This is a genomic window from Bacillus sp. RC51, assembly GCF_044908115.1.
Classification (GTDB): domain Bacteria; phylum Bacillota; class Bacilli; order Bacillales; family Bacillaceae_G; genus Bacillus_A; species Bacillus_A mycoides.
In genome coordinates this window covers 1-115,343 of record NZ_JBIYCW010000010.1, presented here as the reverse complement: position 1 = coordinate 115,343, position 115,343 = coordinate 1, and the positions used below count along the sequence as shown (strand labels likewise).

99 protein-coding genes, 4 tRNA genes, 2 pseudogenes and 1 riboswitch (1 of these 106 running past the window's edge) are annotated in these 115,343 nt (G+C 34.8%); of the genes and pseudogenes, 36 read left to right on the top strand and 69 right to left on the bottom strand.

The genetic code is table 11. The annotated features are described in order from the left end of the window. Nucleotides 1-159 carry the start of an SGNH/GDSL hydrolase family protein gene (locus ABH959_RS19575; protein WP_113936155.1) on the bottom strand. The gene continues 723 nt to the left of window position 1, outside the view, so 159 of the gene's 882 nt are visible here — the first part of the coding sequence; its start codon is at nt 157-159; the stop codon falls past the left edge of the window. A gap of 10 nt (nt 160-169) precedes the next feature. Continuing rightward, nucleotides 170-1,147: a LacI family DNA-binding transcriptional regulator gene (locus ABH959_RS19570; protein ID WP_002068605.1), complete on the bottom strand. Its 978-nt coding sequence runs from the start codon at nt 1,145-1,147 to the stop codon at nt 170-172. A 98-nt stretch (nt 1,148-1,245) separates the two neighbouring features. Here ABH959_RS19570 and ABH959_RS19565 point away from each other — a divergent pair, with 98 nt between their 5' ends. Further along, entirely contained in the window at nt 1,246-1,872 is a 627-nt protein-coding gene (locus tag ABH959_RS19565; RefSeq protein WP_002089845.1) for a YczE/YyaS/YitT family protein, read from the top strand. Nucleotides 1,873-1,901: 29 nt separating this feature from the next. Here ABH959_RS19565 and ABH959_RS19560 read toward each other — a convergent pair whose 3' ends face one another. The 3 genes from ABH959_RS19560 to ABH959_RS19550 form a co-directional block, all read right to left on the bottom strand. Then, nucleotides 1,902-3,197 carry a homoserine dehydrogenase gene (locus ABH959_RS19560; RefSeq protein ID WP_219300780.1) on the bottom strand — a complete coding sequence of 432 codons (1,296 nt, stop codon included), beginning with the start codon at nt 3,195-3,197 and terminating at the stop codon, nt 1,902-1,904. Between the two features lie 137 nt (nt 3,198-3,334). Further along, nucleotides 3,335-4,240 (bottom strand): homoserine O-acetyltransferase MetA, encoded by a 906-nt coding sequence (gene metA, locus ABH959_RS19555; protein WP_113936153.1) that lies wholly within the window; start codon nt 4,238-4,240, stop codon nt 3,335-3,337. Then, complete coding sequence (locus ABH959_RS19550) at nt 4,224-5,522, bottom strand: bifunctional O-acetylhomoserine aminocarboxypropyltransferase/cysteine synthase (RefSeq protein ID WP_113936152.1); 1,299 nt, start codon at nt 5,520-5,522, stop codon at nt 4,224-4,226. Before ABH959_RS19550 ends, metA begins: the two co-directional genes overlap by 17 nt. A 234-nt stretch (nt 5,523-5,756) precedes the next feature. Further along, a riboswitch (SAM riboswitch) is annotated at nt 5,757-5,861 on the bottom strand. Nucleotides 5,862-6,177: 316 nt separating this feature from the next. Between ABH959_RS19550 and ABH959_RS19545 the strand changes: the two genes are divergently transcribed. After that, entirely contained in the window at nt 6,178-7,407 is a 1,230-nt protein-coding gene (locus tag ABH959_RS19545) for a chloride channel protein (protein ID WP_404493067.1), read from the top strand. Nucleotides 7,408-7,450: 43 nt separating this feature from the next. Here the strand turns inward: ABH959_RS19545 and ABH959_RS19540 are convergent. Further along, a pseudogene (locus tag ABH959_RS19540) lies at nt 7,451-8,147 on the bottom strand (YjjG family noncanonical pyrimidine nucleotidase). Between the two features lie 106 nt (nt 8,148-8,253). Between ABH959_RS19540 and ABH959_RS19535 the strand changes: the two are divergent. Further along, a complete protein-coding gene (locus ABH959_RS19535; RefSeq protein ID WP_113936149.1) occupies nt 8,254-8,925 on the top strand; it encodes a transcriptional regulator YeiL in 672 nt (223 codons plus the stop codon). A 57-nt stretch (nt 8,926-8,982) separates the two neighbouring features. Here the strand turns inward: ABH959_RS19535 and ABH959_RS19530 are convergent, their stop codons facing one another. The 3 genes from ABH959_RS19530 to ABH959_RS19520 all read right to left on the bottom strand — a co-directional run bounded on the left by ABH959_RS19530 (nt 8,983) and on the right by ABH959_RS19520 (nt 12,039). Beyond that, nucleotides 8,983-9,609 (bottom strand): FMN-dependent NADH-azoreductase, encoded by a 627-nt coding sequence (locus ABH959_RS19530; protein WP_113936148.1) that lies wholly within the window; start codon nt 9,607-9,609, stop codon nt 8,983-8,985. Between the two features lie 190 nt (nt 9,610-9,799). After that, on the bottom strand, nt 9,800-10,447 hold the full coding sequence (locus ABH959_RS19525) for a response regulator (RefSeq protein WP_002016393.1): 648 nt from the start codon (nt 10,445-10,447) through the stop codon (nt 9,800-9,802). A gap of 20 nt (nt 10,448-10,467) precedes the next feature. After that, the gene (locus tag ABH959_RS19520; protein WP_113936147.1) at nt 10,468-12,039 is read right to left on the bottom strand and encodes a GAF domain-containing sensor histidine kinase; all 1,572 of its coding nucleotides are present in this window, start codon (nt 12,037-12,039) and stop codon (nt 10,468-10,470) included. Between the two features lie 134 nt (nt 12,040-12,173). Here ABH959_RS19520 and pdxK point away from each other — a divergent pair, with 134 nt between their 5' ends. Beyond that, nucleotides 12,174-12,998 (top strand): pyridoxine/pyridoxal/pyridoxamine kinase, encoded by an 825-nt coding sequence (gene pdxK, locus ABH959_RS19515; RefSeq protein ID WP_002016397.1) that lies wholly within the window; start codon nt 12,174-12,176, stop codon nt 12,996-12,998. Between the two features lie 111 nt (nt 12,999-13,109). Here pdxK and ABH959_RS19510 read toward each other — a convergent pair whose 3' ends face one another. The 8 genes from ABH959_RS19510 to ABH959_RS19475 form a co-directional block, all read right to left on the bottom strand. Then, nucleotides 13,110-14,165 carry a diguanylate cyclase gene (locus tag ABH959_RS19510; protein WP_404493066.1) on the bottom strand — a complete coding sequence of 352 codons (1,056 nt, stop codon included), beginning with the start codon at nt 14,163-14,165 and terminating at the stop codon, nt 13,110-13,112. A 145-nt stretch (nt 14,166-14,310) separates the two neighbouring features. Next, complete coding sequence (locus ABH959_RS19505) at nt 14,311-14,514, bottom strand: YbdD/YjiX family protein (RefSeq protein WP_002130134.1); 204 nt, start codon at nt 14,512-14,514, stop codon at nt 14,311-14,313. After that, on the bottom strand, nt 14,507-16,582 hold the full coding sequence (cstA, locus tag ABH959_RS19500; protein WP_113936145.1) for a carbon starvation protein CstA: 2,076 nt from the start codon (nt 16,580-16,582) through the stop codon (nt 14,507-14,509). The genes ABH959_RS19505 and cstA overlap by 8 nt, the downstream gene beginning before the upstream one ends. A 122-nt stretch (nt 16,583-16,704) precedes the next feature. Further along, nucleotides 16,705-17,421: a LytR/AlgR family response regulator transcription factor gene (locus ABH959_RS19495; RefSeq protein WP_002089871.1), complete on the bottom strand. Its 717-nt coding sequence runs from the start codon at nt 17,419-17,421 to the stop codon at nt 16,705-16,707. Between the two features lie 208 nt (nt 17,422-17,629). Further along, nucleotides 17,630-18,829 (bottom strand): MFS transporter, encoded by a 1,200-nt coding sequence (locus ABH959_RS19490; protein WP_404493065.1) that lies wholly within the window; start codon nt 18,827-18,829, stop codon nt 17,630-17,632. Between the two features lie 154 nt (nt 18,830-18,983). Further along, on the bottom strand, nt 18,984-19,724 hold the full coding sequence (locus tag ABH959_RS19485; protein ID WP_088033866.1) for a WecB/TagA/CpsF family glycosyltransferase: 741 nt from the start codon (nt 19,722-19,724) through the stop codon (nt 18,984-18,986). A gap of 21 nt (nt 19,725-19,745) precedes the next feature. After that, nucleotides 19,746-20,855 (bottom strand): glycosyltransferase family 4 protein, encoded by a 1,110-nt coding sequence (locus ABH959_RS19480; RefSeq protein WP_088033868.1) that lies wholly within the window; start codon nt 20,853-20,855, stop codon nt 19,746-19,748. A gap of 95 nt (nt 20,856-20,950) precedes the next feature. Continuing rightward, on the bottom strand, nt 20,951-22,423 hold the full coding sequence (locus tag ABH959_RS19475) for an O-antigen ligase family protein (RefSeq protein ID WP_113936144.1): 1,473 nt from the start codon (nt 22,421-22,423) through the stop codon (nt 20,951-20,953). A 496-nt stretch (nt 22,424-22,919) separates the two neighbouring features. Here ABH959_RS19475 and ABH959_RS19470 point away from each other — a divergent pair, with 496 nt between their 5' ends. The 3 genes and pseudogenes from ABH959_RS19470 to ABH959_RS19460 all read left to right on the top strand — a co-directional run bounded on the left by ABH959_RS19470 (nt 22,920) and on the right by ABH959_RS19460 (nt 24,975). After that, entirely contained in the window at nt 22,920-23,552 is a 633-nt protein-coding gene (locus tag ABH959_RS19470) for a trimeric intracellular cation channel family protein (protein WP_000924380.1), read from the top strand. 124 nt (nt 23,553-23,676) lie between these two features. Next, a pseudogene (locus ABH959_RS19465) lies at nt 23,677-24,174 on the top strand (protoglobin family protein); the annotation flags it as partial. A gap of 99 nt (nt 24,175-24,273) precedes the next feature. Further along, the gene (locus ABH959_RS19460) at nt 24,274-24,975 is read left to right on the top strand and encodes a methyl-accepting chemotaxis protein (RefSeq protein ID WP_002184479.1); all 702 of its coding nucleotides are present in this window, start codon (nt 24,274-24,276) and stop codon (nt 24,973-24,975) included. 67 nt (nt 24,976-25,042) lie between these two features. Here ABH959_RS19460 and ABH959_RS19455 read toward each other — a convergent pair whose 3' ends face one another. After that, nucleotides 25,043-26,356: an ArnT family glycosyltransferase gene (locus tag ABH959_RS19455; protein ID WP_219300759.1), complete on the bottom strand. Its 1,314-nt coding sequence runs from the start codon at nt 26,354-26,356 to the stop codon at nt 25,043-25,045. A gap of 298 nt (nt 26,357-26,654) precedes the next feature. Here ABH959_RS19455 and ABH959_RS19450 point away from each other — a divergent pair, with 298 nt between their 5' ends. From ABH959_RS19450 to ABH959_RS19440, 3 genes are all read left to right on the top strand, one after another. Continuing rightward, nucleotides 26,655-27,167, top strand: coding sequence for an acyl-CoA thioesterase (locus ABH959_RS19450; RefSeq protein ID WP_002144630.1), 513 nt, complete (start codon nt 26,655-26,657; stop codon nt 27,165-27,167). Between the two features lie 209 nt (nt 27,168-27,376). After that, nucleotides 27,377-28,105 carry a glycosyltransferase family 2 protein gene (locus ABH959_RS19445; RefSeq protein ID WP_113936141.1) on the top strand — a complete coding sequence of 243 codons (729 nt, stop codon included), beginning with the start codon at nt 27,377-27,379 and terminating at the stop codon, nt 28,103-28,105. A 6-nt stretch (nt 28,106-28,111) separates the two neighbouring features. Then, entirely contained in the window at nt 28,112-28,468 is a 357-nt protein-coding gene (locus tag ABH959_RS19440; RefSeq protein ID WP_070145695.1) for a DUF2304 domain-containing protein, read from the top strand. Between the two features lie 76 nt (nt 28,469-28,544). Here ABH959_RS19440 and ABH959_RS19435 read toward each other — a convergent pair whose 3' ends face one another. Continuing rightward, on the bottom strand, nt 28,545-29,822 hold the full coding sequence (locus ABH959_RS19435) for a glycosyltransferase family 39 protein (RefSeq protein ID WP_404454860.1): 1,278 nt from the start codon (nt 29,820-29,822) through the stop codon (nt 28,545-28,547). 225 nt (nt 29,823-30,047) lie between these two features. Between ABH959_RS19435 and ABH959_RS19430 the strand changes: the two genes are divergently transcribed. The 7 genes from ABH959_RS19430 to ABH959_RS19400 all read left to right on the top strand — a co-directional run bounded on the left by ABH959_RS19430 (nt 30,048) and on the right by ABH959_RS19400 (nt 41,149). Then, a complete protein-coding gene (locus ABH959_RS19430) occupies nt 30,048-31,028 on the top strand; it encodes a glycosyltransferase family 2 protein (RefSeq protein ID WP_404493064.1) in 981 nt (326 codons plus the stop codon). 97 nt (nt 31,029-31,125) lie between these two features. Beyond that, nucleotides 31,126-32,541 carry an oligosaccharide flippase family protein gene (locus ABH959_RS19425; protein WP_404454866.1) on the top strand — a complete coding sequence of 472 codons (1,416 nt, stop codon included), beginning with the start codon at nt 31,126-31,128 and terminating at the stop codon, nt 32,539-32,541. Between the two features lie 346 nt (nt 32,542-32,887). Further along, nucleotides 32,888-35,566: a YfhO family protein gene (locus tag ABH959_RS19420; RefSeq protein ID WP_404454869.1), complete on the top strand. Its 2,679-nt coding sequence runs from the start codon at nt 32,888-32,890 to the stop codon at nt 35,564-35,566. 84 nt (nt 35,567-35,650) lie between these two features. Next, on the top strand, nt 35,651-36,589 hold the full coding sequence (locus ABH959_RS19415) for a glycosyltransferase family 2 protein (protein ID WP_000175832.1): 939 nt from the start codon (nt 35,651-35,653) through the stop codon (nt 36,587-36,589). 168 nt (nt 36,590-36,757) lie between these two features. Then, nucleotides 36,758-38,311 (top strand): ABC-F family ATP-binding cassette domain-containing protein, encoded by a 1,554-nt coding sequence (locus ABH959_RS19410; RefSeq protein ID WP_113936136.1) that lies wholly within the window; start codon nt 36,758-36,760, stop codon nt 38,309-38,311. Between the two features lie 213 nt (nt 38,312-38,524). Further along, the gene (locus ABH959_RS19405; RefSeq protein ID WP_113936135.1) at nt 38,525-39,919 is read left to right on the top strand and encodes an MBOAT family O-acyltransferase; all 1,395 of its coding nucleotides are present in this window, start codon (nt 38,525-38,527) and stop codon (nt 39,917-39,919) included. 12 nt (nt 39,920-39,931) lie between these two features. Continuing rightward, entirely contained in the window at nt 39,932-41,149 is a 1,218-nt protein-coding gene (locus tag ABH959_RS19400) for an alginate O-acetyltransferase AlgX-related protein (RefSeq protein WP_404493063.1), read from the top strand. Nucleotides 41,150-41,201: 52 nt separating this feature from the next. Here the strand turns inward: ABH959_RS19400 and ABH959_RS19395 are convergent, their stop codons facing one another. Next, nucleotides 41,202-42,071, bottom strand: a complete 870-nt coding sequence (locus tag ABH959_RS19395) for a TetR/AcrR family transcriptional regulator (protein ID WP_242310745.1) — start codon at nt 42,069-42,071, stop codon at nt 41,202-41,204. Between the two features lie 298 nt (nt 42,072-42,369). Here ABH959_RS19395 and ABH959_RS19390 point away from each other — a divergent pair, with 298 nt between their 5' ends. Further along, complete coding sequence (locus tag ABH959_RS19390; RefSeq protein WP_404493062.1) at nt 42,370-45,486, top strand: efflux RND transporter permease subunit; 3,117 nt, start codon at nt 42,370-42,372, stop codon at nt 45,484-45,486. A gap of 29 nt (nt 45,487-45,515) precedes the next feature. Here ABH959_RS19390 and msrB read toward each other — a convergent pair whose 3' ends face one another. From msrB to lytS, 6 genes are all read right to left on the bottom strand, one after another. Next, the gene (gene msrB, locus ABH959_RS19385; RefSeq protein ID WP_404493061.1) at nt 45,516-46,481 is read right to left on the bottom strand and encodes a peptide-methionine (R)-S-oxide reductase MsrB; all 966 of its coding nucleotides are present in this window, start codon (nt 46,479-46,481) and stop codon (nt 45,516-45,518) included. A gap of 91 nt (nt 46,482-46,572) precedes the next feature. Next, entirely contained in the window at nt 46,573-47,616 is a 1,044-nt protein-coding gene (locus tag ABH959_RS19380; RefSeq protein WP_113936131.1) for an AI-2E family transporter, read from the bottom strand. Nucleotides 47,617-47,950: 334 nt separating this feature from the next. Further along, complete coding sequence (gene lrgB, locus ABH959_RS19375) at nt 47,951-48,643, bottom strand: antiholin-like protein LrgB (protein ID WP_000168872.1); 693 nt, start codon at nt 48,641-48,643, stop codon at nt 47,951-47,953. A 34-nt stretch (nt 48,644-48,677) separates the two neighbouring features. Beyond that, on the bottom strand, nt 48,678-49,109 hold the full coding sequence (gene lrgA, locus ABH959_RS19370; protein WP_002068680.1) for an antiholin-like murein hydrolase modulator LrgA: 432 nt from the start codon (nt 49,107-49,109) through the stop codon (nt 48,678-48,680). A 133-nt stretch (nt 49,110-49,242) separates the two neighbouring features. Beyond that, on the bottom strand, nt 49,243-49,983 hold the full coding sequence (locus ABH959_RS19365) for a LytR/AlgR family response regulator transcription factor (RefSeq protein ID WP_113936130.1): 741 nt from the start codon (nt 49,981-49,983) through the stop codon (nt 49,243-49,245). Continuing rightward, nucleotides 49,961-51,730 carry a two-component system sensor histidine kinase LytS gene (gene lytS, locus ABH959_RS19360; protein ID WP_002089899.1) on the bottom strand — a complete coding sequence of 590 codons (1,770 nt, stop codon included), beginning with the start codon at nt 51,728-51,730 and terminating at the stop codon, nt 49,961-49,963. Before lytS ends, ABH959_RS19365 begins: the two co-directional genes overlap by 23 nt. 328 nt (nt 51,731-52,058) lie before the next feature. Here lytS and ABH959_RS19355 point away from each other — a divergent pair, with 328 nt between their 5' ends. Then, entirely contained in the window at nt 52,059-53,357 is a 1,299-nt protein-coding gene (locus tag ABH959_RS19355; protein ID WP_113936128.1) for an MFS transporter, read from the top strand. Between the two features lie 119 nt (nt 53,358-53,476). On the opposite strand, the gene ABH959_RS19350 is transcribed toward ABH959_RS19355, so the two are convergent. Together ABH959_RS19350 and ABH959_RS19345 are read right to left on the bottom strand one after the other, a co-directional pair. Beyond that, nucleotides 53,477-55,045 carry a BCCT family transporter gene (locus ABH959_RS19350; protein ID WP_113936127.1) on the bottom strand — a complete coding sequence of 523 codons (1,569 nt, stop codon included), beginning with the start codon at nt 55,043-55,045 and terminating at the stop codon, nt 53,477-53,479. A gap of 362 nt (nt 55,046-55,407) precedes the next feature. After that, a complete protein-coding gene (locus tag ABH959_RS19345) occupies nt 55,408-56,478 on the bottom strand; it encodes a nitric oxide synthase oxygenase (RefSeq protein WP_113936126.1) in 1,071 nt (356 codons plus the stop codon). A gap of 217 nt (nt 56,479-56,695) precedes the next feature. On the opposite strand from ABH959_RS19345, the gene sodA reads away from it, so the two are divergent. After that, on the top strand, nt 56,696-57,322 hold the full coding sequence (gene sodA, locus ABH959_RS19340; protein WP_113936125.1) for a superoxide dismutase [Mn]: 627 nt from the start codon (nt 56,696-56,698) through the stop codon (nt 57,320-57,322). A gap of 88 nt (nt 57,323-57,410) precedes the next feature. Here the strand turns inward: sodA and ABH959_RS19335 are convergent, their stop codons facing one another. Both ABH959_RS19335 and ABH959_RS19330 read right to left on the bottom strand, forming a co-directional pair. Continuing rightward, the gene (locus ABH959_RS19335; RefSeq protein WP_181777897.1) at nt 57,411-58,355 is read right to left on the bottom strand and encodes an NAD-dependent epimerase/dehydratase family protein; all 945 of its coding nucleotides are present in this window, start codon (nt 58,353-58,355) and stop codon (nt 57,411-57,413) included. Nucleotides 58,356-58,398: 43 nt separating this feature from the next. After that, nucleotides 58,399-58,989: an AmiS/UreI family transporter gene (locus ABH959_RS19330; protein WP_002068662.1), complete on the bottom strand. Its 591-nt coding sequence runs from the start codon at nt 58,987-58,989 to the stop codon at nt 58,399-58,401. A 523-nt stretch (nt 58,990-59,512) separates the two neighbouring features. Between ABH959_RS19330 and ABH959_RS19325 the strand changes: the two genes are divergently transcribed. Beyond that, nucleotides 59,513-59,914 carry a hypothetical protein gene (locus tag ABH959_RS19325; protein WP_002143948.1) on the top strand — a complete coding sequence of 134 codons (402 nt, stop codon included), beginning with the start codon at nt 59,513-59,515 and terminating at the stop codon, nt 59,912-59,914. 117 nt (nt 59,915-60,031) lie between these two features. Here ABH959_RS19325 and ABH959_RS19320 read toward each other — a convergent pair whose 3' ends face one another. Next, nucleotides 60,032-60,850, bottom strand: a complete 819-nt coding sequence (locus ABH959_RS19320) for a glycoside hydrolase family 191 protein (RefSeq protein ID WP_016096433.1) — start codon at nt 60,848-60,850, stop codon at nt 60,032-60,034. A 297-nt stretch (nt 60,851-61,147) separates the two neighbouring features. Between ABH959_RS19320 and ABH959_RS19315 the strand changes: the two genes are divergently transcribed. From ABH959_RS19315 to pelG, 5 genes are read left to right on the top strand one after another with little or no spacing between them, the layout of a single operon-like run. Next, on the top strand, nt 61,148-62,371 hold the full coding sequence (locus tag ABH959_RS19315; RefSeq protein WP_404493060.1) for a GAF domain-containing protein: 1,224 nt from the start codon (nt 61,148-61,150) through the stop codon (nt 62,369-62,371). Next, the gene (locus ABH959_RS19310) at nt 62,371-63,291 is read left to right on the top strand and encodes a tetratricopeptide repeat protein (RefSeq protein ID WP_113936121.1); all 921 of its coding nucleotides are present in this window, start codon (nt 62,371-62,373) and stop codon (nt 63,289-63,291) included. The genes ABH959_RS19315 and ABH959_RS19310 overlap by 1 nt, the downstream gene beginning before the upstream one ends. Continuing rightward, nucleotides 63,275-65,107, top strand: a complete 1,833-nt coding sequence (locus ABH959_RS19305; protein ID WP_113936120.1) for a DUF2194 domain-containing protein — start codon at nt 63,275-63,277, stop codon at nt 65,105-65,107. Before ABH959_RS19310 ends, ABH959_RS19305 begins: the two co-directional genes overlap by 17 nt. Nucleotides 65,108-65,110: 3 nt before the next feature. Beyond that, nucleotides 65,111-66,532 (top strand): GT4 family glycosyltransferase PelF, encoded by a 1,422-nt coding sequence (pelF, locus tag ABH959_RS19300; protein ID WP_113936119.1) that lies wholly within the window; start codon nt 65,111-65,113, stop codon nt 66,530-66,532. Further along, nucleotides 66,520-67,977 carry an exopolysaccharide Pel transporter PelG gene (gene pelG / locus ABH959_RS19295; RefSeq protein WP_113936118.1) on the top strand — a complete coding sequence of 486 codons (1,458 nt, stop codon included), beginning with the start codon at nt 66,520-66,522 and terminating at the stop codon, nt 67,975-67,977. The genes pelF and pelG overlap by 13 nt, the downstream gene beginning before the upstream one ends. Nucleotides 67,978-68,026: 49 nt before the next feature. Here pelG and galE read toward each other — a convergent pair whose 3' ends face one another. Further along, on the bottom strand, nt 68,027-69,043 hold the full coding sequence (galE, locus tag ABH959_RS19290; RefSeq protein ID WP_113936117.1) for a UDP-glucose 4-epimerase GalE: 1,017 nt from the start codon (nt 69,041-69,043) through the stop codon (nt 68,027-68,029). 184 nt (nt 69,044-69,227) lie between these two features. Beyond that, complete coding sequence (trhA, locus tag ABH959_RS19285; RefSeq protein WP_105586729.1) at nt 69,228-69,875, bottom strand: PAQR family membrane homeostasis protein TrhA; 648 nt, start codon at nt 69,873-69,875, stop codon at nt 69,228-69,230. A 164-nt stretch (nt 69,876-70,039) separates the two neighbouring features. Between trhA and ABH959_RS19280 the strand changes: the two genes are divergently transcribed. Beyond that, the gene (locus ABH959_RS19280) at nt 70,040-70,600 is read left to right on the top strand and encodes a DUF1836 domain-containing protein (RefSeq protein WP_002089923.1); all 561 of its coding nucleotides are present in this window, start codon (nt 70,040-70,042) and stop codon (nt 70,598-70,600) included. A gap of 43 nt (nt 70,601-70,643) precedes the next feature. On the opposite strand, the gene ABH959_RS19275 is transcribed toward ABH959_RS19280, so the two are convergent. Next, nucleotides 70,644-72,089, bottom strand: coding sequence for a DEAD/DEAH box helicase (locus tag ABH959_RS19275; protein ID WP_113936116.1), 1,446 nt, complete (start codon nt 72,087-72,089; stop codon nt 70,644-70,646). Between the two features lie 179 nt (nt 72,090-72,268). Then, nucleotides 72,269-73,234, bottom strand: a complete 966-nt coding sequence (locus ABH959_RS19270; protein WP_113936115.1) for a lysozyme inhibitor LprI family protein — start codon at nt 73,232-73,234, stop codon at nt 72,269-72,271. Between the two features lie 271 nt (nt 73,235-73,505). Here ABH959_RS19270 and guaC point away from each other — a divergent pair, with 271 nt between their 5' ends. Next, nucleotides 73,506-74,489 (top strand): GMP reductase, encoded by a 984-nt coding sequence (gene guaC / locus ABH959_RS19265; protein WP_002068771.1) that lies wholly within the window; start codon nt 73,506-73,508, stop codon nt 74,487-74,489. Between the two features lie 138 nt (nt 74,490-74,627). Then, nucleotides 74,628-76,445 (top strand): oligoendopeptidase F, encoded by a 1,818-nt coding sequence (gene pepF / locus ABH959_RS19260; RefSeq protein WP_113936114.1) that lies wholly within the window; start codon nt 74,628-74,630, stop codon nt 76,443-76,445. A gap of 36 nt (nt 76,446-76,481) precedes the next feature. Here the strand turns inward: pepF and ABH959_RS19255 are convergent, their stop codons facing one another. From ABH959_RS19255 to ABH959_RS19140, 24 genes are all read right to left on the bottom strand, one after another. Then, nucleotides 76,482-77,360 carry a radical SAM/SPASM domain-containing protein gene (locus ABH959_RS19255; RefSeq protein WP_002016446.1) on the bottom strand — a complete coding sequence of 293 codons (879 nt, stop codon included), beginning with the start codon at nt 77,358-77,360 and terminating at the stop codon, nt 76,482-76,484. A gap of 180 nt (nt 77,361-77,540) precedes the next feature. Continuing rightward, nucleotides 77,541-78,020: a 23S rRNA (pseudouridine(1915)-N(3))-methyltransferase RlmH gene (gene rlmH / locus ABH959_RS19250; protein WP_002130178.1), complete on the bottom strand. Its 480-nt coding sequence runs from the start codon at nt 78,018-78,020 to the stop codon at nt 77,541-77,543. A gap of 59 nt (nt 78,021-78,079) precedes the next feature. Next, nucleotides 78,080-78,265, bottom strand: a complete 186-nt coding sequence (locus ABH959_RS19245) for a CxxH/CxxC protein (protein ID WP_002035001.1) — start codon at nt 78,263-78,265, stop codon at nt 78,080-78,082. Nucleotides 78,266-78,318: 53 nt separating this feature from the next. Next, on the bottom strand, nt 78,319-79,506 hold the full coding sequence (locus tag ABH959_RS19240; protein WP_113936113.1) for a S1C family serine protease: 1,188 nt from the start codon (nt 79,504-79,506) through the stop codon (nt 78,319-78,321). 63 nt (nt 79,507-79,569) lie between these two features. After that, nucleotides 79,570-80,364 carry an MBL fold metallo-hydrolase gene (locus ABH959_RS19235; RefSeq protein ID WP_113936112.1) on the bottom strand — a complete coding sequence of 265 codons (795 nt, stop codon included), beginning with the start codon at nt 80,362-80,364 and terminating at the stop codon, nt 79,570-79,572. Then, on the bottom strand, nt 80,348-81,184 hold the full coding sequence (locus ABH959_RS19230; protein WP_002166372.1) for a two-component system regulatory protein YycI: 837 nt from the start codon (nt 81,182-81,184) through the stop codon (nt 80,348-80,350). Before ABH959_RS19230 ends, ABH959_RS19235 begins: the two co-directional genes overlap by 17 nt. Further along, nucleotides 81,165-82,502: a YycH family regulatory protein gene (locus ABH959_RS19225; RefSeq protein WP_113936111.1), complete on the bottom strand. Its 1,338-nt coding sequence runs from the start codon at nt 82,500-82,502 to the stop codon at nt 81,165-81,167. The genes ABH959_RS19230 and ABH959_RS19225 overlap by 20 nt, the downstream gene beginning before the upstream one ends. Continuing rightward, nucleotides 82,499-84,334 (bottom strand): cell wall metabolism sensor histidine kinase WalK, encoded by a 1,836-nt coding sequence (walK, locus tag ABH959_RS19220; protein WP_002166370.1) that lies wholly within the window; start codon nt 84,332-84,334, stop codon nt 82,499-82,501. Before walK ends, ABH959_RS19225 begins: the two co-directional genes overlap by 4 nt. A gap of 3 nt (nt 84,335-84,337) precedes the next feature. Beyond that, a complete protein-coding gene (gene walR / locus ABH959_RS19215) occupies nt 84,338-85,045 on the bottom strand; it encodes a cell wall metabolism DNA-binding response regulator WalR (RefSeq protein ID WP_000971867.1) in 708 nt (235 codons plus the stop codon). Nucleotides 85,046-85,327: 282 nt separating this feature from the next. Then, nucleotides 85,328-85,400 (bottom strand) — tRNA-Phe (locus tag ABH959_RS19210). Nucleotides 85,401-85,441: 41 nt separating this feature from the next. Beyond that, a tRNA-Asp gene (locus ABH959_RS19205) sits at nt 85,442-85,517 on the bottom strand. 21 nt (nt 85,518-85,538) lie between these two features. Then, a tRNA-Glu gene (locus tag ABH959_RS19200) sits at nt 85,539-85,610 on the bottom strand. 13 nt (nt 85,611-85,623) lie between these two features. Beyond that, nucleotides 85,624-85,699 (bottom strand) — tRNA-Lys (locus tag ABH959_RS19195). Nucleotides 85,700-85,853: 154 nt separating this feature from the next. Continuing rightward, a complete protein-coding gene (locus ABH959_RS19190; RefSeq protein WP_002138921.1) occupies nt 85,854-87,143 on the bottom strand; it encodes an adenylosuccinate synthase in 1,290 nt (429 codons plus the stop codon). 215 nt (nt 87,144-87,358) lie between these two features. Further along, nucleotides 87,359-88,720: a replicative DNA helicase gene (gene dnaB / locus ABH959_RS19185; RefSeq protein WP_002016457.1), complete on the bottom strand. Its 1,362-nt coding sequence runs from the start codon at nt 88,718-88,720 to the stop codon at nt 87,359-87,361. Between the two features lie 27 nt (nt 88,721-88,747). Continuing rightward, entirely contained in the window at nt 88,748-89,194 is a 447-nt protein-coding gene (gene rplI / locus ABH959_RS19180; protein WP_044438332.1) for a 50S ribosomal protein L9, read from the bottom strand. Further along, nucleotides 89,191-91,164, bottom strand: a complete 1,974-nt coding sequence (locus ABH959_RS19175; protein ID WP_113936110.1) for a DHH family phosphoesterase — start codon at nt 91,162-91,164, stop codon at nt 89,191-89,193. The genes rplI and ABH959_RS19175 overlap by 4 nt, the downstream gene beginning before the upstream one ends. A gap of 101 nt (nt 91,165-91,265) precedes the next feature. Next, the gene (locus tag ABH959_RS19170) at nt 91,266-92,198 is read right to left on the bottom strand and encodes a YybS family protein (protein WP_404493059.1); all 933 of its coding nucleotides are present in this window, start codon (nt 92,196-92,198) and stop codon (nt 91,266-91,268) included. 79 nt (nt 92,199-92,277) lie between these two features. Next, nucleotides 92,278-92,511, bottom strand: coding sequence for a 30S ribosomal protein S18 (gene rpsR / locus ABH959_RS19165; protein WP_000918874.1), 234 nt, complete (start codon nt 92,509-92,511; stop codon nt 92,278-92,280). A 44-nt stretch (nt 92,512-92,555) separates the two neighbouring features. After that, nucleotides 92,556-93,077 carry a single-stranded DNA-binding protein gene (gene ssb / locus ABH959_RS19160; RefSeq protein ID WP_000981963.1) on the bottom strand — a complete coding sequence of 174 codons (522 nt, stop codon included), beginning with the start codon at nt 93,075-93,077 and terminating at the stop codon, nt 92,556-92,558. 26 nt (nt 93,078-93,103) lie between these two features. Beyond that, entirely contained in the window at nt 93,104-93,394 is a 291-nt protein-coding gene (rpsF, locus tag ABH959_RS19155; RefSeq protein ID WP_001233782.1) for a 30S ribosomal protein S6, read from the bottom strand. A gap of 191 nt (nt 93,395-93,585) precedes the next feature. Further along, on the bottom strand, nt 93,586-94,686 hold the full coding sequence (gene ychF / locus ABH959_RS19150; protein WP_002089951.1) for a redox-regulated ATPase YchF: 1,101 nt from the start codon (nt 94,684-94,686) through the stop codon (nt 93,586-93,588). Nucleotides 94,687-94,801: 115 nt separating this feature from the next. Continuing rightward, complete coding sequence (locus ABH959_RS19145; RefSeq protein WP_000436054.1) at nt 94,802-94,999, bottom strand: DUF951 domain-containing protein; 198 nt, start codon at nt 94,997-94,999, stop codon at nt 94,802-94,804. A gap of 20 nt (nt 95,000-95,019) precedes the next feature. Beyond that, nucleotides 95,020-95,877 carry a mechanosensitive ion channel family protein gene (locus ABH959_RS19140; protein WP_002089952.1) on the bottom strand — a complete coding sequence of 286 codons (858 nt, stop codon included), beginning with the start codon at nt 95,875-95,877 and terminating at the stop codon, nt 95,020-95,022. 260 nt (nt 95,878-96,137) lie between these two features. Between ABH959_RS19140 and yyaC the strand changes: the two genes are divergently transcribed. Next, nucleotides 96,138-96,734, top strand: coding sequence for a spore protease YyaC (gene yyaC, locus ABH959_RS19135; protein ID WP_002089953.1), 597 nt, complete (start codon nt 96,138-96,140; stop codon nt 96,732-96,734). A gap of 20 nt (nt 96,735-96,754) precedes the next feature. Here yyaC and spo0J read toward each other — a convergent pair whose 3' ends face one another. The 10 genes from spo0J to rpmH form a co-directional block, all read right to left on the bottom strand. Further along, nucleotides 96,755-97,606 (bottom strand): stage 0 sporulation protein Spo0J, encoded by an 852-nt coding sequence (gene spo0J, locus ABH959_RS19130; protein WP_171902578.1) that lies wholly within the window; start codon nt 97,604-97,606, stop codon nt 96,755-96,757. Further along, nucleotides 97,599-98,360 (bottom strand): sporulation initiation inhibitor protein Soj, encoded by a 762-nt coding sequence (gene soj, locus ABH959_RS19125; protein WP_002016469.1) that lies wholly within the window; start codon nt 98,358-98,360, stop codon nt 97,599-97,601. Before soj ends, spo0J begins: the two co-directional genes overlap by 8 nt. A 186-nt stretch (nt 98,361-98,546) precedes the next feature. Further along, a complete protein-coding gene (gene noc / locus ABH959_RS19120; protein WP_002016471.1) occupies nt 98,547-99,419 on the bottom strand; it encodes a nucleoid occlusion protein in 873 nt (290 codons plus the stop codon). A gap of 105 nt (nt 99,420-99,524) precedes the next feature. After that, nucleotides 99,525-100,244, bottom strand: coding sequence for a 16S rRNA (guanine(527)-N(7))-methyltransferase RsmG (rsmG, locus tag ABH959_RS19115; RefSeq protein WP_002016472.1), 720 nt, complete (start codon nt 100,242-100,244; stop codon nt 99,525-99,527). A 22-nt stretch (nt 100,245-100,266) separates the two neighbouring features. Further along, the gene (gene mnmG, locus ABH959_RS19110) at nt 100,267-102,156 is read right to left on the bottom strand and encodes a tRNA uridine-5-carboxymethylaminomethyl(34) synthesis enzyme MnmG (RefSeq protein WP_113936108.1); all 1,890 of its coding nucleotides are present in this window, start codon (nt 102,154-102,156) and stop codon (nt 100,267-100,269) included. 58 nt (nt 102,157-102,214) lie between these two features. After that, nucleotides 102,215-103,591, bottom strand: coding sequence for a tRNA uridine-5-carboxymethylaminomethyl(34) synthesis GTPase MnmE (mnmE, locus tag ABH959_RS19105; RefSeq protein WP_113708782.1), 1,377 nt, complete (start codon nt 103,589-103,591; stop codon nt 102,215-102,217). Nucleotides 103,592-103,818: 227 nt separating this feature from the next. Next, nucleotides 103,819-104,436, bottom strand: coding sequence for an RNA-binding cell elongation regulator Jag/EloR (jag, locus tag ABH959_RS19100; RefSeq protein WP_404493058.1), 618 nt, complete (start codon nt 104,434-104,436; stop codon nt 103,819-103,821). Beyond that, nucleotides 104,433-105,200, bottom strand: coding sequence for a YidC family membrane integrase SpoIIIJ (gene spoIIIJ, locus ABH959_RS19095; RefSeq protein WP_002089960.1), 768 nt, complete (start codon nt 105,198-105,200; stop codon nt 104,433-104,435). The genes jag and spoIIIJ overlap by 4 nt, the downstream gene beginning before the upstream one ends. Before the next feature lie 52 nt (nt 105,201-105,252). After that, on the bottom strand, nt 105,253-105,600 hold the full coding sequence (gene rnpA, locus ABH959_RS19090) for a ribonuclease P protein component (RefSeq protein WP_002089963.1): 348 nt from the start codon (nt 105,598-105,600) through the stop codon (nt 105,253-105,255). 76 nt (nt 105,601-105,676) lie between these two features. Next, entirely contained in the window at nt 105,677-105,811 is a 135-nt protein-coding gene (rpmH, locus tag ABH959_RS19085; RefSeq protein WP_002068706.1) for a 50S ribosomal protein L34, read from the bottom strand. A gap of 563 nt (nt 105,812-106,374) precedes the next feature. On the opposite strand from rpmH, the gene dnaA reads away from it, so the two are divergent. The 6 genes from dnaA (at nt 106,375) to gyrA (ending at nt 115,045) form a co-directional block, all read left to right on the top strand. Beyond that, nucleotides 106,375-107,715, top strand: a complete 1,341-nt coding sequence (gene dnaA / locus ABH959_RS19080) for a chromosomal replication initiator protein DnaA (RefSeq protein WP_002016481.1) — start codon at nt 106,375-106,377, stop codon at nt 107,713-107,715. 182 nt (nt 107,716-107,897) lie between these two features. Beyond that, nucleotides 107,898-109,043: a DNA polymerase III subunit beta gene (gene dnaN / locus ABH959_RS19075; protein ID WP_002016482.1), complete on the top strand. Its 1,146-nt coding sequence runs from the start codon at nt 107,898-107,900 to the stop codon at nt 109,041-109,043. Between the two features lie 128 nt (nt 109,044-109,171). Further along, a complete protein-coding gene (yaaA, locus tag ABH959_RS19070) occupies nt 109,172-109,384 on the top strand; it encodes a S4 domain-containing protein YaaA (protein WP_002016484.1) in 213 nt (70 codons plus the stop codon). Between the two features lie 12 nt (nt 109,385-109,396). Beyond that, nucleotides 109,397-110,524, top strand: a complete 1,128-nt coding sequence (gene recF / locus ABH959_RS19065; protein WP_002016486.1) for a DNA replication/repair protein RecF — start codon at nt 109,397-109,399, stop codon at nt 110,522-110,524. A gap of 38 nt (nt 110,525-110,562) precedes the next feature. After that, the gene (gene gyrB / locus ABH959_RS19060; RefSeq protein ID WP_002034986.1) at nt 110,563-112,485 is read left to right on the top strand and encodes a DNA topoisomerase (ATP-hydrolyzing) subunit B; all 1,923 of its coding nucleotides are present in this window, start codon (nt 110,563-110,565) and stop codon (nt 112,483-112,485) included. 88 nt (nt 112,486-112,573) lie between these two features. Then, entirely contained in the window at nt 112,574-115,045 is a 2,472-nt protein-coding gene (gyrA, locus tag ABH959_RS19055) for a DNA gyrase subunit A (protein WP_002016488.1), read from the top strand. Nucleotides 115,046-115,343 lie beyond the last annotated feature (298 nt).

Genomic DNA, 115,343 nt, shown 5'->3' with positions numbered 1-115,343 from the left:
ATTTACACCCGAAACAAAACCATATGCAAATAAACAGAAAGACGCAATTGTAATGAGTAGAATTACTTTTACTAATTTTGATCTCATATCAAAACCCCTTTTAGCCCCTATAGATTGTCCATAATTATACCAAACGAATTTTCGAAAAGCGATTTTCACACCTTCTCTATTATGTCGTTTCCCTATCTACCAAATTTGGTAATAACTCTACATGTTTCACATCTATTTCCTCATCATTAATCTTTTCATATAATAATTCAAATGCCTTTACACCAACATTTTTACTGGAATGCGAAATCGTCGTAATACCTAATATATTTGCCACCTCTTGATCATCACATCCGATAATCGTAATATCCTCTGGGATACGAATCCCTTGTTTTTTCGCCTCCGTTACCATTCCTGCAGCAATATGATTGCAAGATACAAGAAAAGCCGTCGGTTTTACAGACATACGAGCCCATTCCCTGACTACATTGCGCCCATCTTCCACCGTAAAACAGCCCTTAAACTTCCAGGCATCTAACGGTGTTACAACAATCTGTTGAAGTGAATCCTCATACGCTTTTTTTCGCCTCTGGCTATTAATACTATTACTTCTTCCAATGCAATATCCGATACGTGTATGACCAGCATCTATTAAGCTTTTCATCCCGCGCAAAAATACTTTGTAGTAATCAATATGTACACTCGAAATGAATTTCGAATCTATTTCTTCACACATCACAATTGGACCAAACTTCGTATACTCTTCAAGCTTTTCCTTACTATTTGTCCGTGAACATATAATTACTCCATCAAGCTTTTTCATTTTTAACATATGTAAAATTTCAAGCTCTTTTTCTTCGCTATAATTTGTCTGGCAAAGCATCATATTATAATTGTTCTTTGCGGTTTCCTTTGATATCCCCCCAATAATGGCACTGTAATATTGATCATTTACGTGCGGCAATAAAACGCCAATTACATTCGTTTTTCCTTTCACTAAATGAATCGCATTCACATTTTGCGTATAATTTAATTCTTCAATAATCGCTAAAATCTCTTTTCGTTTCTGTTCATTCACATACGGATGATTATTGAGTACACGTGAAACAGTTGAAACAGATACCCCAGCAAGTTCAGCAATCTTTCTTATATTAGTCATCTCATTCTCCCCTTCCCCTCAAAAATTCTCGCTTGACCTGGTAAGCTTTCCACAGTATATCCTTTCTTAGCAAATACATTTTGAAAGGATATACAACTATGCTTCGATTCAAACTAGAATATATATTTTTCATTGGCGGTTTACTCATTCTCGCCATCGGTATTAATATGATGACGACAATTACTTCCTTTGGACTTAGCCCTTATGATTCCTTCTTTATTGCACTATATCAAAATTTTGGGATAAGTATTGGTTTTTGGATTTTCATGATTAACTTTGTTTTTACCCTGATCGTACTCTTTTGGGACAAAAAACAAATTACAATCGGCACAATTGTCACAATGATTCTTATTTCTCTTTTTGTTGATTGGGTTGGTTCTATTACGACCATTATGGACATTATCCGCTCTCTTCCAAAATATATAACACTTATTTGCGGAAACCTATTCGTCGGAGCCGGAATTGGTCTTTACGTCTCTACTAACCTTTGCGCAGCACCTCAAGAGGCTTTCGTTTTAACTGTTGCTGAGAAAAAGAAATGGACATTTAGAAGAACAGAAATTTCATTAGCTTTTTTATTTTTAACATTAAGCTTCTTATTAGATGGGCCAATCTATTTTGGAACAATTATCTTATCCTTTACAACAGGTTGGATTATTCAAGCTTTTATTCAAGTTGGTACGCAGATTTTAAATAGAAAAAAACCTATTAAGCAAGCCGCTTAATAGGTTTTTTCGTTTTATTAGAAGAGATACTACTTAGCATCTCCTTCAATTCGATAATTTGCTTTCACACAATCTATTTCTTCATACGATTGCAATGTATGTAGAATGTACTCATAATCCGCAAGAGAAGCACGATGCGTTACAATTACTATTTCTGCTTTCCCTTTCTCTTCAAGTGGCATTTGAATAATCTTTTCAAAACTAACACCGCGCTCAGAGAACAATGATGTAATTTTTGCAAACACACCAATTTCGTCTTTCACATGAAGTCTTAAAAACTTTTTCACAATAATTTCATCTGGCTCTTTTAGTACCTTTTGATATTGCGGAACTACAGCACTATTTCCTGTTACACCTAACCTAATATTTTGCATTACAGCAACTAGATCAGAAACAACAGCTGTCGCTGTCGGTAAGCTTCCTGCTCCCGGGCCATAAAACATCGTTTCTCCTACCGCTTCACCATACACATAGACAGCATTATATTCATTTTGCACTGCCGCAAGAGGGTGTGCATTTGGAAGTAAAGTTGGCTCAACTGTAACCTCTAATTTCTCGCCATCTCGCTTTGCAAGGCCAATTAATTTAATTGTATAGCCTAAGCTCTTACTATATTCAATATCTTCTGCTGTAATAGAAGTAATCCCTTTTACCTTCACATCTCCAAGCTCTACATTTGTAGAGAAACCGAGAGTAGCCAAAATCGTCATTTTTCTTGCTGCATCTAAACCTTCTACGTCTGATGTTGGATCTGCTTCTGCAAATCCAAGCTGCTGAGCTTCTTTTAACACGTCGTTATATGCTCTCCCTTCGTCTGACATTTTCGTCAAAATAAAATTTGTCGTTCCATTTACAATTCCCATTACTTTCGTAATAAGATCTGAAGAAAGTCCTTCTACGATGCTTCGTAAAATCGGAATTCCTCCCGCTACACTTGCTTCATAAAATAGATCAGCCTTATTATCCTTTGCTACCGCTAATAATTCCGCTCCGTGTAATGCCATTAAATCTTTATTTGCAGTCACAACGTGCTTCCCACTTTGTAAAGCTTGTAAAATATATGCTTTTGCATCATCAATGCCACCCATCACTTCGATGACAACATCAATATTTGGATTATCTAAAATTTCATTCACATTTTGTGTTAATAGAGTAGAAGGCACGTCGACCTCTCTCTCTTTCTCAATGTTTTGCACCAATACTTTCGTTACTTTCACTGGACAACCTACTTGGTGTATAAGTCGTTCTTGATGATCTGTAATAATACGAACTACACCACTACCAACTGTCCCAAGACCTAATAACCCCACTTGAATTTCTTTCATAATACTGTCCACCCCTCAAAAATTGTGTTTAGATGAATTATATAGACGAAAAATCTGAAAAACAATGAATTTAGAACATTCGGAAAAATAAAGGTTAATCTTTACAAGGAAAACGCTACCACGTGTTACACAATCATTTACAATACATAAGGGGTTTCTTGATACACGTAATAATTCAACCAATTAGAGAATAATAAATTCCCGTGACTCCTCCACCTAACAAGTGGCTTCTCATTTGGATTATTATGTTTAAAATAATTTTTTGGCACATCAATATTTAACCCTTTTTGGCAGTCCCGTTCGTATTCTTGCTTTAACGTATCACAACTGTATTCACTATGTCCGAGTGCGAAAACTTGCCTTCCATCTTGCCCAATAGCAAGATGAACACCTGCTTCTTCAGAATTGGCTAATAACGTTAATTCTTTCACCTTTTCAATATCACTCTCTCTTACTTCTGTATGACGAGAATGCGGAGCAAAAAACACTTCATCAAACCCTTGTAACAATTTCACATGTTGCTCGCGAACCTCATGTTCAAATACACCAAACATTTTTTCCGCAAGAGGATACTTCGGCACACCATAGTGATAATACAAACCTGCTTGTGCCCCCCAGCAAATATGAAGCGTAGATGTTACATTCGTTTTTGAATACTCCATAATACGTCCAAGCTCTTCCCAATAATCTACCTCTTCAAAAGAAAGAGTTTCAACTGGTGCTCCTGTAATAATGAGTCCATCAAATTTTTCATCCTCAATATCACGAAATGTTTTATAGAAGCTCGTTAAATGGTCCTGCGCTACATTGCGAGACAGATGCGATTCCATATGAAGTAAATGTACATCTAATTGCAACGGCGTATTTCCAATTAAACGAAGTAATTGCGCCTCTGTTTCTTGCTTTGTAGGCATTAAATTTAATATAGCAATTTTCAAAGCACGTATATCTTGTGTTACTGCTCGCTCCTTCGTCATTACAAAAATATTTTCCTTCTGCAATACTTTGCGAGCTGGTAAATCTTTATCAATTATGATCGGCATGTTGTTTGCCTCCGACTAGCGCCGCTTTTAAATCTGCAATAATATCAGAAACATCTTCTATACCGACCGATAAACGGATTAAATCAGATGTAACGCCAGCTAAACGCTGATTTTCTGCGCTTAATTGTCTGTGCGTCGTACTAGCAGGATGTATTACACAAGTTCTTGCGTCAGCTACATGCGTTACAAGAGTTGCAAGTTTTACATTTGCGATAAATTCTTTTGCTGCTTCTAATCCGCCTTTAATACCGAAAGTTAAAACTCCACTAGCACCTTTTTTCAAATATTTTTGTGCTAACGAGTAATTTTCATTACTATCTAACCCCGGATAATTCACCCATTCAATACGCTCATGATTAGCAAGCCACTTAGCAACTTCGAGAGCATTTTCACTATGACGCTCCATTCGTAAATGCAATGTTTCCAGGCCAATGTTGCTAATATATGCATTGAATGGGCTCATACAGTTTCCGTAGTCTCTTAATAATTGAACACGCGCTTTCACAATATACGCTGCTGCTCCAAAATTTTGAACATAGCTTACGCCGTGATAACTCGGATCAGGTTCGACAAGCTCAGGATATTTTCCATTTGTCCAATCGAAGTTCCCTCCGTCTATTACAATGCCGCCTAGAGAACTTGCATGGCCATCAATATATTTCGTTGTAGAATGGACAATGATATTTGCCCCATGTTCAAACGCCTGGCATAAATAAGGCGTCGCTAATGTATTATCAACGATAAAAGGTACTTCTAATTCTTTTGCTGCTGCTGAAAGTTCTTTGAAATTCAAAACGTTCATTGCTGGATTTCCTAACGACTCTGCATAAACGAGTTTTGTCTTATCATTGGCAAGTGCCACAATCTCATCTGCCGTTAAATTAGGATTAAAGAACGTAACATCGATGCCAAGCTTACGCAAACTCACTCCAAATAAATTAAACGTTCCTCCGTAAACAGTTGAAGAACAAAGTAAATGGTCTCCACTACTGCAAATATTTAAAACCGCAAGCATAATAGCTGCCTGCCCAGAAGCTGTTGCAACAGCCCCTACACCGCCTTCTAAATCCGATAACTTCTGCTCGAATGCAGCTAGAGTAGGATTTCCAATACGCGTATATATATATCCTTCTGCCTCTAAATTAAATAGTGCTGCTAAATCATCTGAAGTATCGTATTTATACGTTGTACTTTGATAAAGCGGCAAAACACGCGGCTCACCATTTTTTGGCGTATAGCCGCCTTGCACACAAATCGTTCCTTTCCCCCATGATTCTCCCATCTCTCATTCTCCTTTCTTTTATCCCGCTATTTGCGGTCAGTAAGACTCCCACCTCAAAATTCGGCGAATGCGAGGAAGTTAGGCGGGAGATAACTACCTGATTGGTGTGGGCTAATAATCCGCGGGGAGGGACAAAACCCCCACTGATTAAAGTTTCACTTTATGCAAAATAAAAAACTGCCCCTTTCCTGAAAACAAGAAAGGAGCAGTTTGAAAACACGCTCTAAAGGATCTTTCTTATCTCTCAGGATTATTACCTGCAGGATTTGGCACAATTCCGTTATACGGCTGTTGCCAAGGTTTCATCGGGCCTGTCCCTCCACCTTTTCTTGATAAGACTATGCAATTACCGTTGATTTTATAGCAATAATTTCCTGATGTCAAATAGTTTTTCTGAATGTTCTAAATTAAATGCAAGGAATTTAATACAAACAATAAAAGAAATATATTCCATATTCATTTGAAAAAGACCTTTTAAAAACTCCAATCCATATATAGAATTAAATAAGTGGTTTAACCGCGTTGGTTTCAAATTTTCATGAGATCCCAATATATTGAATAAGCCACCCCCTCAAAAAGATACTATATATATATTCAATTCACACTAGCATATTTAATCCTTTCTACATGAAAATTTACATAACGGAGGTACAACATGACAAATAAAAAGGACATGCACCATATACTCGTCCTATATGGCATTCTTTTAGGCTCTATAGTCGGAGTCACGGTCTGGTCATTTTTAGTCACAATAAATATCGGAATTCACTTTATTTGGGGATACTTACCTACTCTTTTCTCTTCTCCCCCTTATTACACCATTTGTGTAACAATCATCGGTGGTATCCTCGTTGGTTTATCACAAAAACACTTCGGTACATATCCACGTCTTATGCCAGAAGTGATGGATGAATATAAAAAAACAGGTAGAATTGAATACCGTTTTGTACATAAAGCTACTTTAACTGCAATTATCGTTTTAATATTTGGAGCTAGTTTAGGACCAGAAGCTGCACTTGTTGGAATTATCGGTGGACTTTGTACATGGGTAGGAGATCGCTTTAAATTTGCTTTAAAGGGAATGAATGAACTAACAGAGGTTGGAATTGGTGCCACTTTAAGTGTTATTTTTAATGCACCATTATTCGGTTATTTAGCTCCGAATGAAAATGAGGGTGAACAAATTAATGAATTTTCGAAAGGAAAAAAAGCAATTGTATATTTAGCTACCACTTTTGCCGGTTTTTCCGTTTACTTATTGCTTAGTAAACTCGATAATCGTGGATCCTTTATTGTTGATTTTGGGGAAGGGTCTCTTGCTCTTAATGAATGGATCGCCTTTCTACCACTTGCTAGCATTGGTGCTATAGTTGGTTTCTTTTATTTCAAATTAGAATTCACATTAGAGAAATTAATCCACCCCTTCAAAGAATACAAGGTATCACTTGGAATTATAGGCGGTATTTTATTAGGAATTACAGGAACTTTTCTTCCTTACACGTTATTCTCAGGGGAACATCAATTAAAAGATTTAGTCGTTGAATGGAGCCATTTATCCTTCTGGGTACTACTTCTTTCAGGAATTTTAAAATTATGTATTACTGCCGTTTGTTTAAATACGGGTTGGCGCGGCGGACATATTTTCCCAATTATATTTGCTGGATCAAGTATCGGATATGCTATAGCTTCTATTATCCCTATAGATCCAATAGCTTCTGTAGCCATCGTCACGACAGCTATTTCAAGCTATGCATTAAGAAAACCAATAGCTATAACATTACTATTACTCATGTTTTTCCCGCTCAATTTATTATTACCGATGCTCGGGGCAGCCGCGATTGGGAATGCATTTCCGCTTCCTAAACATAACGAAACTACAAATTAATAAAAATAGGCAGTGGGGACAAAAGTTCCACTGCCTATTCTTATTATACGTGCTGCTTTAATAGCGCGTGTAACTCTTCAAAACTATGCACTTCATATGTTGGCACAATCTCGCTATCATTTGATTTCTTTTCTGGATTAAACCAACAAGTATCAATTCCTGCTACATATCCACCTTTAATATCGGCACTTAACGAATCCCCAATAATGAGTCCTTCTTCAGAAGCGAAGTTAGGAATACGTTCAAAAACATATTCAAAATACTCTTTCATCGGCTTTTGGAATCCCGTATCTTCAGAAACAAAAATATCTTTAAACAATGAATGTAATCCTGCATTACGCAAACGTTTATCTTGCGTCTTAGAAATACCGTTTGTCACTATATATAAATCATACTCACTTTGAATTTGATTTATAAATTCAAACGCACCTTGGATTAGTTGGTTTCCTTCTTCTTAAGTAGCTGCGATAATTATTTTCGAATAATATCCCATCTACTTCTTCCTCGTACTCTTTAAACAAAATCGAAAATCGTGTATTTACGACTTCATCACGATTTATTTCACCTTCTTCAAAAGCATCCCAAAGGCTTTTATTAATTTTTTTATACTGCGCTTCAACCTCGCTAGTTAAAAGAATCCCTTTCTCTTCAAAGAGCATACGTAACGCCACTTTCTCTGCCTTCTGAAAATCTAACAATGTATCATCTACATCAAATAGCAATGTTTTATATTTTTTCATAAACCCCTCACACTCTCTTTTCTACAAAAACAAATTTACATAAATCGTATCATTCTTCCTTGTAAAAATAATAGGAGATATCTCATACTAAACATGAGGTGAAAACATGAAAGTCAGTAAAAATAGCGAAGAAATCTCTCATTACATGCAAATTTATAACTTCCATACTCTTTTTTCTTTTGATGTCTTACCGTATGCTGAACTACATTCTTTTCAAAAGAAAGAAAGGATATGTAAGGAGGGAATCGACCTCCCTTATCTCTATTACTTAATTTCCGGGAAAGCCAAAATATATATGAGCCATAAAAATGGGAAAGTTTCTTTAATTAATTTTATTCAAGCACCTTCATTCATTGGGGAATTAGGATTAATTGGCGTAGAATCTGTTACGAAAGCGGTTGAGGTGATTGAAGATTGTATTTGCCTAGCGCTTCCTCTTAAAGATTGTCAGCATCTTTTATTGCAAGATGCTACCTTTCTACAGAAACTATGCAAATTTATCGGCGAAAAAACAATTACCCGAACAGAAAGTTATGCCAAAAACAATAGTTATCCGTTCGAAAATCAATTAGCGGCTTTTATTCTATTAACAGAACAAAATAACAGTTATACAGAAAAACATACTGAGGCTTCGGAATACTTAAATGTCAGCTACCGTCACCTTTTATATGTATTAAACCAGTTTTGCCAGCAAAACTACTTAAAAAAGGAAGGACGAACATATTATATACAAGATCGAAATCAATTAGAAAAACTTGCTGACGAGCTAAAAATATAAAAAACAGCATTAACATAAAAGTTAATGCTGTTTTTTGAGTGGCGATTATAATTTAAATTAAAATTTACTTGCTACTTTAGCCGCTTCTTCAAGACCTGCTGCAATGATCTCTTCTGCTTTATCTGGGAATTGGTTATGTCCTTCAATAACTACCGTTTCCATGTTTGTTGCACCGAAGAAGCCCATCATGCTCGCTACATATTTTACAGCCATTTCCATTTCAGCTGCTGGTCCTTCAGAATATACGCCGCCGCGTGCATTTAATAATGCAATCTTCTTATCTCCAATAAGCCCAACTGGACCTTCTGGTGTATATTTAAACGTTTTACCAGCACGGTTTAAATAATCAATATACGTGTGTAATACGGCCGGAATCGTTAAGTTCCATAATGGGAAACCGAAAACTACTTTATCAGCTTCTAAGAATTGATTTAAATACTTATCAGCAACTGCTACCACTTTTGCTTCTTCTTCTGTTAAATCAAATCCTCTACCTGCTTTGAATGTACCATTAATCATATCTACGCCTACATATGGTAATTCTTCTTTATATAAATCAAGTTCTACCACTGTATCATTTGGATGCGCTTCTTTATAGTTTTCTAAAAATGCCTCGTATAATTTCACACTAACTGCTTGTTCCGCTGGGCGGTTGTTTGCTTTTACAAATAAAACTGTTGCCATTGTTTTTCCTCCTACTACTCACTCTTATGTTGTTATATATTACTTACGAAAAAGGGTACTCCCTTATAATTATTGTTGCTTACAAATACATTTTATCTTTATATCAAGACAATTACGTCCTCACATAGACGTATTTTTCCATAAAAAAAGTCCACCTTCTAAAGGCGAACTAGGTCTTACGACTTTTGTCTTATACGATTCCATTTTTCACTGCATATAATGCTGCTTGTGTGCGATCGGATAAATGTAACTTACTCAAAATACTACTCATATGAGCTTTTACCGTTTTTTCTGTAATAACTAAAACAGAAGCAATTTCTTTATTACTCATCCCTTTCGCCAATAACTGCAATACTTCATTTTCTCTCGCCGTTAATACATCCACTTGAACGGAAGGTTCTTCTTCTTTCTCTTCCTGTGGTAATGTTTGAGAAAGAAGGGCATTTGCTATATCTGGATGTAATTGAATATTACCTTTATACGCGCTTCGAATAGCTTCAACAAGCTGATCTGGTTCAATATCTTTTAAAATATAACCGCTCGCCCCAGCTTTTAGTGCCGGCAATACATGAGCTTGATCAGAAAAACTAGTCAATACAATTACTTTCACGTTTGGATATTCTTTTTTAATACAAGCTGTTGCCTCAATTCCATCCATCTCAGGCATATATAAATCCATTAATACGACATCTGGACTCGTTTCGCCTACTTTCACTAGCGCCTCTTTCCCATTGTTTGCTTCACCAACTAATTCAAAATCTTCCTGTGTGCTTAGAAAAAATGCTAATCCTTTTAAAACAACTGTATGATCATCAACTAACAATACTTTTATTTTCACAAACTTCCCTCATTTTCACATCATAATGGTACATTTACTTTTATACTCGTTCGTTTCTTACTACTTACAATTTTAATTGTTCCACCAACTAATTCTACTCTTTCACGCATCGTAGTCATACCGAGTGATTTCTTCTCTTTTATATCCTTTTCTACAAACCCATTTCCTTGATCGACTATTTCTAATGATACATTTTTCTCCGTCACTTTGAAATAAATCGTCGCTTCTCTTACATTCGCATGCTTACTTACGTTATTTAAAGCTTCTTGTCCAATTCGCCATAGCGCTTCTTCTACTACACGCGGCAAATCACGTACACCTGTAACTTGCTCCCGAATTTTCAATCCTAAACTTTCACCATATTGCTTTAAAGCTGGTAATAACCCTTTCTCTAATCCAGCTGGACGGAGCTGCCAAATTAATGTCCTCATTTCCTTTAAGGCACCTTGTGCTAATTCACGCATCTCATACAAAGACTGATCTACCTTTTCATTTTGACCCTTTAAGACAGCTTCAGCGCCTTTCGTCATAAACGTTAATGAAAACAACTTTTGTGAAACAGAATCATGTAAATCTCTAGCTAAACGATTACGCTCTTCCATTCGTACAAGTTCGCGACGTTTTTCATTTAATCTTAAGTTCTCTATCATTAATGAAATATGATTTGCTAACGCTTGTACTACATCTATCGTATTTATATCAAATTCTCCATTATTAGAACTTACACTTAATACTCCAAATATATGATCTTGAATATGTATCGGAATAGCGATAACTGCCCTATTGGGATGTTCTATATTACCAACCTGACGCTTCAACAAAACAGATTCTTCTTTTTCCAACGCTTCCTGTGCTGCTGCCCTCAAATCATCTTGTAGTTCACCTTTCTTATAAGAAGCTCTCACAGCTAGTTCATTTTCTTCTCTAATAAAGAATACAACTTGCTCCCATAGAAATAAGCTCCCTATTTGCATTACAATCTCTTCTGGTAATGCATTAAATTTATGAATTGTCCTTAAAGCTTGAATAAAGCGTTCTAACTTTACATAATAATGAGCTCTTCTCTTTTCATTTTCATACAGTTTTGTACGCTTTAATGCCGTTCCAATTTGAAAGGCAACTGATTGTAATAGTACTAATTCTTCTTCCGAAAAATGCGTTTTACCTGGGCTAGCTACATTTAACACGCCAAATTCATCTTCTCCCGCTTTTAGCGGTACTGTCGCATGATGTACAATCCCTTCTGTATCTCCCCAGTTGTATTCAATCGCATTATTAATTCTCTTACATTCAATAATATTAACTGCTCGCTCTAGTTTTCCTTCCACAAAGCGGTGTAAGCACCAGCAATTCCCCTCACACATCGGTCGTTTATTTTCGAATTTCAATCCCTCTGGTAATTGGTAATCAATTAATTTTGTATATCTACCATTTTCATCCGCAAGGAAAATCCATCCTGTCGTTAAACCAGTTACATTCAACAGCTTTTCCAGCACAGCTTGAAGTACGTGATATGTATCATTTGAGGTATTCAACGTTTCTGCAATCTCTTTTAATATAACTAATTCATTTGTACGATTCTCTTGAAACATAATTCGTCTCCTACATACAAGATTTTAAATAGTACTTAACATAAATCATCTACTTTTCACTTTGTACTTATTCGTAACATTGATATAATGGTGAAAACATAGTTTTCATTATATCACTTGAGGGGGCTTTCATAATGACATTAAATAAGGCACTTACTATCGCTGGTTCTGACACAAGTGGCGGTGCTGGTATACAAGCAGATTTAAAAACATTCCAAGAACTTGGTGTATACGGAATGACATCCCTTACGACAATCGTAACGATGGATCCACATAACGGCTGGGCACATAACGTATTCCCAATCCCAGCTTCTACATTAAAACCACAATTAGAAACGACAATTGAAGGCGTTGGCGTAGATGCTTTAAAAACGGGTATGCTTGGATCAGTAGAAATTATCGAAATGGTTGCGGAAACAATTGAAAAGCACAATTTCGAAAATGTAGTAGTTGATCCTGTTATGGTATGTAAAGGAGCGGATGAAGCGTTACATCCTGAAACAAATGACTGCTTACGTGACGTTCTTGTTCCAAAGGCATTAGTCGTAACGCCTAACTTATTTGAAGCATATCAATTAAGTGGTGTGAAAATTAATTCTCTTGAGGACATGAAAGAAGCTGCAAAAAAAATCCATGCTTTAGGCGCTAAATACGTACTGATTAAAGGTGGTAGCAAACTAGGTACAGAAACTGCTATTGATGTGTTATATGACGGCGAAACATTCGATCTTCTAGAATCAGAAAAGATTGATACGACAAATACACACGGTGCAGGTTGTACATATTCTGCTGCAATTACAGCAGAACTTGCAAAAGGAAAAACGGTGAAAGAAGCAGTAAAAACTGCGAAAGAATTCATCACAGCTGCAATTCGTCATTCATTTAAGATTAACGAATATGTAGGACCAACACATCACGGTGCATACCGCAAATTCGTTGCACCGAAAGAACTTGTCTAACATAAAGCTTTTTATTAATAAATTTAAAAATAGATTAAAACCCACAGAACATTTATTGTTCTGTGGGTTTTAATTACTTTACAGAAATGTTTTAAAGTACTCTCCAAATTCCTATGATGCTGAACTAACCTTGTTTCTACCATTTCTTTTTGAATAATATAACGCATCATCCGCTGATTGAATAAATTGCTCAGGTGATTTTTTATATTCTGAAAGCCCAACAGAAACTGTAATTTTAATTTTTTCCCCATTTTGCAGTTGAAATGAATGCTTTTCAACTGCTAGTCGAATTTGTTCCCCTATACGAGTTCCAAATGCTATCATTTTTTTCGGTAACAACAGAGCAAACTCTTCGCCACCCTTTCGAAAGACTAAATTTGGGAATGGTGCATTTTCTAACAAAATACGCCCTAGTTGTTTTAACACTTCATCTCCAGCAGGATGACCGTACGTATCATTTACATACTTAAAGTGATCAATATCTATAAGTAATAAACAAAGTGAATCATTTTTCATATGCTTGCTACCAATATGACGATTCATCTCGAAATCAAACTGTCTTACATTTCCTAGATTCGTTAATGCATCTATCGTTGCATAATGCTTCATCGTTTGAAATAATTCATTGGATTGCAATACGTAACTTGCACTTACAAATGTGATGTATGCTGCTACAATACAACAAATAAAATATAATACCACTACAGATACATCCTTAAATAAAATAGACAGTGGTAATATTAAAATAGACAAGCTATACACATTAAGCCATATCCACTTTGTAAATATAGAAATTTTCATCCGCCAAATGAAGACAATACCAATTCCGGTTACTATGATGGTATAGCAAGCCAACTCAGAGGCTAAAGAGTAATCAGTAAAAAGTAGCCGAGTTATTAAAATGATAGCAACTGTTATACTACTGGCTATCGGCCCCCCAATTATAACTGCCAAAATAACTGCCAAGTAACGTAAATCCAACAGACTATCTTCAATATGTACACCAAAATGCATTAATAATACACCTAATATCCCAGTAAAAATACCTACTACACATTTTTGCCAAACAGCGAATCCCTCTTTTAACGGCTTATCTCTTAAAAGCTGACCACCTACAAAGATAAAGGAAAGAATAATTGTCATATTTACAAATAGATCTCTGAACATAAAATAATCTCCCTACTTTTTCTTTTCCATCTATCCCTTTCCATATGTTATTGTATTACGAAATCCCTATAATTCCCAAACTTTTTTATTTTGTTGTTCCACGTGGAACAACAAAATAAAAAGGGACGAAATTTCGCCCCTTCCATTAACAACATCGTGATATTTTTCCGCCTTTTGCATTAAATCTAGCTTCTTGTGCCTCAGCAAAAAATTGCTTTTGACATAAAATTTTCTCTTCTGGATGATTTATTTTCATGTGATTTACATACGTTTCATAACTTGGAACTCCGACAAGTAAACTAATAAATTGCTTTCTCTTTCCCCATACGTTCCGTAAATTTTTAAGCATAGTTCCTCGACTCACTTTCATCTTTTGGAATATATGGTGCCTCTTTTAACGGCATTGGCTTATTTCTTAATACTTGAATCCAAATTCGAATTGCAGAAATTAATACAGCAATTACAACTATCATAAAAATTCCACAAAGTGCCGCATCAATATAGTCATTAAAAATAATTTGTTTCATTTGCGCAACATTTTTAGCTGGAGCTAATATCTTACCATCATCTAATGCTCCCTGAAACACTTTCGCATGTGATAGAAATCCTATTTTAGGATTTTCATGAAATAACTTTTGATAACCAGCTGTCATCGTTACAATAAGTAATCCTATAGTCGGAATAAGCGTTACCCAAACGTATGCCTTTTTCCCCATTTTGAATAAAATTGTCGTTCCAAGTAATAGTGCAATCCCCGCTAACATTTGATTTGCAATACCGAAAAGTGGCCATAGCGTATTAATTCCACCGAGAGGGTCAACCACCCCTTGATATAAGAAGTACCCCCAGCCTAATACACATAACGTTGTAGCAACCACATTCGCTATTGTGGAATCTGTTTTCGCAAACGGCTTGTACACATGCCCTAAAATATCTTGAATCATAAATCGTCCTACACGTGTTCCAGCATCAATCGTTGTTAAAATAAATAGTGCTTCAAAAAGAATGGCAAAATGGTACCAAAATGCCATCATCGCCGTTCCACCTATTACTTGTGAAAATATATGTGCCATACCAATTGCTAATGTTGGTGCGCCACCTGTACGTGATAAAATGGTCTGTTCTCCAACGTTAACAGCAAGTTCTTTTAATTCATTCGGTGTAATAGCAAATCCCCACGAAGAAATAACTTGAGCCGCTTGTGATACATCTGTTCCGATCAGTGCTGCTGGACTATTAATTGCAAAATAAGTTCCTGGTGTTAATACACAAGCTGCAATCATAGCCATCGCTGCTACAAATGATTCCATTAACATTGCCCCATAACCAATTGGCTGTGCATGACCTTCTTGCTCAATCATTTTCGGCGTCGTACCTGATGAAACGAGAGCGTGGAATCCAGAGACAGCACCGCAAGCTATTGTAATAAATAAGAACGGAAATAAATTCCCGGAGAAGACGGGGCCTGTTCCATCAATAAACTTAGATACTGCCGGCATCTTCAAATCTGGAGCTACAATTAAAATACCAATTGCTAATCCAAGTATCGTTCCTATTTTTAAAAATGTACTTAAATAATCACGTGGTGCAAGGAGCATCCAAACTGGTAATGCCGATGCAATGAATCCATATACGATAAGCATAATAGCAATTGTTTCACCACTAAAAGTAAACATACTTGCAAGCGTTGGATTTTCTGCTACATACTGTCCACCAATAAGCGATAGGACTAGTAGAACAATACCGATTACTGATCCTTCCCCTACTCGCCCTGGTCTAATGTAACGCATGTAAACTCCCATTAAAATAGCAATTGGAATTGTTGCTGCGATTGTAAACATTCCCCATGGGCTTCCAACAAGTGCCTTCACAACTACTAAAGCTAATACTGCTAATAAAATTATCATAATACCTAAAATACCAATCATCGCAATTAATCCTGTAACAGGACCAATTTCATCTTTAATCATTTCTCCTAATGATTTACCATTACGTCTCATTGAAGCAAATAAAATTACAAAATCTTGTACAGCTCCGGCAATAACTACCCCAACAATAATCCAAATAGTCCCAGGTAAATACCCCATCTGCGCCGCCAAAATTGGTCCTACTAAAGGACCTGCCCCTGCAATCGCAGCGAAGTGATGTCCGAATAAAACCCATTTATTTGTTGGAACATAATCCTTCCCATCATTTAACGTATGAGCAGGCGTTTGCCTATTATTATCTAGGCCAAAAACTTTCCTTGCTATAAATCTACTATAAAAGCGATAAGCAATCGCATACACTGATACAGCAGCAACTAATAGCCATACAGCATTAATTGTCTCACCTTGTGATAAAGCTATTACACCAAAAGCAGATGCTCCTACTGCTGCAATAACTCCCCAAAGTAAAATTGATTTCAATGTTTTCACGTACAATCCCCCCATTACTACTTCTTAGAGGAGATTGTACTAAATTTTCTGAATATTTAATTTGAATCCTCCTTATCATGAAGGATTTCTAGGCTATTATGTTAAAATTCTCTCATTACTTGTCATAGCTCAATTTTATTTCGAAGCCGTTTTACATAATTACGGCTTACTGGAATCGGTTGCTCATCGTACCTGTCTAAATGCAAATTATACGTGCCATTATAATAAGGTTTAAGTTCTTGTACATATGACATATTAATTAAATAGCTTTTATGTACACGTAAAAAATCATATGCATTTAGTTTATTTTCTAATTCCTGGAGTGTGTATGTTGAAATATACTGATTATTCGTTGTATAAATTGAAACTGTTTTGTTTTCCTTATTTTTACTAATATATACAATATCCTCCGGGAGAATATATCTAATCCCCTCATGGCCTTCTATCGGCAGTTTACGCAGATGACTCTTTGCTTTCTCACCTTGTTCTTTTCCCATTTTATATAAAATGAATTGTAAATCTTCTTCACGAAATGGTCGTAATAAATAATAAAACGCTTGGAAACGAAAAGCTGTAATTGCCTCTTCTATATCCTCACCAATAAAAATAAATTTCGTATAACAATTCACTTCTCGTAACAAACTCGAATATTCAAAACCAGTACCATCCATTAATTGCGAATTTAAAAAAACAAAATCAGGTGTATGTTTTTTCATTATTAGCAAAGATTCTGTTCCAGTTTTCGCTTCAAAACATTCTACATTTCGAATGTTTTCAGTAAAGTTCTCAACTAATTTTCTTCGCTCTTCTGTTTCTTCCATGATAAGTAAGATTTTCATTTATCCAGCCACCTAATTCCTTTGTCCATATGTCTTGTTGTATACATTCGCTTTAGTAAGAAACATTCCCTTTTTCTTACTATACCATTATTTATCTAAAAAAACAGAAAAAAGGAAACCACTTTGGTTCCCCTTTTCTTTTATCCCGATTGGTGCGGGCTAATAATCAGTGGTTGATGGACAAAACACCACTGATTAAGGTTTCTCTTTATACTAATTCCCTCTGTTTCGTTTCTTGACCAAGTATAACTACAGCAAGTGCCCCAATTAAAATTGATCCACAGAAAATCGTAAATATTAGCGATAGTGAAGCTTGTGAAGCAACTAAATATCCTACTAATAGTGGTCCAAGAATACCACCAATACGCCCAAATGCAGCTGCCATTCCTGCACCTGTACCGCGAATAGTTGTTGGATACTGTTCCGGTGTATAAGCGTATAATGCACCCCAAGCACCTAAATTAAAGAAGGATAGTAACATACCCGCCACTATTAATGCTGTTAATGAATCCGCAATTCCGAACACATAAGCACTACATGCTGTACCAATTAAATACGTAACCAATACAAATTTACGACCAAGACGTTCAATAAACCATGCAGCTGTGAAATATCCTGGAAGTTGAGCTAAAGTCATAATGAGTACGTACTGAAAACTTTTTATTAAACTAAAGCCTTTCAGTACCATTACACTAGGTAACCAAAGGAACATTCCATAATAGGAAAAGACCACACAAAACCATAGAATCCATAACATAATTGTTGCTTTACGATATTCTCCAGACCAAACCGATTTTATATTTTCAATAACAGATGGCCTTTTTGCAACCTTTTGAAACCTTGGAGAATCGGGTAAATTCCATCTTAAATATAAAGCATATAACGCTGGAACTGCACTTATTACCATAGCAACTTCCCAACCGTATTTAGGAATAACAAAATATGAGATAAGAGCTGCGATTAACCAACCACCAGCCCAAAAGCTTTCTAATAGTACAACTATTTTTCCACGTTCGTGCGCTTCAACACTTTCTGATACAAGAGTAGATGCAACTGGAAGTTCCCCGCCAAGTCCCATACCAATTAAAAAGCGTAAAACGAGGAACATCGCGAATGTCGTCGTTAAAGCAGTTAAACCACTACCGATAGAAAATAGTAATAATGTAATAATAAAGACTGATTTCCGTCCTATTTTATCTGATAGTATCCCAAAAAGGAGCGCTCCTACTGCCATACCAATTGAATTAACGCTGCCTATCCAACCCATTTCTTGAGTACTTAATCCCCAATCTTTTTGGATTGCTACGATTACAAATGAAAGCATTCCAACATCCATTGCATCAAATAGCCAGCCAAGCCCTGCTATACCCAGTAGCTTTCGCTTCGAAATTTCTTTTACCTTGCTCACAAGAAGTCCTCCTTACACAGGTGTCTTTACACATCATTTTACATGTGTGTATTGCATAAGTAAAATAATTTCTTATAAAAAATTCTCCTTCATCATTCCCAAAAGTAAAATGTTTATCAAAAATAAACAAATAAAAAAAAGTAGCGATATTCCGCTACTTTTTTGAACGCATTACTTCTTTTAAAAATTCAGCTAATACTAACTGACGACGCCAACGTGTTGGATTACTACATAATCTGTAAAACCACTCTAAATGAATAGATTGAATCCATTTTGGCGCACGCTTTACCTCTCCAGCCCACACATCTAAACTACCGCCTACTCCAACAGCCATTTTCGTTTCTAAACGATGCTTATTGTTTTGGATAAAGTTTTCTTGTCTTGGAAAGCCAAGTGCAACAAGTAATAGATCTGGTTTTGCCTCTTGAATACGTGAAACAATATTCTCTTCTTCTTCTTGTTTAAAATATCCATCTTGTATCCCCACGATAGATGCAGCCGAATATGTCTTCGTTAAATGATCAGCCGCGGCTTGTACAACATGTGGTTTTGCACCTAATAAGAAAACAGATACTGGTTTATTCTCTTCTGATAACTTCGCAAATAAATTACACATTAAATCAAAACCTGCTACACGTTCTTTTACAGGTGTACCAAGCATACCACTTGCTTTTACAACCCCAATACCATCAGGTGTAATTAAATCGGTATTTAGTAATGTTTTATGGAATTTTTCATCCTTTTTTGCACACATAACAATTTCAGGGTTTGCTGTTACTACCTGAAAAGTATGAGTTTGCTCCAATTCTAGTTGTTCCTTTAAATATTGGACCGTTTCATCCATTGTCATTGTTGAGAAAGGAACACCTAGAATATCAACCGTTTGTACTGCCATATTTAACTATCCTCTCTATCATTAAAGGTTTTTTGCTATTAATTGCTTATATGTTTCTTTCGTATCTTCATATAATTTTTGAAGTGAGAAGTTCATAGTAGCATGCTCATAAATATGCTTGCCCATTACTGATAACTCTCCAGTTTTCCACTTATCATATGCCTCTTCTAATGCCGATGCCAATGCTTTTCCATCACCAGTTGGTACAATCCACCCATAAGTTTCATCTGCAATTAATGGTTCGATTTCTCCAGCTCTAGTCACAATTGATGGTACACGTTGATTTGCCGCTTCTAATAAAACTAATGGAAATCCTTCGCTATGGGAAGTTAACAAATTGACATGTGATGAAGCAAATAATTGTTTCACATCTTGACGATGCCCTAAAAATTCAACTTTATCATTAATCCCTTTTTCAGTAGCTAACGCCTTTAGTTCTCTTTCTAACGGCCCGTCACCAACTAATAACACTTTAATTTTCTCCAATTTTGTTTGTTGTAACGCATCGAATAAAACTTCATGTCCTTTAACAGGATGCAAACGCGCTACTTGGATTGCCGTAAACACATCTTCATCAATATTAAACATTTCCTTTTTATTATAGCCATCTGCTTTTTCCTGATCATATTCAATCCCGTTATAGATAACATGCATCTTTTCATTTGAAATACCTAATGCGGCTAAGCTTTTTTTCAACCTATTCGTTACAACAAAAAATAAATCTATATTTTTTAAAGCTTTCAAATTTAATTTAGTAAAAATCCAGCCTTTTAAGCCTTGTTTAGTAAAGTCTTGAAATGGATCACTATGAATTGTCGTTACCCATTTTGCCGCGAATTTCTTTTTCATTAAAGAAACAAAGAAATTTGCCCTAGGACCGTGTGTATGAACTACATCAAATTTTTCTTTATTAATGAATTCACTTATGTTTTTTAAAATGGATAAATCATAGCGAGATTTTTGTGAAAACACATGAACTTTTATTCCTAGCTCTCTTGCTTCTTTCGCAACAATTCCATCTTCAAATACTGCTAATTCTACTTCACCATTCGGAAATTGATCGAGCAGTGAAATAATATGTGTTTTTCCTCCACCATCTTCTGCTCCTGCATTCATATGCAATATCCTCATATTTTTTCCTCCTTTAAATCCTCGCTACATTTCCATCTATCTTTATTTTACTGTACTAAAAAATAAAAGCTAACAAAAGTTAGCTTTTATTTTTATCATTCAATTTCTAAATCTACGATTAGATAAGCTAACACCACTACAAAGTAAATCCCTACTCCTGGTGCTGTCAAAATATGTCCTGCAATATATGCAATACCTAATGCTAATACTAAGCTTGCTGTAATCATTCCATATTTCACATTAAATATTTCCTTAAATCTTGTAACAAATGCTAGTAGGATTCTTACGCCGTAATAAATAAATGGAATCATCATTAACGCAAAACCAATAATTCCGAAATCATAAAACCAATCATGGAAGTCCATTTCGATTAGCTTCGGATCTGGCTGCTTTTGTTCATTATATTTATAGTTACCTGCATAACCCATTCCTAATAACTTTTGTGACGTTGGCGCTTCTTTAAAGAACTGCTTATGTCTCTCTTCATATACTTGACGTCCACTGAAAATAAGATTCTCTTGATTTTCTTTCTTTTGCTCTTTCTCAAGCTCTTTCTTAACTTCAGCTTCTACCTTCGCCTTTTCTTCTGGTTTCTCAACTTTATGTTGTTTTTCTTCTTTTTCTTTAATTTCTTGTTCTTTTTTCAGTTTATCTTTAATTTCTTGTTCTTTTTGACCGTGCTGTGCTACATTTTGTTCTGCTAAATAGTTATTATGAATGCCCATATTTTGTGCTAATGGCGTCATTTTAAATGTTCCAACTACACCAGCTAATAGGACAATCGCAATTAATGCATTAAGTGTAAGAGATTTTTTGTTCGGATTTCTTCTATCAAATAATAATTGTAGTACAATAATCCCGATTGCTGCTGCTAATGTAGCACCAATTGAGCCCATTCCTACTTTCGTACCAACTTGAATTAAAGAGTAAATCATTAGAAGCGATGGAATCCAATATAAAACGTGCTTCACGCTCTTTGTTTTTTGAATAGAATATAATACCACAATAGGGAAAATAATAGCTAAGATTGACCCTAGTTCATTACCTGCATAGAACCATCCTCGGGAACCAACCTTCATCCACTCATAACTTCCAAAGTCTGTAGAAGTTGTAATAGAAATAACCATAATAGCATTAATAATTAATGTTGAATACACAATGTTATTTCTAACTTTATCGCTAATATTTACTGTCTTCTTCAGTGATTTTAAAGCTAAAATGTATGAAACAAGCATAATATATATATACAATGCTTTTCCAATGAATTTAACCTCTTCTGCGATTACAATAGGACTCTTGATTAACTTATTATTAATAAATCCTATTCCTAATATAGCTCCTAGTAATACAAGATAAATCAAAAACTTCCTATTTTCTCTTTCTTTTGCCTGAATTAAAATATAAATACCACCCATTGCCATAATGAGGAATCTTACCATAATTCCAACTGTCGCATTTACTTTTAATAACTCAATGCTAAGAGACGTTAATAAATCTAAAACAGGCTGTAAAATAATAAAAATGAGCAAAAAATGCTCAAATCTAACCCTAGCTTGATTTGCTAACATTCCAAGACCTCCATACAAAATCTTCACATTATCTTTTAATCATAGTTTTCTACTGTTTAAACATACCTAGCAATTATAACATAACTCATATTTAAATTGAGAACTATTTTTCATGCCGAAACTAGTCAAATCCAGCATTATTAGTAACCGAAAACATTGTCTTTTAGCTATCCTTCCCTATCCCTATAAAAACTATCTAACACATATACACTTATTTTCGACCGTACATAAATATTTTTTTATCATTTTATACAAATGTACAAAACGGACTTCTCCTATTGTACCATCCCTCTAACTAAGCTACATCAAAAAAACTATGCAATGAATCTTCCCACACTTTTTCACTTTACTTTATCGCTACTTATCAAGCATTTTCAAACGCTTTCTTTAGCTATTCCATCCATTTTTCTACATGTAGCGAAAAGTAATTGTTATTTCCAAAACTTTAGTGTATATTTTTTCTCTGGAACATCTTTAAGAGGAAGGAATTAAAGCCATGTTATTAATCGATATATTTACGTTTCTTGGCATTATCGCCGCTGCCATTTCTGGTACATTAGTTGGTTTGAAAAAAGATCTAGATTTATTTGGTGTCCTTTGTTTAGCTGTAGCTACTGCGCTCGGCGGCGGTATTATTCGTGATATTATGATTGGTAACCTGCCTCCTGTCGCATTTGTAAAACCCATTTACTTTTTCGTAAGTGTACTATCAGCATTATTCACATGTATGTTTTTTGAGCGCATTAATAAACTTCAAGTCGTTATTATGCTTTCTGATGCTGTTGGTTTAGGTGTATTTACAGCTATTGGTGCAAATGCAGCAATGTCACATCACGTTGACGCCTCGTTTTTAGTCGTTTCAATGGGAGTTATTACAGGTATTGGGGGCGGTATTTTACGCGACATTTGCGCTCAAGATATCCCGTATGTATTCCGAAAAGAAATATATGCAATTGCTTCTATTTTAGGAGCAGTTAGTTTCCTAATTACACATGCAATGGGGGCACACGTCTTAGCTTTCTATGTTTGTTTATTAATAACATTCGTTATTCGTGTAGTCACCGTAATATATAATGTACATTTCCCAGTTTTCTTTAAAACACATGCAAAAATTAATAAAGGCCATTAAGAGAATTCTACATAGAATTCTCTTAATTTATATACAATTCCATATACTATAGAGTAATTGTATATAAAAATATATAATTACATTAGAATAAAAAAATGAAAACGTTTTATAAACAGGGGGAAGAATGATGCTTGGGGTTTTTAAAAAAAATAAAACAAACACCAGTATAATTGAATTAAGCAAAGGCCAACAAATCATATTTAACGTGCCTGCTAATTCTGAACTAAAAACTCAAATGGATATGCTACATATTTCAAAGGAAGATTTACAAATTGTTAAAGTATTACAGCCATTTATTTATGAGGAAATAGATTGGATAACAGAAAAATTCTACACCAACATCACAAAACAACCTAATTTAATTGCTGTTATTGAACGCTACAGCTCTATTCCAAAATTAAAACAAACTTTAAAGACACATATTAAAGAATTGTTCAGCGGGAATATGAATGAAGATTTTATTGAACAACGTGTTAGAATTGCAAAAAGGCACGTACAAATTGGTTTACATAGAAAATGGTATACCGCTGCTTATCAAGAATTATTCCGCTCCGTCATAAAGATTTTGCAAACGAAAATTTCAACGATAGACGATTTTTCTTATTCTATAAACGTAATAAATAAATTACTAACATTAGAACAAGAACTCGTTATTGCAGCTTATGAATCCGAATATGAAAGAATCCAAAAGGAACATGAAAAAGAAAAAGAACTGACAGCTATGACGATTACACATATTGCAACAGAACTAGCAGCAGTATCTGAAAAAACAAGCTCTTCTATTCAACAGTTAACATCTAAATCAGAAAGTATCGTAGGAATTGCAAAAACAGGTACATCATTAGCTACGACATCAGAAGAAAAGGCCAATAAAGGAAAAGAACAATTAAATCTGCAAAACAAACGAATGGAAAGCATCCAAACGAATATGGAAACTATCATTACTGATACTCATGAGCTTCTTGATATTTCTAACAAAATTAACGAAATCATTGATATTGTAAAATCAATCGCCGAGCAAACAAATTTACTAGCATTAAATGCTGCTATTGAATCTGCACGTGCTGGCGAATTTGGTAAAGGTTTTTCAGTCGTAGCGGGAGAAATCCGAAAGTTATCAGAGCAAACGAAAGAATCAATTTCCAACGTTACAAAACTCGTTGAAAAAACTAATGAACAAATTATACACGTCTCTTCTTCCGTGGAACAAATAAGCTCTCTCGTATCTGAAGGGACAGATAGTATGCATGCGACAGATCAATATTTCCAAGAAATCGTAAAAGATATGTCTAACTCTAAAGAACAAAATAAAAAAATTGAAAATGAATTAGAGACTATCTCACAAGTAATGAAGAGTATTCAAGACGATTCCTCAACAATGGCCTTAACAGCGGATAATTTACAACTAGAACTAAACCGATAAGACGAATCTCCACTTTGCATTCATCCTTATCATCCATCTACAAAAAAAGAATCCAAAATGGATTCTTTTATTTTCTGAAAAATATTTTTTGGCAATAAAAATAACTCATATAAACGCCAAAGCTTTGTAAAATAAACAAAGCTGGCATACTAATATTATAATATGCCATATCTACTCGGAAGAGCCTTAACGACACATATCCGGTAATTAATAATACAAACAACATATATCCTTCATTTTGTTGTTTCTTGATTAGAAAATGTAATAAAGCTATGGCCATAAACAATGTCACCACTATATATATAAGCTTTTCACTTTTAAATAGAATAGAGTTTGTTCCCTCATCTGAAAATTTGTTAATAACCGGTTTTAAGGGTTTAAATCTTTCTTCTTCAATTTCTTTCAACTCTTGATCAATATGCTCTTTTACACTTTGATTTTTGAATATTTTTTCTTCACTTTGACTTTTTCCAATTAAAACAGTTTGGACATAAGTCTCATTAGAAATTGTATACTGTGACATTCCCATCATCTTGATACCATAACTCACACCAAAATGAGTACTATAAAATACAATAAGGAGTCCTATCATTTTTAATAGTAATTTTTGTTTCGCCCCTGATTGAAACACTTCAATTAACAGCACATATGCAGCTATAAAAATAGGTAAAAATAACCCCATCGGGAAAATCATATTGCTAAGCGCAAATAAAATGGCTGAAATTACCCACATATAAGGATGGTCTAATCCCTTATATAAAAATATGTAACAAGCACAATAAAATAAAAATATTGCGAGTGATTCCGCCGTTAATACAGAACTCATAAATATATTTGGAATATATAAAGCGTAAAACATTGATGCAATACGACCACACTCTTCTCCAAAGACCATTGACGCAATGCGATAAATGAAAAATGCAGTTCCTGTACAAAATAAAATATTAAATAATTGTAAAGCGAATACCGTATCACCAAATATACGAATGATGATCGATTCATAAATAATAAAAGGTAACTGTGCTATATTTTCTATATTATTGCCAATTGCAATCTGCTTTGCAGACTCATACATAGCTTTCATATCACCTATCATCGGACTGTCTACAAATAGAACTGTAATCAGTCTTGCAACTATAGATATGCTTATAAGAAAAATAAGAAATTGCTTATCTGTAAAACGATATTGCAAAATCGATGCTATTAACAAAATAAGAATAATAAAAATCACTAATACGATTGTAATACTTGTTGTACTTCCTCCAAAAAATTGCTTACTTGTTTCAAAAGCCGACCAACAACTATAAACAAAAAATGCGAGTATCGTACCAATCATTATTTTACTAAAGAAAGAAGAAAAATTTGTTCTTATATGATTCATATGTCCATTGCACCTCTATTTCCATTCATAACAAAACGATTCTATCATGAATAGGCACAAGGTTAACAGGGAATTTCTATGACAAATACATGGTCATTACTTTTCACTTGCAATGTAAGCGAATCCTCTTTTACACTACATTTTAGATAAAATAAATTTTCTTTCAGTTACATGAATACAAATACAGAAGTTTAACTAATCATCTTTTAGAATACACTTTACTTCATTAAGTATCTAATATGAGTATTCCACTTACACATTTCATTCTGATTGAAAACAGACTATAGGGGCTGAATATATGGAAAAGAAATTCATGCGAGAATCAAAAGCAATTAAAACAACACGTGTTTTTCCGAACGATTTAAATAATCACCAAACACTTTTCGGGGGAAAATTATTAGCAGAAATTGATAGTATTGCTTCAATTGCAGCTGCGAGACATAGCCGCAAACATTGCGTAACAGCATCTATCGATTCCGTTGATTTTTTAACTCCAATTCACCAAGCAGATTCTGTTTGTTATGAAGCATTTGTATGTTATACAGGGAAATCTTCAATGGAAGTTTTCGTAAAAGTAATTGCAGAGAATTTATTAGCAGGCGAACGTAGAATTGCTGCTACTTGCTTCATTACATTTGTGGCAATAAAAGATGGAAAGCCTTCGTCCGTACCACAAGTACTCCCTGAAACTAAGGAAGAACATTGGTTACACACAACCGGTTTAGAACGCGCGGAAAATCGAAAAAAGGGACGTTTAAAAAGTAAAGAGATGGCTGAAGTTTTAACTTTAAGTAAACCTTGGAATATTTAACATAATCTTCTCATCATACATGCACGGGCTCTTCCTTGCATGTATTTTTTATTATAAAAAATACTATTTCTTGCCTTTATATTCAGTGGCCCCCTCCTAAAGTCACCCATTAGTTTTTCCTTTATTTCCTTATACTATTAATGGTATATTAAGTAAAGTTGTTTGAAAATAACCATAATGTGGTTAAATATGTAAGGAGTGGTGCGATAATGTCTATCGAGGTACCAATTTCAATACCAAAAACGTTAATTATTATTCCAGCATATAATGAGGAAGAAGCAATTGCAGATACATTAACAAGATTATTAGAATTAAAACAACATTTTACAAGATTAAGCATTTGCGTTATTAATGATGGTTCACAAGATAAAACAGCTCAAATCGTAAAAAATTTCCCTGTTCATCTTATTAATTTACCATATAATCTGGGCATCGGTTCAGCTGTACAAACTGGCTATAAATATGCATATGAGAATGGATATGATATTGCAATTCAGTTCGATGCTGATGGACAACATAATCCGGATGATTTATACAAAATTATACAGCCTATTGCTGAAGGCCAATGCGATATGGTGCTAGGTTCACGCTTTACAGAAAAAACAGCTTATAAAGGTAGTATTTCAAGAAGAATCGGTATTTTTTATTTTACCGCCCTATTGAAAGTGTTAACGAAACAAACATTTATGGATCCAACTTCTGGATATCGTGCTATCAATCGAGAAGTAATTAAGATTTTTGCACACAATTATCCAAAAGATTATCCAGAGCCAGAAGTCCTTATTCATTTAAAAAAGAAAAAACTTCGCATTAATGAGATATCTGTAAATATGCAAGAGCGACAAGGTGGACAATCTTCCATCACACCTCTTAAATCTGCATATTACATGGTTAAAGTAAGCCTTGCTATATTGATGCAAAAAATCGTGAAAGGTTGATAGTGAATGCATATAATTACCTTTTCATTCATCTTTATTTTGTTATTATTCTTCTTAATTATTAATTCTATTCGTCGCGGGACTTTAGAAACAAAATATGCTATTTTGTGGATTTTTGTTTGTGTTGCAATGGCTATTTTAAGTTCTACTGATAAAATTATAAATTGGATTGGAAAACTATTAAAAGTAGAATATCCACCATCCATTTTATTCTTATTTGGATTATTATTCTGTTTCATCTTAATTTTTGACCTAACAAGAAAAATTTCTAAGCTACACCATCAACTTGTAACATTAACGCAAGATTATGCATTATTAAAGCAAAAGTTAAACGTAACGCAAACTGAAACAGATAACGAATAATTTTTTCTATTTAAATACTAACATATACAAAAAGCCCCTTAATTCTTCTAAGAATCAAGGGGCTTTTCGTTTCAAACTATTTGTTTCTAATTAATAGTTTACTAATTTTCATAACCGTTGCCACGGTCCCTACTCCAATTATAATAAATAAGAATGGGATTAATGGTAATGCATATCTTTCATATGCAGCATAAAAGCATGTTAAAGCTGTTTGCAGTAAAAGGATTGACCATAAAAATGTAGTCTCTCTCCACCTTTTTAAAAGGAAGATAAATGAAAGTATTGTACATATTAAGAACATCGTCTTAATAAAATTATGTATTTCATTCATATCCTTTGCAGAAACATTGAATACTTCAATATTATGCTCTATAGAATAATACGGTTTTTTCCACATAATTTCTGGCTTCAAGATTAAATAACTCTCTATCATGGAGGTCTTATCTGTTTTCCACCATTCTTTCATTTTATCTTTCGCTATTTTTTCTTCTAATTCCATAAATTCATGTGCTTCTAGGTTAGGGTATTTTGCGTGTAATTCTATTTCAAGTGTTGCCATATCCTTACCTTCTGGATAGCCTTTCCCTTGATACGTTCCAAGTAATAACGGATTCCCTGCCCCAGCAGTTAGTGGAATAAATTTATCAAATTGAATGTAATTGCGGGCCCACCATGGTCCAAGTACGATAAGTCCTATTCCTATACTTATAATCGCTTGCTTCATCATAACGCGGAATGGATAGCGCTTCATTAAGAGATATATAAATAATGGTATTGGATATAAAGCAACTTGTACGCGTAAGTACAATGCTAAAAAGTAGAAAATTAATACAATTAGAAAATGTTTCGTTTTATGAGTATCAGCTAATTTTAAGCTCCAATATAATAATCCCAATGAAAAGAATAAAAACGGTCCTTCTGTTAAAGTTAAATTTTCTATAACAATCTCTGGAGGATACACAGCTAATAAGAAAGCACCTATTAATCCTGCAGCGGGATTCAATAAATAAGTACCAATCTTATAAGTTAGTAAAATACTAAGTACCCCTAATAGGATAATAATTAATTTAGCTACAAAAAGGCCTTCATTACCATTTCCAAAAAAGTAAAATACAGTAGCTAAAAACGCTGGAAAACCTGGCATAATATGAATAGTTGGTTTATCCGGCTCATGATATGTTAACATTCCTGTTTCCAATAAAATGGTTGCCGTTTTTTGATAACCAATATCATCGCTAGCTATAGTCAAATCTGCACCATGTGTTTGTAAAGTTGCAAAACGAAGCGCAAAACCGACTATCATAATAATCCCTAAAAGGATTACATTAGATTTGCGAGTAAATCGCCTTAACATCTCATCTTCTCCTTTCAAATACATAATTTTCAAATTATGTTTCTATATTTTTACAAGACAATATATTCTATAATAAATACTTTTTATACAAAGTACAATAATAGAAAGTTGATTTACAAAGTTTATATGCGTTAAACTGATACAGATGTTCTTGTAATCTTCTTCCTTTCAAAAGGCTTGTATATATGGTGCAAGACATAAAAAATTTGAGGAGATAAAAATTCTATGATGGAACAAAAACAACTTGTTTCTGTTGTCATACCCCTGTATAACACAGAAAAATATATTGAAGAAACGATGCAGTCAATACTGGATCAAACATATAAAAACATTGAAATTGTAATTGTAGATGATGGAAGTAAAGATCAATCAGCTTCTATCGTAAAAAATCTTGCAGAAAAATATCCGGGTCAAGTAAAATACGTTCACCAAAAAAACCAAGGTGTTTCAGTAGCTCGTAATACAGGGATTGAAAATGCTAGCGGAGAATACGTCGCTTTCCTTGATAGTGACGACTTATGGCATCCAACTAAAATTGAGAAACAAATCGAGAGTATGCATAAAAACAACATGGACGCGTGCTATTGTGGTTATATGAATTTCTACGAAGAAACAGGCGAAAAGGTTGATCATACAACAAACTTTATTAAAGGTGATATGGCAAAAGCATTCTTAACACACCAAGTTGTTGCTCAAACAAGTACTTGGGTTTTCAAACGCTCTATCGCAATGAATCATAATATCCGTTTTACACCAGGATGTAGCTGGGGAGAAGACTTGGAGTTTCTATTTAAATTAATGAGCGTAACAAACGTATGCTATGTAGATGAATATTTGACATATTATCGAATTTTATCAGAAGGAAATCTTTCTTCTAAATATAAAGATTACGAATTAAAAACAACTAAAGAACTGGAAGTATTCAATCGTATGAAAGACTGGGTACATAATAAATCTCAAGACTTCATTACGAAAGACCCTCAGTCACTTATTGAGATTCTTGAGACCTATTTATTCCCTTATACGGTTATCAATAATGCTTGTATATACATTAAAGAAAACTCTCAATTAGATAATTCCCAAGTTCAATTAATCAAAAAAGATATAAAGAAATATTGCCGTAAAATCTATTCAAAAAACGGAAAGCGTAGTAAAAAACTATATGCAATGCTTTGGTTTGTACGAATTAAATTTCTGTTTTCTTAAACCGAAAATATAGTACTCACCTCTCTTTCCATAAACAAATCAAATTTACAAATAGGACAAACTAACAAGGTCCTAAAGAATAGAAAGGTCTTTTTCCATGAAAACAAACAAAATCCTTAAAAATGCCTCCTACCTCTTTGTAGGAAATATTACGGTTCGATTTGTACTTGCTATTGCGACGATTCTCTTTGCAAGATATGTTTCACCAGATGAGTATGGGATGTTTACAGTTGCATTAGCAGTTTCCGCTGTCATTTGTTATTTTACAGATGCAGGCTTGACACATACGTTTATGCGTGAAGGAACAAGAAGCGGCGCTAACATTAGCGTATTAATCAGTAGTTATTTACGTATTCGTTTCGTATTAGCTGTCGTAATTTCTGTACTCTTCGCTATTTTTGCTCAGTTCTTCTATACGGATGCCTACTTACGTGCCATGGTATATTGGGTTGTACTACCGACAATGTTTGGAGCAACTTTACAAGGCGTTGGAATGGCTTATTTCCAAGTAACAGAACGTATGCAATTTACAGCGATTATTTCTGTACTACAAGGTGTAACAGCCGCAGCTGCGCTTCTACTAGGAATGTCATTTAAATGGTCACTTATGATGGTCGCTGCCATGTACGGGGTCTCTAGTCTTATAACAGGAGTCATCGCCTTCATAATGGTGCTCCGCCATACAACAGTTCATAAAGGCTGGGACAAAGGTATTTTAGATCAACTGCTTATTTTCACAATCAATGGCATTATCATTATGCTTTTACCGCAGTTAGGTCCTATTATATTAGAAAAAGTTTCAACACATGAGCAAGTTGGATTCTTTGGGGCTGCCTATAAAATACCTGCCGTACTTTATCAAATACCTGGTGTGATTGCAGCTGCCTTTTACCCAAAGTTATTTGCTTTTGGAAATGAAAAGAATATTGATGAACATAGAAAGCTATCTCAGTTCGAATTAAAACTTATGTCTTTCTTAGGGATGGGAATCTCGATTCCATTTATCGCCGATCCAAGTTTTTGGATTGTTACTTTATTAGGCAAAGAATATGCACCAGCTGGTGATGCTCTTGCAATCTTAGCCTTTATGGTTATTTTACAATCTATCAACTATCCACTTGCTGATAATTTAACAACTATTGGTCAACAGTGGAAGCGTGCGACAACGATGGGAATTGGATTAGCTGTCGCTATCATAAGTTACATCGCATTAGGCAGCCAATTTGGAATGATGGGAGCTGCGGCAGCTGCGATCATTACCGAGATTACATTATTGATCGGATTTACTTTATTCGTTCGCAAAGGTTTTTCATTACTATTCAAAGGAATAATATTCAATGCACTAGCGTTTATAATCAGTTACGCAATATACCGTACAGCATTAATTAACTTACCCCCACTAATAGCTTTAACACTTACTGGTATATTGTACGGTATTATCGGTCTTGCCATTGACCCACAAATACGTGGATTGATTTTAGGATTTATAAATAAAAAGCTGGCTCGAAAATAAATAAAAATAAAAACTTCAAATTTAATTTGAAGTTTTTATTTTATCTTCTTCACTTAGAATGAGCCCTGTTTTCAATCCATATCTTAAATTGACTTGCCTTTCTGGAATGATTATACTTGGAAACGAACAGCCCTAGATGTACAACACCTAGTATTAAAGCAATTCACAGTTAATCTTTTATACAAACATTAACTCGTTACACCATAAATTACACAACAGAAAACTTTATTACTACCGTTAAAAATCGTCGATTCATCCATAGTTTTTCTTCATTATAAGACAATATCTAAATATGGAGAATATGGATTAAATCTTAATAATTGTATTGGGGAGGCTTATTCATTTAATGACTTCAGAGGTAAATAAAAGAACATTTTTTACTAAAAGCACACTTATTATCATTCCATTATTAATAATATGTGCATTTGCTTTTCATTACTTTTTCTTAAAATCAGACAGTGTATTTTCTAGTACGGGAGATGCATTATCACAATTCAGCTTCTTTACATTCCTTTTACAACATGCATTTAAAGATGGGAATTTATTTTGGTCTTGGGATTATGGCTTAGGTGGAGATTTATTCGGGGAATTTAGTTATTACTATAGTACAGCACCATTTTTCTGGCTTACGCTTCTACTTCCTAAACTAAATTTTGACCAAATCTTTGAGATGAAGCTATATATGAGTATTTTAAAAAGTACATTAGCGATGTTATTCATGTATGGTTCTTTACGTTATCATAATAAAACTATTTTTTCTTCTTTCATTTCTGCCATTATATATGGAGGATGTGTGACTTTTATTCGCCATTCTTTATTATGGGATTTCATGGCAGATGCTATAGTGTTTTTACCTTTAGTAATATGGGGATTAGATAAATATATTTTAGAGCGAAAAAAGGGATTATTCCTGCTTGCAACAGCACTTATGCTTGCATCAAATTTCTATTTCGCTTTCATTACTAGTATTTTCATCTATATTTATGCCTTTTTCCAATATTTTGCTACACAGCAGAATAAAACAATTAAAACATTTATAACTTATTATATTAGAATTGCTTTCCTATATTCTTTATCACTAGGTTTAGCCGCTGTTTGCTTTATACCATCTGTAAATGGGGTATTTAGTTCAGATCGACTAGCTACAAAATTTACTATTCCATTATTTTTTGAAGATACGTTTTATAAAAACTTAATAGAAAGTATCTTTTTCATTAATAATACAGAGGATTATCAGCTCGCATTCCCAGTTTTCATCCTCTTCCTTATTACAAGTGCGCTTCTAATACGCAATAAACTTGTCACAAATAAGTTACTCTTTACTGGGTTTATGTTAGTTCTATATATGCTTCCATATACGTATTCCGTATTTAATGGCTTTTCCGCTATGCAATACAGATGGTTTTACTTATTTGCATTTGTAGTTGCGCAAACTGCCGCCTACATTTTAGATTGGATGCTACTTAACAAAAAGAAGGTCAACTCTTTAATAGGTCCTTTGCTAGCAACAGCACTATTTATTTACGCATTCTATAGAAAAGTAAATATAAACGGACAACCACTAGAAACGATTGATAAAATTTTAATCGGTACTACTGTTTTATCTATTATTACAATATTACTATGGCGCTATTTGTCAAAAGCAGTCTTACAATCTTTCATTATATTGAATGTACTGGTCAATGTAATATGTATTAATTACATCTATGCAGATACAGCTCTTAGTAAACACTTTAATCAAGCAGGCGCAACAAAAGAATCATTACATGGTCCAGGTCTCGATAATAAGGATGAAATTGACGCAATTCATTATATACAAAATCAAGATAAAGATTTTTATCGAATTATCAATCCAAACAATAATTATAAGAATACACCGATGCTGCAAGGTTATCATGGTACAAGTACTTATCAAAGCTTAGTCAATCGTGATGTTCATGACTTTATGAAAAATAAGTACAATGTTTTCCAAGGATATGATAGTCCATCTATGTTCTTCCAGTTAGATAAACGACTATTCCTTGAGAACATGCTAGGGGTAAAATATTATGTATTAAGTGAAGGTGCTAATAAAACTGATATTCCGTATGGTTATAAATATTTACAACAAGTAGGTCCTTACAACATTTATAAAAACGAATTTGCACTACCATTAGGCTATGTATACGAAGCTGGAATAAGTGATGAAGAATTTTCAAAACTTAATTTTGCTGAGAGAGATCAACTTTTATTAGATGCTGTAGTTGTAGATAATGTTGGAAGTCTTCCGTTAAAACAATTTAATACAAAACAGCTAGATTCAAAACAAATTAAGATTAATCCAAATAAAATTAAGTGGGAAAATATAGATAAAGAGAAAGATATACTCACTGTTCATGAAAATGGGCGTATAATAGTACCTGTTGATAATACCGATATGTTAGGTGATCTCCTTGTTGAAATTAAAATTAGAAATATAAATAAGGAATCATTTGGGGTTACTGTGAATGACAAATCTATGATAAAAGGTAATGAAGATGGAGCTTATGCTTACCCGTTAGAAAGATTTGTTTACAATTTAGGAAAAGATGCGAAGCCAACTGAGCTAATCATTTCTATCCCTACTCCTGGCCAATACGAGTTGAAAGACTTACAAGTCAACAGTACCAACTATAAAACTGTCCCGAAAAAAGTGAATACTTTAAAAGAAAATAGCCTACAAAATATTTACTATAAAGGTAACTACTTAAAAGGTAATATTAATTCTACTAAAGATGGATTACTATATTTATCTGTACCGTATAGTAAAGGATGGTCGATACAGGTTGACGGTAAAGAAACTGAGTTTACGAAGGCTAATTCTTCCTTTATTGGTGTTCCTATTTCAAAAGGGCAGCATGTAGTTGAAATGAAATACGTCACACCTTATTTCAAAATGGGTCTCGTTATTTCTATCATTTCATTTATCATTTGTATCTCGCTTCTAGTTCTTGGAGATAAGGATCGATATAAAAAATTTAAAAGTCGTTTTAAAAAAAGTTATTAAAATAAAGTGAAGTAAAAGTTGAAGATAATTGCTTGAGCTCTTACTTCATGCCCAGTTTAAAATTACACCTAAGGAGGTCCTAACATGACCCTTTCAATAGTAGTACCTTGTTATAATGAAGAGAAGGTACTCAGAGCTTTCTATTCAGAGACTTCTCTTGAAATTCATAAACTAACTACTGATTATGAATTTGTTTTCGTCAATGATGGAAGTAAAGATAACACACTAGAAATTCTACGTGACCTAGCCGATTCAGACTCAAGTGTGCATTATATATCATTTAGTAGGAATTTTGGAAAAGAAGCTGCTATGCTTGCCGGTCTAAAGTATGCTACAGGCGACGCTGTGGTTATTATGGATGCTGATCTACAACATCCACCCGAACTAATAAAAGATATGCTAGACGGCTATAATAACGGCTATGATCAAGTAATTGCAAAGCGAACTAGAACGGGTGATTCACCAGTACGTTCTTTCGTTTCTAGCTTATATTATAAAGTCATGAATAAATTCGTTGATATTGAGCTAGTAGATGGCATCGGTGATTTTAGACTTTTAAGTAGAAGTGCAGTCGATTCACTACTATCTCTAACTGAATACAATCGTTTTTCAAAAGGTTTATTTTCTTGGATTGGTTTCAAAGAACAAATTATTGAATACGAAAATGTATTACGTTCTGACGGAGAAAGTAAATGGACTTTCTCTAAGTTATTAAATTACGGGATAGATGGTGTAATTTCGTTTAACAATAAACCATTGCGATTATCTATATACCTTGGATTATTAACAACGCTTTTAGCTGTTTTATATGTAATCACTACATTTATTCAAATTACCGTTAGCGGCGTCGATGTACCAGGATACTTTACATTAATTTCTGCCATATTATTTATCGGTGGTATTCAACTCATTTTCCTAGGGGTTATCGGTGAATACATCGGTCGTATTTATTATGAAACAAAGCGTAGACCACATTTCATTGTAGCAGAAAAAAAAGTTAGTAAAGTAAAACAAAAAGCTTAGTAAAAAAGTTACTTCTGTAAATAGAAGTAACTTTTTTACTATTATATTTCCCAAAAAAATTAACGCAAAATAATTCTTGAAAAAAGATACATTTTGAAAGGATAGCATTATACTCAATAATTTAGTATCATGATTCAAGGTACTATTTCAAGTTGGACGGAGGATACTATGAGCTTATTAACAGTAGAAAAACTAGGCCATACATTTGGCGATCGCACATTATTTAAAGATGTATCCATGCGTTTACTAGCAGGAGAACATGTCGGATTAGTCGGTGCAAACGGTGTTGGTAAATCAACATTTATGAATATTATTACTGGTCAACTTATCCATGATGAAGGCCGTGTAGAATGGACACCTGGTACAAATTACAGTTACTTAGACCAGCATACAATTTTAACACCCGGTCGCACAATTCGTGATGTTTTAGCTGACGCGTTTTTACCTTTATTTGAAAAAGAAAAAGCTTTAAATGAAGTTGCAGAAAAAATGGGAACGGCAACACCGGAAGAATTAGAGGACCTTCTTGAGCAGATGGCAGAAATCCAAGATGCTCTCGAAGCAGGTGGTTTCTATTTACTAGATATGAAAATCGAAGAGGCAGCAAGAGGTCTTGGAATTGATGCAATCGGTTTAGATCGTGATGTTTCAGCACTAAGTGGTGGACAACGTACAAAAGTATTACTTGCAAAGCTATTACTTGAGCAACCAGAAGTGTTATTACTCGATGAGCCTACTAACTATTTAGACGTTGAACATATTCATTGGTTAACGAATTATTTAAAAGAATATCCACATGCATTCTTATTAATTTCTCATGATACGGAATTTATGAATAAATGCGTTGATGTTATTTTCCATCTAGAATTTACAAAAATGACGCGCTATACAGCGACATACGAAAAATTCCTAGAGTTAGCCGAAATTAATAAAAATCAACATATAAATGCTTATGAAAAACAGAAAGAATTTATTAAAAAACAGGAAGACTTTATTGCAAAGAACAAAGCTCGTTATTCAACGACAGGTCGTGCAAAAAGTCGTCAAAAACAACTTGATCGCATGGAGCGTATTGATCGCCCGGAAACAGCAATTAAGCCAGAATTCTCATTTAAAGAGTGTCGTGCAAGTAGCCGTTTCGTCTTTGAAGGCGAAGATGTAGAAATTGGATATACACATCCATTACTACCAAAGCTATCAATGACAATTGAACGTGGTGAAAAAATTGCCATCGTTGGTTGTAATGGTGTTGGTAAATCAACATTACTAAAAACGATTTTAGGAAAAATTAAACCTTTAAGCGGCAAAACAAGTCTTGGTGACTTCTTAGAGCCTGCATACTTCGAGCAAGAAGTAAAAGCTGATAATATAACACCAATTGATGACGTTTGGAACACATTCCCTAGCATGGACCAACATCAGGTTCGTGCAATGTTAGCGAAATGTGGATTGAAAAATGAGCATATCTCTCGTCCGCTAAATCAATTAAGTGGTGGCGAACAAGCAAAAGTTCGTTTATGTAAGCTAATGGGTGAAGAAAGTAACTGGATCCTATTCGATGAGCCAACAAACCATCTTGATGTTACAGCAAAGGAAGAACTTCAAAAAGCTCTGAAAGCATATAAAGGGACAATCCTTCTTGTATGTCACGAACCAGAATTTTATGAAGGCTGGATCACAAAAACTTGGAATGTTGAAGAGTGGGCAGAAAAAAACAACTAAATTATTTAATGTCAGTAAAAAGAGTCGTTCCTAAAAGGTACTTAGGGACGGCCTTTTTTTATAAACAAAGATTCTTTTCTCTCTCACCACTTAAGAGAACTTCTCACAATATAAAGAAATTAAAAATGTAAATAATCTTCTAAATTTTATATTCTTACATTTAGAAGAAAATTTTGGTATTATTTAGATAAAATAGGAAAGGAATTAATTGAAATGGTATTTAGTAACCTTGTCTTTTTATGTTTATTTTTACCCGCCGTACTCTTAATTTATTATGCTGTACGCAAAGAACTACAAAATATAGTTTTATTATTTTTTAGTTTAGTATTTTATGCTTGGGGCGAACCCATCTATGTTTTCCTAATGCTGTTCTCTATCTTTGTTAACTATTGGTTTGGTATCTTGTTAGGGAATAGTCGCTTCACAAATGGGCAAAGAAAACTATTATTAACATTTGCAATTGTAATGAACACAGCTATTTTAGGGTATTTTAAATACGCAAACTTTTTAGTGGATAATATTAATTCTATCTTCCATACCAATATCATTCTTGAAAAAATACCTTTACCAATTGGTATTTCATTTTTCACGTTCCATGCGATGAGTTATATTATCGACATTTATAAGAAAAAAGTCGATGCTCAACGAAATATCTTTGATTTGGCTTTATACTTTACTGTATTTCCACAATTAGTAGCAGGACCAATTGTTCGTTACAATACAATCTCTCACCAATTACACCAGCGAACTGTTGATGCCGAAAAATTCTCTGAAGGAGTTCGCCGTTTTATTATTGGCTTGGGGAAAAAAGTTTTAATTGCTAACCAATTAGGTGCTATAGCCGATGAGATTTTCGCAATGAATCCTTCTGATATGAGTGTATCATTAGCTTGGATGGGAGCCATTGCCTATACACTACAAATTTACTTTGATTTTTCTGGGTATAGCGACATGGCAATTGGATTAGGAAAGATGTTTGGATTTGATTTTCTAGAAAACTTTAATTATCCATATATCTCAAAATCCATTTCTGAATTTTGGCGTCGTTGGCATATTTCGCTCGGTTCTTGGTTCCGCGATTATGTCTATATTCCTCTTGGAGGAAATCGCGTTACAACTTGGAAAGTTTATCGTAACCTCTTCATCGTATGGGGATTAACCGGTTTTTGGCATGGTGCCAGTTGGACCTTTATGATTTGGGGTATTTATTATGGCGTTCTAATTGCACTTGAAAAAGCAGGACTTGAAAACCTACTTCAAAAATTATGGAGTCCTCTCCAACATATTTACGTTATGTTTTTAGTTATTATTGGATGGGTATTTTTCCGCGCAGATAATTTCAGTTATTGCCTTGAATTTTTAAAATCCATGTTCGGATTTAACGGTCCGTTAACAGACATTAATAGTTATTTCTATATAATGAATTATTGGGGCATTTTCCTATTAGCTATTATTACTGCAGCGCCCGTATTTCCATGGTTACAAAAAGTGTTATCAACAAAAAGATTTGCTGTTTTATCGCCAATTTATTATTTAAGTATTTTAGTCATTGTTTTAGTATTCCTAACAAATGCAACTTATAATCCATTTATTTATTTCCGTTTTTAAAGGAGGTTCACTATGAAGAAATTTCAAAACCTCACTTTAATAATGGGGTTTCTTACAGTTATTTTTGGAGTGGGTATTTGGACAGCAAAAGTTATCCTTATAGATAAAAAGACATTTTCTGAATTTGAGAACAGAAACTTAGCAATTAGACCTGCTGTAAGTGCTTCCACTATAAAAACTGGAGAATTATTTAAAGGTATCGAAACACATTTTACAGATCATATTGGACCTAGAGATTTCTTTCTTGAAAGTTATATAAAGTTCCAACTGTCTATGAATCGAACATTCGTAAACAACATTCATGTTACAAACGATCAATTTATTTTTAATAGACCTAATATGGAAAATCATTTAAATGATGTTGATGCTGGGGTTCATGAATTAAATACTTTGAAAAAAGATTTTCCACAAACAGAATTTTATTTTTCTTTAGTTCCTAGTAAGCAAACAGCGTTACAATATAAGCTTCCCTCTTACCTAAATCTTGGGTACGAACAAATACTTAGGGATCACCTTGCTGAGAGATTGGCAGAAACTAAATTCCCTATTATTGATGTATTACCAATGTTTAAAGAAAGATTTACCAACAAAGAACTAGAACGAATGTATTTAACTACAGACCATCATTGGAATATGGAAGGTGCCTTTTATGCATATGAGGATACGATGAATTTTATTAATTCTCATTCAAACAAATATAAAGGACAACCAATAAAGAAAGATGACTACACCATTAACTGGGAAAAACCGAAAGGAAAGTTTGTTGGCAGCTGGAATAATCAATTGTACCGCTTAATTGATACTTCATCTGTACAAATTCCATATTTCCATTATAATTCGGGTGAATCTTGGGACGACTACACAGTTTACTATGGTGCTATTAAAGAGGATACTGCTAAGGAATCTATGGCTCAGTTTTACGGAAAAGAAAAAGATATTCCGGCCCCTGGATATGCTAGTGTTTATCAAACGGATTTCCCTGAAATAAACATCATTAATGAAAAGGCAGACAACGATTTACACCTTGTTATCTTAAAAGATTCGTATGCTGATGCTACATATCCTTTATTTGCACGTAATTTTGCTAAAACAACTTTTATTGATCCTCGTTACACGCAAGGAAAAAATGTGAAACAGCAACTAGAAGAACAAAATGCAGATATTGTATTGTTTATATACAATGACACCAACGTTTATGGTGACATGTATAAATTTCAAAATGTAAAATAAAAACTTATTTTCAACTGTAATCAGTGGGATTAGAATCCCACTGATTACAGTCTCAATTTATATAGTAATATCGGGCTAACCTCAATCTAAAATCATTCAAATCATTATACGCTTCCAAATTCGCTAACATCCCTCGAATAACTGGAATCCTCGGATTTTGAACTCTCATTTCAGATTCTAAAACATCTAAAGTGACTAAAACCTCATCATTTTCCAGTTGATCGGCTAATGTTCGTTTAAATACAATAATTTCACTTAAAAAATGTTCCTTCACCTGTTCCTTAATAAGCTCGGAACTGCAAAGAAATTTTCCAAGTCTCTCTTCATGTAGAACAGGTTCCTCCGAAGATTCTAGAAGCCCCTCTACTAAATTGTCTATCCTTTTTAAAATAAAAGCTGAAACATAGGACAAATCAATTTCTGGCGCATTTAAAATAATTAATTGTAAATAACCGTGGCATATCCCTTCCACCATAATTACCAAATCTAATAAATATGGACTGATCTTTTCACCATAAATAGACCGTAGGCTATTCCGATAAAATGCATGAGATTCTAACTTCATCCGCATCATAAACTCTTCTACTTCTTTATTAAATGGAATGGCATTTTCTCTTGCATGCATAATAATAAATTCTTTATGTTTTTGTACATCAGTAAACTGAAAATATAATTGTTTTTCAAATTTTTCACGTGGTAATAAAGACTCTTTTTCAATATCCAGCATTTTCTTTTGGATCTTGTCATAATAATATCGAAGTGTCGCTAATAAAAGCTCATCTTTCGATTTAAAATATAAATAAAAAGCCCCTTTTGATATACCACAAGCTGTGACAATTTCTTGTACTGACGTTGCATTTACACCCTTAGTCGCAAATAACTTCATAGCCATCTCTATAATTAAGCGCTCTTTTTCTTTCATATCTTCTCTCCTAAACTTAATTTCGCATCTTATGTAAATTTAAATTCAATTTAATCTTATATTAGCAAGACCCTTATCCCAAAATTTAACGGGACAAAAAATTTTTGGGTAAGCCTATTATCTATATAGAAGCTCAATTAATAAAAGCTAATGATTCAGTAAGGAAGAGTAAAAAATCTCTCCCCTTACAGTTTCAATTTATTATACCATCTCTTTTCATTGACGACTGACCGACCAGTCAGTTATATTATGTATTAGACTGACCAGTTGGTCAATACAATAAAAAGGGAGCGCAAACATGAACAAACTCATCAATTTCTCGTTAAAAAATAAGTTCGCGGTTTGGCTACTAACGATTATTGTTACCATTGCAGGGATTTATTCTGGGATGAATATGAAATTAGAAACAATTCCTGATATTACAACGCCTATTGTAACGGTAACGACGGTTTATCCTGGTGCTACGCCAGAAGAAGTAGCTGACAAAATTTCAAAACCGATGGAAGAGCAACTGCAAAATTTAAGCGGTGTAAACGTTGTTAGTTCATCATCTTTTCAGAATGCATCTTCTATTCAAGTAGAATATAATTTTGATAAAAATATGGAAAAAGCCGAAACGGAAATTAAAGAAGCCCTCGCAAACGTGAAACTGCCCGAAGGTGTGAAAGACCCGAAAGTCTCACGAGTAAACTTTAATGCCTTTCCTGTTATTTCATTAAGCGTAGCGAGTAAAAATGAATCTTTAGCTGCCTTAACAGAAAATGTAGAAAAAAATGTTGTTCCTGGATTAAAAGGACTTGATGGTGTCGCATCTGTTCAAATCGCAGGTCAACAAGTAGACGAAGTACAGCTCGTCTTCAAAAAAGACAAGATGAAAGAATTAGGTTTAAGTGAAGATACTGTAAAAAATATGATTAAAGGTTCGGACGTATCGTTACCTCTTGGTTTATATACATTTAAAGATACGGAAAAATCAGTGGTTGTAGATGGTAACATTACAACAATTAAAGCATTAAAAGAATTAAAAATTCCAGCTATGCCTTCATCACCGAATGGTCAAGGTAATCAAAATGCTGGCGCTGGAACACAAACACCACCAATGAATCCAGCCGCTATGAACGGCATACCAACGGTTGCATTAGAAGAAATTGCCGATATTAAAGAAGTCGGAAAAGCAGAATCTATTTCTCGAACAAATGGAAAAGAAGCAATCGGAATTCAAGTTGTGAAGGCTGCTGATGCAAACACAGTTGATGTTGTAAATGCAGTTAAAGATAAAGTAAAAGACCTTGAGAAAAAATATAAAGACTTAGAGATCATCTCAACATTCGACCAAGGTGCACCGATTGAGAAATCAGTTGAGACAATGCTTAGCAAAGCTATTTTCGGTGCTATCTTTGCGATTGTTATTATTATGTTGTTCCTGCGAAACATTCGAACAACGCTAATCTCTGTCGTTTCTATACCACTTTCTCTATTAATTGCAGTTTTAGTCATAAAACAAATGGATATTACGCTTAACATTATGACACTTGGAGCAATGACAGTCGCTATCGGACGTGTCGTCGATGACTCCATTGTTGTTATTGAAAATATTTACCGACGTATGTCGTTATCAGAAGAAAAACTACGCGGGAAAGATTTAATTCGTGAAGCTACGAAAGAAATGTTTATCCCGATCATGTCTTCTACCATTGTAACAATTGCTGTATTCTTACCGCTTGGACTTGTAAAAGGTATGATTGGTGAAATGTTCTTACCATTCGCCTTAACTATCGTCTTTGCTTTATTAGCATCGTTACTAGTGGCTGTTACAATCGTACCAATGCTAGCTCACTCCTTATTCAAGAAAGAGAGCATGAGAGAAAAAGAGGTACATCATGAAGAAAAGCCAAGTAAATTAGCAAACGGCTATAAACGTATACTTGAATGGGCTTTAAATCATAAAATTATTACATCAAGTATCGCTGTCCTTCTATTAGTTGGTAGTCTTGCACTTGTGCCAATTATCGGTGTAAGCTTCTTACCATCTGAAGAAGAAAAAATGATCATTGCAACGTACAAACCTGAGCCAGGTCAAACGTTAGAAGACGTTGAAAAAATTGCAACGAAGGCTGAAAAGCATTTCCAAGATAAAAAAGACGTCAAAACGATCCAATTCTCATTAGGCGGCGAAAACCCAATGAGCCCTGGTCAAACAAATCAAGCAATGTTCTTCGTTCAATATGATAACGATACGAAAAACTTTGAAAAAGAGAAAGAACAAGTCGTTAAAGATTTACAAAAAATGTCTGGAAAAGGCGAATGGAAAAACCAAGATTTCGGAGCAAGTGGCGGTAGTAACGAAATTAAGCTATACGTTTACGGAGATAGCTCTGAAGAAATTAAGCCTGTCGTGAAAGATATTCAAAATATCATGAAGAAAAATAAAGATTTAAAAGATATAGACTCTAGTGTTGCAAAAACATATGCAGAATATACTTTAGTCGCAGATCAAGAAAAGTTAAGTAAAATGGGGCTAACTGCTGCTCAAATTGGAATGGGCCTTTCTAATCAACATGATCGCCCTGTTCTAACAACAATTAAAAAAGACGGTAAAGATATCAATGTATATGTCGAAGCTGAAAAACAAAATTATGAAACGATCGATGATTTAACAAATCGTAAAATTACAACACCACTTGGTAATGAGGTTGCTGTAAAAGATGTTATGACTGTAAAAGAAGGTGAAACTTCTAATACAGTAACGCACCGAGATGGCCGCGTTTATGCGGAAGTTAGTGCAAAATTAGCATCTGATGACGTTTCAAAAGCATCTGCCGCTGTTCAAAAAGAAGTAGATAAAATGGATCTCCCTTCTGGTGTAGATGTTTCTATGGGCGGTGTTACAAAAGATATTCAAGAATCATTTAAGCAACTTGGCTTAGCGATGCTAGCTGCAATTGCCATTGTATACTTCGTTCTTGTCGTTACATTTGGCGGTGCCCTTGCACCATTCGCAATTTTATTCTCGCTACCATTCACAATCATTGGTGCACTCGTTGCCTTATTAATCTCTGGCGAAACATTAAGTGTATCTGCAATGATTGGTGCGCTTATGTTAATTGGTATCGTTGTAACGAATGCAATCGTGCTTATTGACCGCGTTATTCATAAAGAAAACGACGGCCTATCAACACGTGACGCATTATTAGAAGCTGGTGCAACGCGCTTACGTCCTATCTTAATGACTGCAATTGCAACAATCGGGGCTCTTATCCCGCTTGCATTAGGATTTGAAGGTAGCGGCTTAATTTCTAAAGGACTTGGCGTAACAGTAATTGGTGGATTAACAAGCTCAACGTTATTAACACTTCTTATTGTTCCAATCGTTTACGAAGCACTAAGCAAATTTCAAAAGAAAAAAGTAAAATAAAATAAAAAATAACCTCGCTGACTGCGAGGTTATTTTTTATTCCCAAACAAGATTAGGAAATCACCATATCCTTCTTTTTCTAGCTCTTCTTTTTGAATAAAGCGTAGCGCTGCTGAATTAATACAATAACGAAGGCCGTTTGGTCCTGGACCGTCTGGAAATACATGCCCAAGATGTGAATCTCCTTCTTTACTTCTCACTTCCGTACGCGTCATATTATGACTAACATCCATTTTTTCTTTCACACTAGCTGACATAACCGGTTTCGTAAAACTCGGCCATCCACAGCCGCTATCAAACTTATCGGAAGAAGTAAATAATGGTTCACCCGAAACAATATCTACATAAAGCCCTTCTTCTTTATGATTCCAATATTCATTTTGGAAAGGCGGTTCAGTTCCATTTTCCTGTGTTACATAAAACTGCATCTCGTTGAGTTTTTCTTTTAAATGAGTATTATCTTTTGGCCAATGTTGTTTAATAAACGCATCTCGTCCTGAGCCCTTACGGTATAACTCGTAGCGGAATGTGTTTTTCTTATGATACCCTTGATGATATTCTTCAGCTGAATAAAATGTAGAAGCTGGTAATAGTTTTGTCGCAATTGGCTTTGAAAAGCGCCCACTCTTTGCAAGCACTTCTTTTGAAGCCTCTGCTTTTTTATGTTGTTCTTCATTATGATAAAAAATTACCGTTTCGTAAGACTGTCCACGATCGTGAAATTGTCCTCCTATATCAGTCGGATCAATTTGTCTCCAATATATATTTAATAACTCTTCATATGGCATTTTATTTGCATCAAATGTAATTTGTACTGCTTCATAATGCCCAGTTGTTTCCGAGCACACTTCTTTATACGTTGGATCCTCTTTATGGCCACCTGTATAGCCTGAAACAACCTGTATAATCCCTTCCATCTCTTCAAATGGCGAAACCATACACCAGAAACACCCTCCGGCAAACGTAGCTAACTCTATCTTTTCATTTACAGCCATTATTTCACCCCTATTCTATCTTCTCCTTACAGTATGGCATAAGGAACGTCATGTTATAAAAGAAAAAGCATCGAACATCGATGCTTTTTCTTTACTTCAATTTATTTTTTTCAACGTCCTTCTCCATTTCATCACTTGTCACATCTAAGACATCTAATAAGAAAATGAAGATTGGAATACCGATAATAAGTCCCCACACACCTAAGAAATGCTCAGAGAAAATTAATACCATAAATGTGTAGAAGATTGGTAAGTTTGTTTTTTGAGACATAAACTTCGGATTTAATACATAGCTCTCAAGTGCATGAATTACTGTTACGATAACTACAATATAAACGACATACATAATACCGCCAATATTGTAAGCAATCATACAGAGTGGGAATAACGAGATAATAACACCCGCCACTGGAATTAAACCAAGCAAGAAAATCATTAACGCTAAACCTAGTAATTGCGGGAATCCTAATATCCATAATGCAATAACAGATAAAACACAGTTAACAATTGCAATTAAAAATTGTGCTTCGATTACTTTTCCAAATGAACGTGCAAATTTCTTTCCGAAATACTCTATTTCATTATAGAAAATTGCAAGTCGGCTTTCTTTAAATTTCGAAGTAAAAGCAACGATACGTGCTTTTTCAAGTAAGAAAAATAAACTTAAAATTACAGAAAGTAAAACTTGAAGGCCAAATTTCCCAACATTCGTAATAGATTTATACAAAATGTCTACGCCTTGCCCCACATATTTAGAAAGCTCCATATGATTAACAGCATTAACTGCATACTTAATTAATTCACTATCAGGTGGATTTCTTAAAAATACATTAAATTGATAAATCAATTGTGAAATTTGTATTGTTAATACCGGTAAATATTTAAATAGCGTAATGGCAATTCCCGCCACTAACATTACATATAAAAGCGCTATAATAATTTTTCGATTAATTGGCATGAAATGATCTAATTTACGAGAAATAAACTTTTGGAATCGATCCATTAAATACGTCAACATAAACGTAATTAAAATTAAATTTAACATACTTTGCATCCCATACAATATGAGAGCAAGTAATACTAATACGATTAACCTCTGAAATCCTTTGCTTTGAAACAGGTTTTTTATTTGCATAATCGACGAGTACTCTCTCCTGTCCTATAAAGTAAAACGTTAACAAGTAGATCTCTCTCTATTTTCTACTTATAATTATCCTTTAATATTAAAGCCATTGCGAGCAATTTATATTCAACCCTAACCACCCGTTAATTGTGCTATATATTATGTTATTTCTTATTTTACAATACAATGACCTATTTCAGAACGCATTATACGTAGTATTAATGAAGATTTAAGGAAACTTTTATCCTTCAATAGGTCTTACCACTACTGTAACATAAAAAGCAAGCTATCAGTAGAAATCCGTCCTACAAATAACTTGCTTTTATATTTTTTTTAGTAAGTTTTATCATCCAATAAACGGCATGAACATTGGAATAACCACCACTGTTACGACACCAACCACTGTCACAGCGATACTGGCCATAGCTGCTTCTACTTCACCCATTTCGATACCTACTGCAACCCCTAACGCATGTCCTGCTGTTCCAAGCGCTAAACCTTTAGCAATCGGATGTTTAACTCTAAATGTTTTTAAGAATAAAGCTCCTAATGCGTATACGATAACAGCATTAAAGATAACTGCAAATGATGTAATTGCTGGAATACCACCGATACTTTCAGAGATTGGTAATGCAATTGCTGTTGTTGCTGCCTGCGGTAACATTGAGTTCATTACAGCTGTATCTAGACCAATTGCTTTTGCGACAATGAACACAACAACCACTGAACAAATAGATCCAACCACAATAGCCGATAAAATTTGCCACCAATATTTTTTTAACTTATCAACTTGTTTATATAATGGAATTGCAAAGGCGATTGTTGCTGGCTCTAAGAAGAAGCTAATCATTTTTCCGCCAGTATTATATTCTTCAAAAGTAAAGTTACCTACTTTTAGAAAGACAATCCCTAATACCATCGCTACGAATAATGGTGTGAATAAGAAGAATCCTTTTGAATGCTTAAATAATAATGTTCCGATTCCGTATGCGATTAATGAAACGACGATTCCGAAATATGGAGTCATTGTGCTTGCCATGTTCATTCCCTCCTAACAATATATACTAAATTGGTTACGCAACTTTTCCGTGCTTGCGTCCTTTATTTACTACTTTCAATTCTTTCGTATCTTCTATTTCTTTATCGTCTTTTCCTAAAATAAATTGTGCAAATAATCCTGTTACAGCGAGTAAAATAATTGTTGCGACAACAATTACAGTTAAAATTTGTACAAAATATTGTCCCATTACACCGAGAGAATTAATAACCGAAATACCTGATGGAACGAAAAGGAATCCGATAATACCTGTTAAGGCCGTTCCGAACGATTCAACTTGTTCCAATTTAATAACTTTTAAACATAATAGGCTAAATAAAATAACTAATCCGATCACCGATGAAGGCATCGGAATTGGTAAATGCGTTGCAATAATATTAGAAACTAACATAATAGCTGAAAATATGAATGCTTGTGATAAGAAACTATATACTTTTTTCGTACTCATTTTGGCCACCTCTTTCGATTTGGTACCTTTATTGTATAAGATAAAAACAAAACCGTAAGCGTTTACATAACAGAACGTCAAATATACAAAATTAGTTGCAAAAATAGGCAGACGAAATACAAAAAGCTACTTCTTAAATACGAAGTAGCTTTTTAAGTTCTTTTGCATATGTACGGCTAACCGGGACTTTGGATCCCTCTTTCATAATTAAGTTATAAGTCGAATTAAACCACGGCTGTATCTCAGAAATATGATTAATATTAGCAACGAAACTACGATGAACACGCATAAAACTTGCTTGCGGCAACTTCTTTTCCAAAATTACAAGTGTATCGTGTGTTACATATGTTTCTCTCGTCGTTTTTACTGTCACCTTTCCGTCCACAAGTCCTACATATATAATATCTTCAATATTCACGAGTACAATCGATTCTTCAATTGGTAATGCTAATTTATGCATCTCGGCCGTTACATCTACACTCTTTACATCTTGCTTTGTTTCTAACTTTATTTGCTTTTGTTTTTTATATTTCTTTAATGTCTGTACGATACGTTCTTCATCAAATGGCTTTAAAATGTAATCTAACGCATCTACTTCAAATGCTTGCAATGCATATTGATCATAGGCAGTAGCAAACACAATTGAAGGTGGGTTTTTCATTTTCTTTAATATATTTGCGATTTCAAATCCATTATCATCAGATAACTGAATATCTAGAAAAACAATATCTGGTTTGTTTTTCATTAATTCTTCTAATGCATCCTCTACACAATCCGCCTCACCAATTATCTCTACTTCTTTTGTTTTCTCTAATAAATATTTCAATTCATCCCGTGCTAACATTTCATCATCAACTACTAATACTTTTAACACTCCGTTTTTCCTCCTCTACTTTTTTCGGAATCACAAAGAGGATCTTTGTCCCTTGCTCTAATTCACTTTCAATTTGAAGCATTGTCTCTTTCCCAAATAACCCGATAAGTCGTTCATTAATATTATATAAGGCTGTTCCCGTCCCTTTCTTTGATGGAACTACCATTTTTCCTAATTGCTCTAGACGTTCACTCTCAATCCCTTGTCCATTATCCTTTACTTCAAAGTGAACCATCCCTTCTTTTTCAAACACATGTACCTCGACTTGGCACACTGGCTGCTTTTTCGGAAAAGCATGGCGCAATGCATTTTCAACTAATAGCTGAAGCACAAATGGTGGAACTAAAGTCACCTTTAGTGCCTCTTCAATGTACATCTTCACTTCATACTTATTCGGAAATCTCGCTTGCTCTAACGATAAATATGCATGTACATGATTCAACTCTTGTTCTAATGGAATAAGTAATTGTCGTGCCCCTTGCAAATTACAACGAAAATAAACGCTAAGCTGCAATAATAATTTTCTCGCTTTCTCTACATCTGTTCGGCATAAAGCTGATACTGTATTAATTGCATTAAATAAAAAATGCGGATTGATTTGTGCTTGCAACGCTTTTATTTCGGCATCTTGCAATAACTTACTTTGTAACTCAGCTTCACCTAACTCAAGCTGTGTGGAGAATATTTTCGCTAGCCCTTCCGCTAACTCTTCTTCAACACGACTTAATTGATTAGGGTTTTTAAAATAAAGTTTTAATGTTCCTATCGTATTTCCATGTGAAGTTAATGGAATAACAACTGCTGCTTGTAATGGACACCCTTCATGTTGACAATTAATAATCTCACGTGATTTTGCCTTCATTATTTTCCCTGTTTTTAATACTTCTTTTGATAAACCTGTTATTAAACTGTGTGAAGGAATATGATGATCTGATGCTAATCCAACGTGAGCTAAGATTTCCTCTGTATCTGTTAAGGATACCGCATCTGTTCCCGTAAAGCGGTGAATAATTTGTGCCACATGTTTACAAGACTCTTCTGTTAACCCTTGGCGGAAATATGGTAACGTCTTATCAGCAATTCGTAATACTTTATGCGTTTGCAAAGCTTTTGCGTTTTCTTCTTGTCGTAAAATAGCTAGTATCATCGAAAGTAAAATGAAACTGCCAAAACTATTTACAAGAATCATCGGTAGCGCAATTGTTTTCACAACACTAAGTCCATCTTCTATAATTAATAGAATCATAAGCATTTCTAAAGTAACGATAAAAACACTTAAAATCGCAGAAAATTTAGGAGTAATAGTACGGTTATATTTTTTGAAAATGTATCCAATATAACCTGTTATAATCCCAGCCAAAATTGATGAAATTGCACAACTTACTGCCGTCGTCCCGCCAAGCATATAACGATGAATACCCGCAATAGAACCTACTCCAATCCCGACGATAGGACCGCCAAGCAATCCACTAATTCCAACACCCATGATTCGTGTATTCGCAATTGTGCTGGATGATGAAACACCTTGTAACCAATTTTCATTCATAATAGTATTTCCTGCTATTTCAATCCCTGTGTAATTGCTTACAATTGTAAACACTGAAAAAATACAAATAAGCTTAAACTTATCTACATATCCGTCTTGCTTATGAAGAAGACGCCGGAACGTTTTAATATGAGAGAGTAAAAATCCTAAAATAACAATAAGTCCGACGCGTTCAATCATCATAAGTACTAAATTTAGCATCTGTGATTCATTCCTTTTTATATTAGTTAGTTTTATTATGGGAAAATAATGAAGCGTGCGTCAAGGAGAATGAAATGTTTTTTGAAATATTTTACACATAACTATCCCCTCTTTATTTGACAATCTAACAGAAGAGTGCTAAAAATAAAGTAATATAATACAGTCCTTTAACCCAACCCCGTGAGGTTGAGAAGGAAGTCGGAATATACTATACGTATGGTCTTTTTTAGGGATACGTATGCTTTTTTGGCCTTCTCATCATATCAGGTGAGAAGGCCTTTTGTTATTCTTCCATAGTGACTGTAGAAGAAAATAAGGAGGAGTAATGATGAACGTCACTACTAATGTACAATCATCAACAGAGGAGACGAAAGAGAAAAGATATAAAACATTGTTTGGTTCTGCGCTAGGATATGCAGCAGAAGGTTTAGACATGTTGCTCTTATCTTTCGTACTCGTCTACATTTTAAAAGAATTTCATTTAAGCCCTGTTGAAGGTGGAAACTTAACATTAGCTACCACAATAGGAATGCTAATCGGGTCTTATTTATTTGGATTTATTGCTGATTTATTTGGGCGTATCCGTACGATGGCCTTCACAATCTTACTATTCTCACTAGCAACAGCACTTATTTATTTCGCAACAGATTATTGGCAATTATTAATTCTTCGCTTTTTAGTTGGAATGGGAGTTGGTGGTGAATTCGGGATTGGGATGGCCATCGTAACTGAAACATGGTCTAAAGAAATGCGCGCTAAGGCGACATCCGTTGTTGCACTTGGATGGCAATTTGGCGTACTAGTCGCTTCACTTCTTCCGGCATTTATCGTCCCGCATTTCGGATGGAGAGCTGTTTTCTTATTTGGACTCATTCCCGCTCTACTAGCTGTTTACATCCGTAAAAGTTTAAGTGAACCGAAAATATGGGAACAAAAACAACGATACAAAAAAGAATTATTACAAAAAGAAGCTAAAGGTAATTTAACAACTACTGAGGCAGAACAACTAAAGCAAATGAAAAAGTTCCCACTTCGAAGGTTATTTGCCAATAAAAAAGTAACGATAACAACAATTGGTCTTATTATTATGTCATTCATCCAGAACTTCGGATATTATGGAATTTTCACATGGATGCCAACTATTTTAGCGAATAAATATAACTACACATTAGCAAAAGCGAGCGGCTGGATGTTCATCTCTACGATCGGCATGCTAATTGGAATTGCGACTTTTGGTATTCTAGCCGATAAAATTGGTCGCCGTAAAACTTTTACAATCTATTATGTCGGTGGTACTATATACTGTCTCATTTACTTCTTCTTATTCACAGACTCAACATCATTGTTATGGGGAAGTGCATTGCTTGGATTCTTTGCCAATGGCATGATGGGGGGATTCGGAGCAATTTTAGCTGAAAACTATCCTGCTGAAGCTCGCTCGACAGCAGAGAACTTTATTTTCGGTACAGGACGTGGGTTAGCTGGATTTGGACCTGTTATTATCGGCTTACTTGCTGCAGGTGGTAATTTAATGGGAGCATTATCTCTCATCTTCATTATCTATCCAATCGGTTTAGTTACAATGCTATTATGTGTCCCAGAGACGAAAGATAAAGTATTAGAATAGATTGAAACTGTACGAAATGTTTATCCAAATACTGTCCCCTCAGGAAAAGTATTTGGATAAATGGCAAAGAGGAAGCATCTCAAATGAAATGCTTCCTCTTCTTATATAAATACAATTATTTATTTTGATTTACTAGCTTTTTGGAACAAGAAGCTAGTTTTATCTTCTTCTTTTACAATACCTTGTTTTAAGGCTAATTCCCCTGCGACTTTAGGCGCTAGCCATAGCATTGGGAATAACAGAATAGATACCGGAACAGCCGTCACTACAATGAAGGATTGTAAGGCGTTAATACTTCCCTCACCCATATATAAAAGAATCGCCGCAACTGCGCCCATAATAAGCGACCAAAAAACTCGCAAACTAATTCTAGGATCTCCATCTCCAGTCACTGCCATTGAAATCGAATAAGCCATTGAATCTCCTGTTGTCACTACAAATAAAATTGTTAATAAAAGAAATGCAGGTCCAATAATATTAGATAGTGGCAACTGCTGCGTAATTGCAATCATAGCCGCTGGCATACCAGATTCACTTAATGCGGTCGAGATAGAACCAGGATTCATTAACTCATAAAACACACCTGATCCCCCTAGTATAGTAAACCAAAACGTTGTAATAATAGGTGCAATAATTCCAATTGCAACGATGATTTCTCGGATTGTTCTTCCTCTTGAAATTCGGCTCACTAAAATTGCCATCATCGGTCCATATCCAATAAACCATCCCCAGAAAAAGATTGTCCACGATCCTAACCAAGCTGTATCACCACGATATGTGCTCATTGGAATAAATTCATTTATATAAAATCCAAACGAAGAAACAAATGAATCGATAATAAATCCACCTGGTCCAAATAGTAATACAAATACCATTAATAGAACTGCTAACCTAACATTTAAATTACTTATAATTTGAATCCCTTTATCAATTCCTGTTACCGCAGATATAGTAGAAACAGCTACCACACAAACAATAATGGCTAATTGAGTAGTAAACACATCAGGAATGTTAAACAATGCTTGTAACCCATAACTTGCTTGCAAGCCTAAAAATCCGATTGGACCAATCGTCCCTGCAGCTACCGCAATAATGGCAAATACATCGATCATTGTTCCAAGCCAACTCTTTCGTAATTTCTCTCCAAAAATAGGATATAAAAGCGTTCGAGGTTTTAAAGGCATATCTTTATGATAATGCCCGTACATCATAACTACCGCACTAATTGTACCTAAAATCGTCCAAGCCAGGAAACCCCAGTGCATATAACTTTGTGCTAAAGCCGGCATTACCGCTTCTTTCGTTCCAGCAGTTATGCCTTCATGTATTGGTGGCACCGTCATCAAATGGTACATCGGCTCTGCGGCTGCCCAAAAAACGCCACCTCCGGCAAGTAATGTAGACATAATAATAGCGAGCCATTTTGTCGTACTAATCTCAGGTTTTTCTAGTCCCCCAAGTTTAACTCTCCCATATTTCGAAAACGCCATACACATTGCAACAACAAATGTACCAATTAATAAAACCTGCCAAAAGGCACCAAAATATTTAATTGAAGCTGCAAAACTGCTATTAATGGCTCCCTCTACGTAACTTTTATTTAAAATAACTGCAATTACAAATAATAAAAGTGAGCCACCACTAATAAGAAATACAGGCCAATCCGTTTTTCGACTCTTCTTCCTCATTTACACTTCCTCCTTCCTCAGCAATCTAAAAAAACAACTTTATTATGTTTTCTTGTTTACACCCAAAACACAATGATTATATAAGCATAATAATCCATCAATTTTCTACACACTTATGTTGTCCCTAAAAATATGCTAAATCCCTTATTTAAAAGAAAATTTCTATTCCTATTACATAAAAAAGCAAAACAAAAGACCTTATATTTCTATAAGGTCTTCGAAACAGAAATTTGATTATAACATAAGGAACTCCTTGGTTCAAAAAGCCCTTTCCAAAAATAGCCGATAGTAAAGGCTTCCATTTGCTACGTAACAGTAATTAAAAAAAATTATATTTTGCAGAAAAAAAACTATACTAGCTATTATTTATGAAAGAAATTTGGCTTCAAAATTTCATTCGGATACGGTTTGTGATAAATATGAGTGGTAGCTGGCGACAGTGGTGGAATGAGCCACACCCAATTGCCCGTTACAACCCGTCCACATGCCGCTTCTTGCTTCTCAAATTGTTGAAATTGTTGTGCAGCTGTATGATGATCCACAATACTAACTCCTTGTTTTTTGAAGGAATGTAATACAGCAATATTTAACTCAATTAGTGCCTTGTCTTTCCATAACGTACCGTTTCTAGATGTATCGAGATTCATCATCTCTGCAACCGCTGGCAGTAAATTATAACGATCATGATCCGCTAAGTTACGGGCCCCAATTTCCGTACCCATATACCAACCATTGAACGGAGCAGCTGTATAGGAAATACCGCCAATTTCTAAGCGCATATCTGAAATCATTGGAACCCCATACCATTTTGCTCCTAAAGATAAGATTGGGTACTCTGGATGTTCAATTGGTACCTCTTTCACTTCTTTTTTAGGAATTTCTTTATATACGGGTTCTTTCCCATCGACAGAAAAAACAAGTGGCAATACATCGAAATTCGTACCTTCTCCTTGCCAGCCAAGTTCCTGACAAAAATCTGTAAACGCAGTGGAATGAGAGTCACCAATCACTCCCATTTCTGTTTTATATCCTGCATACCGAATCAATTGGTGATTATAAATTCGTATATTATTTTCTTCACCTTGATATTGCTTAAAAATTGTAATTGTCGGTTTAACTTTCCCATCGTTCGTTGCATATTTAATATGATGAATTAATGCATTGTATACACCTTCCTCATCATTTACCTCACGTGCATCTAATATGTGCATCTTACTCCAAAATAGTCTTCCGATACATCGATTACTATTGCGCCATGCCATTCGTGATCCATGAACAAGTTCTTCAAATGTATGCTCATACGTCCCCGTCTTCTCTATCTCAACTTGAATTTCTTTTATTCTCTCTTCTATGAATTGTTCTTTATTAAGCTCTTTATAGCAAACCGTAATAAAATGACTCGCTTCCTCTATTAATTGTTTCGTTTTACTCATAAACGATCTCCTTCTATTTCAACAAAACGTTACTACTTTACAGTATAAGCAAAAAGAATAAGAGTCACAAATGAAAGTCGAAGTGTTACTTTTATTGTAATATTTTTCAGAAAATTAAAGAGATTACTATTGACTTGTATAAAAAATAGGTGTATTTTTGACTCAGGTAAATTATTTTTACCTAGACCAACTTTTTAATAAGAAAGGAGGGAATGTTATGTCTTCATTTCAATTGCCAAAGCTTTCATATGACTATGATGAACTAGAGCCATATATCGATAGCAACACGCTTTCTATTCATCATGGAAAGCACCATGCGACATACGTAAATAACTTGAATGCCGCTTTAGAAAACTATACGGAATTACATAATAAATCTTTAGAAGAGTTACTATGTAATTTAGAAACTTTACCAAAAGAAATTGTTACAGCTGTCAGAAATAACGGTGGTGGACATTATTGTCATAGTCTTTTTTGGGAATTAATGAGCCCGCGAGGTGGCGGTGAGCCTAATGGAGACGTTGCAAAAGTAATTGATTATTATTTCAATACCTTTGACAACTTAAAAGATCAACTTTCCAAAGCAGCTATTAGTCGTTTTGGAAGTGGCTATGGATGGCTTGTTCTGGACGGTGAGGAACTTTCCGTTATGAGTACACCCAATCAAGATACACCTTTGCAAGAAGGTAAAATTCCATTACTCGTCATCGATGTATGGGAACACGCCTATTATTTAAAGTATCAAAATCGGCGTCCAGAATTTGTTACCAACTGGTGGCATACGGTGGACTGGGACCGGGTAAATGAAAAGTATTTACAAGCAATTCAATCACAAACACATTAGTCGTGCGTATAAGGTAAATTTGGTAATGTAAAATTAGTATTGTCGAAATCCTCCAGAATCCCCCGGATTGCCACCGGGGGATTTATGATTATTTCATTGTATTTATGTAATAACGTAAAACTTTTTCCGTCTCTAATTTCAACTCTCGGAACGGGAATCCTAATTCACGAGCCTTTCCATTATGTAACGTACAATTAATCACTCCATTATAAGGAGCTATATTATCTCCTACTTCTTGAATGAGCGCTTTTCTCCCGGTATTCTCTTCTATGAAACGAATAACTTCTCTGGTAGAAACCACCCCGTTACTACAAGCATTAATTGGCCCTTCTATGTTTTCCATCCCGCACCAAGCTAAAAACTGTCCTGCTTCCTTTTCATGTATAAATGACAACTCTCCATCTACATGATCCACAACGATAGACTCTTGTTTCACAACATGTTCAACGTAAAATTGTAATCTTTTCGTATAATCGTTTTCTCCAATAACAACTGGAAAACGCACTGCGACAACTGGAAATGTTGCATGTTGAAATAAAACTGCTTCGGCTAATCGCTTACCTTCACTATAATTGAAATCATTCCTACCTCCATACGTAATTGTATACTCGTACGGATTGAAGTTTTCTTCTAACAGGCCTAGCGCAGGCTCATAGACAGCCATTGAAGATGTCATAATGTATTTCTTCGTTTTTCCTTTTAGCACTTCACATATTATCTTCGCTGCATTCGAGCTATAGCATAAATTATCGTATACGATATCATAACTTTTACCTTCAAAACGCTCTTCTAGTAGCCTCTCATCTTCTCTATCTACAATCAGTCTTTTTACTGCACCTCCAAAGGAATCTTCAGTAACTCCCCTCGTCGCAATCGTTACATCATGTCCAGCTTGCAACAGTACTTCTACTAAATGTTTACCAAAAAATCTTGTTCCCCCTAGCACCAATACTTTTTTCACCTTCATCATCCCCGTTTTCAAAAATTGTAAAATACTACCTCTATTATTATAAACGCTAAAATAAAAAAACATGGAATCAGTTTAACGATTCCATGTTTTTTCTACACACGATACATTAACGTACTCGATATTTAAAAATACAATAGCAGCAATATAAAATAGAAATTACTGATACATAAACCCATAGTTCATATATGAATCCCTCGCCCCATACTCCCATAAAATAAAAGAGTGAAGGCAACGTCAATGTTACCCATGATTGTACAAAGGCAATTCTGCCAAGATATTGATTGATATTCTTTTTTTGTGCATTTAATACAAAGAATAAATACCAAAGTAATGCCCACATAAACCATGTTAACGCATTAACAACATCGTGGAATTGAACAAATGAAACAATCATATAGAATAAAGCAATAATTGCTACCCAAATACAGAACCAGCCTAGTCCACTACTATCCATTCCTTTAATAAAAGTAACGCCTACATATAAATAAGTTAAACCAAATAAAAAAGTAGCCGCATATGAATATACCGTCCAATTACTTTGATCAGAAATCATAATCAAATAGAACGGAATGATAATTTGTAGTGCCCCCACAAATAAATTAAAGACACCTGCACTTTTCATCTCTACTTTGCCTAATATGACAAGACTATTTAAAAATAAAGCTGCACCTGAAAGTAATAATCCTACGTAACCCATATATATTCGTGTGAAAATCTTTCCCTTTCACACTTTTAACCTCCCCACAATATAAAGTGATACTTTATCCCGCATTAACGAGCAGTAAAACTCCCACCTCAAAATTCAGCTAGAGCAAAGAAGTTAGGCGGGAGATCAACTGCCCGTAAAGCCCGATTGGTGAAGGCTAATAATCAGTGGGGATGAACAACCCCCACCCACTGATTAAAGTTTCACTTTATTATTTTTCTTCCTATTTAAAACTACATACATAATTTTTAATCTGAATAAGTCAGACTTCCTACCTTAAAGAATAACAAATTTAAAACGCTTTCAATAATAAATAACCCTATCAAAACATGAAATAGGATTCCTTGATTATAAACGTACTCTAACAATGATACAAGTGTTGGAATACTTTTCAATACTACGTTTTGAATTTCTATAAAAAATTAGTAGAATGATACATTTTCCCTATCTCATTCTATTAATTATTTGCATAGAATATCGTACACTCATATTAATTTAGAAAGGTTTGATATTTATGCCTCTTCATTATCCAAATCATTTTGTTTTTCACTCCACAGGTGTATTAACAAGAGAGCCTGCAACTGTTTCAGCAGTAGTAAACATTGTAAATTTAGATGCATATTACACACACCATGTAACTATAGAGGTTTGGGATTGGTCTAACTATTCTAATCCTGTAAAATTACCTGTACTACTTGGTGAAAATACGGAAGTAGCATTCCCATATATTTTACAAGGCAACCACTTAGCAGTTTTTTATGCTGATTTAGATGACTCTATTGATTTGTATGAAATCCGTATTTCTTATCCTGGCCACTCCAATATTGTTGCAAATTGTTTTGGGCGAAGTATCCCGCCATATACAAGCCAAGAAGGTAATACAGTATACCATAAACAACTCGTTCGAATTCATTAAATCTCCCCTATTATGTGAAAGGGGCTGGTCAGTAATACATTTATCTTTATAAGATAATCGTATTACTGACCTAAAGCGTGATAGTCAATCTTGATAGTTTCTCATTTTGAACACTTGCTATTTATCATAAATATCATTCGGATTTATTGTAGGAACAAATCCATTTGTAGAACTATATTTTTTAGATACATTATCTGGGGTCACGGTAAACGTTACAATTTTATTGCTTTGTTGTTTAAAATAACGCATCCAATTTTGACTCCATTCATCTTTCGCAATAACTTGTTTATTGAAGTCTTCCCACAATACACCATGTATAAAATTCAAGGATGTATTTTTGATTGTGTCAAATCCCCAATTCTGTATAAGAAGCAGGTTGGAATCAACACTTTTAATTTCTTTTAATAAATTTACATATGCTTCTCGAAATTTCCCTTGTGTAGACGGCTGATCATAAAAATAGTCATCAATATCACCAGCTGTATCTAAAAACACCCCATCTATTCCTTTTCCAATGACTTGCTGTTTCACCTTATTCACAACAATCCCACGGTAGTGTTCATCAGCTAAATTCATAATATATGTATCCCACTGCTCAATCTTCATTTTCTTACCATCTCTATAATAATAGTCTGATTCAACTACTTGCGATTTATGCCACGATTCTAATTCTAAAACACTAACATAGCCAAGAACTACCGTTCCTGATTTTTTTAATTGCTGAACCTGTTCTTTCGTAAATGCATATGGCTCTATAATAACCATGTCATACTTTGAAAGTCTCTCAATTACTTGCTCATTTGCTTCACCATAATAAATTTTATAACTTCGTACATTTTTTAAAACTGGTTCCACAACATTTGCTTGTGCGGATGTACTTGAGGAAAAAATAAAAGAAAATATAGCTAAAAAACATACGGAACGTTTCCACTCCATAATAATATTACCCCCTATACAACTGTAATTTTCTATTGTTTTAAATGTTAATACAAATATAGTAATACCATAACATTCTACATTTTTTCAAACTCGATTTTTTATAAAAATTCCAATAAATGCAATACATTAACAAAAATTAGAATTTATTTCACTTGAATTTACTACATCTCTGTTGATAAAATGATTTGGGCTTTATATATTATATATCTTAAAATAATTCTTTTAAATTATGTATTTTATTTCAGTGTACTATTCCTCAAAATTAAATTTGCAAACGAAAGAAGGGATTTTTTTATGCACTATAGACAATCTAATATATTCCAAAAGATGATTGAACCTACGATTCTCTTTATTGCACTATTTTTTCTATCAATACTAACTGATTTTCTTACACCAACGTATGAATACTTCTTACTCTTATTTATTACATTAATTATCTCTAGCCGATATGGCATATCTATTGCCATTTTCGCCTTTTTGGAAGCAATGATTTATATTTTTATAAGCGGTATATATAAAGAAAATGATGTATTGTTGTACTTTTATTCATTAGATTACTGGATAAGTTGGATTTTCTTACTTGTTATTAGTTTATGCTGTGGACTGATGAGCACTGCACAAAAAGAACGTTATGAAGATGTACATATGATAAATAATGAGCTGAAGGCTGAAAATAAAGAATTAAAATATGTCGTGAAACAATTGGATGAAACACGTATTACACTACGTTCTCGTGTACTTGAATCAAATAACCACTTATCTAAAATGTATCATATGTTTAAAGCTTTAAATCATACACATCCTGAAATTGTACTCGATGAAGGAATGAATGTATTAAAAATGTATTTTGGAGCAAAAAAAATTGGTATCTATCACGTTGATAACAATAAACAATCGCTTCGTATTAAATTAAGAGCTGAAACTGGTAAAAATACATTATCCCAATCTATTTTCGTTAAAAACGCTTCCTTAGTCATCAAAAATGCGCTAGCGCATAATCGACCTTTTTTCCGTACAGATGAGGATTTTCAAGACGCTCCACTTTTAGTTGGTCCCGTCCTATTCCAAGATGATGTACAATACGTCATTATATTAGACGAAATCGAGTTTTCAAAAGTAACTTCTGAGCAATTCGAACTTTTCACATGGTATTTACGCTGGATGGGTGATCGTTTACAAAACGCTTCTAATCTTTGGCTATCCAGTCAAGAGGATCGCACATTCCCTAAAACAAGCATTTATTATGAAGATGAATTTGAACATTTACTAAAAATAGAAAAGAAACGGTACGAAACATTATCTTATCCATATTCCTATTTTGAGTTCAATGCTCCACAAGATTCTTTAGGAATGATAAATTCTATTTTAAAAGACCACTTGCGAGATATCGATATATTCGGTTATAGTACAACCGAGCAGAAAATCATGATTTTATTACCTGGCACTGAAGAACAGTTTTATATACAAGTTCAAACTCGTATACAAAACGCTCTTTCTTCTAAAGGAGTGATAGTCTAATGATTTTACTCCTTCTTTATTTTATTTATGTTATTTCGGTTTTTCTTTTATTTCGATTTACGAAAAGTTTGATTACTAAAGATAAAAAAGGAATTATTGAATTTTGCTTGATTCTATCTCTTCTTTTCCCACTTATCGGACTTATTGTATCAGCAATCATGTTATTACTTAATATAAGACGCTCCAAAACCGAGTGGTTACAGCAATACTCTGATTATGTTGCCTTTCACGTTGATAATTACGAAGATATTTTGGAATCAGCAAAACAAGATATGGACTTAATTTCATTTTCTTCTGGATTAGAACTAGATAAGCCTGAATTACATAAACAACTCATTGTACAGTTAAGCTCCTCCTCTATTGCTAATGAAGGAGGCTTATTGAAAGAAGCCATTCACCATAAAGATCCTGAAACTGTGCATTACGCAGCAACTACTATTAATTTACTAAATGAACGGTACGAAAAACAAATCGAATACTTAAATAAGCAATTTCTACAAAATCCACAAAATGAAATTGCAAAAGAATTGGTTTCTAACTATTTAAGATATATAAACAGTGGTCTTCTTTCTAATCAGCAAAAAGAAAAAATAATCGCTAAATTTATGAATTTTATTACACAAGGTGTAGAACTATTCCCTAACGAACCTCTTTACCCTTTCCATCTTGGAAATCTGTTTCTACACACAAAACAATATGCAAAGTCTGAAGAACAATTTTTAAAGCTTATTCATTTCTATCCTGAATCATATTACGGTTACGTTGGTTTACTTGAAATATATTATGAGCAACAGTTATGGGACGAGCTCTATAACTTAATCAATAATCTAACGGATGCAAAAAGAGTTCATATACTACCGCGTAAATATCAATTATTTGTAAGGCAGTTTGGAGGCGCACACATTGAAAAAGGGGATTAATATATATATCGGGATTATTAGTATCATTTTATTTCTCTTAATTTTATCCATCCTTATATATCGAACAGAAAATTTTTATCAAAAGTTTTCTGTTCCTAAAACTAAAGAAACAGCTACTGTTAAAACACTCAAAGCAAAAGATGTAGCTCAAAATGGACAAAAAATGCAATTATACGTTTTAAAAACGGATAATACATTAGGGCAACAAGTCGAATTTAATACGAAGAAGGCAATGGATTACGCACACCTACACTATAAAGATATTACAGCTAATGAAATTAAGGGACTTACACCCTCTCCCTATACAGGGATTATTATTACAGGTGAAATAATGGAGCAACTTCCACAAGCTGATATTCAAAATTTTGTACAAATGGGCGGAAGAATTATTATCGCAAACCGACTTGATTCAGATCCTTCCTGGAACACATTATTTGGTATTACCCAAAAAGAAGGTTTCAAAGATGCGAAAGGATTAACCTTTGAAGAAGTTTTATTCCCTGGTTATCCAGATCTCTCAAGTTCTTCTCCATTGTTTACTCATAGCTCAATGAATATTACGCTAGATGAGAATACAACTAATACTTGGATTACAGCGGAAGATACTCCCATCCTTTGGACCAATGACTACGGTGAAGGAAAAGTCTTATATTGGAATACAACAGCATTGAACGATAAATTAGGTAGAGGTATGTTCGTTCAATCACTGGGTACTATTTTCCCGACTTTCGCTTCAGCACAACTTGGAGCGGAGATTATGTATATCGATGACTTCCCATCTCCGATTCCAAGTGGAGAACTAAAAAACTTAACGAAAGAAAAAATTTCTGTTGAAGAATTTTATAAAAAACATTGGTGGAAAAATATGAAGGATATCTCTGAAGATCTTGATATTAAATATACGGGTGTTGCCATTGGGACGTACCAAAATAAAGTAACGCCACCCTTTGAAGATTTCACAGGTAAAAATAGAAATACCTATTTATTATTTGGGAGAGAATTACTAAGTCACGGCGGGGAAATAGGCATTCATGGCTATAACCATCAACCTTTATTATTACCACCAGATCCAGTAGATAAAGCACTTGAATATGTTCCATGGAATTCAAAAGAGGATATGGAGAGCTCCTTAGATGCTCTGCAAAAACTCGTGTATAACTTCTTTCCAAACGAAAAATTAAAAACCTATGTACCACCATCCAATATTATAAATACAGCTGGATTAAGTGCATTAAACGACGCAGTTCCAACTATGGAAACAGTTGCTTCTCTATATGTGGGAAGTAAAAGTAACGGTAGTTTAATTCAAGAATTTGGACCAGATGAACATAATAAAAACATTTATCACTTCCCGCGCATTACAAGCGGCTATGCTATCACAGATGAAGAGCAATTTATCTTAACTGATGTTACCGCAAATTTAGGGGTTATCTCACATTTCGTCCATCCAGATGATATCCTTGATGAAAAACGCTCAGGTAATTTAACATGGGAAGAATTATTTAAAGCTTATAAAAAGACAATTAAAGAAATACGAGAAAGATATCCTTATATAAAAAGTATGACCCAAAGTGAAGCAACTGCTTCTATGAAAATTTATCAAACTGGTGACCTAGATGTTTCTTATGAAGATGATGCTGTTCACATTGCATATAAAGGGTTACCAAACCATACTTCAACAATTATACGTGTAGAAGAAGGTAAGAAGATACAACCTGGCTCATTCTCTTACGGTACAGTTAAAAAGCTTGATTCCCAAATTTATAGCGTTACGTTAACGAAAGCCAGCGCTACGATTCCAATTAAAGGAGCATAACAGATGAGAATAGGTTTGGTCGTTGAAGGCAGCTATCCCTTTGTAAGCGGAGGGGTAGCAAGCTGGGTTCAAATGATTATCCAGCAGTTTAAAGAACATGAATTTACGATTTTCGCGATAGTCCCTCAAGTAAAAACAGAAGATGAATATCAATATGAAATTCCAAGCAATGTAAAAAACATCATTCTGATTCCTTTGCAATCAGAAAATGAAGCAAAACATATAAAAACTAATTTAACTAAACAAGAAGTACAGACACTTCAAAAATGGTTTACATTTCAAGCCAACGATACAACAGCATTACAAATATTAGGGAATAAACAAAAGCTAGGAACACTCCATTCCTTCTTCGAAAGCCGTGAGTTTTATGCAATTGTTAAAGAAAGCTATTTATATGAAGAAAGTAGTGGATCCTTCTTAAATTACTTTTGGATGTGGAGATCTATGTTCACACCAATCATTCAAATTTTACAAATTGATTTTCCTGAATTAGATCTTATTCATTCTGTATCGACAGGGTATGGTGGATTGCTTGGTGCTGCAATTAGTGCCAAGTCCGATATACCATTTATTCTAACTGAACACGGTATTTATTCTCGGGAGCGTGAAGAAGAAATACTACAATCTACTTGGATACCAATTGAATATAAAAAAAGATGGGTTTCTTTCTTTCATCACTTGTCTCATCAAGCATATGAACAAGCCGCTGATGTAATTACGTTGTTCGGCCGAAATAGTGCATATCAAAAAGAATTAGGTGCTCCGGCCCATAAACTAAAAATCGTTCCAAATGGCGTTACTTTATCTGACTATAAAGGGTTACGTAAGCCAAAATACAATTCGGATAAACTCATCATTTCCGCTATTATACGAGTTGTGCCAATTAAAGATGTAAAAACAATGATTTATGCAGCTAAATTATTATTAGAAAAAGATATTCCATTTATATTTTACTTACTAGGTCCTGATACAGAAGAAGCAGAATATGCTCAGGAATGTCGTGATTTAATTCAACAATTAGGATTAGAAGAGCATGTAATAATGACCGGCAAAGTAAATATTAAAGATTACTTAAAACAAACAGATATTCTCGTATTAACAAGTATATCTGAAGGACAACCATTAGCTATGTTAGAAGGAATGGCAGCAGGATTACCATGGGTTGTTACAGATGTCGGCTCTTGTAAGGAATTAATTTACGGACAAGATGAAGATCCTTACGGACAATGTGGATTTGTTGTACCACCTGTATCTCCTGAACAAGTTGCCATTCATTTAGAGTGGTATTATCGTCACCCTGAATCCATTCAAAAATTTGGGGATAACGGGCGCAATCGTATTGAAGCGCACTATCAATTATCAGGTGTCGTTGATAGTTATCGTAAGCTTTACTTAGAAAGAGGTAAAAAAACATGGCAGGGATAGGATTTCGTTTACAAAAATTATTCCAAGAAGACTACTATTCTTCCAGAATAAAAGCGTACGGATTTTCATTATTTGTTACAGCTGGTCCTTGGTTAGTCGTTATTTTAGCAGTAACAGCTATTCGATACATTTTAAGTTTGTTCCATTCTATTTCAATTGAGGAACAGCGCCTTTTTACAATTTCAATTTCATACTGCTTCATTTTTTCTCAAATCATATATGGTGCCTTACAGCTCATCGTAACTAGATATGTGGCCGACCTTTTATACGAGCAAAAAGCTGATAAAGTATTTTCTTCCTTTTTAGGAATGACGAAAATCACACTTTTTTTAGCTATTATCTTATGGATTTTGTTTGCAATTTTTACACCATTAGCCTTGTATTATAAAATCGTGATGCTATTTTTATTTTTAGCTTTAAACATCATTTGGATTCAATCCATTTATTTAACAGCAGCTAAAGATTATCAATCCATCGCTCTTGCATTTTTAATTGGTTCCATTTTCTCCTTATCTGGAATTGCGCTTATTGCTTACTGGCATCCAACACTTGGAATAGAACACGGATTGGCCCTATTACTTTTAATTTCTTTTACAATCGGGACTTTCATTACATTAGTGTGGTTAAGTATAGTTATTGTACGAATGTTTCCAAATAGTGATGCTACTGAACAATTTACCTTTCTTTCTTATTTAGATAAATATCCAGAACTATTTTGGTCAAGCTTACTTTACAATATTGGCATTTGGGTATGTAACTTTGTTATTTGGTTCGGAGAAGGGCGAGGAAATATTGAAAACACGTTTATTTATCATCAAATTTATGATACATCTGTTTTCTGGGCCTATTTAAGCATTATCCCAACCTATATTTTCTTCGTAGTATCCATTGAAACAAGGTTTTATGAACGGTATAAGAAGTTCTTCGGTTCAGTTAACAATGGGGCGACATTAAATACAATTTTACAATTAAAAGAATCAATGAACTTTGTCCTAAAGCAAGAAATGGAACGAATACTTCGTAATCAAGGTATTTTTTCTTTACTTATTATTTTTATAATATGGATGTTTAGTTCACAATCTGGGAACGTAACACTTGAATACTCTATTTTGCAGCTGACTATAATTGGTGCTTATGCAAACGGGATGGTCCTTGTTATCACATTACTACTCTTATATTTTGAAGATCGTAAAGGAGCATTTCGAACATCAGCCCTGTTCTTTTTTGCAAACCTGTTATTAAGTCTTCTTCTACTTCCATTTGGATTTAATGGTTACGGTATTAGTTTTGCACTCGGATCTTCTATTACATTCTTATATGCTATTTCTAGACTCTTTACTTACATTAAAGATATTGATTACTATACGTTTTGTCAGTCAAATACTCCTATAAAAAGGCGAACTTTCTTTACTAAATTTGCTAATAAACTTAATGGAAATAAATAAATAAAAATGACCTTTTGCTCCCGCAAAAGGTCATTTTTTTATCTGTTTATTAAACTTCTAGATAGCCATTTTTGTTATTTGATTGCCATCTCCAAGAGTCTGCACACATCTCTTCTAATCCACGTTTTGCTTCCCATCCTAATTCACGCTTCGCTTTCGATGCATCTGCAAAACATACTGCCACATCACCAGGACGACGTTCCGTAATTTTATAAGGAACTTCCTTGCCTGAAACTTTTTCAAATGCTTCAACCATTTCTAATACACTATAACCAGTACCTGTACCGAGATTGTATGCCTCTATCCCAGTAGTGCCAAGTACCTTTTCAAGCGCCTTTACATGGCCATTTGCTAAGTCTACAACATGAATATAATCACGGACACCCGTGCCATCTTTTGTTGGATAGTCATTTCCAAATACACTTAATTCCTTTAACTTCCCTACTGCTACTTGTGTTACATATGGCATTAAGTTATTTGGAATTCCGTTTGGATCTTCTCCAATGCGTCCACTTTCATGTGCACCAAATGGGTTGAAATAACGAAGTAATGCAATACTCCATCCTGCATCCGCAAATGCTACGTCACGCATAATTTGTTCAATCATTAATTTCGTTTGACCATATGGATTCGTTGCACTTAATGGAAACTCCTCCGTAATTGGTGATGTTTCTGGAATACCATACACTGTTGCAGATGAACTGAAGATCATCTTCTTCACATCATGCTTCTGCATCACTTCACACAGCACTAGTGTGCTCGTAATGTTGTTATGATAATACGTTAACGGAATTTCTACTGATTCCCCTACAGCCTTAAAGCCTGCAAAGTGAATAACAGCTTCAATTGTATTTTCTTCAAAAATCGTATCAAGTGCTTCTCGATTTAAAATATCTTCTTTATAAAATTTAAACTGTTTTCCTGTTATCTCTGTCACTCGATTTATAGACTCTACTGAGCTATTCGAAAGATTATCTACTACTATAATTTCGTAACCGTTTTTTAGTAATTCTACGCATGTATGACTACCAATATATCCTGCTCCACCTGTTACAAGTATTGCCATAATTATAGTCCTCCATATTTCATTCATTATAAACTTCTCAAAGTATATCACATATTTCTTACCATATGTTTATTATGCGAACACAGAAACTTACATTTTATCCCATGATTTTTTGTACAATACACGATTCAAATCAGGTAATAAAAAAAACGCCACATAACAGACATCGCGTGGCGTTTTTTGATTAAATTACGTAACAATATACACTTAGAAAATGTGCAAGACTACCTAACAATACAAAAACATGAAAAATTTCATGGTGTCCCATATATTTAAACTCCAACCATTTTGGCTTCGCACCGTAAATAAACCCACCAATTGTATAAAAAATGCCTCCAAGTACTAAGAAAATAATACCTCCTGTACTTAGATTCTCAGCTAGCGGTGCAAAGAATAGAACAATTAGCCAACCCATCAGAAGATAAATTGCTGTCGATAACCATCTTGGACAATTAAACCAAAACATTTTAAAAACAATACCACAAATTGCCGTTGCATAAACTAAACAGAATAATAGTAAACCATTTGCCGAATTTAATGTAATTAAACAAAAGGGTGCATATGTACCTGCAATTAATATGAAAATCATAGAATGATCTAGCTTCCTAAAGAAATAAATAACACGTTCACTAGCTACGACACTATGATACACAGCTGATGCCATATAAAGGACCATCATCCCGATACCGAATAAAATAACAGCTGTAATTGCAGCAACAGATGGCATCTTAACAGAAACTTTCACAAGCATAGCTAATAATGCAATAAATGATAATACAGCTCCTCCTAAGTGAGTAAATGCATTAACTGGTTCTCTTACATAAACATTCATATAAACACCCCTCATATAATTACATGTAGTTTTAATAACTACATGTAATTATATACACATTTTCCGTGCGGGTCAACATTTACAATTCATTTGTTTCGTAATACCATATTTAAAGATATACTAAACATTAAGTTCCACTAAGTTATAAAAGTGAGGGGTTCTACGTGGAAAATATAAATAAATTACTTGAATCATTACATTTAGAAAAAAGTATTAAACTTGAGGATATCCCAAATGTCGACTTATATGTAGACCAAGTTGTCCAACTATTTGAGAATACTTATGCGGATACAACGAGAACTAATGATGAAAAAGTATTAACAAAAACAATGATTAACAATTACGCAAAAGGGAAATTATTCATCCCTATCAAAAATAAAAAGTATTCAAAAGAACATATGATTTTAATCAGCTTAATTTATCAATTAAAAGGAGCTCTTTCCATTAATGATATAAAAAGCTCCTTAGAAAATATAAATGCACCGTTAATAAACGATGATACATTCGAATTAAACACTCTATATAAAGATTACCTTTCTCTTACTGACACCAATGTGGAAAGCTTTAAGCAAGATGTGAATAACCGTGTTAAGGAAGTAAACGAGGTTTCTTCCTTAGAAGATCCAAAGCTAGAAAAGTTTTTATTACTAACATCCTTCGTGACTATGAGTAATATGTATAGACGTTTAGCAGAGAAACTAGTTGATGACCTCAAAGAAACTTAAACAAAAAAACTATCCACCTGTTAGAGGTGGATAGTTTTTTTGTTTACTTAATTGCTTCATGAACCTTTAATTGTTTCCCTTTAATCGTTGTGTTTTTCATAATTTTTAAAACAAGTGGTCCTTTTCCATTTAATATTTCAACGTAAGAAACATTGTCTTGTATTGTAATAATACCTATATCTTCTGCTGTAACACCTTTAATTTTAGCAATTGTACCGACGAAATCTACCGCCCTAATTTTCTTTTTCTTCCCGCCATTAAAGTACAATTTCATAATTCCTTTGTTTAGGCCTGCATTTTTATCTTTCTTTATAATTGGTTTAGCATGTATCTTTTCCTCAAATACTGCTTTACCTTTCATAACTTCTTCTTTTGAAGGTGCAAGTGCCTTTGGAATTTCAAAGCCAATGTACTCCTCAATCTCTTCTAAAAATCTATTTTCATACGGCGTCATGAATGTAATAGCTTTCCCGTTATTACCAGCTCGTCCCGTTCTTCCCGTACGATGTACATAACTTTCTTTTTCTAATGGAATATCATAGTTAATAACATGTGTAATATTATCAATATCAATTCCTCTAGCAGCTACGTCTGTCGCTACTAAATAACGGAACTTTCCTTTTCTAAAATCGTCCATAACTTCAAAACGATCTTCTTGTACCATACCACCATGTATTTTGTCACAAGGATAGTTAACCCGCTTTAACTGTTGAAATACGTGATCTACATTTTCTTGCGTACGGCAAAAAATAATACAACTATCTGGATTCTCAATCGTTGTTACATCTTTAAGAAGTGAAAGCTTCTCCTCTTCTCTCATCTCAAAAAGTATATGTTCAATTTTATCTGTTGTAATCCCGGTAGCCTTAATTTCAATATGCGTTGGCGAATCCATATACGTACGAGATAACTTTTCAACATCTTTTGGAAGTGTTGCTGAAAATAGCATTGTCATTCGTTTTTTAGGTAATTCGTCAATAATTGCCTCTACTTGATCGATAAAACCCATATTCAGCATTTCATCCGCTTCATCAATAACTAAATACTTCAAACACTCTAAAGAAAGGGTACCTTTTTCAATATGATCTAACACACGGCCAGGAGTCCCAACTACAATATGTGTTTTTTGCTTTAACTCTAATTTTTGACGTGCAAATGGAGATTTGCCATAAACTGCAGCGGCCTTAATTCTTTTGAAACGACCTATATTCGTAATATCTTCTTTTACTTGCACCGCAAGCTCTCTCGTCGGTGTTAAAACTAAAGCTTGTGGCTTATTCTCTTCCCACTCCACCATTTCACAAAGTGGTATGCCAAATGAAGCGGTTTTTCCACTTCCAGTCTGTGATTTCACGACAAGGTCTTTCTTTTGCAAGGCAACTGGAATAACCTCTCCTTGCACTTCCGTTGGATGTTCATATCCTAAACCAGTAAGTGCTCTTACAATTTCTTTACTTAATGCATAATCAGCAAAACTTTTTTTACTCATATGTTAACCTCTTTTTATTCTGTATTATTTTCTTTTTTCGCTTTTCCTATCAATGAATCATCATATACCTTATTATGACCTTATTCATTATACTTGAAAGCTCACATAAAAAGGCGAATCATTCGTGATTCGCCTGACTAAACAAAAGGATCTTATATTTTAAAAACTTGTTAAAAATATTATTCCATATATTGCTCAACTAACTGATAACATCTTTCCCTCGTACTATTTGCATTCGATGAAATAGTTGCTATCCCTGATAATGTTCCCCGCCCAGATTCATTCCAAGCTTCTTCCGCCTTGCGATCTCGATACGTAATCCATTCACGCTGTTTCTCTCTCAAAGTGTTCATTTCACTTGTAGAAAGTTGCTTTTTCAAAACAGCATAAATCTCATTTAAAGCTTGATCCCATGCATCGTATCTTTTAACTTCCCCTTCTTTCATTTCAGTTGTAATTCCGTTCTCATATAAGTAATCGAGCTTTTTCAAACTCTCCTCAATACTATTTAGTTTAGTAATATATTCTGCCTTCTGACCGGTAATAACACTTTCTTTCTTCGGCTTCTCTTCTATTACTTTTTCTTCCTTACGGTTCTCATCTTTTGTTTTATCTACATCTACTGCCCTCGGCACACTCTGTATAATTTGTTCATTCGCATTTTGATAATATATTTTAAACTGTTCTTTCCCTTTCGTTTCCCTAATAATTACGTTAAGTTGCTCTTTTACATCCGCAAACTTCTGCTCGTTTTTCAACTCCTCTACTTTAACTAGCATTTGCTTATATTTTTCTTCCTCATCTTTTTGATTAGCTAAAACTTCTCGTTTTTCTTTTGCTTGTCTGGCTAATATAACTGAACTAGCAGCATCATTTTCAATTTCCCTCAATAACGAAATTGCTCGGTCTATATTACTTTCCTGTACTGCTTCAATCATTTTATTTGTTTGATTCACCTTCAGCCTGATTTCCCGATCATCCTTCTTTTCTTTTAATGCTAATTCAAAAGATGCAACTGCTCTATCGTATTCTTTATTTTCCAATGCTAAATCTCCTTGTTTCTCTGCCTTATCAAATGCATCATTATTGCTACATCCGGCAGTAACCAACAAAGTTATTCCTATTATTAGTATTAACTTTTTCATAGTATTTCCCCAGCCCCCTCGCTCAAAATAAGAAGCATACATACAATCTTATGCAATTATCGCAACTTTCCTTACTTTTTTATAAACGAACATTATTCATAAGAAATCTATTTAAATTCGTTTTTAACGTTATTTTTAAAACATATTGGCTTCTTTTTAAAAAAATGTTAAGAAAATCTTTGACTTCTTACTGAAAATGATGTAAATTATCCTATGGACGAACATTTTCAATCAATAAAAATAAAATATTCGTATTTTAGGGGTGTAAATGATGGAAAACGTATTTGACTATGAAGATATTCAATTAATTCCTGCAAAATGCATTGTAAATAGCCGATCTGAATGTGATACAACTGTCACTTTAGGAAAACATAAATTTAAATTACCTGTCGTACCTGCAAATATGCAAACGATTATTGATGAAAGAATCGCAACTTATTTAGCTGAAAATAATTACTTCTATATCATGCATCGTTTCCAACCAGAGAAACGAATTTCATTCATTAGAGATATGCAATCACGTGGATTAATTGCTTCAATCAGCGTTGGTGTTAAAGAAGACGAGTACGAATTCGTACAACAATTAGCTGCTGAGCAACTTTCACCCGAATACATTACAATCGATATCGCACATGGTCACTCTAACGCTGTGATCAACATGATTCAACATATTAAAAAACATTTACCAGAAAGCTTCGTTATCGCTGGAAACGTTGGAACTCCAGAAGCGGTAAGAGAATTAGAAAACGCTGGTGCTGATGCAACAAAAGTTGGCATTGGACCTGGTAAAGTTTGTATTACTAAAATTAAAACAGGCTTTGGAACTGGTGGTTGGCAGCTAGCTGCACTTCGCTGGTGTGCAAAAGCTGCAAGTAAGCCAATTATCGCTGACGGTGGTATTCGTACACATGGCGACGTAGCTAAATCAATTCGATTTGGAGCAACTATGGTTATGGTCGGTTCTCTATTCGCAGGTCATGAAGAGTCTCCAGGGGAAACAATCGAAAAAGATGGCAAACTTTATAAAGAGTACTTCGGTTCAGCTTCTGAATTCCAAAAAGGTGAGAAGAAAAACGTTGAAGGTAAGAAAATGTTCGTTGAGCATAAAGGTTCTTTAGAAGACACTTTAATCGAAATGGAACAAGATCTTCAATCTTCTATCTCTTACGCTGGTGGAACAAAATTAGACGCAATTCGTACTGTAGATTATGTAGTCGTGAAAAACTCTATTTTCAACGGGGACAAAGTATATTAATTTATAAATTCAACTAGAAGGACAAGCATTTTTTATGCTTGTCCTTCTTTTTCATGTATAAAAATGTAAAATATTTTCATTTCACTGAATTTTCTAGTATTATGTTTTTAGATACTTATAATAAGGGGGATGTAACAAATGAAAAATGTAATTGAGGAACGCCTTATTCGCGCGGAAGTCTCTACTGAATTGACATGGGACCTTTCTGATTTATACGAATCTGATAAAGAGTGGGAAACTGCATTACGTGTATTAACAGACGATATAAAAAAACTTGATGCATTTAAAGGACAATTACACACTAGCCCCGCTACCTTATTAAATTGCCTACTTTTAGAAGAAGAGCTTTTAATGAAGTTAACAAAACTCGGCGCATATGCAAATTTAAAAGAATCCGCTGATCGTACAGATTCAGTTATTCAAGCGAACTCTTCCAAAATTTCTGCTCTAGGAACGAATGTACATACCGCACTATCCTTTATTCATAACGAAATTCTCTCATTTGAGGAGGGAATAATTGAAAAATATTTAACTGAGGAAATAAAACTTGAACCTTTCCGTAAATCATTACTAGAGATACTCAAAAAGAGGCAGCACACACTCTCTCCTGAAACAGAAGAAGCTCTTGCTGCACTCGGCGAAGTTCATAGTTCACCCTACAAAATTTACGGCATGACTAAATTAGCCGATATGGATTTCCCTTCTATACAAGATGAACAGGGAAATGATTTGCCTGTATCGTTTGCATTATTCGAAAGCAAATATGAATTTTCTCCAAGCGCATATATACGTAAAAAAGCATATTCATCATTTGTTTCCACATTGAAACGATATAAAAATACAGTTGCAACAACATATGCTACTGAGGTAAAAAAACAAGTGGCGCTTTCTCGTTTGCGCAAGTACGAGTCCGTTACCCATATGCTTTTAGAGCCTCAAAAAGTTCCACTTGAAATGTATAACAACCAACTAGATATTATTTATAACGAATTAGCGCCTCATATGCGCCGTTTTGCAGATTTAAAAAAGAATGTATTAGGGCTTGATCAAATGCTTTTCTGTGACTTACATGCACCGTTAGATCCTGAATTTAATCCAACAATCACTTACGAAGAAGCTGGCAAACTCATTCAAGATTCTTTAAAAGTATTAGGAAATGAATATAGTTCCATTATCGAAAAGGGCTTCAAAGAAAGATGGGTAGACCTTGCAGATAACGTAGGAAAATCAACAGGTGCCTTCTGCTCTAGCCCATACGGTTCTCACCCTTATATTTTAATTACATGGCAGGGTACGATGCGCGGGTGTTTCACATTAGCTCATGAATTTGGACATGCTGGTCATTTTTATTTAGCAAATAAAAATCAGCGTATTATGAATGTGCGTCCATCTATGTACTTCGTTGAAGCTCCATCAACGATGAATGAATTACTATTAGCCCAGCATTTACTTGCGACTACTGAAGATAAGAGAATGCGCAGATGGGTTATTCTGCAACTACTCGGCACATATTACCACAACTTCGTTACCCATCTACTTGAGGGAGAATATCAAAGAAGAGTATACGCTCTAGCAGAAGAAGGGCAAGCACTCACAGCTACAACTTTAACTGAAATAAAAACGAAGGTCCTTTCGACATTCTGGGGAGATTCCGTAGAAATTGATGAAGGCGCCGGTTTAACATGGATGCGTCAACCTCACTATTATATGGGCTTATATTCTTACACATATTCTGCAGGACTAACTGCTTCTACCGCTGTAGCTCAAATGATTAAAGAAGAAGGACAACCTGCTGTTGATCGATGGCTTGATGTACTCCGTGCAGGCGGTACAATGAAACCACTCGAATTAATGAAACACGCTGGAGTAGACATGTCAAAACCAGATGCAATCCGTAAAGCTGTATCTTACGTCGGTTCCTTAATTGATGAATTAGAGCGTTCTTATCAAGAATAAAAATAAGCCCTCGTTTTATGAGGGCTTATTCTATATTTACTTTCCAAATCTTTTGCGGTATCCGCACTTTCTACACAGTTCTTCTACTGCAACCCTTTTTGAAAATCCATCTACAATATTGTTCGCTCTTTCGCCTTCAATAATATTAGAGAATGAATCATTATTAATATTTCCAAGATTAATAATTCCCTCACCATCTAGACAACAAGGAATAACCGTTCCGTTCGCTAAGATTCCAGCCTGATTTCGAAGACCATGACAGAATCCTTTTCCATCATCCTCTTCTTCATGCAATGCCGGCCACTGGAATTCATAGTCTTGATTAATAAAGACACGTTCCGCAATTTTTATACCTTTTCCCGGTGTAAGCTTCTCTTCAATTTGATAAGATAGATCAAACTCATTTTCAATTATAGATAATAAATCCCTATTTTTTTGGATTTCAGCATTTGTTTTATTATCCTGAGTTAAATTCCATAATCTTAGTGAAACGATTAAGTCCGATTGACTTGTTGCCTCTCTAATGAAAGAAAGTATACTCCTTACATAGCCCTCTTTATCTTGCGAACCTGGGTGTCCATCAAAACTGTGCAGTGAAAAATTCATTTGTCTTAACGCAGGCTTATTTAACAGTCTATGCCTTCTCTTATTAATTAACGTTCCGTTCGTTGTAATATTAACTTTAAACCCTTTTTCATGGCTTAAATCTAATAGTTGATCTATTTTCGGATGGAGCAACGGCTCACCCTTCACGTGCAAATAAATGTAGTCTGTGTGAGGTTTAATTTGGTCTAATCTTTTAGCAAAATCCTCTACAGAAATGAATTGCTTCTGCCTTTCCGTCGGCGGACAAAAGCTGCACGCAAGATTACATACGCTTGTAATCTCCAAGTAAAACTTCTTAAACTTCTTCACCTTTAATTCCTCACTTCTATGACTACTTATACTTTTTCCCTCTTCATATTACAGCATATTTTTTTAGAAATAGAAACATACTTATTTTAGGAAATCTACATACCATCTATTAATGTTTAAAAGACCATCGGTGATTTTTGTCCAATGGTCTTTTTTACTCTTTATATACAAATGAAAAATTTATTTATGATAAGGTTCACCACGATTAATCCGAAACGCTCTATACACTTGCTCAAGCAATACTAATCGCATTAATTGATGTGGTAATGTCATCTTTGAGAAAGAAAGAGATTCGTTTGAACGCTTCATTACTTCAGAACTAAGCCCCAGTGATCCACCAATTACAAATGTGATCTTGCTCTTTCCATATGTAGCAAGGCGATCTATACTTACCGCAAATTCTTCTGATGATTTTTGCTTTCCTTCTATTGCTAACGCAATGACGTGCGTATCATCAGAAATTTTATCCAGTATACGTATGCCTTCTTTTTCTTTTACAATTAACATTTCTGCTGCACTTAAATTTTCTGGTGCCTTTTCATCTGGCAATTCAATTACTTCTACTTTTGCGTACGAAGATAATCGTTTTAAGTATTCTGCTATACCTTGTTTTAAGTACTTTTCTTTTAATTTCCCAATTGAAATAATCGAGATATTCACATTTATTCCCCACCTTACAAACACGTTATCCACAGGACTTATCCACATATCCACAAATGTTACCCACATATTGTGTGAGAATCTGTGTTCGATACAACATATGTCGCCTCATTTTGACAAAATTCACATGTTTTTTTCTCTTCTTTAGAGTTATCCACATTGTTAATAACCGGTGCGACTTCACACTCATCCACAATGATATCTAATGCTAATTCAACATGTTCTAAACAACAAGGTAAATTCATATTCTTCACCTCACTTTTCTACAATAGAAAACAGGAGGTAGGCCCTCCTGTTTTTAATACTTTTGAATGCCTAATTTCACCGTTGTTGTCGCTCGTTTTGTACCACGATAAAACGTAAGAGTCATTTTATCATTAATTTTTTTATTATATAAGGCCGTGCGGAACCCAATAATATCGTGCACCGCTTTTCCATCTACCGCCACAATAACATCATGTTCTCTAAGACCCGCATCCGTACCTGGCGAAGGACTTTTCACATCTAAAATGCAGACTCCTTCTTTTACGTTATCTGGTAATCGTAACGTTTTTGACCAATAGTAACTCGGAATCTCGTTTAATGACCTTAGTTCAATCCCAACATAAGGTCTTTTTACTTTACCGTACTTTTCTAGTTCATTCATAATAGGAACAGCTCTCGTAACTGGAATAGCTAGTCCAATTCCTTCTACTTCTTTTGCTGCAATTTTCATTGAGTTAATACCTATTAATTGTCCCGCTACATTTACAAGCGCTCCACCACTATTACCTGGATTAATTGCCGCATCTGTTTGCAATACTTCTACTTGCCAATCGTAATGTCCATCTTGATTTAAATCTACAGGAACAATACGCTCATTAGCCGAAATAATACCTTGTGTGACAGTTCCGGAAAATTGTAGCCCAAGTGGATTTCCAATCGCAATAACTGGTTCTCCTCTACGAACGGTATTAGAGTCGCCAATTTCAATCACTTTCTTCACATACTTCGCATCTATTTCAAGTACCGCTAAATCAGTGACTACATCGGTTCCTAATACTTTACCTGGAATTTTCTTACCGTCACTTAAGCTCACTTCAATACGATTCGCCCCAGCAACAACGTGGTTATTCGTTACAATATACGCATTTCCATCTGTTTTCTTATAAATCACACCAGATCCTGTACCAGCTTCCGAATCAGCCTCTGAAAAATCGTCTCGTTGAATATTAATAACACCAACAACAGCCTCTGAAGCACGATCAACAGCGTCTACAAAGCTAATCTGTTTAACAGGAACATTTCCACTTTGAGCTTCAGCCATATTTTTTTCACTTGCTTCAGCTTGCGGAAGCTTACCTGCATGATTTGAAAATAAAGGAGCTCCAAATGCAAATAATGAAGCCCCTACAATTGTCCCTGCTATGCTAGAAATGACAATACCTTTATGTTTCTTTTTCCCTGCACGTTTAATACGATATTTTTCTTCATCAATAAAGGACATATTTGTTCACCTATCTTCCTGAAAACAACTATATTCACCTTTATTGTTTACTAAAATGAAGAATTATACGTATTGAATTTTCGTAGGCATTTTTTGATCCGTATCATGTATTTCAAAGGATTCTCCAACCCCAAAACCTTTTTCTTCTAATACTTGTGATACAGACATACGCGCTAATTCTTTCATGTTATTATCTAGGCTTAAATGCGCTAAATAAATGTGTTTTGTCTCATCTGTAATAACATCAGCCATCGCTAATGCAGCGTCCTCATTACAAACGTGGCCAACGTCGCTTAAAATACGTCGCTTAATGCTCCATGGATAGCGTCCCATACGAAGCATTTCCACATCATGATTGCTTTCAAACACGAAAGCATTTGCTCCCTTAATAACACCTTTCATACGATCACTTACGTAGCCCGTATCTGTAATAAGAGCTAACTTTCTATTATTGTTATGAAAAGCGTAAAACATCGGTTCCGCCGCATCATGAGAAACACCAAATGATTCAACTTCAATATCCCCAAATGTTTTCACGTCTCCTACTGAGAAAATGAATTTTTGATCAGTTGGGATATTGCCTACTAAATGTTCCATTGCATTCCATGTTTTCTCGTTCGCATAAACAGGTAAATCATATTTACGCGCCAATACACCTAATCCTTTAATGTGATCACTATGCTCATGTGTTACAAGAATACCTGATATGTCATTTATATTCAGTTCAGCCTGTTTAAATAACGCCTCTGTAGCTTTACCACTTAAACCTGCATCGACAAGCAGTTTTTTTTCATCTGTTCCTACATATAGCATATTCCCTGTACTTCCACTTGCAAGTACACTAAAATGCATGCTCATTCTTTCTCACTCCATTATGTTCTTCCGGCACTTGAGTTTCCCCTAATTCCATAACTTGTCCTTCAATTGCATTCACAAAAAAATCCTTTTTTTGTTCTGTCTTTAAGTTCCATGTTGGAGCAAGCACTTGTATATTAGAAGAAGACTCAGCAAGAGTCGCATATCCAATCTGCGCCTCTTTCACGTGCGTATTTTCTGCAATTTTATTTTTCAAATATATATTTTCTAAAGCTGTTTGAGCAGTAATAATTTCTTGTTCTTTCGTCTTTTCGCTTTCGCCCATTTCCTTCAAATCCGTTAACATTGTTTGTGTATACGAAATAAGCTCATTTTTTTCATTTAAATCTACAACAATCATCGCACGATTATTGTAGAAGATTGGTTTATCTTTATACTTTTGAAAGAAGTAAATTTTTGAGTCCTTTATTGCGCCAAACTCATATTTTTGTCCATCCAGCACATAATTTTTCAAAAACTCATTATACTTATCTTTTGACAATGATTTTGTATTTAAAAAAGGCTCTTTTAATTTACCCTCTATTTGATATTCGTCTTGCACATGCGCTGTCTGATTTTTTAAAGATTGCACATCTTCTTCTTTGAAACCCTTATTTTTCGCCATTATAAATGACTCTTTTTTCGGCTCTTTAGGAAAATTTCCCATAGTAATTTTTTCAGCTTTTAATTGTTGATCGATTTTCGTTTCCGTCACAAGTTCTAATTGATTACTATCTTGCTTTTGAATGAACTGAAAGATAAGAAAGAGGTCTAAAACAAAAAAGGTCACAATAAATATTGTTTTAATTCGATCCCAATCCATTTAGTCCCCCCTCACTCCATTCATATATTTGTTGCTTACCATCTTCTTCACATTTTACATACCATATCGGCTGTAAGACAGCGATTCTCACATCACTGATGGACGGTTCCAATGACATTTTATAACCAATACCAACATCCTGAATTGATTTTTTATCAATTTCTGGATTATTCTCTAATGATGTCATCACTGTACGACCTGATGCGAGAGAAGTTGTTTGTTGTTTACTAGGCAAAGTAATACTGAACTCAAAAAAGGGTCTTTCATACTGCATAATTTCACCTGAACCCCATACTTGTTTTAATTCCGCTATTCCATTTGCATTAAATACAGGCAAACCATCCTCATATAAACGGAATGAAGTTTTCCTCCCATTAATATAATCAAAACGATAGGACTTCAAGGATCCACTATGCCCACTTACAAAGTCAAAACTTTTTTGTAAAATTACCGCATTATCCGTAGATTTATCACCATGTACAGCGGAATTTTTATATTTCAACATTGCATCCGATTTATCAATTTCCATAGAACGGATGCCATCTGTAAATGTTTCCTTTGTTTTCTCAGAAATAGGACTTAAATAACGTGGATCACTAAATAAAGCATTTTTAAATGGATCCACTTCTAGTTTAGCTGTAATATACTCTGCCTTACTTAATTCCGTAATCCCCTCTGGTAAAAAAAGTTTTTTTGTATCATTTATTTGATACTCAAAATATGGTCTTGCTACTGTTATAAGTTGATTTTGAGCATTTATAATATCCTTTATATAAGCACCACTCAATGTTGCTTGATATATTTTATGAGGAGTATCATAGGAAACAAAGCTAACTTTAATTTCTTGGTCCTTACTTCTAGAAGGATCAATTATAATACGATTAAAACTTCTGTTACTTTCTATGTTTTTATTTTTAATATTAAACATATTTTTAATCGTATCTAACGGGATATTTGTAGGAAAAACAAATTCAATTTTTTCTTCTCCGTGTACATAAGACAGAAAATCACCTTTAGGGACTGTCCCCGTTATTTCCTCGAAATTATGTAATTCTCCGTTTTCAAGAATTTTATAGATCGAATCCACATTTTCCTTCTTTTCGCTTACATAATGATTTTTCTCTTTATGAATAACGACAGAGGATGGGCGAACAACCTCCGAAATCTTTATCGTATTTATCTCTTCGTTACCTTGAACGAACTTTGTATTTTGCATAGAAGTAGAATCAGGAACATATGTCCACAAGTTAAAAGTAAGAAATAGACTAATGACAACCAAATTAATTAGAACTATCGTTTTAAAGTTTTCCATACTCATTCCCAATCGTCCTCTTCATCTGTCGCCATTGGCAATGTGAAATAAATAGTTGTCCCTTTTCCTTCCTCACTTTTCGCCCAAACCGAGCCGCCATGTGCCTCAATCATTTCTTTCGCAATAGCTAACCCAAGACCTGTACCACCCATTTGTCTCGAACGCGCTTTATCTACACGATAAAAACGTTCAAATATTTTATCTACATTTTCTTTCGGAATTCCCATTCCTTGATCACTCACACTAATCTCTAATAACTCCCCGCGGTCACGTAGGCGATATGTTACTGTACCACCTTCTGGCGAATATTTTAGTGCATTGGAAATAATGTTATATAAAACTTGTGTAATTTTGTCTGTATCCATATCAATAAATCGAGATTTTTTAGAGAAAGATCGTTTGAAGCTTACATTTTGCTCTTTAGACATTTCAAAACGATCGATAACGTTATTAAAGAAATCAGTAAAGTCGACCCATTCCTTCATTAAGCGATGTTCTGTACTATCTAGTTTAGATAGTTGTAACAATGCATTTACAAGTCTGATCATTCTTTCCGTTTCCTCTTGTGTAACCGTTAAAAATTGCGGTGCAATATTGGGATCTTGCCATGCTCCATCAGTAAGTGCTTCTAAGTAACTGCGCATCGTTGTTAACGGCGTTCTTAACTCATGAGATACGTTCGCAACAAACTCACGGCGCTCTTGTTCTATCCGCTCCTGCTCTGTTACATCATATAATACAGCAATTAAACCATTTGCCTTCCCTGTTTCTTTTTGAATAACAGAGAAACTAGCACGTAAAATATATGGTTCATTTCTCGTACTAAAATCTAATAAAACTGAATCAGGCTCTTCATATAAATGATCCAGTGTAAATTCTTCTTGTATTCCTAGCACTTCTAACACTGATTGATCTAGCGCCGTTTCGCGCGAAACATTTAACATCTTTTCCGCAGGATCATTTAATAAAATGATATCCCCTTTTCGATCAGTAGCAATTACTCCATCTGTCATATGTGATAAAACGGATGATAATTTTCGTCTTTCACTTTCTGTGGAGGAACGAGCTTGTTGTAATTTTTTAGATAAATTGTTAAAAGATAATGCTAATTGTCCAATCTCATCGTGACTATGCACCTTTACTTTTCGCGAATAATTTCCTTTCGCCATTTCAATTGCTTGTCTTCGCATATCTGAAATTGGTCTCGTAATTGTTTGAGCCAATAAAATTCCAAGTACAGCTGTTACTAATAAAGCAATTACTGTCCCCGTTGCGAAAATTTGGTTGATGTCCTTCATTTGTTTGTACACATCTTCCATAGATGCAACGATATGAATGACACCAAGTACCTCTCCGCCTGGCTCTTTTAGAATAGGGGTAATCATAACTTGAACTCGATGACCTGTATTTCCATCTTTCTCAATCTTTGACTCTGGTTTCTTTTGTACCATTACACGTTGTACAGCTGTATCTGCTGACGTTCTTCCTACCTTATTTTGCTTAGACCCGTCTGAAATTGCCATTAATTTTTTAGTAGAATCAATTACACTTACTTCTTGAATATCTTTCTTACGATCTGATGCGAATTTTTGAATCGAATCATTAATAGCTTTATCTACTGATTCTGTTTTAGGACGTTCTTTTACAAACTCTTGCTTCAGGTTATAAGAAAGTAGATTTGTTTGCTGCGTTAAGGAATCTTGAAAGCCTTTTACAAGGCTTTTTTCTAATTCCCTGACGAAATATACACCAATTACTTGCATTGCTATTAATATTAACAGCATATATATGAGCACAAATTTTAAATGAATAGATTGAAAAAAACCAACTTTCTTCATATACTATTCCTGTTCTGGGTCACGCAAGTAATACCCTACCCCACGTCTAGTTACAATTAAAGTAGGATGACTTGGATTATCTTCAATTTTTTCGCGTAAACGACGTACTGTTACGTCTACTGTACGTACATCTCCAAAATAATCATAACCCCAAACTGTTTGTAATAAATGTTCACGAGTCATTACTTGACCTAAATGCTTCGCTAAATAATGTAGTAATTCAAATTCACGATGTGTAAGCTCAATGCTTTCTTCACGCTTTGTTACACTATAAGCGTTCGAATTGATAACGATTGGTCCAATAACCATTTCGGTATTTTCTTCTTTCTCTGCAGCACCACCCTGCTGATGGCGACGTAAATTCGCTTTCACACGAGCAAGTAACTCCCTCGTACTAAATGGCTTCGTTACATAATCATCTGCCCCAAGCTCAAGCCCTAATACTTTATCAATTTCAGAGTCTTTTGCTGTAAGCATAATAATTGGCATTTCTGAGCTTTTACGTATTTCACGACATACCTCTAAACCGTCTTTTCCCGGTAACATAATATCTAATAAAACCATATCTGGCTGTTCTTCATTTGCTTTTTCAATCGCTTCATCACCATCATGCGCCATTACAATTTCAAAACCTTCTTTTTCTAGGTTGAACTTCAAAATATCCGCAATTGGCTTTTCATCATCAACTACTAAAATTTTCTTTCCCATCATCGTCTATTTCCTCCTTATAAAAATATGATCAATAATCCTCAAACATATTGGTGTTTCTATAGTATGTTCCTATATGACAACAATCTTAGTCTAAGTATTTCTCCTCTATTCTCATAGACTCATGTATCATCCACTTTTACACGGAATCCTATACGATCTATAGAAAAACCTCTAGCTTCAACTGCTAGAGGCTCCTCATTCTATTGTAAAATAACTACCCACATTTGTAAAACTGGACAAAATAAAAAGGATATTAAGTGGGCCCACTTAATATCCTGAGAGTGGCTCGGGACGGAATCGAACCGCCGACACGAGGATTTTCAGTCCTCTGCTCTACCGACTGAGCTACCGAGCCAAAACTATATATAAAACCACTAATGGTGGTATAAACAAAAGTGGCGGTCCCGACCGGGGTCGAACCGGCGATCTCCTGCGTGACAGGCAGGCATGTTAACCACTACACCACGGGACCAAAAATGAACATAAAAAAACATGACCCGTACGGGATTCGAACCCGTGTTACCGCCGTGAAAGGGCGGTGTCTTAACCACTTGACCAACGGGCCACGAAAAATAAAATGGTGAGCCATGAAGGATTCGAACCTTCGACCCTCTGATTAAAAGTCAGATGCTCTACCAACTGAGCTAATGGCTCATACTCACCAACGTCATATTTTCGTGACGACAAGACATATCATAACATGTTATCTTTCATTTTTGCAATACCTTTTCTTATTTTTTATAAAAAAATAAGAAAAAACTCATAAAAATATGAGTTTTTTCTTAAAAAAATCAATTTTTTATATCAATTAAGCTTCGTATACATTACGAACGATATTCGTTTGATTACGATCTGGTCCAACCGAGAACATAGATAATTGGATTCCTGTTAATTCAGAAACACGCTCTACGTATTTTCTTGCATTTTCAGGAAGTTCATCCAATGATTTCATAGCAGTAACATCTTCTGTCCAACCTGGAAGCTCTTCATATACAGGCTCACATTTCGCTAAAATGTTTAAGTTAGCTGGAACTTCATCGATAACTTCACCATTGTATTTGTAAGCAACACAAATTTTAAGAGTTGGGATACCTGTTAATACATCGATAGAGTTTAATGATAAGTCTGTTAAACCACTAACACGACGTGCATGTCTTACAACAACGCTATCGAACCAACCTACACGGCGTGGACGACCAGTTGTTGTTCCGTATTCACGACCAACTTCACGAATTTGATGACCGATTTCATCATTAAGTTCCGTAGGGAATGGACCATCACCTACACGGCTTGTATATGCTTTACATACACCTACAACGCGAGTAACTTTCGCAGGACCAACTCCAGTTCCAACTGTTACACCACCAGCAATTGGGTTAGAAGATGTAACGAATGGATACGTACCGTGGTCGATATCAAGCATAACACCTTGTGCACCTTCAAATAATACACGATGATTGTTATCTAGTGCATCATTTAATACGACAGATGTATCGCATACATACTGTGCGATTTGTTGTCCGTATTCGAAGTACTCTTCAAAGATTTCTTCTACGCTGAAACCTTCTGTATCGTACATTTTTTCAAATAAACGATTTTTTTCCACTAAATTGCGCTCAAGCTTCTCTTTAAATGCTTCACGGTCTAAAAGATCAGCCATACGGATACCAATACGAGCAGCTTTATCCATATATGCAGGACCGATACCTTTTTTCGTTGTACCGATCTTGTTATCACCTTTACTCGCTTCTTCTAACTCATCTTGTTTTAAGTGATAAGGTAAAATAACGTGCGCACGGTTACTTACACGTAAATTATCAGTACTTACACCACGATCGTGTAAGTATTTTAACTCTTCAAGTAATGCTTTCGGATCTACTACTAAGCCGTTTCCGATTACACAAATTTTCTCTTTATAGAAAATACCAGATGGAATTAAGTGTAATTTATATTTAACTCCGCCGAAAACAATTGTATGTCCCGCGTTATTTCCACCTTGATATCTTGCAACTACTTCCGCATGCTCAGAAAGAAAATCAGTGATTTTACCTTTTCCTTCGTCGCCCCATTGTGTTCCTACAACTACTACTGAAGACATTATTAAAGCACCTCCGCAATTTTCAAACGATCTATTCAAACAATATAATTGTACCAAAACAGAAAGAGAAGTCAACCAAAAAGCGAACATTTTTTTATGGAAAAACGTTTTCGTTCGTAAGAATTACATATTCACCTTATGAAAGCCCTATCTTTCATATAAAAAAAAAGAAACACATCTTATTATAAGAAATGCGTTTCTTTTTTATACTGCCTTTATGCGTGCGGTGCATGTCCATCCTCAAAGCGGCGTTCTAAGTTGACGAATTTATTAAATTCCTTAACAAACGCAAGCTCTACTGAACCTACCGGACCATTACGTTGTTTTGCAATGATAATTTCAATTGTATTTTTATTTTCTGTTTCACGATCATAGTAATCTTCACGATATAGGAAGGCTACAATATCAGCATCCTGCTCGATACTTCCTGATTCACGAATGTCAGACATCATCGGACGTTTATCTTGACGAGATTCTACACCACGAGATAACTGCGACAAGGCGATAACAGGTACTTGCAATTCACGTGCAATCCCTTTTAATGTACGAGAAATCTCAGATACTTCCTGCTGACGGTTTTCTCCTGATTTCCCACTTCCTTGAATAAGCTGTAAATAGTCAATCAAAACCATCCCAAGACCTTGTTCTTGCTTTAATCTACGACATTTTGCTCGAATCTCATTTACTTTAATCCCTGGTGTATCATCAATATATATACCAGCATTAGAAAGGCTACCCATCGCCATTGTTAATTTCGCCCAATCATCAGAAGTTAATGAACCGGTACGAAGTCTTTGCGCATCAATATTTCCTTCCGCACAAAGCATACGCATAACAAGCTGATCAGAGCCCATCTCCAAACTAAAAATCGCTACATTTTCATCAGTTTTCGTCGCTACGTTTTGTGCGATATTTAATGAAAATGCAGTTTTCCCCACCGACGGACGCGCTGCTACGATGATTAAATCATTTCGCTGAAAACCCGCGGTCATCTTATCTAATTCAGTAAATCCAGTTGGTATCCCGGTAACTTCACCCTTTTGATTATGCAAAAGTTCAATTTTATCATAAGCATCTACAAGAACATCTTTAATGTTTTGGAATGCTTTGGCATTTGTTTGGTGAGATACTTCTAATATTTTTTTCTCAGCCTCATTTAAAAGGCCATCCACATCATCTTCTCGCTCGTATCCATCCGATACAATATGAGTCGCCGTTCGAATTAAACGACGTAAAAGTGCCTTTTCAGCGATGATGCGTGCATAATATTCTACGTTAGCAGCTGTTGGAACAACTTCTGCTAACTCTGCTAGATAAGAAACCCCACCAACTTCTTCTAGCAATCCTTGATCAGCCATCGCTGATGTCATTATTACTAAGTCGATTGGTTCTCCCTTATCAGACAACCCAAGCATGACTTCAAAAATCTTTTGATGTTTCGTTCGATAAAATGAGTCAGGTACCAATAGTTCCGATGCTGACGTTAACGCATCCTGATCAATTAATATGGCACCTAAGACTGCCTGCTCAGCTTCTATATTATGCGGAGGGGTACGATCAGCCATTACATCACTCATGCGCAATCCTCCTTGCTTAATTTATTTTTATTGTTCACTAACATGAACTTTTACTGTTGCTGTTACTTGCGGATGCAATTTCACAGTCACGTTTGTATAACCTAATGCACGGATTGCATCATCCATTTCAAATTTACGTTTATCAAGTTTAATCTTGTGTGACTTTTGCATTACATCTACAATTTGTTTACTCGTAATAGAACCAAATAAGCGGCCACCTTCTCCAGATTTCACCTTTACTTCTACAGTTAATTTCTCTAATGTTTCTTTCAGCTCTTTTGCATTCTCAACTTCTGCTGCTGCATCTTTTTCCTCTTTGCGCTTTTGAGCATCTAAAGTTTTCATACTGCTGTTTGTCGCTTCGGCAGCTAACCCCTGTTTTAGTAAGAAATTATTTGCATAACCGTCTGGTACGTTTTTTATTTCTCCTTTTTTACCTTTACCTTTTACGTCTTTTAGAAAAATTACTTTCATGATTGTGTGCCTCCCTGTAAATAGTCATCAATAACAAATCGAAGCTTCTCCTCCGCTTCATCTACTGTAACATTTTTCATTTGTGTGGCTGCATTTGTTAAGTGCCCGCCACCTCCTAAATTCTCCATAATTAGCTGTACATTCAACTCACCTAAAGATCTACCACTAATTCCAATGAAATTTTCTCCACGTTTTGCAATAACAAACGATGCAATGATACCTGTCATTGTCAATAATGTGTCTGCTGATTGTGCAATAAGTACTTGGTCATAATATTCATCACTATCAACTTTAGCAATCGCAATTCCATTTTTATAAATGTACGCATTTTTAATGGCTTTTGCAACTCGTAAATACTGACCCATATCTTCTTTTAAAAGTTCTTGTACAAGTACAGTGTCTGCGCCATGCGAGCGTAAATAAGAAGCGGCATCAAATGTACGAGCGCCTGTACGGAATGTAAAACTTTTCGTATCAACAATAATACCAGCTAACAATGCCGTTGCTTCTAACATTGTCATCTTTAAATTTTTCGGTTGATACTCAAGTAATTCTGTAACAAGCTCTGCCGTTGAAGAAGCGTATGGCTCCATATAAACAAGTAATGGATCTTCAATGAAATCTTCCCCGCGGCGATGATGGTCAATAACTACTACATTTTCAATCTTGTGTAACAGTTTTTCCTCCATCACCATTGAAGGTTTATGCGTGTCAACAACAACAAGTAATGAATCATCATTTGCAAATTCCATCGCTTGCCCTGGTGTAATAAAATGTGACCATAACTCTTCATTTTGTTTCACTTTATCCATCAAACGTTTGATTCCTTTATCAGAATCATTTTCATCTAATACAATATATCCTTTGCGCTCGTTTAATTGAGCTACCTTTAAAATACCAATCGCTGCACCAATCGCATCCATATCAGGAGCTCTATGCCCCATTATAATGACATTACTGCTTTCTAATACTAAATCCTTTAATGCATGCGAAATAACCCTAGCACGTACACGAGTACGCTTTTCAACCGGATTCGTCTTACCTCCGTAAAACTTAACTTTACCCGTTGCTTGTTTAATAGCTACTTGGTCTCCTCCTCGTCCTAATGCAAGGTCTAAACCAGATTGAGCCATCGCTCCAAGCTCTGATAAAGGTAAATCACCTGAGCCAACACCAACACTTAATGTAAGTGGTATATTCCTTTTTGATGTTTCTTCACGCACTTGATCCAAAATACTAAATTTCCCTTTCTCCATTTGCGCTAAAATACTTTCATTTAGTACAACGAAGAATCGTTCTGAAGATGCACGTTTCAAATATGCACCATACTTAACGGCCCATTCATTTAGACGTGACGTCACAAGACTTGTTATATTCGTACGTAATTGGTCATCTAATCCTTGTGTAACTTCATCATAGTTATCTAAATAAATAACAGCTAAAACAGTGCGTTGATCTTCATACATCTTTTCAATTTCTGTTTGTTCCGTTACATCAAAGAAATAGATTAGCTTTTCTTCTTTCCTTACAAAAACACGAAACTTTCGATTGTTTAAAGAAACTATATCGTCAGAAGTTTCCCCCTTAATAAAAAGGAGTAATGTTTCTGATACATCGTAAAGGTGCCAACCAGCTAATGCATGCTGTCCCAAACATGATGATAAATAAGGATTCGCCCAATCAATCCCATAATCCTTATTGTATAACAAAATACCAATTGGCATTTGGTTAAATGCTTCATTACTCACTTTCTTTACCCTTGTAATCATATCTGTCGTATGTTTTTCAAAATTCCTTTGAAAGTTAAGTTCAAATCGTATAACTAAAAAGAAAACGATGCTAAAAATAAAAAAGGCAGCTATCCCCATAATTAAGTGAAAATAACAGAGAATCGAGATTAGCACCAACACAAAAAATGCCAATACGTAAACAGGATATAAAAACCACTGTTTCTTATAAAATTCAGGCATGTATACAACTCCTATAACGTAAAACCAACTCAATTTCTAGTTAGTTAAACAGATTAAACACCTTAAAACAGCATAAAAATGCTGTTTTATCCCTTTGTTTTTCATTGCATTTTAGAACGCAATGAAATCCCTAAATCAATTATACCTAAGATTGTCACAAGAGGAAACAGCATTGGAATAAACATACATACGATAAAACTAATAATAGGAACACCTTTCGTAAAACCTTTTTTGTGTGCTAAAAAGGTGATAAACGTTAATCCTTGCAATACGAGCAGCAACGCAAAGATCACATATAGATTAGAAAATACCATATGTAAATATGATGTTGGTTCAACTTTTATGAAAATTGATAGCAAAATAAATATGACGTAATACCAGACAATACTCTTTGGCAATTGTATATCTTTAAATTTAGGCCAAGGTGTCACGCCATACTTTAATTTTCTCAAAACACTACCTGATATTAGCACTGTGATCCAAGAAAAACATACAGAAATTAGCACAAGTATACTTGGAAATAACGTTTGTAATATATCGTTCATTTGTGCAAACAACTCTTTTTGTTCCTTACTAACTGGCATACCAGCAGCATTTGCTATCTTTTCACTTTGCACCATACTTTCATTAAACATATTTTGCATTTGCTTCATTAAATCTATGTTAAAAAACTTTATACTCCCCACATAAATGAGCATCATACCAATTAAATATGCAAGTGTTCCAGCTATTAATATCTCCACTGATTTTTTCCCTTTTTTATACATATATCCTAATACAACACCTATTAATCCAAACATCACTGTCTTTATGAGACTAATTGGTTGACTCACGATAACTGTAACAAAAAGCGCCGCTACAAAAATCATGAATACATTAGATAGTTTATGTCTTACTGTTAATAATATAAATGGTAACGGCAACGCAAATGTTGCAACTGTACCTAAAATCGGAACATACATAGATATCAGCAATAAAATTGCATATATCGCCAATAACGCTGCACCCTCAGTAATAAATTTCGTACTTTTCATCATCTAACCTCTCTTTCAAAAAGAAAAGCATAGCAAAATGCACAGTAGAGTCCGACTCTACTGTGCATTTCATACGCTATTATTCACCAACATATGGTAAAAGTGCCATTTGACGAGCACGTTTAATTGCAACTGTAAGTTTGCGTTGGTATTTCGCGCTTGTTCCTGTTACACGACGAGGTAAAATTTTACCGCGCTCAGAAACGAAACGTTTTAATAAATCAACATCTTTATAGTCAATGCGAGTGATGCCGTTAGATGTGAAGAAACACACCTTACGACGCTTCGCACGTCCACCTTTGCGTCCTGCCATGTCTATTCCCTCCATTCTTTGTTAAAAATAGCCGATTCACACCATTAAAATGGTAAATCGTCGTCCGAAATGTCAATCGGTTGACCAACATTCGAAAATGGATCGTCATTCTTCGTAAATCCAGAGTTACCTTGATTACCTTGGTTACCTGAATTACTAGATTGACCAAATGGGTTAGAGCTTTGGTTACCGAAACCAGCTCCTGATGGTTGCTGATTGAATGAACCACGTTGCTCCCCACCGCCATTACGCGGCTCTAAAAATTGTACGCTCTCCGCAAGAACTTCTGTTACATATACACGTTTACCATCTTGTCCATCGTAATTACGAGTTTGAAGACGTCCGTCTACGCCTGCTAAGCTACCTTTTTTCAAATAATTTGCCACGTTTTCTGCTTGTTTACGCCATATTACACAATTAATAAAGTCAGCTTCACGCTCACCTTGTTGATTCGCAAATGCGCGATTCACAGCTAACGTAAAAGTAGCTACTGCAACACCATTGGGCGTGTAACGTAAGTCAGGGTCCTTAGTTAAACGACCAACGAGGATAACACGATTCATCAATCGAACCACTCTCCCTTATATATCAATTATTTTTCTTCTTCTTTAACAACGATATGACGAAGGATATCTTCGTTGATCTTAGCTAAACGGTCGAATTCGTTAATCGCCTCTGAGTTAGAGTTCACGTTTAAGATCATGTAGAAACCTTCACGTAAGTCGTTGATTTCGTAAGCTAAACGACGCTTACCCCACTCTTTCGTGTTAATGATTTCTGCACCATTGTTTGTTAAAACACCTGCAAAACGTTCAACTAAAGCTTTTTGAGCTTCTTCTTCAACGCCAGGACGAATGATGTACATAATTTCGTACTTTCTCATTACACTTTCACCTCCTTTTGGTCTAAACGGCCCATAATGGGCAAGGAGCAATTAATTTATAGTAATTACTCACGAGTTTAGATTATATCATAGTAAGTTATATGAATCAACTCACCAATACGTAAAAAACTTGGCAAACATATAATATATTTGCCAAGTTCATATCTTTATTTTTCCTAGGAAATATTAAATTAAACGTTAAAGCGGAAGTGCATAACATCTCCGTCTTTTACGATATACTCTTTTCCTTCTAAACGTACTTTTCCAGCTTCTTTTGCAGCTGTCATAGAACCGTTTGTCATTAAATCATCATAAGAAACTGTTTCCGCACGAATAAATCCACGCTCAAAGTCTGTATGAATTACACCAGCACATTGTGGTGCTTTCATACCTTGTTTAAACGTCCATGCACGTACTTCTTGCACACCAGCTGTGAAGTAAGTAGCAAGTCCTAATAAATCATATGCAGCACGAATTAATTGATCTAAACCAGATTCTTCAATGCCTAGTTCTTCAAGGAATACTTTTTTCTCTTCCTCGTCTAGCTCAGCGATTTCTTCTTCGATTTTTGCACATACAACGATTACTTGAGAATTTTCATTTGCTGCAAATTCTTTTACCATTTGTACATATTTATTGTCAGAAGGATCCATAATATCATCTTCACTTACGTTTGCTACATATAGCATTTCTTTCGTTGTAAGTAAATGAAGGCCTTTAACAATCTTCATTTGCTCTTCTGTAAATTCAACAGTACGAGCTGGTTTTCCCTCTTCAAAAGCTTCTTTTAAACGAACTAAAATTTCATGCTCATATACAGCTTCTTTATCTTTTTGTCTTGCTAACTTCGCAACTCGTTCGATACGCTTATCAACAGATTCCAAATCCGCTAAGATTAGTTCTAAGTTAATTGTTTCAATGTCATCAATTGGATCTACTTTTCCTGAAACGTGCGTAATATTTTCATCTTCAAAACAACGAACAACTTGGCAAATTGCATCTACTTGACGAATGTGAGATAAGAATTTATTTCCTAACCCTTCACCTTTACTCGCACCTTTTACGATACCTGCAATATCAGTAAATTCAAATACAGTCGGAACAGTTTTTTTCGGTTCTACTAATTCCGTTAATTTATTTAGACGCTCATCTGGTACTTCTACAATCCCTACGTTTGGATCGATTGTACAGAATGGATAGTTCGCAGATTCTGCTCCTGCTTGTGTAATTGCATTAAATAAAGTGGACTTACCTACGTTAGGTAATCCAACAATCCCAGCCGTTAATCCCATATTTTTCACTCCTATGTCTCAATCTTTCATCATTATAGATAGTAACGAAAAAAATGACAAGTTTCCACCAAATGAAAAAAAGCAACGGCTGTCTACTGCAGCTGTTGCTTTTTCACTATTCTTCGTGCTTCACAAGTATTTTTTTCACCTTGCGATCAAACTCTCTTCGAGGAATCATTACCGAATGGTCACACCCCTCGCACTTAACGCGGATATCCATTCCCATACGAATAATCTTCCAGCGGTTTTCACCACATGGATGGGCTTTCTTCATTTCCACAACATCGTACAAGTTATATTGCTTTTGCTCCATTCTCTAAATCCCTCCCACTATTAAATTGCTTTTTCACTAACTAATTCTTCGCGACTATATAAAACCATACGTGGGTATGGAATTTCAATACCATGTAAATCAAGACGATTTTTAATCTCTTTGCGAAGAGCCCTCGCAATAACTGCATGCTGCATCGGCTCAACTTCAGCAATAACACGTAATACAACTTCAGACGCTGCCAATGTTTGAACACCTAGCAATTGAGGTGTTGTTACCATTTTCTCATATTTTTCTGGTAGTTCCACTAATAAATCTTCAATAACTTGCTCCGCTCGTACTATATCACTTTCATAAGAAATAGATACATCAACAAATGCTACACTATTACTAACGGAAAAGTTCGTTACTTGTACAATACTACCATTTGGTATTATATGAATTTCACCTGTCCAGCTTTTCATCTTCGTTGTACGTAGTCCAATTTCCAAAACAGTTCCTTCAAATTGACCTATTCTTACATAATCACCTACTGAAAATTGATCCTCTAACAAAATAAATAATCCTGTAATAACATCTTTAACTAAACTTTGTGCACCAAAACCGACTGCTAAACCAATTACCCCAGCACCGGCTAATAGACCTGACGCATTAATATCAAACACACCTAAAATTGCAATTAACATAATGAACATAACAACGTATGCCACAATATTTTCAAGCAACTTCGCTACCGTAACTGTACGCCGTTCTGAAATTTGAATCGGCGAACGGCTTCCCATACGAAACGCATTTCGTACAATTGCCCTTGCAACTCGCACAACGATTGCACCAAGTATTAAAATAACGATTATTTTTAGTGACTTCACACCTATATTCGTCCAATCAATGGACTCAAACCATTTCAACGCTAAATCCATGTCCCTCTACCTCTCTAGCTAAACTTTCTTTTTAGTCATCCTTATTATTGTATCAGAACTCTCTCTGATTTCTGAAAAAAATTTATGACTTTAATTCTATTTGTTAACTTCCATTCAGGTATAAAATGAAACGAATATATATATACTAGTACTATTATTTCCGTTTTCATTCACAGTTTGTAAAAAGTTTGCACTTATAATTATCCATTTCACACACCATATAACATATTGTGAAAATTTATTAAAAGGATGGGTGCTTCATGAATATTAGAAGTTTTCGCTTACCTTTTTTTGAAAAAGAAACTCAAAATGTTATGCATCATGACTTAGAAGCCTCTGAGACAATCAGTAATTTCTTACTTTCCCATATTCCCATTAAGACTAATATGCCACTCATTCTCGTTTGTATCGGAACAGACCGTTCCACCGGTGATGCACTTGGTCCATTAGTTGGTACTAAACTAGAACAAATTGAAATCAAAAACCTTCAAGTATTCGGCACACTAGACGAACCAATACATGCACTAAATCTAGAAGAGAAAATTCAGAATATACAGAAAGAAAATCCTACTTCATTTATTATTGCTGTTGATGCATGTTTAGGAAAATCTCAAAGTATCGGTTCTATAACTACCGGAAAGGGCCCCAGTAAACCTGGAGCTGCGATGAATAAGAAATTACCTGAAATTGGTGATTTGCATATTCATGGCATCGTAAATTTAAATGGTTTCATGGAGTTTTTCGTACTTCAAAATACAAGACTAAGTTTAGTCATGAAGATGGCCGATGTAATTGCACAAAGTATAAAAGAAACCGATCAAAAATTATCTGCATTAAAAAAAGCAAACCATCTATAAACAATAAGATGGTTTGCTTTTTAATTTCCCTTTGATAATAATTCTAAAATTCGATTTAAATCTTCTTTATTAAAAAATTCAATTTCGATTTTACCTTTTTCTTTTTTCGTTTCTTTAATTTTTACATCCGTACCAAACTTTTCTCTTAAAAACGTTTCACGCTCTACAAAAAATATATTTCTTTCTTTTTTCACTTGTTGTGTTTCACGTGAAACACGTTGATTAATTTCCTGGACAATTTGTTCCAATTGGCGAACATTCAGTCCTTCTTTTTCAATTCGCTTCAATAAAGATTTCAACTGTTCTTCATCTTTTATTGTAAGTAAGGTTCTTCCATGAGCCATTGAAAGTTGACCGTTTGCAATCATATCTTGAACGAATGAAGGGAGGCTTAACAAACGAGTATAATTTGCGATATAAGGCCTGCTTTTACCAAGACGTTTTGCTAATTGTTCTTGTGTTACATTTAGCTCGTTCATTAACATCTGATATGCCATTGCCTCTTCCATAGGATTTAAATCTTCTCGTTGTAAGTTTTCAAGCAAAGCAAATTCCATCATTTGCTGCTCATTTAATTGCCTTACGACAGCAGGCACTTTCTCAAGTCCGGCCTCTTTAGCAGCACGATATCTTCTTTCACCTGCAACTATTTCATATCCTTTAATACTCTTTCGAGCAATTAACGGTTGCAATATACCGTGCTCTTTAATAGAAGCCGCTAATTCCTGAATCGCTTCTTTATTGAAATGTTTACGTGGTTGATATGGATTCGGCCTTAATTCAGTTACTATAATCTCCTGAATCGTTTCTTCTTCTTTCACATCTAAATCTGGAAAAAACACGTTGATTCCTCTTCCTAATCCCTTAGCCACCTGCAATCACTTCCTCTGCTAAATCTAAATATACTTCTGCTCCTCTTGATTTAGCGTCATACTGCATAATTGGTTTTCCATGACTTGGTGCCTCACTTAAGCGAACATTACGAGGAATAATCGAACGATATACTTTATCCCTAAAGTATTTTTTCACTTCATCTATAACTTGAATTCCTAAATTTGTACGAGCATCCAACATCGTTAACAATACACCTTGAATTGCTAAATTTTTATTTAAATGCTTTTGCACAAGTCTAACTGTATTTAATAGCTGACTTAACCCTTCCAGCGCGTAATATTCACACTGTACAGGAATAATAACAGAATCTGCTGCTGTTAATGCATTAATCGTTAATAACCCTAAGGATGGAGGACAGTCAATAATAATATACTCATATTCATCACGAATTGGCTGTAACGCTCTTTGCAAGCGTACTTCCCGGGAAATGGTTGGTACCAATTCAATTTCAGCACCAGCCAATTGAATTGTAGCGGGTAGAACATCTAAGTTTTCAGTTGCGGTTTTCCGTATGGCACCTTGAACATCTGCATCTTCTACAAGAACATTATAAATACATTGATCTAATTCAGACTTTTCAATCCCTACACCAGTCGTTGCATTTCCTTGAGCATCAATATCTACGAGAAGGACTTTTTTTCCTACTTGTGCCAATCCAGCCCCTAAATTAACGGATGTTGTTGTTTTTCCAACACCGCCTTTTTGATTAGCAATAGCAATGATTTTTCCCATGATGTCACCTACTTTCAACCTTTCTTTCTTATTCTAGAAACAATTACGTTTATTGTAACATGAAATAAAAGTTTTTCTTTTACGTCCTTATTAAACTTCAAAATTTATTTCTAAACTCCTTCTTGCTTTAACAAGAAAATATAGTAAAAGAGACCTCTCCAATAGGATAAGGTCTCTAGCACGTAATTATTTTTTCTTCGGAATTTTAATCGTAATTTGATAGTATTCATCAAACTCTTCTTCCGCAGAATTAACATTCAAACCACTATTAGCAACCATTTGTAATGATTGTCTAATTGTGTTCATAGCAATTCTCGCATCTCGACTTACTGCTTTTTGCTTCGCTTTGCGCTTTGGTTTTACTTCTTCTAGTAGCTTTGCAATTCGTTCTTCTGTTTGCTTTACATTCAATTGCTTCTCCACAATCTCTTGTAAAACCTTCAGTTGTAATTCCTCATTTTTCAAAGGAATAAGGGCGCGAGCATGCCGTTCTGTAATACTTTTTTCTAATAATGCACTTTTGATTTCTTCAGGCAATTTTAATAATCGCAATTTGTTTGCGACTGTCGATTGTCCTTTTCCAAGTCGTTGTGCCAATGCTTCTTGTGTTAAATTATGTAACTCAATCAGCTTTTGATATGCCACAGCTTCCTCAATTGCTGTTAATTCCTCACGCTGCAAATTTTCAATTAACGCTACAGAAGCTGTCTCAGTATCATTTAAATTCTTTATTATTGCAGGAACTTTTTCCCACCCTAACTTTGTTGCTGCGCGGAAACGCCTTTCCCCGGCAATAATCTCGTACTTATCATCCTCATACTGTCTCACAACAATCGGCTGGATAAGCCCATGTGTACGAATCGTTAATGCTAGCTCCTCAATACGTGCATCGTCAAAAACTGTTCGTGGTTGATAACGGTTAGGGGTAATGTTTACTATCGGAATTTCCTGTATTTCTTCATATACCTTTTTAGCTATTTCTTCATGGCTTTCGTCTTGTAATTCGAATTCGCTCTCTTTATCTCCAAAGCCAAATAAACGAGAAAACGTATTTTTCATACATATTCCACCACCTTTTAGGCCTATTGACTGTTCTACATAAAATGTTTCCTATGAAACATTTACGTTTTCATTTATATAATTTAATCTTACGTCTAATAAGATTTATTTTTCAATAGGTAATTTATTGGGCGTTCCCGGTTTGCGTGGATATTTCTTTGGTGTCTTGCGCTTTTTCTCGATTAATAAAATATTACGTTCACTTTCTTCAAACGGTAATTGGAACGTAGACATTTCTTTCAATTCTCCGCCAAGTACCTCTAAAGCATATTTGCCATTTTCGATTTCTTCGTTAGCCGCTGCACCTTTCATTGCAATGAATGTTCCCCCTACTTTTACAAGTGGTAAACATAGCTCACTTAATACAGAAAGACGTGCAACTGCACGTGCCATTACAATATCGTATGCTTCACGTACACCTTCTTTTTTTCCAAATGTTTCAGCACGATCATGACAAAATGCAACATCACTTAATTCTAACTTTTGCGCTAAGTGATTTAAAAAATTAATACGTTTTTGTAATGAATCTACAATTGTTACTTTTAAGTGCGGGAAACAGATTTTTAAAGGGATACTTGGGAATCCAGCTCCTGCTCCAACATCACAAATAGAAAATGGTTTCGAAAAATCATAATAAAAAGCCGCTGTAACAGAATCAAAAAAGTGTTTTAAGTATACTTCTTCTTTCTCCGTAATAGCCGTTAAGTTCATTTTTTCATTCCACTCTACTAATGTTTCAAAATAGATTCCGAACTGCTCTAACTGTCTAGAAGAGAGGGAAATACCCTTCTCTTCTAGCATAGATTGAAATTGTTCTATGTTCATCTAGCAATATCTCCTTACTATGTTATTGGTTCGATACTCGTGCAATTTTTCCTTGTTCAATGTAAATAAGCAAAATGGAAACATCAGCTGGATTTACGCCAGAAATACGTGAAGCTTGCCCCATTGAAAGCGGACGAACATCTTTCAATTTCTGTCTCGCTTCTGAGGCAAGGCTAGAAATCGCATCATAATCAATATCCACAGGAATTTTTTTGTTTTCCATTTTCTTCATACGGTCTACTTGCTGTAAAGATTTTTCAATGTATCCTTCGTACTTGGTCTGAATTTCAACTTGTTCCGTAATTTCATCGCTTAATGCTACTTCACTTGGTACTAAAAGATGAATATGCTCATATGTCACCTCTGGACGACGTAATAAGTCACTTGCACGTATTCCATCTTTCAATTCACTTCCGCCAATACTACGAATTAATTCTTGAACTTCAGGGCGCGGTTTAATAAAAATACTCTCTAACCGTTCCTTCTCCTGTTCAATTTGTAACTTTTTATTTGTAAATCGCTCATAGCGATCTTCTTTAATTAAGCCAATTTCACGACCAACTTCAGTTAAACGAAGGTCAGCATTATCATGGCGTAATAATAGGCGATATTCTGCACGAGACGTTAATAAACGATATGGTTCATTTGTACCTTTCGTTACAAGGTCATCAATTAAGACACCAATATAAGCATCAGCACGACCTAAAATAACTTCTTTTTTACCTAAAGAACGACACGCTGCATTAATCCCAGCCATAAGCCCTTGTCCTGCTGCTTCTTCGTAACCAGAAGTCCCGTTAATTTGTCCTGCTGTATATAAATTTTTAATTTTTTTCGTTTCAAGTGTTGGCCATAGTTGAGTTGGTACGATCGCATCATATTCAATTGCATAACCCGTACGCATCATTTCAACATTTTCCAGGCCAGGAATTGTTCTAAGCATTGCACGCTGTACATCTTCTGGTAAGCTCGTCGATAAGCCTTGTACATATACTTCTTGTGTATTACGTCCTTCTGGCTCTAAGAAAATTTGATGACGTGGTTTATCATTAAATCTTACTACCTTGTCTTCAATTGAAGGGCAATATCTAGGCCCTGTTCCTTTAATCATACCAGAATACATAGCTGAGCGATGTAAGTTTTCATCTATTAAACGATGTGTTTCTGTACTTGTATACGTTAACCAACATGGAATTTGATCCATAATAAATTTTGTCGTTTCAAAAGAGAAAGCACGTGGCTTATCATCACCTGGTTGAATTTCTGTTTTACTATAATCAATCGTATTACTGTTTACACGCGGAGGTGTACCTGTTTTAAATCTAACAAGATCAAAACCAAGTTCCTCTAAGTGTTCAGATAATGTAATAGATGGTTGCTGATTATTTGGACCACTTGAATATTTTAAATCTCCCATAATAATCTCACCGCGTAAAAATGTTCCCGTTGTAATTACAACTGTTTTCGCTGTATATTCAGCACCAGCTTGCGTAATTACCCCTTTACATACACCATCTTCAATAATTAAACGCTCTACCAGACCTTGAAACAACGTTAAGTTTGGTGTTTCTTCAATTGTTTTCTTTAATTCATGCTGGTAAGAGAATTTATCAGCTTGTGCACGAAGCGCGCGTACAGCTGGTCCTTTACCCGTATTTAACATACGCATTTGAATATGTGTTTTATCAATATTGCGTCCCATTTCTCCGCCTAATGCATCAATTTCACGAACAACAATCCCTTTTGCTGGTCCACCAACAGAAGGGTTACATGGCATGAACGCTACCATATCCAAGTTAATTGTTAACATTAATGTTTTTGAGCCCATTCGTGCTGCCGCAAGACCAGCTTCACATCCTGCATGACCTGCACCGATTACTATGACATCATATGAACCGGCATTGTATCCCATTGTTTATTCCTCCTAATAACCTCTATCTTACTAAATCATCTCTGATTAAAGTTTTACTTTATTTTCCTAAACAAAATTGAGAGAACAATTGGTCAATTAAGCTTTCATGGACAGTATCACCAGTAATTTCACCAAGTATTTCCCACGCTCTTGTTAAATCAATTTGAACCATATCAATCGGAACACCATTTTCTATCGCTTCAATTGCATCGTTAATTGTTCTTCCTGCTTGTGTTAATAATCCGATATGTCTCGCATTAGACACGTATGTCATATCCGCAGAATCAATTGTTCCTTCAAAGAATAAATCAGCTATTGCCTTTTCAAGCTCATCTATTCCTTGCTCCTCAATTAAAGATGTTGTAATAACACGATTGCCTACCGCTAAATCTGTAACACGTTCCATATCAATTTCTTGCGGTAAATCTGTCTTATTTACAATGACAATGAAATCTTTTCCTTGTACGGCACGGAATAGATCCTCATCTTCATTTGTTAAAGCCTCGCTATAGTTCACTACAATTAACACTAAGTCTGCTTGGCTCATCATTTCCTTCGAACGCTCTACACCAATTCGTTCAACAATATCTTCCGTTTCACGAATTCCGGCTGTATCTATAAGTTTAAGTGGTACACCACGCACATTAACGTACTCTTCAATAACATCACGAGTTGTTCCTGCAATATCAGTTACAATTGCCTTTTTCTCCTGAACAAGACTATTTAATAGCGATGATTTCCCAACGTTAGGTCTACCGATAATCGCGGTAGAAATGCCTTCACGTAAAATCTTTCCTTGCTTCGATGTTTCTAATATTTTTGCAATTTCAGCACGGACGTGTGTAGCTTTCTCAATTAAAATATTATGCGTCATCTCTTCTACATCATCATATTCTGGGTAATCTATATTCACCTCAATATGAGCTAATGTTTCTAATATTTCTTGACGCAGATGGCCGATTAATTTAGATAATCGTCCTTCCATTTGGTTAATCGCTACATTCATAGCACGATCTGTTTTCGCACGGATTAAGTCCATAACAGCTTCTGCTTGTGACAAATCAATACGTCCATTTAAAAAAGCACGTTTTGTAAATTCACCAGGCTCTGCCAGTCGTACTCCTTGCGCTAAAATAAGCTGTAATACTTTATTTACCGAAACAAGTCCACCATGACAGTTAATTTCTACTATATTTTCACGCGTAAAAGTCCTTGGTGCACGCATAATGGACACCATAACTTCTTCAATAACTTGATTTGTATCTAAATCGACAATATGACCATAATGAATTGTATGAGAAGAAACCTGTGTTAAATCCTTCCCTTTAAAAATACGATTGACTTTCTCAATCGCATCATCCCCACTTACTCGAACAATGGCAATTGCACCTTCCCCAAGTGCTGTGGAAATTGCGGCAATTGTATCAAATTCCATGTCCTTTCACCTCACTTGCTTATTTATCTCTATTTCAACATGAATTTTTTCCGTCACTAAATTATTAGGATACCATAACGAACCTATCTACAAAAGAATAATAACTCATTTTATTATGTCCTTATGTAAAAAACACTAAACTTATTCACAGTGGATAAGTTTAGTGTTTTTTAGTTATCCACATTTATTTTCCCCTCAAAAAAACCGGCACTCAATTGAGTAACCGGTCACTTGGAAGATATTACAACATACCGATGTGGTTCTTTCCCTTCAGAAGTTGTAATGATATTTTGATGATTAGATAATGCTTGGTGAATAATTTTTCGTTCGAAAGAAGGCATTGGTTCTAGAACAACTCTTTTTTTCGTACTCACTACTTGTTTTGCTAATCGATAGGAAAGAGATTCTAACGTATTTTTTCTTTTACTACGATAGTTTTCAGCATCCAGTGTAATACCAATATATTGCTTTGTATTACGGTTCGCAACAAGTTTTGTTAAATACTGTAAAGAATTCAACGTATTCCCTCTTTTACCAATTAAAACACCCATATTTTCACCAAAAATTGTAAATTCAACTTCGCGTCCTTTTACAATTTTTCTAATCTCAACTTCCACACCCATATTTTGAATAACATTTTTTAAATATTCTTCACATTCTTGGATTGGATCTTTTTTCAATACAACTTCTACTATAGCGAGGCGATTCCCAAATAAACCTAGGAATCCCCTCTTACCCTCATCGATAATATTTATATCTACTCGATCTTTCGAAGCATTTAATTGTCTTAAAGCATCTTGTACTGCCAGCTCGACTGTTTGTCCTTTAGCAGTAATCATACTCACTTGCTTGATCCTCCTGCCTTACTAGCCTTAATTTCAGGCCCTTTGATCATATACATTTGAGCGATACCAAAGATATTACCAACTACCCAGTACAATGATAGTGCTGCTGGGAAGTTAATTGCAAAGACTAAAATCATAATTGGCATAAGCCAAATCATCATTGCCATTTGCGGATTTTGTCCAGCCGTTCCTGCCATTGCAAGCTTTTGCTGAATAAAAGTCGTAATAGCTGCAACAATTGGAAGGATATAGAACGGATCCGCCTGTCCTAAATCGAACCATAAAAATGTATGTTCACTAATTGCTGTTGTTCTCATAATCGCATGATAAAACGCGAATAAAATAGGCATCTGAACAAATATTGGTAAACATCCTGCTAATGGGTTTACACCATTCTTTTGATATAACTGCATCATTTCTTGTTGTAGTTTTTGCTGTGTTGCTTGATCTTTAGAACTATATTTCTCTTTTAATTTCACCATTTCTGGTTGTAACGCCTGCATTGCTTTCGTACTCTTCGTTTGTTTAATCATTAATGGTAATAATGCAAAACGAATGATAAGAGTTGTAACAACGATTGCTAAACCGTAATTACTACCAAATAATTCTGCAAAATACGTGATTAACTGAGAAAGCGGGTATACGAAATATTCATTCCAAATCCCAGTGCTTTTCGGTGTAATCGGCTGATTTGTTTCACTACAACCGGTAGCGATTGCCATTAACATAATAACCATGGCTAATAAACCTATTTTCTTTTTCAAAGCCTGCTCCTCCTTGTTTCGGTATGTATATAGTGTAATTCATTTCCTTACGCTACTTTTTTATTCTTTTCATACCAGAGCGTTTAAAGACATGAATTAAGCTTTTCTTTAACTCTTCATATGTCATCTCTGCACAAGGCTTCCTTGCTATTATAACAAAATCTTTTCCAGAATCTATCTCATCTTTTAATTCTATAATCGATTGGCGAATCATACGCTTAATTCGATTACGCACTACTGCATTTCCTATTTTCTTACTAACAGAAAGACCAATGCGAAAATGCGGCTGTTTTTCTTTATCTAATTTGTATACAACAAACTGGCGATTGGCATTTGATTGTCCTTTTTGGAAAACAGCCTGGAATTCATCATTCTTTTTTATACGATTTTTTTTCTTCATATCATTTGACACTCCTGTATTTCATCAGCGGAAACTCATTATTATTAGAAAAAAAGACCACTGAACGTTCAGTGGTCTACGCAGATAATACTTTTCTTCCTTTACGACGACGAGCTGCAAGCACTCTACGTCCGTTTGCTGTGCTCATACGGCTGCGGAAACCATGTACTTTGCTGCGCTTACGTTTATTTGGTTGGTAAGTTCTTTTCATTATATGACACCTCCCTGAGGAATATCTGTTAAAGACAGTCTAATAAATTATAGTAAATCAAATAGGAAAATGTCAATGGTTCTCGAAATTTTCATCAAATATTCATTTTCAACCTATTCACATACTTTTTCACAGTCCCTATATTTCCTTGTGGATAAATATTTTTTCTCTTTTTTATATCCACAAACCCTTTTTTTGCTTTTACACAGTATATCGTGTTGTGGACAAGTTTATTCCACAAGGTATTGATTTTGTGGATAACTTTCTTAAATTCATTGCTATAGCTGCTTTTTTTTGATATTATAGTTGTGTTTTCACTTTGAATAAGTTTTCCACATCTTTATTTTATCCACAATTTGTGTATAACATGTGGATAGTTTAAATCACATGTGGGTAAATAGTTGTCCACATTTGTTATTTTGTCGAAAACTCTATCTCGGATACTAACGACGTTTTTATATTTTAAAATACGTTTCGTATAAATATGCATTAGAAATATTTACAGGTTGTACAATTGTTGCGCAACCTTATTCTTTTACCATCTTTGTAAAGGAGGGACACCTTTGGAAAATATCTCTGATTTATGGAATAGTGCCTTAAAAGAATTAGAAAAAAAGGTAAGCAAGCCAAGTTATGAAACATGGTTAAAATCAACGACTGCTCATAACTTAAAAAAAGATGTATTAACTATTACAGCTCCAAATGAATTCGCTCGTGACTGGCTAGAATCTCACTATTCGGAACTAATCTCCGAAACACTTTATGATTTAACAGGGGCAAAACTAGCTATTCGTTTTATCATTCCCCAAAGTCAGGCAGAAGAGGATATAGATCTCCCTTCTGTTAAGCAAAAACACGCACATGATGAGTCTAATCACTTACCACAGAGTATGTTAAACCCAAAATATACATTTGATACATTTGTTATTGGCTCTGGTAATCGTTTTGCACATGCTGCTTCTTTAGCTGTAGCTGAAGCACCAGCTAAAGCCTATAATCCGCTCTTTATTTACGGGGGCGTTGGACTTGGAAAAACACATTTAATGCACGCAATTGGGCATTATGTAATTGAACACAACCCAAATGCAAAAGTTGTATATTTATCATCTGAAAAATTTACAAATGAATTTATTAATTCAATTCGTGATAATAAAGCTGTCGATTTTCGTAATAAATATCGTAATGTAGATGTCTTATTGATAGATGATATTCAATTTCTTGCGGGAAAAGAACAAACACAGGAAGAGTTTTTCCATACATTTAATGCGTTACATGAAGAAAGTAAACAAATTGTGATTTCAAGTGATAGACCACCAAAAGAAATCCCAACTTTAGAAGATCGCCTTCGTTCTCGCTTTGAATGGGGGTTAATTACGGACATTACGCCACCAGATTTAGAAACTAGAATCGCAATTTTACGTAAAAAAGCAAAAGCAGAAGGTCTTGATATACCAAATGAAGTTATGCTTTATATCGCAAATCAAATCGATTCAAATATTCGTGAACTAGAGGGTGCACTTATTCGAGTTGTAGCTTATTCATCTTTAATTAATAAAGATATGAATGCTGATTTAGCGGCTGAAGCGCTTAAAAATATTATTCCAAACTCTATACCTAGAATTATTTCTATTTCTGATATTCAAAAAGCTGTTGGGGGCGTCTATCAAGTAAAATTAGAAGATTTCAAAGCAAAAAAACGGACAAAATCCGTTGCATTCCCTCGCCAAATTGCGATGTATTTATCACGTGAACTTACGGACTCATCTTTGCCAAAAATAGGTGAAGAATTTGGTGGCCGCGATCATACAACAGTAATCCATGCTCACGAAAAAATTTCGAAGCTATTAAAAACGGATACTCAATTACAAAAACACGTTGAAGAAGTTAAGGATATTTTAAAATAGTAGTAGCTGAATAGTGTGAATAACTTAGCTTATTTTACGCACAGTCTATCCACATGTAGATAGACTGTTTTTACATCTTTAAACAGGGTTATCCACATATCCACAAGCCCTATTACTATTACTACTACTTTTTTATCTTTATTAAATAAATAAAATCTTATACTTACCGGAGGTTTTTCGTTATGCGTTTTACAATACAAAAAGACTATCTTGTAAGAAGTGTACAAGATGTAATGAAGGCAGTTTCTTCTCGTACAACAATTCCAATTCTTACAGGGATTAAAGTTGTAGCAACTGAAGAAGGGGTTACTTTAACAGGTAGTGATGCAGACATCTCTATCGAATCATTTATCCCAGTCGAAGATGCTGGAAAAGAAATTGTGGAAATTAAACAATCAGGAAGTATTATTTTACAAGCAAAATATTTTAGTGAGATCGTAAAAAAATTACCTAAAGAAACTGTCGAAATTTCTGTGGAAAATCATTTTATGACAAAAATAAAATCTGGAAAATCAGAGTTCAACTTAAATGGTTTAGATGCTGCTGAATATCCGTTATTACCACAAATCGAAGAACATCATGTATTTAAGATTCCAACAGATTTATTAAAGCACATGATTCGTCAAACAGTATTTGCAGTTTCAAGTTCTGAAACAAGACCGATCTTGACAGGTGTAAACTGGAAGGTATATAACAGCGAGCTAACTTGTATTGCAACAGATAGTCACAGACTAGCACTTCGTAAAGCAAAAATCGAAGGGTATAATATTGCCGATGAATTTCAAGCGAATGTCGTTATTCCTGGTAAGAGCTTAAGTGAATTAAGTAAAATTCTAGATGAATCTGAAGAAATGGTAGATATCGTTATTACGGAGTATCAAGTATTATTCCGTACAAAACATTTATTATTCTTCTCAAGATTATTAGAAGGAAATTATCCAGATACAACGCGTTTAATTCCAGCTGAAAGTAAAACTGATATATTTGTAAATACAAAAGAATTTTTACAAGCGATTGATCGTGCGTCGTTGTTAGCAAGAGATGGTCGTAACAACGTTGTTAAATTATCGACATTAGAACAACAGATGTTAGAGATTTCTTCGAATGCACCAGAAATCGGAAAAGTAGTAGAAGAGGTTCAATGTGAAAATGTAGATGGAGAAGAATTAAAAATATCTTTTAGTGCAAAATATATGATGGACGCATTAAAGGCTTTAGACAGTACAGAAATTAAAGTTAGTTTTACTGGAGCGATGAGACCGTTTTTAATTCGCACAGTAAATGATGATTCCATTATCCAATTAATTTTACCAGTCCGTACTTACTAAGTAAGGATTAAGGGTTGCTAGTGTAAAGGTACTAGTGACCCTTATTTGATTTGTGGGGTATTACTTTCCTAATGCTAGTTTATTTAGTACAATGAAAGAATGAACACTTTCAGAAAGTGAGCGATTTTATGAAACTTATTAAGATTTCAACAGAATACATTACACTAGGACAATTTTTAAAGTTAGCTGATGTAATTGATACAGGTGGCGCTGTGAAATGGTTCTTACAAGAATATGAAGTATACGTGAATCAAGAACTTGAAAATAGAAGAGGCCGAAAGTTATATGCAAATGATATTGTTGAAATTCCGGGAAGCGGAACTTTCCAAGTTCAGGCATAAAGGGGGATCCCTTTGTTTATTACAGAAATACAATTAAAAAACTATCGCAATTATGAGCATTTAGAGCTTTCCTTTGAGGATAAAGTCAATGTAATTATTGGTGAAAATGCGCAAGGGAAAACGAATCTGATGGAAGCTATTTATGTATTGGCGATGGCGAAATCTCATAGAACTTCGAACGATCGTGAACTCATCCGTTGGGATGAGGATTATGGTAATATAAAAGGTAGATTACAAAGGCGAAATAGTTCAGTATCCTTAGAATTAAATATTTCAAAAAAAGGTAAAAAGGCAAAGTTAAATCAGTTAGAACAACAAAAATTGAGCCAGTATATTGGTGAAATGAATGTTGTTATGTTTGCCCCAGAAGATTTAAATCTTGTAAAAGGAAGCCCTCAAGTACGAAGACGCTTTTTGGATATGGAACTTGGACAAATAGCTCCGGTCTATTTGTATGAATTAAGTCAATATCAAAAGGTACTCACGCAACGAAATCATTTACTTAAGAAGATGCAAGGGAATAGTAAAAACGAGGAAACGATGTTGGATGTATTTACACTTCAACTTATTGAGCATGGTGCAAAAATTTTGCGAAAACGTTTTGAGTTTTTGCATTTACTACAAGAATGGGCTGCTCCAATTCATCGCGGAATTAGCAGGGGATTAGAAGAGTTAGAAATCGTTTATAAACCAAGTGTAGATGTATCAGAATCAATGGATTTGTCGAAAATAAAAGAAGTATACTATGAAAGTTTTCAATCTGTGAAACAACGTGAAATTTTTCGTGGTACAACTTTACTTGGTCCTCATCGTGATGATTTACAATTCTTCGTTAATAGTAAAAATGTTCAAGTCTTTGGTTCACAAGGACAACAACGAACAACCGCACTATCCCTAAAATTGGCTGAAATTGAATTGATATACTCAGAGGTTAAGGAATATCCAATTCTTTTACTAGATGATGTGTTATCAGAATTAGATGATTATCGTCAATCGCATCTGCTAAATACAATTCAAGGAAAAGTACAAACATTTGTGACAACGACGAGTGTCGAGGGAATTGAACACGAAACATTGAAAGAAGCGAAAACAATTCATGTAACGAACGGCACGGTAGATTGTGAAATAGACAGAAAATAATTTCTGTTTAAATGGAAAAGTAGGTGATCTTTGTGTCAATGGAACAAAAGCAAATGCAGGAAAATGCATATGATGAAAGTCAGATTCAGGTGTTAGAAGGACTGGAGGCAGTTCGAAAGCGTCCTGGTATGTATATCGGTTCTACAAGTGGAAAAGGTCTTCATCACCTCGTATGGGAAATTGTTGATAACAGTATTGATGAAGCTTTAGCAGGATATTGTGATGAAATTAATGTCAGTATTGAAGAAGATAATAGTATTGTTGTAACAGATGATGGCCGTGGTATCCCTGTTGGTATACAAGAAAAAATGGGACGTCCCGCTGTAGAAGTTATTATGACGGTACTCCATGCCGGTGGTAAATTTGGCGGTGGTGGTTATAAAGTTTCTGGTGGTTTGCATGGTGTAGGTGCATCTGTTGTAAATGCTTTATCAACAGAATTAGAGGTATTTGTACATCGAGATGGAAAAATACACTATCAAAAATATGAACGTGGGGTCCCGGCTGCAGATTTAAAAGTAATAGGTGAAACTGATCGTACAGGAACGATCACACGCTTTAAGCCAGATTCAGAAATTTTTACAGAGACGACAGAATACGAATTTGATACATTAGCGACTCGTATGCGTGAGTTGGCGTTTTTAAATCGTAATATTAAATTAACAATTGAAGATAAGCGTGAACATAAGCAAAAGAAAGAATTCCATTATGAAGGTGGAATTAAATCATATGTTGAACATTTAAATCGTTCAAAACAACCGATTCATGAAGAACCTGTATATGTTGACGGTTCAAAAGATGGGATTCAGGTTGAGGTTGCTCTTCAATATAACGAAGGCTACACAAATCATATTTATTCATTTACAAATAATATTCATACGTATGAAGGCGGTACACATGAGGTAGGTTTTAAGACTGCTCTAACACGTGTAATTAACGATTATGGTCGTAAAAATAATATTTTAAAAGATGCGGATAGTAATTTAACTGGTGAAGATGTTCGTGAAGGCTTAACAGCAATCGTGTCAATTAAGCATCCAAATCCACAATTTGAAGGACAAACAAAGACGAAACTTGGAAATAGTGAAGCGAGAACGATTACAGAGTCTGTATTCTCAGAGGCGTTTGAAAAGTTCTTACTAGAAAACCCCAATGTTGCACGTAAAATTATAGATAAAGGGACTATGGCAGCACGTGCACGTGTAGCGGCTAAAAAGGCTCGTGAACTAACGCGCCGAAAGAGTGCTCTAGAAGTTTCAAGTTTACCAGGGAAGCTAGCTGATTGTTCTTCTAAAGATCCAGCAATTAGCGAAATTTATATCGTGGAGGGTGACTCTGCGGGCGGATCTGCAAAACAAGGACGCGATCGTCATTTTCAAGCGATTTTACCACTGAAGGGTAAAATTATTAACGTTGAAAAGGCACGCTTAGATAAGATTTTATCAAATGATGAAGTTCGTACAATTATTACAGCAATCGGTACAAATATTGGTGGGGATTTTGCTATTGAAAAAGCTCGCTATCATAAAGTTATTATTATGACAGATGCCGATGTTGATGGTGCACATATTCGTACCCTATTATTAACGTTCTTCTATCGTTATATGCGTCAAATCATTGAGTGTGGATATATATATATCGCACAGCCACCGTTGTTTAAAGTACAACAAGGTAAAAAAATTCAATATGCCTATAACAATAAAGAACTTGAAAAAATACTAGCTGAATTACCAGCTCAACCTAAGCCTGGGATTCAGCGTTATAAAGGTCTAGGGGAAATGAATCCAACTCAGCTGTGGGAGACGACAATGGACCCAGAAGTACGTTCGTTACTTCAAGTTTCCCTTCAAGATGCAATTGAAGCGGATGAAACATTTGAAATTTTGATGGGTGATAAAGTAGAGCCGCGTCGTAACTTTATCCAAGAAAATGCAAAATACGTGAAAAACCTTGATATTTAAGTAAGTAATGACAGGAATCTAAGTATTCCTGTCTTCTACATATAAATCAATGTATGTGTAACGGAAATGTAAGAGGAGGTGCTCGTTGATGTCAGACAATCAACAACAAGCACGAATTCGAGAAATTAATATTAGTCATGAAATGCGTACCTCATTTTTAGATTACGCAATGAGTGTTATCGTGTCTCGTGCATTACCAGATGTTCGTGATGGATTAAAACCAGTTCATCGTAGGGTTTTATATGCGATGAATGATTTAGGAATTACAGCTGATAAAGCATATAAGAAGTCGGCGCGTATTGTCGGCGAAGTAATTGGTAAGTATCACCCGCACGGTGATTCAGCTGTTTATGAAACAATGGTACGTATGGCACAAGATTTTAGTCAACGTTACATGCTTGTTGATGGACATGGTAATTTCGGTTCTGTTGATGGAGATTCAGCGGCAGCAATGCGTTATACAGAAGCAAGAATGTCTAAGATTTCTATGGAATTAATACGCGATATTACAAAGAATACAATTGATTATCAAGATAACTACGATGGTTCTGAAAGAGAGCCAGTTGTATTACCAGCGCGTTTCCCTAACTTATTAGTCAATGGTACGACGGGTATTGCGGTTGGTATGGCAACAAACATTCCACCGCATCAACTTGGAGAAGTAATTGATGGTGTGTTGGCATTAAGTCATAACCCTGATATCACTATCGCGGAATTAATGGAATATATTCCTGGGCCAGACTTCCCAACTTCAGGTTTAATCTTAGGGCGAAGTGGAATTCGAAGAGCTTACGAAACAGGTCGCGGTTCTATTATACTTCGTGCTAAAGTTGAAATTGAAGAGAAAGCAAATGGTAAACAAACTATTATCGTAACAGAACTACCTTATCAAGTTAATAAGGCGCGATTAATTGAAAAGATCGCAGAACTAGTTCGTGATAAGAAAATTGAAGGTATTACAGATTTACGTGATGAATCAGATCGAAATGGTATGCGTATTGTTATGGAAGTACGTCGTGATGCCAATGCCAATGTACTATTAAATAATCTATATAAACATACAGCACTCCAAACAAGCTTCGGTATTAATATGTTGTCTCTTGTAAATGGAGAGCCACAAGTCTTAAATTTAAAACAAAATCTATATTATTATTTAGAGCATCAAAAGGTAGTGATTCGTAGACGTACTGCTTATGAATTAGAGAAAGCAGAAGCGCGTGCTCATATTTTAGAAGGCTTACGAATTGCTTTAGATCATCTTGATGAAGTTATTACTTTAATCCGTAGTTCAAAAACAGCTGATATTGCAAAACAAGGTTTAATGGAACGTTTCGGCTTAAGTGAGAAACAAGCGCAAGCGATTTTAGATATGCGTTTGCAACGTTTAACTGGATTAGAACGCGAAAAAATCGAACAAGAATATCAAGATTTAATGAAGATAATTGCAGAGTTAAAAGCAATTTTAGCAGACGAAGAAAAAGTTCTTGAAATTATTCGCGAGGAATTAGCTGAAGTAAAAGAGCGTTTTAATGATAAGAGAAGAACAGAAATTACAATTGGCGGTATGGAAGCTATAGAGGATGAAGATTTAATCCCAGAACAAAATATCGCAATTACGCTTACTCATAATGGTTATATTAAGAGGTTACCGGCTTCTACGTACAAAACACAGAACCGTGGGGGACGTGGTGTACAAGGAATGGGTACGAATGATGATGACTTTGTTGAACATTTATTAACAACGTCTACTCATGATCATATTTTATTCTTCACAAACAAGGGTAAAGTATACCGTACAAAAGGATATGAAATTCCAGAGTATAGTCGTACAGCAAAAGGTATACCGATTATTAATCTATTAGGGGTAGATAAGGGTGAGTGGATCAACGCTATTATTCCAATTCGTGAATTTGGTGACGACCAGTTCTTATTCTTTACAACGAAACAAGGTATCTCTAAGAGAACACCACTTTCATCATTTGCCAATATACGTACAAATGGTTTAATTGCAATTTCTCTTCGTGAAGAGGATGAATTAATCTCTGTACGCTTAACATCTGGTGATAAGGATATTATCGTTGGGACAAGTAACGGTATGTTAATTCGTTTCAATGAGCAAGATGTGCGTTCAATGGGACGTAATGCGGCTGGCGTAAAAGCAATTACATTAGGTGATGAAGATCAAGTTGTAGGTATGGAAATTGTCGAAGAGGATGTAAATGTTCTAATTGTAACGAAAAATGGTTATGGAAAGCGTACACCGATTGATGAATACCGCCTGCAAAGTCGTGGTGGTAAAGGTCTGAAGACTTGTAATATTACAGATAAAAACGGTAAGTTAGTAGCGGTTAAGTCTGTAACAGGCGAAGAAGACATTATGTTAATTACAGCAGCAGGCGTTATTATTCGTATGCCGGTTGATCAAATTTCTCAAATGGGACGTAATACACAAGGTGTTCGTCTAATTCGATTAGAAGATGAGCAAGAGGTAGCGACAGTAGCAAAAGCGCAAAAAGATGAAGAAGAAGAATCTAATGAAGAGGATTCTTCTGAAGAGTAAGAGTGGGGATTTCTCCCCCTCTTATTTTTTATAATAATACTTGCATAGCAATAGGAAAGTGTATATAATAGGAAAAGTCAGCAAATGAGAGATACAAGTTATCGAAAAAAACTTGTTGACGAAAATAATATACTATGATATATTATAAAAGTCGCTGAAACGCGATGTTGAACTTTGAAAACTAAACGAAACAAACAACGTGAAACGTCAATTTTTATTTTTAGATGCTAGACAAACTAACTTTATTGGAGAGTTTGATCCTGGCTCAGGATGAACGCTGGCGGCGTGCCTAATACAT

Coding starts and splice junctions, on each gene's coding strand:
- ABH959_RS19570 (WP_002068605.1), bottom strand. CDS start 1,147: ATGACTAATATAAGAAAGATTGCTGAACTTGCTGGGGTATCTGTTTCA.
- ABH959_RS19565 (WP_002089845.1), top strand. CDS start 1,246: ATGCTTCGATTCAAACTAGAATATATATTTTTCATTGGCGGTTTACTC.
- ABH959_RS19560 (WP_219300780.1), bottom strand. CDS start 3,197: ATGAAAGAAATTCAAGTGGGGTTATTAGGTCTTGGGACAGTTGGTAGT.
- metA (WP_113936153.1), bottom strand. CDS start 4,240: ATGCCGATCATAATTGATAAAGATTTACCAGCTCGCAAAGTATTGCAG.
- ABH959_RS19550 (WP_113936152.1), bottom strand. CDS start 5,522: ATGGGAGAATCATGGGGGAAAGGAACGATTTGTGTGCAAGGCGGCTAT.
- ABH959_RS19545 (WP_404493067.1), top strand. CDS start 6,178: ATGACAAATAAAAAGGACATGCACCATATACTCGTCCTATATGGCATT.
- ABH959_RS19535 (WP_113936149.1), top strand. CDS start 8,254: ATGAAAGTCAGTAAAAATAGCGAAGAAATCTCTCATTACATGCAAATT.
- ABH959_RS19530 (WP_113936148.1), bottom strand. CDS start 9,609: ATGGCAACAGTTTTATTTGTAAAAGCAAACAACCGCCCAGCGGAACAA.
- ABH959_RS19520 (WP_113936147.1), bottom strand. CDS start 12,039: ATGTTTCAAGAGAATCGTACAAATGAATTAGTTATATTAAAAGAGATT.
- pdxK (WP_002016397.1), top strand. CDS start 12,174: ATGACATTAAATAAGGCACTTACTATCGCTGGTTCTGACACAAGTGGC.
- ABH959_RS19510 (WP_404493066.1), bottom strand. CDS start 14,165: ATGTTCAGAGATCTATTTGTAAATATGACAATTATTCTTTCCTTTATC.
- ABH959_RS19505 (WP_002130134.1), bottom strand. CDS start 14,514: ATGCTTAAAAATTTACGGAACGTATGGGGAAAGAGAAAGCAATTTATT.
- ABH959_RS19495 (WP_002089871.1), bottom strand. CDS start 17,421: ATGAAAATCTTACTTATCATGGAAGAAACAGAAGAGCGAAGAAAATTA.
- ABH959_RS19485 (WP_088033866.1), bottom strand. CDS start 19,724: ATGGCAGTACAAACGGTTGATATTCTAGGTGTTCCTTTCTCAACAATG.
- ABH959_RS19480 (WP_088033868.1), bottom strand. CDS start 20,855: ATGAGGATATTGCATATGAATGCAGGAGCAGAAGATGGTGGAGGAAAA.
- ABH959_RS19475 (WP_113936144.1), bottom strand. CDS start 22,423: ATGTTAGCAAATCAAGCTAGGGTTAGATTTGAGCATTTTTTGCTCATT.
- ABH959_RS19470 (WP_000924380.1), top strand. CDS start 22,920: ATGTTATTAATCGATATATTTACGTTTCTTGGCATTATCGCCGCTGCC.
- ABH959_RS19460 (WP_002184479.1), top strand. CDS start 24,274: ATGACGATTACACATATTGCAACAGAACTAGCAGCAGTATCTGAAAAA.
- ABH959_RS19455 (WP_219300759.1), bottom strand. CDS start 26,356: ATGAATCATATAAGAACAAATTTTTCTTCTTTCTTTAGTAAAATAATG.
- ABH959_RS19450 (WP_002144630.1), top strand. CDS start 26,655: ATGGAAAAGAAATTCATGCGAGAATCAAAAGCAATTAAAACAACACGT.
- ABH959_RS19445 (WP_113936141.1), top strand. CDS start 27,377: ATGTCTATCGAGGTACCAATTTCAATACCAAAAACGTTAATTATTATT.
- ABH959_RS19440 (WP_070145695.1), top strand. CDS start 28,112: ATGCATATAATTACCTTTTCATTCATCTTTATTTTGTTATTATTCTTC.
- ABH959_RS19435 (WP_404454860.1), bottom strand. CDS start 29,822: ATGTTAAGGCGATTTACTCGCAAATCTAATGTAATCCTTTTAGGGATT.
- ABH959_RS19430 (WP_404493064.1), top strand. CDS start 30,048: ATGATGGAACAAAAACAACTTGTTTCTGTTGTCATACCCCTGTATAAC.
- ABH959_RS19425 (WP_404454866.1), top strand. CDS start 31,126: ATGAAAACAAACAAAATCCTTAAAAATGCCTCCTACCTCTTTGTAGGA.
- ABH959_RS19420 (WP_404454869.1), top strand. CDS start 32,888: ATGACTTCAGAGGTAAATAAAAGAACATTTTTTACTAAAAGCACACTT.
- ABH959_RS19415 (WP_000175832.1), top strand. CDS start 35,651: ATGACCCTTTCAATAGTAGTACCTTGTTATAATGAAGAGAAGGTACTC.
- ABH959_RS19410 (WP_113936136.1), top strand. CDS start 36,758: ATGAGCTTATTAACAGTAGAAAAACTAGGCCATACATTTGGCGATCGC.
- ABH959_RS19405 (WP_113936135.1), top strand. CDS start 38,525: ATGGTATTTAGTAACCTTGTCTTTTTATGTTTATTTTTACCCGCCGTA.
- ABH959_RS19400 (WP_404493063.1), top strand. CDS start 39,932: ATGAAGAAATTTCAAAACCTCACTTTAATAATGGGGTTTCTTACAGTT.
- ABH959_RS19395 (WP_242310745.1), bottom strand. CDS start 42,071: ATGAAAGAAAAAGAGCGCTTAATTATAGAGATGGCTATGAAGTTATTT.
- ABH959_RS19390 (WP_404493062.1), top strand. CDS start 42,370: ATGAACAAACTCATCAATTTCTCGTTAAAAAATAAGTTCGCGGTTTGG.
- msrB (WP_404493061.1), bottom strand. CDS start 46,481: ATGGCTGTAAATGAAAAGATAGAGTTAGCTACGTTTGCCGGAGGGTGT.
- ABH959_RS19380 (WP_113936131.1), bottom strand. CDS start 47,616: ATGCAAATAAAAAACCTGTTTCAAAGCAAAGGATTTCAGAGGTTAATC.
- lrgB (WP_000168872.1), bottom strand. CDS start 48,643: ATGGCAAGCACAATGACTCCATATTTCGGAATCGTCGTTTCATTAATC.
- lrgA (WP_002068680.1), bottom strand. CDS start 49,109: ATGAGTACGAAAAAAGTATATAGTTTCTTATCACAAGCATTCATATTT.
- lytS (WP_002089899.1), bottom strand. CDS start 51,730: ATGCTAAATTTAGTACTTATGATGATTGAACGCGTCGGACTTATTGTT.
- ABH959_RS19355 (WP_113936128.1), top strand. CDS start 52,059: ATGAACGTCACTACTAATGTACAATCATCAACAGAGGAGACGAAAGAG.
- ABH959_RS19350 (WP_113936127.1), bottom strand. CDS start 55,045: ATGAGGAAGAAGAGTCGAAAAACGGATTGGCCTGTATTTCTTATTAGT.
- ABH959_RS19345 (WP_113936126.1), bottom strand. CDS start 56,478: ATGAGTAAAACGAAACAATTAATAGAGGAAGCGAGTCATTTTATTACG.
- sodA (WP_113936125.1), top strand. CDS start 56,696: ATGTCTTCATTTCAATTGCCAAAGCTTTCATATGACTATGATGAACTA.
- ABH959_RS19335 (WP_181777897.1), bottom strand. CDS start 58,355: ATGTTTTTTTATTTTAGCGTTTATAATAATAGAGGTAGTATTTTACAA.
- ABH959_RS19330 (WP_002068662.1), bottom strand. CDS start 58,989: ATGGGTTACGTAGGATTATTACTTTCAGGTGCAGCTTTATTTTTAAAT.
- ABH959_RS19325 (WP_002143948.1), top strand. CDS start 59,513: ATGCCTCTTCATTATCCAAATCATTTTGTTTTTCACTCCACAGGTGTA.
- ABH959_RS19320 (WP_016096433.1), bottom strand. CDS start 60,850: ATGGAGTGGAAACGTTCCGTATGTTTTTTAGCTATATTTTCTTTTATT.
- ABH959_RS19315 (WP_404493060.1), top strand. CDS start 61,148: ATGCACTATAGACAATCTAATATATTCCAAAAGATGATTGAACCTACG.
- ABH959_RS19310 (WP_113936121.1), top strand. CDS start 62,371: ATGATTTTACTCCTTCTTTATTTTATTTATGTTATTTCGGTTTTTCTT.
- pelF (WP_113936119.1), top strand. CDS start 65,111: ATGAGAATAGGTTTGGTCGTTGAAGGCAGCTATCCCTTTGTAAGCGGA.
- pelG (WP_113936118.1), top strand. CDS start 66,520: ATGGCAGGGATAGGATTTCGTTTACAAAAATTATTCCAAGAAGACTAC.
- galE (WP_113936117.1), bottom strand. CDS start 69,043: ATGGCAATACTTGTAACAGGTGGAGCAGGATATATTGGTAGTCATACA.
- trhA (WP_105586729.1), bottom strand. CDS start 69,875: ATGAATGTTTATGTAAGAGAACCAGTTAATGCATTTACTCACTTAGGA.
- ABH959_RS19275 (WP_113936116.1), bottom strand. CDS start 72,089: ATGAGTAAAAAAAGTTTTGCTGATTATGCATTAAGTAAAGAAATTGTA.
- ABH959_RS19270 (WP_113936115.1), bottom strand. CDS start 73,234: ATGAAAAAGTTAATACTAATAATAGGAATAACTTTGTTGGTTACTGCC.
- guaC (WP_002068771.1), top strand. CDS start 73,506: ATGGAAAACGTATTTGACTATGAAGATATTCAATTAATTCCTGCAAAA.
- pepF (WP_113936114.1), top strand. CDS start 74,628: ATGAAAAATGTAATTGAGGAACGCCTTATTCGCGCGGAAGTCTCTACT.
- ABH959_RS19245 (WP_002035001.1), bottom strand. CDS start 78,265: ATGAATTTACCTTGTTGTTTAGAACATGTTGAATTAGCATTAGATATC.
- ABH959_RS19240 (WP_113936113.1), bottom strand. CDS start 79,506: ATGTCCTTTATTGATGAAGAAAAATATCGTATTAAACGTGCAGGGAAA.
- ABH959_RS19235 (WP_113936112.1), bottom strand. CDS start 80,364: ATGAGCATGCATTTTAGTGTACTTGCAAGTGGAAGTACAGGGAATATG.
- ABH959_RS19230 (WP_002166372.1), bottom strand. CDS start 81,184: ATGGATTGGGATCGAATTAAAACAATATTTATTGTGACCTTTTTTGTT.
- ABH959_RS19225 (WP_113936111.1), bottom strand. CDS start 82,502: ATGAGTATGGAAAACTTTAAAACGATAGTTCTAATTAATTTGGTTGTC.
- walK (WP_002166370.1), bottom strand. CDS start 84,334: ATGAAGAAAGTTGGTTTTTTTCAATCTATTCATTTAAAATTTGTGCTC.
- walR (WP_000971867.1), bottom strand. CDS start 85,045: ATGATGGGAAAGAAAATTTTAGTAGTTGATGATGAAAAGCCAATTGCG.
- ABH959_RS19190 (WP_002138921.1), bottom strand. CDS start 87,143: ATGTCTTCAGTAGTAGTTGTAGGAACACAATGGGGCGACGAAGGAAAA.
- dnaB (WP_002016457.1), bottom strand. CDS start 88,720: ATGAGTGATGTAATGGCTGATCGTACCCCTCCGCATAATATAGAAGCT.
- rplI (WP_044438332.1), bottom strand. CDS start 89,194: ATGAAAGTAATTTTTCTAAAAGACGTAAAAGGTAAAGGTAAAAAAGGA.
- ABH959_RS19175 (WP_113936110.1), bottom strand. CDS start 91,164: ATGCCTGAATTTTATAAGAAACAGTGGTTTTTATATCCTGTTTACGTA.
- ABH959_RS19170 (WP_404493059.1), bottom strand. CDS start 92,198: ATGAAAAGTACGAAATTTATTACTGAGGGTGCAGCGTTATTGGCGATA.
- rpsR (WP_000918874.1), bottom strand. CDS start 92,511: ATGGCAGGACGCAAAGGTGGACGTGCGAAGCGTCGTAAGGTGTGTTTC.
- rpsF (WP_001233782.1), bottom strand. CDS start 93,394: ATGAGAAAGTACGAAATTATGTACATCATTCGTCCTGGCGTTGAAGAA.
- ychF (WP_002089951.1), bottom strand. CDS start 94,686: ATGGGATTAACGGCTGGGATTGTTGGATTACCTAACGTAGGTAAGTCC.
- ABH959_RS19145 (WP_000436054.1), bottom strand. CDS start 94,999: ATGGAGCAAAAGCAATATAACTTGTACGATGTTGTGGAAATGAAGAAA.
- ABH959_RS19140 (WP_002089952.1), bottom strand. CDS start 95,877: ATGGATTTAGCGTTGAAATGGTTTGAGTCCATTGATTGGACGAATATA.
- yyaC (WP_002089953.1), top strand. CDS start 96,138: ATGAATATTAGAAGTTTTCGCTTACCTTTTTTTGAAAAAGAAACTCAA.
- soj (WP_002016469.1), bottom strand. CDS start 98,360: ATGGGAAAAATCATTGCTATTGCTAATCAAAAAGGCGGTGTTGGAAAA.
- noc (WP_002016471.1), bottom strand. CDS start 99,419: ATGAAAAATACGTTTTCTCGTTTATTTGGCTTTGGAGATAAAGAGAGC.
- rsmG (WP_002016472.1), bottom strand. CDS start 100,244: ATGAACATAGAACAATTTCAATCTATGCTAGAAGAGAAGGGTATTTCC.
- mnmG (WP_113936108.1), bottom strand. CDS start 102,156: ATGGGATACAATGCCGGTTCATATGATGTCATAGTAATCGGTGCAGGT.
- mnmE (WP_113708782.1), bottom strand. CDS start 103,591: ATGGAATTTGATACAATTGCCGCAATTTCCACAGCACTTGGGGAAGGT.
- rnpA (WP_002089963.1), bottom strand. CDS start 105,600: ATGAAGAAAAAAAATCGTATAAAAAAGAATGATGAATTCCAGGCTGTT.
- rpmH (WP_002068706.1), bottom strand. CDS start 105,811: ATGAAAAGAACTTACCAACCAAATAAACGTAAGCGCAGCAAAGTACAT.
- dnaN (WP_002016482.1), top strand. CDS start 107,898: ATGCGTTTTACAATACAAAAAGACTATCTTGTAAGAAGTGTACAAGAT.
- yaaA (WP_002016484.1), top strand. CDS start 109,172: ATGAAACTTATTAAGATTTCAACAGAATACATTACACTAGGACAATTT.
- gyrB (WP_002034986.1), top strand. CDS start 110,563: ATGGAACAAAAGCAAATGCAGGAAAATGCATATGATGAAAGTCAGATT.
- gyrA (WP_002016488.1), top strand. CDS start 112,574: ATGTCAGACAATCAACAACAAGCACGAATTCGAGAAATTAATATTAGT.